The sequence below is a fragment of the Streptomyces sp. NPDC088923 genome, assembly GCF_044749745.1.
Classification (GTDB): Bacteria; Actinomycetota; Actinomycetes; order Streptomycetales; family Streptomycetaceae; genus Streptomyces.
Genome location: NZ_JBIVIO010000001.1, coordinates 2,337,779 through 2,448,065 on the forward strand (window position 1 = coordinate 2,337,779; position 110,287 = coordinate 2,448,065).

Genomic DNA, 110,287 nt, shown 5'->3' on the forward strand with positions numbered 1-110,287 from the left:
CCGGTTCCGCCTCTCGAAGCCCTACAACCCTTGTCCCGCCTGCCCGGAAAGCCTCCGCGACACACCGCGACATCTGTGCCGTGACACGCTCATTCCAGCGCCCGCACGTGCGCCCGCGCGCTCATCCGCGCCGGGCCCCGCGCGGGGCGACCGAGCGTCACCGAAGAGGCCGCTCCGCGTCCGTACCTGCACCGCGCCCGCGGCCGCGCGAGGCCGCTCGCACACGCGGGCGGGATGCCCAACACGAGCGACCCCCGCGAAGGGCCGAAGAGGGGGGCCGTCTAGAGTGGCGTGGTACGCGTGAGCCCCCCTTTCCGGTGCCAATCCGGACACTCTTGTGGGCTCGCTTGAGAAAAGTCTCTGTCAGGGGTGTGCGTGACGGCCGTTGAATCCCGTCCAGCGGGAGCGCTCGGGACGAGCACGGGCCGGCGGCCGAGCGGGGCCCGGCTCAAGGGCTTCGTGGCGCTGACCAAACCGCGGATCATCGAGCTGCTGCTCATCACGACCGTGCCGGTCATGTTCCTCGCGGAACAGGGAGTGCCGGACCTGTGGCTCGTCTTCGTGACGTGCTTCGGCGGCTACCTCTCCGCGGGCGGCGCCAACGCGCTCAACATGTGGTACGACCGCGACATCGACGCCCTGATGGACCGTACGTCGCAGCGGCCCCTGGTCACCGGGCTCATCTCGCCGCGGGAGGGGCTCGCCTTCGGCATCGGCCTCGCGGTGGTCTCCACGCTGTGGTTCGGGCTCCTCGTCAACTGGCTCTCGGCGGCGCTCTCGCTCGGCGCGGTCCTCCTGTACGTCGTCGGCTACACGATGATCCTCAAGCGCCGCACCGCGCAGAACATCGTGTGGGGCGGGGTCGCGGGCTGCATGCCGGTCCTCATCGGCTGGTCCGCCGTCACGAACTCGGTCTCCTGGGCCGCCGTCATCCTCTTCCTCGTCATCTTCTTCTGGACGCCGCCGCATTACTGGCCGCTGTCGATGCGGGTCAAGGACGACTACGCCCGCGCCAACGTGCCGATGCTGCCCGTCCTCGCGGGGAACAAGGTCGTCGCCAAGCAGATCGTGCTCTACAGCTGGGTGATGGTCCTCGTCTCGCTCATGCTCACCGTGCTCGGCTACACCGGCTGGTTCTACACGACCGTCGCGCTCCTGTCCGGCGGCTACTGGCTGTGGGAGGCGCACGGCCTCCTGAACCGCGCCAAGGGCGAGATCACGGGCGCGAAGCTCAAGGAGATGCGGCTCTTCCACTGGTCGATCACGTACGTGTCGATCCTCTTCGTCGCCGTCGCGATCGACCCGTTCCTGCGCTGAGCCCTTTGGGGTGCGAGCCGCCAGGTGGCCCCGTCGTCCTTCCCGGGACGGCGGGGCCTCTTGTCGTACCAGGGCCTACCCGTGGGTAGCATGCCTGGCATGGCTGAGAACACTGAGCAGAGCGACTCCGCGGCGGACGACGCCGTGACCACCGGCGCCGACAAGCGGCAGGCCGCGCGCCTGGAGCGCAGGGCGGCGCGGCTCGCCAAGCAGATCGGCTCCTTCGCCCGCCGCCACGGCGGTGCCGAGGGACAGCTCGCCTACGTCGGGCAGCGCGGCACCCGCATCGTGCTCGTGGGGGAGGACGGGCGGTGGGGGGATCTCTTCGCCCATGACGCGGCGGTCGCGCGGGGCGCGGTGGAGCGGGCGGGGATCACGGTGCACGACGAGTTCGACGGGGAGTTCGCGGCGAAGGTGCGGACGGGGCCTTATGAGTGGAAGCGGATGGCGGGGGTGCAGGTCGGCGGGTGAGCCTTTCCGCGTGAGGGTGCCCCTGCCTGCGGGGTCTCGGGGCTCCGCCCCATACCCCGCTCCTCAAACTCCCCCAGCCTTCGGCCGGGAGGTACCCCCAGAGGGGCTGGAATGGTCGACACCGGCCCGGTTCCGTTCCTCGAACGCCGGAGGGGCTGGAATTGGGCGACACTGCCGGCTCTGCTTGCCGTTAGACCCCGTGAAGGCCGCTCGGAGAGTCCGGGTGCCGGATGGCCCCGGGGGTCCCCGTGATCGAGACGCCGCCGCTCGTGGATCAGTACTGCCAAGGGGTTCGCCGGGAGGAGTTGGGGCTCGGGACGTTCGAGGCGCTGCTCGGGCCCGGGGGCGGGGCGCCCGCCGCGGGGACCACCTTCTTCGACACGCAGACGGGGTTCGCGCTGCGGCGCTGGTGCCCGCCGCTGCTCGGCCTCGCGCCGCACAGTCCGCCCGCGCACTACCTCGCGCGGCGCAGGGAACTGGGCGCGCTGGAGACGGAGCGCCGTCTGCTGCGCGGCAGCGGTACGGGCACGTACCTCGTCGACACCGGGCCGCCCCTCGGCCTCACCCCGCCGGGCGAACTCGCGGCGACCGCCGACGCGCGCGCCCGCGAGATCGTGCGGCTCGAACAGCTCGCCGAACAGACCGCCGACACCTCGGGCAGCGTCGAGTCCTTCCTGCGCCACCTCGCCGAGTCCGTGCACGGCGCCGCAGCGACCGCCGTCGCCTTCGCCTCCGTGACCCCGCCACTGCGCCTGGTCCCGCTGCTCCCCGAGCCGCCCTCGCCCGCCGAGGTACGGGCCGCCGCCGCTGCCTGGCTCACCGCCAGGCAGCGCCCGCCGGGCGGCCCGGGCCCCGAGGGCCCGGCCGGGCCCTCCCCACTGCTCGGGGCGCACCTGCTGTGGCTCGCGCTCTCCTCGGGCCGGCCGCTCCAGCTCCACACCGGCGAGGCCCCGCCCGAAGCGGGCGCGCTCGCCGCCTTCGCCGCGGCGACGGCCGGGCTCGGCACCCCGCTCGTCCTGCTCCCCGGCTACCCCTACCACCGCCCGGCCGCCCGCCTCGCGGGACTGCACGCCCACGTCCACGTGGATCTCGGCCCCGCGCTCAGCGGCACGGGGGCGCGGGCCGCCGGGCTGCTCGCCGAGTTCCTGGAACTCGCTCCCTTCGGGAAGCTCCTCTATTCGAGCGGCGCGCGCGGGCTGCCCGAACTGCACGTCGTCGCGGCCCGGCAGTTCCGTGAGGCGCTGGGCCGGGTGCTCGGGGCGTGGGTCGTCGAGGGCGCGTGGAGCGCCCGGGACGCGGACCGGGTCGCGGGGCTGCTCGGGGCGGGCAACGCGCGCAGGGTGTACGGGCTGGAGGAGTGAGCCGCGCGGGCGGTCAGGCCGCCGTCAGCCGCGCGGCGTCCGCCGCCTCCCGGCGCGGCAGCGGCTCGCCGCCGCCCGGCTCCGTGCCGGGCCGCTCGCGCAGGGCGAGGAGGACGCGGAGGGCGCCGATCCAGACCAGGGTCGCGCCGAGCATGTGGGCGCCGACGAGCACCTCGGGCAGATCGGTGAAGTACTGCACGTAGCCGATGACGCCCTGGGCCATGAGGACCAGGAAGAGGATGCCTGTCTTGTTGCGGGGGCCCACGGGCGCGTCGACCGCCTTCAGGACGCCCCACAGCGCGGCCGTCAGGAGGCACGTCGCCCAGGCGAGGGCGGCGTGGACGCGGGCGGTGCCCGTCCAGCCGCCGAGCCACTCCAGGGACATGCGCGGCACGTCCGAGGAGTCGCCCGCGTGCGGCCCCGTCCCCGTGACGAGGGTGCCGACCGCGATGAGGAGCGCCGTCACGACGACGAGGACCCACGCGAGACGGACGACCTTGGGCCCGGCGAGCGGGCGCGGCGCCGCGTCGCCCTCGCGGCTGCGCTGCCACATGAGCGCGGCGATCGCGATGAGCGCGGACGAGAGCAGGAAGTGCGCGGCGACCGTGTACGGGTTGAGGCCGACGAGCACGACGATGCCGCCGAGCACCGCGTTGCCCATGACGAGCCAGAACTGCGCCCAGCCGAGCCGCGTGAGCGAGCGGCGGCGCGGCTTGGCCGCGCGGGCGGCGATGATCGCCCAGCCGACGGCGGCGCACAGCACGTACGTCAGCATGCGGTTGCCGAACTCGATGACCCCGTGGAAACCCATCTCGCGGGTCGTCGTGAGCGAGGTGTCCGTGCACTGCGGCCAGGTCGGGCAGCCGAGCCCGGACCCGGTGAGCCGCACCGCGCCGCCGGTCACGACGATGACGACGGTCATCATCAGGGCGAGCAGCGCGGCCCGCTCCACGGTCCGCTGACGCGGCGTGTAGCGGGCGGCGATGAAGGCGAGCGGATTGCGTGCGGCCTCGAAGAGGTGCGCGGCAGTCATTTTCGGCACGGACCTCATGCTAGGCCGTCGCTTGTGCACGGATTCACTTGGGGCGCATGTCGGGCGCGGGCTCCTCGGTGAGCAGGTCCGCGAGGGCCTCCGCGTTGGGGCGCGCGTCGCCGTACGTGAACACGATCCGCCGGGCGCGCGGCAGGTCGCCGGGCCCGGCGGGCCAGCCGAGGCACACGACGAGCGCGTCCGGGTGGGCGTCGAGGAGCGCGTCGAGCGCCTTCGCCTGCTCGGGGTCGGCGTGCGGCGTGCCGACGAGGACCACGTCGGCCGCCGCCGGCAGTACGGGGCCGCCCGCCGGTTCCTCGGTGACGCGCCCCTCGGCCGCCGCGCCGCGCGCGAAGACCTGCGTGAGCGTCGAGCCGGGCAGCCGCGCGAGGAGGGTGTCCGCGACGTGGTCGCCGAGCCTGCCGCTCGCGATGTTGCGGCGGCGGCGCGCGTCCACGAGGCGCACGGGGCCGCGCAGGGCCCCCGCGACGTCACCGCGCACGCTCAGCGCCAGGCGCGCGGCGGTACCGCTCGCCTCGTGACCGGCGGCGAGAACCGCCTCGTCCACGGGGGCGGTACGGCGCCGGGCGCTCCACGCCGCGAGGTCCCGTACCCGCGCGGCGGCCTCCTCCAGGCGGGCGCGGGGCAGGCGTCCGTCCGCGACGGCGGCGAGGATCGCCTCCAGCGCCGTACGGAAGTCGCGCTCCCCGTCGTCGGTGTCGGCCGCGTCGCCGCCGAGCGGCATCCCAGGGTTCCCGAGGCAGACGAGGTCGACGCCGGCGACGAGCGTGCGCACGACGCCTTCGGCGAAGCCGATCGTGCGGCTGATGGCGCGCATGTCGATCGCGTCCGAGACGACGACTCCGGTGAAGCCGAGTTCCTCGCGCAGCAGGCGCAGGACCGCCGGGCTCAGGGTCGCCGGCGCGTCGTCGAGCGCGGGGAAGACGATGTGGGCGGTCATGATCGTTCTCACGCCCGCCGCGACGGCGGCGGCGAAGGGCACGAGTTCACGGGCGCGCAGGGTCTCGGGGCTCACGTCGACGACCGCGAGCCCCGCGTGCGTGTCGGTCCTCGTGTCCCCGTGGCCCGGGTAGTGCTTGGCGCACGCGGCGACGCCCTCGGCCTGCGCGGCCCCGACGAACGCGGCGACGTGCCGCCCGACGAGGTGCGGGTCGGCGCCGTAGGAGCGGACGCCGATGACCGGGTTGGCCGGGTCGGCGTTGACGTCGGCGACGGGACCGAGAACGAGGTCGGCGCCGTACGCCCGTACCTCCTGCGCGATCGACCGCGCGACGGCGGCGGTCAGCGCGGGGTCGTCGGCGTGCCCGAGGCTCGCGGCCCCCGCGTGCGGGGAACCCTCGCCGATGTGCAGGCGCGTGACGGTGCCGCCCTCCTCGTCGAGCGCGATGAGCACGTCACCGGCCGCGTGGAGGCGCGCCGCGAGCGCGGCCGTCCGAGCGCGGCCCGTGACGTTGTGCCCGAACCAGCAGACCGCGCCGAGGCCCTCGCCGATCGCGGTGAGCAGCCACGCGGGCGGCCCGCTCGCCCCCGTACCGGCGAAGCCCGGCATGAGGACGGTGTGCGCGAGGCGGCGCACGGCTTCGTCGGCCTGGGTCACTTCACCGCTCCGGAGACGAGGCCGGAGGTCAGCCGGCGCTGGGCGAGCACGAAGACGACCATGACCGGGATCGTCACGAGCGTGGACGCGGCCATGAGACCGCCCCAGTCGTTGGTGTTCTTGCCGAGGAACTGCTCCAGTCCCACGCCCACGGTCATCATGTTCTCGTCCGACATGAACGTCAGCGCGAAGGTGAACTCCTCCCACGCCATGACGAAGGCGAAGGCGCTCGTCGCGATGAGCCCCGGCGTCACGAGCGGCAGCAGCACGGAGCGGAACATCCGCCACCACGAGGCGCCGTCCACGTACGCGGCCTCCTCGACCTCGACCGGGACCGCCGCGACGAAGCCGCGCAGGTTCCAGATCGCGAAGGGCAGGGAGAACGCGGTGTAGACGATCGCGAGGCCGAGGAGCGAGTTGAGCATCTTCAGGTCCTTCATCTGAAGGAACAGGGGGATGACCAGGGCCTCGGCGGGGAGCATCTGCACGACGAGGATCAGGACCATGATCGTCGTGCGCATCCGGAAGCGGAAGCGGGCCATCGCGACCGCGCCGAGCAGCGCGAGCAGGCCCGAGGCGACGACCGTGATGAGCGTGACGATCGCCGAGTTCAGCATGAACGTGCCGAAGCCGCCGTCGCCCAGGGCGTCCGTGAAGTGCGCGAAGGTGAAGTGGGTCGGGAAGAGGCTGTCGGTGCCGGAGCTCGCGCGACCGTTGAGGGCCGTCGAGAGCATGAACCAGACGGGGAAGAGGGTGAAGACCAGCAGCGCGGCGACCGCCACGTACTTGCCGGTCTTCCGCCACCCGCGGCGCGGAGCCTTGGGGGCACCCTGCGGCACGGCGGTCCGCGGGACGGCGAGCTGAGCGCTCATCGCAGCTCATCCTCCTTGAACAGCATCCGCAGGTACACCGCGGTGATCAGCAGCAGGACAGCGGTGAGCAGGACGGCGATCGCGGCGCCGAGCCCGTACTCGTTCTGGGTGATGGCCTTCATGTACGACCACACGCCGAGGTTCAGGATCTCCGGGTTCGTCCCGGAGCCGCCCGGCATGAGGTAGATCTGCGTGAAGACCTTGAAGTCCCAGATGGTCGAGAGGATCGTCACGACGGCGAAGGCCGGGCGCAGCACCGGGAAGGTGATGTTCCAGAAGCGCTGCCAGGCGCTCGCCCCGTCGAGCCGCCCCGCCTCGTGCAGCTCGGGCGGCACCGTGGTGAGGGCGGCGAAGAGCGTGATGGCGATGAAGGGGAAGCCGTGGTGGATGACGTTCAGCTCGGCGATCCCGTAGAACGAGAGCCGCTCGGTGAACCAGTTGAAGCCGTCCGGGCCGAGGATGCCGACGTCCTGGAGGACGCGCCGGACGAGGCCCGAGTCCGGGTCGAAGATCCACACCCACACGTAGGTGCCGGTCACGGCGGGCATCGCCCAGGCGACGAGCGAGGAGCCGATGACGACGGCGCGCAGCTTGGGGCCGAGGTTCTGGAGCAGCAGCGCGACGAGCGTGCCGAGGACGATCGTGCCGAGCACCGCGAAGACGGCGAAGAGGACGGTGTTGGGCAGCACCGTCTTCCACAGGTACGAACCGCCCAGCACCTCGCGGTAGTTGTCGAGCCCGACGAAGCGGGGCTTGCCGGAGATGATCTCCTTGAGCCCGTACGTCTGGAAGGACAGGTACACGACCCGGATGATCGGGTAGAGCAGCAGCACCGCGATGACGAGCAGCGGCGCGGCGAGCAGCAGCCAGGGGCGCAGCCGCTTCATCAGCTGCGGCCGGCGCGGCGCGGGCGGGCGCGCGCCCGGCAGCTCCGCCGCGGGGGCGGGGGCTGCCGGACGCGCGCCCGGGAGGGCGACGTTCCCCACGTCACTTCTCCTGGAGCGTCTTGGTGACGGAGTCGGACGCGGTCTTCGCGGCCTTGTCGACCGAGGTGCCCGTCAGGATCGACTGGACCATCTGCGGGATGGTCTTGTTCCCCTCGACGGTGCCCCAGCCCGGGGCGCTCGGCGGGGTCTTGCCCGCCTTGAGCATCGTCTCCGCGAAGGGCTTGACGAGCGGGTCGGTGCTCTCGGCGAAAGGCTTGAGCGCCGAGTTGGTGCTCGGGAAGTAGCCGGCCTGCTCGGCCCAGTCCTTGGCGAGCTTGCTCGTCGTCATCATGTTGACGAACTGCCAGGCCAGGTCCTGGTTCTCGCTCGTCTTGAGGATCGCGAGGTTCGAGCCGCCGAGGACCGCCGGGTTGATGCCGCCGTCCTTGCCCGGGATCGCGAAGGCGCCGATCTTGTCCTTGAGCGAGGGGTCGCCCGCGATCGCCGTCTTCGGCGTCCAGTTGCCCTGGATCACCATGGCCGACTTGCCCTTGACGAAGGAGTCGAGGACGTCGGTCTCGCGCCACGTGGTGGCGCCGACGCTGGAGGACTTGTCCTTGAGCGCGAGGCCCGTGTAGAAGTCCAGGCCGGCCTTGGACTCCTTCGAGTCGATCGTGCCGGTCCACTTGCCGCCCTGCTCGGTGGCCAGCTCGCCGCCCGCGCCCCACACGAAGGGGATCGTCGCGTACGCCGCGTCGCCCGCGATGGGCAGCGGCATGAGCTTCGGCTCCTCCTTCTTCAGCGTCTTCACGGTCTGCTCCAGCTCGTCCCAGTTCTTCGGGACCGAGAGCTTGTGCTTCTCGAAGACGTCCTTGCGGTAGATGACCGAGCGCACGCCCGCGTACCAGCCGACGCCGTACTGCTTGCCGTCGTACGTGGCCGATTCCTTCAGCGCGGGCACGAGGTCCTTGCCGAGCCCGGACTTGTCGAGCTTTGCCGTGACGTCGGTGAGACCGCCGGCCGCGGCGAACTCGGGGGTCCACGTCGTGCCGATCTCGGACACGTCGGGGCCGTCGCCGGAGGCGAAGGCGCGCACCAGGCGGTCGTGGGCGTCGGCCCACTGGATCTCCTGGACCTTGAGGCTCGCGCCCGTGCGCTTCTTGAACTCCTTCTTCGCGGCGGCGTAGAAGGTCGAGGCGTCCGGGTTGGTGCCCTTCATGACCCACCAGGTCAGCGTCTTGCCGCCCTTCGAGTCCGAGGAGGAGCCGCCGGAACTTCCGTCGTTCCCGCAGGCGGTCAGCACCAGGGCGGAGGCGGCCAGGGCGGCGACGCCCGCCGTGCGTATGAGTCTCATCGAGGTGTGTCTCCCTTGACGCGGCGAGAGGGCGGGCTCTGGCGGAAGCCGGTGAGAGCGGGTCCGTCCCGGGCGCGGGGGAGCCCCCCGAAACCGGGCGTGCCCGGGGGCTGCCCTCTCGAACGACCGCATATGAGCTGCGGTGATGCGCCAAGTATGGAGAGAGGTAACGAGCGCGTCAATAAGTAACAGTGGCTGTGATGCGAGCGTTAGTTTTTGACATGGAGGCGGTTACGCTGACACCCACAGCCACCAGGAGGAATCCATGAGCGATCGGCCCCCGCACGCCCCGGACTCCGCCGAGCAGGCGGGGCGGGCAGCGGACGTACTGGTACGTATCCGGGGGGCCGTGCCGACGCTCCAGCCCGCCGAACAGCGCGTCGCCGCCGCGGTCCTGGACGATCCGGCCGCCGCCGCGCGCATGTCCTCGACGAGCCTCGCGGGCCAGGCGCACACCTCCGTCACGACCGTCATGCGCTTCTGCCGTGCCATCGGGCTGCGCAACTACCCCCAGTTGCGGATCGCGCTCGCCTCGGCCGCCGCGCGCGAGGACGTGCGCAAGAAGGACTCGCAGTGGGCGACGAAGGGGGACATCAGCGAGGAGGACTCGCTCGCCCAGGTCGTCGACAAGATCATCTACAACGAGTCGGGGACCCTGGAGGACACCCGGGCCCAGCTCGATCTCGACGTCCTCGCGCGGGCCGTGGAGGCGGTGGCCGGGGCGCGGCGCGTCGACATCTTCGGGCTCGGGGCGAGCGGATTCGTCGGGGGCGACCTCCACCAGAAGCTCCATCGCATCGGGCACATGGCCTTCGTCTGGACGGACGGCCACGCGGCGCTGACCGCGAGCGTGCTGCTCGGCGCGGGCGACGTGGCGATCGGGATCTCGCACACGGGCTCGACCGTCGACACGGTGGAGCCCTTGCAGGCGGCGGGGGAGCGGGGGGCGACGACGATCGCGCTGACGAACTTCGCGAGCTCGCCGCTCGCCGAGTGCGCGGATCTCGTCCTCACGACGGCGGTGCGGGAGATGCCCTTCCGGTCGGGGGCGACCGCGTCGCGGATAGCTCAACTGGCGGTGGTGGACTGTCTGTTCGTGGGGGTGGCGCAGAAGTCGTATGCGGAGAGCACTGCGGCGCTTGCTCGGACGTACGGGGCGGTGCGGCACTTGCGGGGGCGGTGAGCCTCCTGGGGGGTGGTCCTTTCCGGGGGCTCCGCCCCCAGGCCCCCGCTCCTCAATCTCCCCCAGCCTTCGGCCGGGAGGGGCCCCCGGGAGGGGCTATTCAATGGGTACAGGTCGTGGGAGAAGTTGATGATTGTTGTCGGGCTCATGTCGGGGACGTCCATGGATGGGCTCGATGTCGCTGTCGCTGATCTCTCGCTCGATGCGGAGGGGACGGTGACGCTTGTTCCTCTCGGGGCCGAGGAGCGGCCGTGGTCGGAAGAGATGCGGGGGCGGTTGCTCGCCGTGTTGCCTCCGGCGCGCGTCTCGCTCGGTGAGGTGTGCGAAGTCGACACGCTGGTCGGGCGGGAGAGCGCCGCTGTCGTGCGGGACGTGGCCGAGCGGTACGGGGGTGACCTCGTCGGCTCGCACGGGCAGACCGTCTTCCACTGGGTGAGCCCCACGGGACGCGCGCTCGGGACGCTTCAGCTGGGGCAGCCCGCGTGGATCGCCGAGGAGACCGGGCTGCCGGTCGTCTCCGACATCCGCGCGCGGGACATCGCGGCCGGGGGACAGGGAGCCCCGCTCGCGAGCACACTCGACGCGCTGTGGCTCGCGGCCGAGCCCGGGACCAGGCGCGTCGCGCTCAATCTCGGCGGCATCGCCAACGTCTCCGTGGTCGGGGCCCCGGGCGAACCGGTGACGGCCTTCGACACGGGCCCGGCGAACTGCCTGCTCGACGCGGCGGCCGTGCGGCTGAGCGGGGGCCGGCTCGCGAGCGACATCGACGGCCGCATGGCGCGCGCGGGCACGGTCCGTACGGATCTGCTCGGCCGCCTGCGCGAGGAGCCGTACTACCGGCTGCCCGCGCCGAAGTCGACCGGGCGGGAGCTCTTCACGACGGAGTACGTGGCGGCGCGGCTCGCCGGACTGCCCGAGGTCGGCGCGGACGACCTCATGGCGACGCTCACCGAACTCACCGCGGTGACGGTCGCCGAGGCGGTGCGCCCGTACGCACCCACCGAGGTCGTCGCCTCGGGCGGCGGGGTGCGCAACCCGGCTCTCCTGGACCGGCTCCGCGCGCACCTCGCGCCCGCGGCACTGACCACGAGCGACACCTACGGCCTCCCGGCGGGCGACAAGGAGGCGTACCTCATGACGCTCCTCGCCTTCCTGAGCTGGCACCAGATCCCGGGCGTCGCCCCCGGCGCGACCGGCTCCACGGCCCCCCGCGTCCTCGGCCGCTTCTCACCGGGCGCGGGTCCGCTGCGGCTGCCGGAGCCGGGGATGGCGCCAAAGCGGCTCGTGGTGCTCGCGCCCCCCGCCGCCTGAGAGCCCCGGCCTCACTCCCAGCGGAAGAACCGCCCCGCGGCACCCAGCCCGAGCACCGTCCACACCGCCAGCACGATCAGATCCTTGGCCGGGAGACCTGCGCCGTGTCGCAGGACCTCGCGCAGGCCGTCCGAGAGGGCCGCGATGGGGAGGAGTTCCAGGACGGAGCGGACCGCGTCGGGGAACTTGTCGAGGGGGACGATCACGCCGCCCGCGACGAGCAGCAGGATGAAGACCAGGTTCGCCGCCGCGAGCGTCGCCTCCGCCTTCAAGGTGCCCGCCATCAGCAGGCCGAGACCCGAGAAGGCCGCCGTGCCCAGGAGCAGCAGGAGGACCACCCAGGCCGGGTTGCCGTGCGGGGACCAGCCGAGCGCGAGGGCGATGACGGTCAGGAGGACGACCTGGAGAAGCTCGGTGACCAGGACCGACAGGGTCTTCGCCGTCATGAGGGCCCAGCGCGGCAGCGGCGAGGCGCCGAGGCGCTTGAGCACCCCGTACCTGCGCTCGAAGCCCGTCGCGATCGCCTGGCCCGTGAAGGCCGTGGACATGACCGCGAGCGCGAGCACGCCCGGCGCGAGGAAGTCGACGCGCTCGCCGTCGCCCGTGTCCACGACGTCGACGGCGGAGAAGAGCACGAGGAGCAGCGCGGGGATGATCACGGTGAGCAGCAGCTGCTCCCCGTTGCGCAGGAGCATCTTCGTCTCCAGCACCGCCTGCGCCGCGATCATCCGCCCGACGGGAGCGGCCCCGGGGCGGGGGGCGTACGTACCGGCGCTCATGCGCGCAGCTCCTTACCGGTCAGTTCGAGGAAGACGTCCTCCAGCGTGTGCCGCTCCACGGCGATGCCCTCCGGCATGACGCCGTTCTGCGCGCACCACGAGGTGACGGTCGCGAGGAGCTGCGGGTCCACGGCACCGCCGACGCGGTACGTCCCGGGGGCGAGCTCGGCCGCCTCGCTGCCCGGCGGCAGCGCCTTGACCAGCGAGGACACGTCGAGCCCGGGGCGTCCCGTGAAGCGCAGCGTGTTCTCGGCGCCGCCCCGGCACAGCGCCTCGGGGCTGCCCTGGGCGACGACCTTGCCACCGTCGACGATCGCGACCTCGTCGGCGAGCTGCTCGGCCTCCTCCATGTGGTGCGTCGTGAGGATCACCGAGACGCCGTCGGCACGCAGCTCGCGCACGAGGTCCCAGGTCGCGTGGCGGGCCTGCGGGTCGAGCCCGGCGGTCGGCTCGTCGAGGAAGACCAGCTCGGGGCGGCCCACGACGGCCATCGCGAGCGCGAGGCGCTGCTGCTGGCCGCCGGAGAGCCGCCGGTAACTCGTCCGGCCGCACGAGCCGAGACCGAGGCGCTCGATGAGCGCGGGCACGTCGAGCGGCTCGGCGTGCAGCTTCGCCATGTGCCGAAGCATCTCCTCGGCGCGCGCGCCCGAGTAGACGCCGCCCGACTGGAGCATCACGCCGATACGGGGCCGCAGGCGGGCCGCGTCCGCGAGCGGGTCGAGGCCGAGGACCCGTACCCGGCCCGCGTCGGGGCGCCGGTAGCCCTCGCACGTCTCGATCGTCGTGGTCTTGCCCGCTCCGTTGGGTCCGAGGACGGCGGTGACGCCGGGGGCCGCGACGAGGTCGAGCCCGGCCACGGCGGTCTTCGTCCCGTACCGCTTCACCAGTCCCTCGATCCGGAGTACGGGGGCTGCCGGGTCGGGTCCTGACGACGGGCGGGGGATGCCCGGCTGGTCACTGCGCATGGGCGAAGTCTAGAAAGCCGCCGGGCGGGAGCGGCGCGCGGGGCCACGCCCGAGCGAAACGGGCAAAGGCCGTCACCCGTGATCTTTTCGTGCCCGAGGGGGCCTAGCGGTGGCAAGGGGACGCGTTGTGCTGGCATACCCTTGCTGAGCTGCGCTTTTCCGCTCGCCAGGGTCTCGTACGCGCGCCTGATTAGGTCACCCTAAGTGACCGAGGCCACCACGGGCCTCTGACCAGCTCGCTTGTCCGGGCCCGAGGAATTACGCAACAATGGCGTTGTGAAATACCAGGGTGAGGTCTCCGAGGCCGCGACCGGTGAGCGCTCCACGCGCAACCGCGTCGTGCGCTCGATCCTGCACCACGGCCCCTCCACCGTCGCCGAGCTGGCCGAACGCCTCGGGCTCACCCAGGCCGCCGTCCGCCGGCACCTCGACGCCCTCCTCGCGGAGGAGCTCGTCGAGGCCCGCGACCGCAGGGTCTACGGGGCCCGCGGCCGGGGCCGCCCCGCCAAGGTCTTCGCACTCACCGACTGCGGCCGTGACGCCCTGGACCAGTCCTACGACCAGCTCGCCGCCGAGGCGCTGCGCTTCATCGCCGCCCAGGGCGGCGAGAGTGCCATCGCCGCCTTCGCGCGCTCCCGTATCGAGGCCCAGTGCGAGGGGTACCGGGACGAGATCGAGGCCGCCGAGCCCGCCGAGCGGGCCCAGGTCCTCGCCAGGGCGCTGAGCGCCGACGGGTACGCTGCCACGGCGCGCGAGGCGCCCGGCCAGGGCCAGGGCGAGCAGCTCTGCCAGCACCACTGCCCGGTGGCACACGTCGCGGAGCAGTTCCCGCAGCTGTGCGAGGCGGAGACCGAGTACTTCTCGCAGCTCCTCGGCACGCACGTGCAGCGGCTCGCCACCATCGCCCACGGGGACGGGGTCTGCACGACCTTCATCCCGCGCGGCAAGGCGCCCCCCGGACCCGGGGAGCCCCCGCTCCCCGCGCGGCCCGAGGACACCACCACGACCACCCACACATCAGCAAGCACGGCCGGGAGGAACCCCGCATGACTCTCCCCACGGAGACTGCCCACCCCGAACTGGAGGGCCTGGGTAAGTACGAGTACGGCTGGGCCGACTCCGACGTCGCGGGCGCGAGCGCCCGGCGTGGCCTGAACGAGGACGTCGTCCGGGACATCTCCGCGAAGAAGAACGAGCCGGAGTGGATGACCAAGCTCCGTCTCAAGGGCCTGAAGCTCTTCGAGAAGAAGCCCATGCCGAACTGGGGCTCCGACCTCTCCGGCATCGACTTCGACAACATCAAGTACTTCGTGCGCTCCACGGAGAAGCAGGCGGAGTCCTGGGAGGACCTGCCCGAGGACATCAAGAACACGTACGACAAGCTCGGCATCCCCGAGGCGGAGAAGCAGCGCCTCGTCGCGGGCGTCGCGGCCCAGTACGAGTCCGAGGTCGTCTACCACCAGATCCGCGAGGACCTGGAGGAGCAGGGCGTCATCTTCCTCGACACCGACACCGCCCTCAAGGAGCACCCGGACCTCTTCAAGGAGTACTTCGGGACCGTCATCCCCGTCGGTGACAACAAGTTCGCCTCGCTCAACTCGGCCGTGTGGTCGGGCGGCTCCTTCATCTACGTGCCGAAGGGCGTGCACGTCGAGATCCCGCTCCAGGCCTACTTCCGGATCAACACCGAGAACATGGGCCAGTTCGAGCGGACGCTGATCATCGTCGACGAGGACGCCTACGTCCACTACGTCGAGGGCTGCACCGCGCCGATCTACAAGTCGGACTCGCTGCACTCCGCGGTCGTCGAGATCATCGTGAAGAAGGGCGCCCGCTGCCGCTACACGACGATCCAGAACTGGTCGAACAACGTCTACAACCTCGTCACCAAGCGTGCCGTGGCCTACGAGGGCGCGACCATGGAGTGGGTCGACGGCAACATCGGCTCCAAGGTCACGATGAAGTACCCGGCCGTGTACCTCATGGGCGAGCACGCCAAGGGCGAGACGCTGTCCATCGCCTTCGCGGGCGAGGGCCAGCACCAGGACGCGGGCGCCAAGATGGTCCACATGGCCCCCAACACCTCCTCGAACATCGTCTCGAAGTCGGTGGCGCGCGGCGGTGGCCGCACCTCCTACCGGGGGCTCATCGAGGTCGGCGAGGGCGCCCAGGGCGCGAAGTCGAACGTGCTGTGCGACGCGCTGCTCGTCGACACCATCTCGCGCTCCGACACCTACCCCTACGTGGACGTCCGCGAGGACGACGTGTCCATGGGCCACGAGGCGACCGTCTCCAAGGTCTCCGACGACCAGCTCTTCTACCTCATGAGCCGCGGACTCACCGAGTTCGAGGCCATGGCGATGATCGTGCGCGGCTTCGTCGAGCCGATCGCCAAGGAGCTGCCCATGGAGTACGCGCTCGAACTCAACCGGCTGATCGAGCTCCAGATGGAGGGCGCGGTCGGCTGACGCCGGCCCCCGTCCGGGGCGCGGTACGGGTACGGGCCCGCGGGTCACGTACCGTCCGCCCGGCCCCGTACCGCCCCGGACCCCTTCTTCGTACCCCCATCCCCTGACCGCAGGAAGAGAGCACAACGACAGCCATGGCTGACAGCATTCCGGTGGGTTCCACCACCGCCGGCCAGATCGCGGTGGCCGCGGAGTCGACCGTCGCCACCCGGATGAGCGCCCCGCCGTCCTTCGACGTGGCCGACTTCCCCGTGCCGCACGGCCGCGAGGAGGAGTGGCGCTTCACGCCGCTCGCGCGGCTGCGCGGCCTCCACGACGGCAGCGCGAAGGCGGACGGCCGCGTGGAGATCGAGGTGAGCCTGCCCGCCGGGGTCACCCAGGAGACCGTGGACCGCGAGGACCCGCGCGTCGGCAAGGGCGGCACCCCCGTGGACCGCGTCGCCGCGCAGGCGTTCAGCGCCTTCGAGAAGGCCAACGTCATCACGGTCCCGAAGGAGGCGCGCCCCGCCGAGCCGATCCGCATCGCGGTACGCGGCCACGGCGGCGTCGCCTACGGGCACCAGGTCATCGAGCTGGGCGCCTTCGCCGAGGCCGTCGTCGTGCTCGACCACACCGGGGACGCGGTCCTCGCCGCCAACGTCGACTACCTCCTCGGCGACGGCGCGAAGCTCACCGTCGTCTCCGTGCAGGACTGGGGCACCGAGGCCGTCCACGTCGGCCAGCACAACGCGCTGATCGGCCGCGACGCCTCCTTCAAGTCCGTCGTCGTCACCTTCGGCGGCGACCTCGTGCGCCTGCACCCCCGCGTGAGCTACACCGCCCCCGGCGGCGAGGCCGAACTGCTCGGCCTGTACTTCACCGACAAGGGCCAGCACCACGAGCACCGCCTCTTCGTCGACCACAACGCCCCGCACTGCGCCTCCAACGTGAGCTACAAGGGCGCGCTCCAGGGCGAGGGCGCGCATGCCGTGTGGATCGGCGACGTCCTCATCGAGGCCGCCGCCGAGGGCACCGACACCTACGAGATGAACCGCAACCTCGTCCTGACCGACGGGGCCCGCGTCGACTCGGTGCCGAACCTGGAGATCGAGACCGGCGAGATCGTCGGCGCCGGGCACGCCTCGACCACCGGCCGCTTCGACGACGAGCAGCTCTTCTACCTCATGGCACGCGGCATCGCCGAGGAGGACGCCCGCCGGCTCGTCGTGCGCGGCTTCTTCGCCGAGCTGGTCCAGCAGATCGGGCTGCCCGACGTCGAGGAGCGCCTCCTCGCGAAGATCAGCGAGGAGCTGGAAGGAGCGGTCGGATGAGCCTCTTCCAGCGCGCCTGCGGCCTCGCCGAACTCGACGAGGACACCCCCAAGCGCGTCGAGATCGACGGCACCCCCGTCGCGGTCGTCCGCACCGAGGGCGAGGTGTTCGCGATCAACGACATCTGCTCGCACGCGAACGTCTCGCTCTCCGAGGGCGAGGTCGAGGACTGCCAGATCGAGTGCTGGCTGCACGGCTCGGCCTTCGACCTGCGCACCGGCAAGCCCTCCGGCCTGCCCGCGACGCGACCCGTCCCCGTATACCCCGTACAGATCGATGGGGACGACGTGCTCGTCTCCCTCTCCCAGGAGTCCTGAAGCACCCATGGCTACGCTTGAAATCCGCGACCTGCACGTCACCGTCGAGGCGGACAACGCCACGAAGGAGATCCTCAAGGGCGTCGACCTGACCGTGAGGCAGGGCGAGACGCACGCCATCATGGGCCCGAACGGCTCCGGCAAGTCCACGCTCGCCTACTCGCTCGCCGGTCACCCCAAGTACACGATCACCGGCGGCACCGTCACCCTCGACGGCGAGAACGTCCTCGACATGAGTGTCGACGAGCGCGCCCGCGCCGGTGTCTTCCTCGCCATGCAGTACCCGGTCGAGGTCCCCGGCGTCTCCGTCTCCAACTTCCTGCGCACCTCGGCGACCGCCGTGCGCGGCGAGGCCCCCAAGCTGCGCACCTGGGTGAAGGAGGTCAAGGAGGCCATGCAGCGTCTCCAGATGGACCCCGCCTTCGCCGAGCGCAACGTCAACGAGGGCTTCTCCGGCGGCGAGAAGAAGCGCCACGAGATCCTCCAGCTCGAACTGCTCAAGCCGAAGATCGCGATCCTCGACGAGACCGACTCCGGGCTCGACGTCGACGCGCTGCGCATCGTCTCCGAGGGCGTCAACCGCGTCCGCGAGTCCGGCGAGGTCGGCACCCTGCTGATCACGCACTACACGCGCATCCTGCGCTACATCAAGCCTGACTTCGTGCACGTCTTCGTCAACGGCCGGGTCGCCGAGTCCGGCGGCCCCGAGCTGGCCGACAAGCTGGAGAACGAGGGCTACGAGTCCTACGTGAAGGGTGGCGTATCCGCGTGAGCGACCCCCACAAGGGGCTGACCGGTCTGCTCGACACCGAGGCGATCCGCAAGGACTTCCCGATCCTCGACCGCCGGGTGCACGACGGCAAGGCCCTCGTGTACCTCGACAACGCGGCCACCTCGCAGACGCCGCGCCAGGTCATCGACACCCTCAGCGAGTACTACGAGCGGTACAACGCCAACGTCCACCGCGGCGTGCACGTGCTCGCCGAGGAGGCCACGGCGCTCTACGAGGGCGCGCGGGACAAGGTCGCGGAGTTCGTCAACGCGCCGAGCCGCGACGAGGTGATCTTCACCAAGAACGCCTCGGAGTCGCTCAACCTCGTCGCGAACATGCTCGGCTGGGCCGACGAGCCCTACCGCGTCGACCGCGAGACCGAGATCGTCATCACGGAGATGGAGCACCACTCCAACATCGTGCCCTGGCAGCTGCTCTCGCAGCGCACGGGCGCGAAGCTCAAGTGGTTCGGGCTCGACCCCGCGGACGGCACTCTGGACCTGTCGAACATCGAGGAGGTCATCACCGAGAAGACGAAGATCGTCTCCTTCGTGCTGGTCTCCAACATCCTCGGCACGCACAACCCGGTCGAGCAGATCGTGCGCCGCGCCCACGAGGTCGGCGCGCTCGTGCTCATCGACGCCTCGCAGGCCGCGCCGCACATGCCGCTCGACGTGCAGGCGCTCCAGGCGGACTTCGTCGCCTTCACCGGGCACAAGATGTGCGGCCCGACCGGCATCGGCGTGCTGTGGGGCCGGCAGGAGCTCCTGGAGGACCTGCCGCCCTTCCTCGGCGGCGGCGAGATGATCGAGACCGTCTCGATGCACTCCTCGACGTACGCGCCCGCTCCCCACAAGTTCGAGGCGGGCACCCCGCCGATCGCGCAGGCCGTCGGGCTCGGCGCGGCGGTGGACTACCTCACCTCGATCGGTATGGAGAAGATCGCCGCGCACGAGAAGGCGATCACCGAGTACGCGGTGCGCCGCCTCATGGAGGTCCCCGACCTGCGCGTCATCGGCCCCACCACGGCCGAGGAGCGCGGTTCCGCGATCTCCTTCACGCTCGGCGACATCCACCCGCACGACGTGGGCCAGGTGCTCGACGAACAGGGGATCGCGGTCCGGGTCGGCCACCACTGCGCCCGGCCGGTGTGCCTCAGGTACGGAATTCCCGCGACCACGCGCGCGTCTTTCTATCTGTACTCCACGCCCGCCGAGGTCGACGCCCTGGTGGACGGTCTGGAGCACGTCCGCAACTTCTTCGCGTGAAGTCGCTTCGGATGAGGGACGAGAGGGACGAGAGCCGGTGAAGCTGGATTCCATGTACCAGGACGTCATCCTGGACCACTACAAGCACCCGCACGGGCGGGGCCTGCGTCCGGGCGACGCGGAGGTGCACCACGTCAACCCGACGTGCGGCGACGAGATCACGCTGCGCGTGAAGTACGAGGGCTCCCGGATCGCCGACGTGAGCTACGAGGGCCAGGGCTGCTCCATCAGCCAGGCCAGCGCCTCGGTCCTCAACGACCTCCTGGTCGGAAAGGACGTCGAGGAGGCGCAGCGCATTCAGGGCACCTTCCTGGAGCTCATGCAGTCCAAGGGGAGGATCGAGCCCGACGACGCGATGGAGGAGGTGCTGGAGGACGCGGTGGCCTTCGCCGGGGTCTCCAAGTACCCCGCGCGCGTCAAGTGCGCGCTCCTGAGCTGGATGGCCTGGAAGGACGCGACCGCGCAGGCGCTGGGCGACACCGAGGTGCCCGCGTCCGCCGAGCCCGTTGAGAGGAAGACGGCATGAGCGAGAACGAGACGGCGACGCTGAGCCCCGCCTCCGAGGAGGAGGTCCGCGAGGCCCTCATGGACGTCGTCGACCCCGAACTGGGGATCGACGTGGTCAACCTGGGTCTCATCTACGGGCTGCACATCGACGAGTCCAACGTCGCCACCGTGGACATGACGCTGACCTCGGCGGCCTGCCCGCTCACCGACGTCATCGAGGACCAGGCCAGGTCCGCGACCGAGGGCATCGTGAGCGAGCTGCGCATCAACTGGGTGTGGATGCCGCCGTGGGGCCCGGACAAGATCACGGACGACGGGCGCGAGCAGCTGCGCGCGCTGGGCTTCAACGTCTGAGCCGGACGCACAGCCGCGCGCGTCACCGAGGGGCCTCCGCCGTGTGCGGGGGCCCTTTCGCATGGGCGCCCGAGGTCATGTGTACAGCCGTACGCAACGATGCGTACCCTCGTACACATGGGATACCTGCTGCTCGCCGGCGCGATCCTCTCCGAGGTCACCGCCACCACCGCCATGAAGTACAGCGAGGGCTTCACCCGGCTGTGGCCCTCGCTCCTCACCGTGCTCGGCTACGTCGTCTGCTTCGCCCTGCTCGCGCGGACCCTCAAGACCCTCCAGGTCGGCACCGCCTACGCCATCTGGGCCGGGGCGGGCACCGCGCTGATCGCGCTCATCGGCATGATGTTCCTCGGCGAGTCCGTCACCCCCGTACGGCTCGCGGGGATCGCCCTCGTCATCGGCGGGGTCGTCCTGCTCAACCTGGGAGGAGCCCACTGATGGCAGCCGCGCGGCGCTACGACCCCGACCGCGGGCAGCGGATCATCGACGCGGCGATCCGCGTCGTCGGCCGCTCGGGGATCGCCGGGCTCTCGCATCGCACGGTCGCCGCCGAGGCCGATGTCCCGCTCGGCTCGACGACGTACCACTTCGCGACGCTCGACGACCTGCTCGTGGCCGCGCTGCGCCAGGCCAACGAGAACTTCGCCCGGCTCGTACGGGAGCGGGGCGCCCTCGGCGCGCCGCCCGCGCGGCTCGCCGCCGCGCTCGCCGGGGCGATGGGCGCGTGGCTCGCCGCCGACCGCGCGCACGCCGAGCTGGAGTACGAGCTGTACCTCGCCGCCGTGCGCAAGCCGGTGCTGCGCCCGGTCGCCGCCGAGTGGAGCCGCGCCCTGGAGGAACCCCTCGCGGCGCGCACCGACCCGGCGACGGCCCGCGCCGTCGTGGCGCTCATGGACGGCCTGTGCCTCCAGGTGCTGCTGACCGACAGCCCGTACGACGAGGAGTACGCGCGCGAGATGCTGGGGCGCGTACTGCGGGAGTGAGCGGCCCCGCGCGGGGACCGGCCCGCGGCGGACTCGTGCGATCACCTGCGGGGGAGGGTCGGGGTGCCGTACGGTGCGGAGCATGATCGTTCATGTGTGCGAAGGGGTGCGGTGTCCGTGAAGCTGCTCGGTCCGCTCGTCCTGCTGCTCGTCGTGGTGCTGCTCGTGGTCCTCGTCCTCGCACGAGGGCCGCGCGCGTGGGCCCGGCGCCGGCTGCTGCCGGTGCTCGCGGTGCTGCTCCTCCTCTACTTCGTGGGACGCGCGGTCGCCGAACTCGTGATCATCGAGTGGGGCGACCCGGCGAGCTACGCGAAGGACTGGGGCGGCCCGCACCTCGCCGGGGTCCTCGCCGTGCACTGCGGCCCCGGCGTGCTCGCGCTCGGGCTCGCCGTGTGGTGGTGGCGCGGGCGACGGGGCGCGCGGGGCGATGAGTTCGCGGGCGGGGAGCGGTCTCCCCTCGTATGACAGAACACACGCTGCACGTGCCGGGCGCCCGCCTCGTCCACGAGGTCCTCGGCCCGCTGCCCGCCGCCGACGGCCGGCCGCCGCTGTTCATGATCGGCCAGCCCATGGACGCCTCCGGCTTCCGCGACCTCGCCGCGCACTTCCCCGAGCGCACCGTGGTCCTCTACGACCCGCGCGGTCTCGGCCGCAGCGTCCGCGAGGACGGGCGCGAGGACCACGACCCCGTGGTCCAGGCCGAGGACCTGCACGCCCTCGTCGCGGAACTCGGCGCGGGCCCCGTCGAGGTCTTCGCGAGCAGCGGCGGGGCGGTCACCGCGCTCGCACTGCTCGCCGCCCACCCCGGGGACCTGAGCGTGCTCGTCGCCCACGAACCGCCGCTCGCCGCCGTCCTGCCCGACGAGCGGGCCGTGCTGCGCGCCTTCGCCGAGGTGGGCCTCGCCTACGAGAAGGGCGGCTGGGGAGCCGGTATGGCGGGGTTCCTCGCCCTGACCACGTGGGAGGGGCCCTTCACGGAGGAGTACTTCGCGCGCCCGCTCCCGGGGCCCGCCGCGTTCGGGCTGCCCGAGGGCGACGACGGCGAGCGGAGCGACCCGCTGCTCTCCGGACGCTCGGACGCGGTGATCTCCTACGAGCCCGCCCTCGCCGCCCTCGGCGCGGCCCGCACCCGCCTCGTCGTCGGCGTCGGCGAGGAGACCGGCGCGGAGGTCTTCACCGGGCGCGCCGCGCACGCCCTCGCCGAGCGGCTCGGCACGCCTCCCGTCGTCTTCCCGAGCCACCACGGGGGCTTCACGGGCGGCGAGGGACCGTACGCCGGTCAGCCGGAGGCCTTCGCGCGGGTGCTGCGGGAGGTGCTGGACGGGGCGTAGACGGGAAGCGGGGCGGGGGCGGGGGAGTGGGGCGGGTGCCCCGTGCGGCTCAGCCGCCCCCGCGCTCCCTTACCGCCGCGAGTGCCGCGCCCACGCTCGCCACCACGTCCGGCACCGGGTACCAGACCTCGCGGACCACCCGCTCCCTGTCCACGAGCAGCGTCAGGCGCTTGAGGCGGCGGGTGCCCGCGGTGGTGAAGACCGGCAGGCGCAGCGCCGCGGCGAGTTCGCCCGCCGCGTCCGACAGGAGCGGGAAGGGGAGGCGTTCCTTCGCCGCGAAGGCGCGCTGCTCGTCGGGGCGTTGCGTCGAGACGCCCCGTACCGCCGTGCCCCGCGCCGCGAAGGCCGGCCACTCCTCGCGGTACGTGCACGATTCGAGCGTGCAGCCGCGCGCGCCCGGGATCTCCGCCCAGCCCGGCGGGTAGGCGGCGGGGTCGGCGAAGGCGGCCGGGAAGAAGTAGAGGACCGTGAACTCCGCGTCCCGCGCGACCGGATCGAGCGGCGTGCCCGTCGCGTCGGGCAGCAGTAGCCGGGGCAGCACCGTCCCGCGCAGCCCGTGCACGCGCTCCGCCTCGCGCGATTCCCCGTCCGCCGTCGCCATCGTCTCCCCCTCGCCGAGTACCCACGTATCGCCCCAGTCCTGGAGCGCGAGCAGTACGGGCAGCAGCGCGCGCCCGCGCGGCGTGAGCCGGTACTCGTGGCGCGGCGGGTGCTCCTGGTACGGGACCTTCTCCAGGACCCCCGCGCCGGTCAGCAGCCGCAGCCGCTCGGCGAGCACCTTGCGCGAGAGGCCGAGGCCCGCGCGCAGGTCCTCGAAGCGGTGCGCGCCGCGCGCCACGTCCCGTACGAGCAGCAGCGTCCACGCGTCGCCCACGACGCCGAGCGCCTGCGCCATCGCGCAGTTCTCGTCCTCGGGGCCACCCCGTACCGGCACGAGCAGCTCCCTTCCCACCTGCTGAGTTCCTTTGGGGAACGTACCACGGGGGGTGGGCGGCTCGCGCACCGTGAGACCGGTTGGCCTCGTGGGCGGCCCGACCGTTAGGTTGCTCCTCATGACCGACACGACTGCTCCTCGCGCCACCGGCGCCGTCGCCGCCGGGCTCGCGACCCTCGCGAGCGACGGTTCCGTACTCGACACCTGGTTCCCGGCGCCCGAACTGAGCGCGGACCCGGGCCCGGCGGGCACCGAGCGCCTCGACGCCGAGCGCTCCGCCGCCCTGCTCGGCCAGGACGTGGCCGGGGCGCTCGGCGCGGACCCGGTGCGCGGCACGACGACCGTCGCCGTCCGCACGGTCATCTCCTCGCTGGACGACAAGCCGCTCGACACGCACGACGTCTACCTGCGGCTCCACCTGCTCTCGCACCGCCTCGTCCAGCCGCACGGCCAGAACCTCGACGGCATGTTCGGCCTGCTCCCGAACGTCGCGTGGACCTCGCTCGGCCCGGTCGCCGTGCCCGAGCTGGAGGCGGTGCGGCTGCGGGCCCGCGCGGCGCGCAAGCACCTCGCGGTGACCTCGGTGGACAAGTTCCCGCGCATGACCGACTACGTGGCGCCCGCCGGGGTCCGTATCGGCGACGCGGACCGGGTCCGCCTCGGCGCGCACCTCGCGGCGGGCACGACCGTCATGCACGAGGGCTTCGTCAACTTCAACGCGGGCACGCTCGGCACCTCGATGGTCGAGGGCCGTATCTCGGCTGGCGTCGTCATCGGCGACGGCTCCGACATCGGCGGCGGCGCCTCCACGATGGGCACCCTCTCGGGCGGCGGCAGTGTCCGCATCACGGTCGGCGAGCACTGCCTCGTCGGCGCCGAGGCGGGGATCGGCATCGCGCTCGGCGATCACTGCGTCGTGGAGGCGGGCCTCTACCTGACTGCCGGTACGCGCGTGACCCTCCCGGACGGCGAGGTCGTCAAGGCCCGCGACCTCTCCGGCTCCTCGCACATCCTCTACCGCCGCAACTCGGTCACCGGCGCGGTCGAGGGCCGCCCGAACAACGCGGTGTGGGGCGGCCTGAACGACATCCTGCACGCGCACAACTGACGGCCCCCGCTCCGCCGCCGCTCACGGGATTCCCGGGGGCGGCGGTGTCGCGTGCGGGCGGCGCTCGCGTGGGGGTTTCCCGCGGTCGCCGAAAGGAGCGGCTCGACGCGGGCGCGCGCGGGATGAGCGGTTCGCCGCACGCGCGCGTGCCGACCGGGGGAGCATGGCGCCATGACAGGAAAAGCGCCCGGGAAGGCGCGTTACTCGATCGCCTCCGAGGACTCGTTCCTCTCCATCGCCTCGAAAGGTTCCGTGCTCTCGATCGGCTCCGTCGGCTCGGTGTTGTCGATCGGGTCGGTGGGCTCCGTGCTCTCGGCCGGGTCCGTGGGCTCGGCGCTCTGCGGGCTGTCGTTCGGCTCCGCCCTCTCGGCCTGTTCGGGGCTCTCGCTGCTCTCCGTGGGCTCGTTCGGCTCGTTGCGCGCGAACGGCGCCGTGTTCGACCGCCGGGCGGGCACCGCCGTCGCCGCGCTCGCGGTGGCGGGGCTCCTGCTCGCGCGGGCCCGGCGGTGACCCGAGGGGGTACGGGGCGCGCCCGCCCCGTACCCCCTCGGTCCGTCACGGCCGGAAGCGCAGCAGCTGGGGGTCGTGGTCGCTGTTCTGCTGGGCGAACTCGGCGTTGATGTGGACGCTGTCGTAGGTGAAGGACGTGACGCCCTTGCTCACCAGGATCTGGTCCAGGACCTGGCTGTTGCCCTGGTAGACGTACGTGTAGCGCTCGTCGGACGGGAGCTGTGCGATGCCGGAGCGCAGGACGCCGCCCTTCGTCAGCGTCTTCGTCGTGTCGGAGAACTCGAAGTCGTTGAGGTCGCCGAGGACGACGACGCGGGCCTTCTTGTCGAGCGCGGTGAGCTGGCGGACGAAGGCGTTGACCGAGGCGGCCTGCGCGTGGCGCTGAGTCTCCGAGACGCGCGCGGGCGGCTGCTGGGCGGCCGTCAGCGGCTGGTCGCCGCCCTTGGAGTTGAAGTGGTTGGCGACGACGAAGACCGTCTCGCCGCGGAAGACGAACTCGCCCGCGAGCGGCTTTCGGCTGTCCTCCCACGCCGGGTTCGCCGGGTCCACGCGGCCCGGTGAGGCCGCGAGCGCCGGGGCCCCGTCGCGCTCCACGACGGCCGTCGCCGTCGTCGCGTCGCCGCCCGCGCGGTCGGTGAAGGAGACGCGGTCCGGGTTGTAGAGGAAGACCTGCCGGATGTTGCCGCCCGGCTCGCCGCCGTCCTGGTCGTTCTCCGGGTCGATGCCGCGCCACGCGTAGCGCGGGCCGCCCGCCGCCACGATCGCGTCGGTGAACTTCTTCAGCGTCTGCTCCGCCGAGACCGTCCCGTCGTCCTTCGCGCCGTTGTCGTCCTGCACCTCCTCGATCGAGACGACGTCGGGCGAGGCGAGGTGCGTGACGACGCCGTCCGCGAGCGCGTCGAACTTCTCCTGCGGGTCGGTGGGGTCGAGGTTCTCGACGTTGTAAGTGGCGACGGACAGCTCGTCGTCCGCGCCCGGCTTCGCGGACTCCCGTACGAGGCCGCCGTCCCGCACCTTCCCGATCGTCGTGGCCGCGATCGTGTAGCCGCCGTACTGGTTGAAGTCCATCGGGCCCTCGGTCGTGCCCGCGAGGGTGTCGCCGACGTTCGCGACGGGGAAGGGCTGCTGCGCGACGGGCGCGAGCTGCTGGACCTGGAGGCGCCCGCCGTTCTGCGCGTCGTAGGCGTTGTACAGCGTGCCGCCGCGCTCGGTGCTGTGCTCCCGCGGCTTCACCGTGACCCACAGCTCGCTGTACGGGTCCGTCGCGCCGACGACGCGCGAGGAGCCGATGCGGACGTTCATGCCCTCCAGGGACTCGTAGTAGTCCGTGGCGAATTTCGTGGGGCGCAGCTTGAGGCCGCCCACGTAACCGTTGTCGCTCGCCCTGCCCTTCGGCGTGAAGGTGTCGGGGACGGTGTCCGCCGAGATCACGACGGGGGCGGGGACCTCGTTGCCCGAGGAGACGACGGTGACGGTCGGCTTCTCGATCTCGGTGACGGCCTGGTTGCCCGAGGCGGCGCCGCCCGGCACGTACTCGACGACGTCGCCGTCCACCCGTACCGCGTCGCCCACCGCGACCTTCGGGGCCGAGGAGGTGAAGACGAAGACGCCCTCGCTCGTCGCCGGGTCGCTGTCCGGCTTCGTGTCCTGGAACCAGAAGCCGCGTGAGCCGTACGCGCGCACGCCGGTCACGACGCCGTTCACGCCGGTGACGTGCTGCCCCGTGTAGGGGGAGACGCGGGTCGTGCCCTGGATGGTGTGGATGCTCGGGCCGTCGGCGGGCGCGGCCGACGCGGGGGCGGTGAGCAGCATGCCGGCCGCCAGCGCGGTCGCGGTGGCGGAGGCCACGGTGAGCGCCGTGCGGCGACGGGAGGGAACGGGCATGGGGCGCGACTCCAGGTCTGAGGGCGGCCTTCGGGCGAAGGCCGTGAAGGTGGATGCGTACCGCGAGTTCTACGCGCGTCAATGTCCGTCGTGGGCCGGGGAGTTGTCAAGGTCGCGCCGGTGGCGCGCGGGCGAAGCGGAGGTGAAGGGTGAGGGGCGCGTGCGGGGGTGGGGCGGGCGCGCCGGGGAGCGCGCTGCGGGTGTGCGTGACGCGGGCCGGGCGGGGGTGCGCGCGAGGGCGGGGCGTACGCGCGTACGGGGCCGGTGGGCCGGTCGTGCGGGGCTGCCACCCCGGGGCGCCGGGCCGTCTAGGCTGAGGGGCGCTGTTCCGTACGTCCGAGGAGAAACCGCCGATGTCCGCACTTCCCCCCGCGCTGCCCCCGGCCCGCCTGGAGTCCGAGCCGCGGCTCGCCCGGGCCGCGCTGGCCGCCCCGGTCCTCGCCCGCGCGGTCCGCCTGGCCCGCTGGGCGAACCCGGACACCCGGGTCGGCGCGGGCGGCGAACTCGTCGAGGAGCAACTGCCTGAGGCGGCCAAGGAACTGGGCCTGACCGGGCCCGACGCGGAGGCCGAGGCGAGCGAGGCGTGGCGGGTCGCCGTCGACACCGGTCTCGTGGAGGTGAGCGACCCGGAGGAGGACGGCGAGGAGTACGGGAGCGCCGCACCCGGCGAGGACCTCGCGCAGCTCACCTCGGGCAGCCCGCAGGACGCGCTCGGCCTGTGGCTCGGCGCGCTCGACACGCTCCTCGCCGACGCGAGCATCCCCGACATCGAGGACCTGGACGAGCTGACCGGGGCCCTGGAGGGCGGCGGCACCGTCGACTTCGACGCGCTCGGCTGGGACCCCGAGGAGGAGGCCGAGTTCGTCGACCAGGCGCTCCTGAGCCTCTACCTCCTCACCGTCTCCGAGGGCGGCTCCACGGACACCCCCGTACCGTTGCCCGCGCTCGCCGCCGCGATGGTCGTGCCCGACGACATGCCCGAGCCGAGCGACGCGATCCTGGAGCAGGTCTCCGAGACGATGGTCCGCCTCGACGCGAAGTTCCGGCTCCTCGAACCCTCCGGCCTCCTCGTCTACGAGCCCCTCGACGAGGCGCTGCTCGTGGAGGCCGACGCGGGGGAGCCCGTCGAGATCGAGGAGGAGGACGTCTCGCGGTACGGGCTCGTGCACTACACGCCGCTCGGCCTGTACGGCATTCGCGAGCGCCTCGTGGAGGCCGGGCTCGAAGCCCCGGTCGTCGGCGACCTCGCCGAGGCGGGCGCGGACGTGCTGCTCGCCGGGATCGCCGAGTACCCGGCGCCCTCGGTGCGCGCCGAACTGGAGGGCTGGCTCGCGGGCCGCGAGCCGGTCGCGGCGGCGGGGGAGCTGCTCGCGGCGGCGAAGGGCGAGGACGCGGAGGGCCCGGTGCGCAGGCTGCGCGCCCAGGAGGCCCTGGAACTCCTCGGCGCGGGGGCCGAACCGGCCGTACGGGCCGTGCTCGACGACCCCGAACTCGGCGGCCTCGCCCGCGTGTGGCTCTCCGAGCGCGGACTGCCCGACGTCCCGCCGCCCCCGGCGGACCTCGTCTTCTGGCTCACCGTCGACACGGTCGCCGCCCAGCTCGCGGTCGAGGGCGAGTCGGCGGAGCTCCAGGCCCTCGTGGCGGGGCTCGCCGCCCAGCACAGCGGTTTCTTCGAGGCCGCGTGGCGTGTCAAGCACCCCGCGACGGCGGAGGTCCTGGAGGCGATGGGCCGCCTCCACCCCGACAAGCGCACGGCGAAGGAGGCCCGCAAGGCCGCCTTCAAGGCGAGGTCGGCGGCGGGGACGGGCTCGGGCTCGGGCTCGGGCTCGGGGGAGTGAACGTCGCCGGGGACCGACTCGGGTGCTCGTACGGAGCCGGAAGGACCGCCCGCCGCTGACCCGGTGCCCCGGGGGCGCGGGCGGTGTCCCTAGGATCGCGGCATGAGCGCACGGGGCGGGACGCGGGGCTTTTGGGGGATCGTCGACCCGGGGGCACCGCCTGAACGCGCCGATACGCGGGGCCCGCTGCGGTACCTCTGGTGGCTCGTGCGGCGGCAGCGGGGGCGGGTGCTCACGGGGGCGTGCTACGGGAGCGCCTGGAGCGTCGCGCTCACGCTGCCCCCGTACCTCCTCGCGCGGGCCGTCGACGACGGGCTCGGGGCGGGGGACACGGGTGCCCTGCTGGCGTGGACCGGCGCGCTGCTCGGGGCGGGGGCGGTGACCGCGTGGCTCAGCATCATGCGGCACCGCACGATGACGCGCGTCCGCATGGACGCCGCCTTCCGCACCGTGCGCGTCCTCGTCGAGCACATCGGGCGCCTCGGCGCCACGCTCTCCGGGCGCGCCTCCTCGGGGGAGGTCCTGACCGCCGGATTCACCGACGCGGCCCGTATCGCCGACGTCCTCACCATCACCGGGCCTGGCGTCGGGTCCGTCCTCGCGTACGGCGTCGTCGCCGTGCTCCTGCTGCGGATCTCGCCGCTGCTCGCCGTCGTCGTGCTGCTCGGCGTGCCGCTCCTCGCGCTCCTTGTCGGGCCGCCGCTCGCGCGGCTGCGCGGCGCGGAGACGGCGTACCGCGAACAGCAGGGCACGCTCGCCGCGCGCCTCGTCGACCTCGCCGAGGGGCTCCGCGTGCTCCGCGCCTTCGGCGGCGGCACGGGCTTCGCGGCCCGCTACCGGACCGGTTCGCGCGAACTGCTCGACCGGGGACTGCGGGTGGGGGCGGTCACGAGCTGGGTCGAGGCGCTCACCGCGGGACTGCCCGCCGTCTTCCTCGCCGTCGTCACCTGGCTCGCCGCCCGGCTCGCCGTGCGCGGCGAGATCACGACCGGTGAACTCGCCGCCGTCTACGGCTACGTCGCCGTCCTCGTCGTCCCCGTCGCCTTCTTCATCGAGGGCGCGCACTCGCTGACGCACGGCGTCGTCGCCGCGCGCCGCGTGCTCGCGCTCCTGCGCCTGGCCCCGGCCCACGCGGACCCCGCGCACGGGCGCCCCGCACCCTCCGTACCGGCCCCGCTGCACGACCCGGAGACCGGCGTCACGCTCGCCCCGGGCCGCTTCACCGCGCTCGTCAGCGCGCGCCCCGCCGAGACGGCAGCGCTCGTCGAGCGCCTCACCGGGCTCACACCCTCGTCCGTCACCTGGGACGGCGTCCCGCTCGACGCGTACGCGCCCGCCGAGGTCCGCGCCCGCGTCCTGCCCGCCGACCACGACGCGGCGCTCTTCGCGGGCACGCTGCGCGAAGTCCTCGCGGGCAGCGGCGAACCGGGGCCCGAAGCGGTGCGCGCCGCCGTGCGCGCCGCCGTCGCCGAGGACATCGTGCGCCTCCTGCCGGGCGGTCTCGACGCGCCCGTACAGGCCAAGGGCGCGCAACTCTCCGGTGGGCAGCGCCAGCGCGTCCTGCTCGCCCGCGCGCTCCTCGCCGCGCCCGAGATCCTGCTCGCGACCGAACCGGCCTCCGCGCTCGACGCGCACACCGAGGCCCTGCTCGCCTCGCGCCTGCACACCCACCGCGCGGGCCGCACGACGGTCCTCGCGACGACCTCGCCCTCGCTCCTCGGCCGCGCCGACATCGTGCACTGGCTCGTGGACGGCGGCCTCGCGGAGAGCGGGACGCACCGGGAACTCATGGCGCGGTGCGCCGATTACCGCGCCGTGGTGGCGCGCGAGGACCCGGAGACGGAGACGCGTACCGCCGCGAGGCACGGCGAGACACGTACGGAGACGGACGAGGTGGCGGCCGGATGACGACCTCGCCGAACCCCCCCGCCCTCCCCGTCGCCGCGGGGCGCGAGGTCCTGCGGGCCGCGCTCGCGCTCGTCCGCGCCGACCGGCGCGGTTTCCTCGCCGCCGTGCTGCTCAACGTGTGCGCCGTCGGTGCCGGGCTCCTCGCGCCCTGGCTGCTCGGCGAGATCGTCGAGCGGGTACGGGCCGGGAGCGGCGCGCCGGCCGTGGACCGGCTCGCCGCCGGCATCCTCGCCGCGTCCCTCGCGCAGATCCTCCTCACCCGCTGGGCGCGCCTGCACGCCCACCGCTTCGGCGAGCGCGCGCAGGCCCGCGTGCGGGAACGCTTCGCCGCGCGGCTGCTCGCGCTGCCGCCCGCCGTCGCCGAACGCGCGGGCACGGGCGACCTCGTCGTACGGGGCACGACCGACGTCAGCACGGTCGGCACGACGCTGCGCGACGCGGGACCGGAGGTCTTCGTCGCCGCGCTCCAGGTGCCGCTGATCCTCGGCGCCGCCGTGCTCGTGAGCCCGCTCCTCGGCGCCTGCGGCGTCCTCGGCCTCGCCGTCACGTGGGCGGCCGCGCGCTGGTACATGCGCCGCGCCCCCGCCGCCTACCTCGCCGAGGGCGCGGCGAACGCCGCGCTCGCCGAGGAGGTCACGGCCTCGGCGGCCGGGGCCCGCACGACCGAGGTGTACGGCCTCGCGGAACGCCGCCTGGTCCGCGTACTGGACCGGGTCGCCGCCGCGCACCGCGCCCGCGAGGGCACCCTCGCGCTGCGCAGCGTGCTCTTCCCCGCCGTCGACTTCGGCGCCTTCCTGCCCGTCGCCGCGGCCCTCCTGCTCGGCGGCCTCCTGCACGCGCACGGCCTCGCGAGCCTCGGCGCGGTCCTGGCCTGCGCGCTCTACCTGCGCAAACTCTCCGACCCCGTCGACATCCTGTTGCAGTGGCTGGAGTTCCTGCAACGCGGCAGCGCGTCCTTCGCGCGCGTCGAGGGCCTCGGACTCGTCACGGGCGAAGTTCCCGCGCCCCGCGTCCCCACCGGTGACGGCACCTTGCGCCTGGACGCCGTCCGGCACTCCTACGACGGTGACCGCGACGCCGTGCGCGACGTCACCCTCACCGTGCGCCCCGGCGAACGCCTCGTCGTGGTCGGCCCTTCGGGCGCGGGCAAGACGACGCTCGGGCGCCTCGTGAGCGGCGCCGAGACCCCGAGCGGGGGCGCCGTGACGCTCGACGGGGTGCCCGTGCACGCGCTGCCGCCCGGCCGCGTCGTCCTCGTCACGCAGGAGCACCACGTCTTCCTCGGCACCCTCCGTGAGAACCTCGCCCTCGCCGCACCGGACGCGAGCGACGCGGACCTGGAACGCGCGCTCGCCACGGTCGGCGCGGACTGGGCGGCGGAACTGCCCGCCGGGCTCGACACGGCGCTCGGACCGGGCGGGCTGTCCCCCGACGGCGCGGCGATCCAGCAACTGAGCCTCGCCCGCACCCTGTTGCTCGACCCGGGCATCCTCGTACTCGACGAGGCCACCTCGCTCATCGACCCCCGTACCGCCCGCCGCACCGAACGGGCCCTCGCCGCCGTCCTCGCGGGCCGCACCGTCATCACGGTCGCCCACCGCCTCCACACCACCCGCGACGCCGACCGCGTCGCGGTCATGGAGGAGGGCACCCTCACCGAACTCGGCACACACGAGGAGCTGGTGGCGGCGGAGGGAACGTACGCGGGACTCTGGCGGGCCTGGCACGGGGACTGACCCCGCGCCGGGCCGCGCCCGCCTCCCTCACTCCACCCGCAACCGTGCCCCCGGCTCCCTCCCGTACCCCACCTCCCGCACCGGTCCCGTCAGCCGGACCCCGTACCGCAGGCGGTGGTCCGTGCTCGACGCGGACAGGCGGAACTCCAGTGCGCCCGGCTCGACGACGCGGCGGCCCGCCAGGCCCGTGAAGGAGGCCGTGTCGGCGGGGATCTCGACGTGGACGCGGGCCGAGGCGCCCGGGGCGAGCGGGACGCGGAGGGCACCGATCAGGCGTTGTTCGGGCTGGACGACGGAGGCGACCGGGTCGTGGAGGTAGACCTGGACGACCTCCGTGCCCGCCCGTCCGCCCGTGTTCGTGACCGTCAGGGCGAGGCGGACCGTGCCATCCGTGGGCACCTGGCCGGGGGTCTCGGGGGTCAGGTCCGTCCAGGCGAAGGACGTGTAGGCGAGGCCGTGGCCGAAAGGGTAGGCGGGGCTGGGATCGAGCGCCGAGACGTCGCTCGGGCCCGCGAGCGGGGCGCGCAGGTACGTGCCGGGCTGGCCGTCCGGGGTGCGCGGCACGCTCACGGGGAGCCGCCCCGAGGGCGCCGCACGCCCGCTGAGCAGCGCCGCGATCGCCCGCGTGCCCTCCTGCCCGGGGAAGAACGCCTGCACGAGCGCCCCCGCCTCGTCCACCGCCCGCCCCAGCGCGTAGGGCCGCCCCGCGAGCAGCACACCGACCACCGGCGTGCCCGTGCCGAGCAGCGCGTCCAGCAACTCCTGCTGCGCGCCGGGGAGCCGGAGCGAGGGCGCGTCGCAGCCCTCGCCGCTCGTGCCCCGGCCGAAGAGCCCGGCGCGGTCCCCGAGCGCGGCGATCACGACATCGGCCCCGCGCGCCGCGTCGAGCGCCGCCGCGAAGCCCTCCGTGCCGCCGGTGTCGATCCCGCACCCGGCCACGGCGACGACGTCGCTGTCCGCGAACTCCGCCGCCACCGCCTCGTACAGCGTGGGCAGTGCGATGCCCGGCGCGAGGTCCGGGTGCGCGCCGCCGACGTGCACGGGGAAGGCGTAGCAGCCGAGCACCGCGAGCGGCGCCCCGGCCTGCGGCCCGATGACGGCGATCCGGCGCGGCGCGGCGAGTGGCAGCACGGGGCTCCCGTCGGGCGCCGCGTTGCGCAGCAGGACGAGGGACTCGGCGGCGAGCCGCGCGGACAGCTCCCTGTGCTCCGGCGGGTCAAGGTCCACCGTGCCCCGTACGGCCTCGGGGCTCAGCTCGGCACGGTCGCGCAGCGAGGGCGGTACGGGGTCGAAGTCCGCGTCGAGCAGGCCGAGTTCGGCCTTCTGCCGGAGCACCCTGCGGACCGCGTCGTCCACCGTCGCCTCGTCCACGAGCCCGGCGTCGAGCGCGGCGAGGAGCGGGGCGCCGTAGGCGTCCACGGTGGGGAGTTCGACGTCGACGCCCGCGCGGAGCGCGAGGGCCGCCGCCTCGGCGCGGTCGGCCGCGACGTGGTGCAGCGACTGCAGGAAGGCGACGCCGAAGTAGTCGGCCACGACCGTCCCCTCGAAGCCCCATGTCTCACGCAGCAGCCCGGTGAGCAACTCCCGGTCCGCCGCGCTTGGCACGCCGTCCGTATCGGTGTACGCGTGCATGACGGAGCGGGCGCCGCCCTCGCGCAGCGCCGCCTCGAAGGGGGGCAGGACGATGTCGGCGCGCTCGCGCGGGCCCATCGACACGGGGGCGAGGTTGCGGCCCGCGCGCGAGGCCGAGTAGCCCGCGAAGTGCTTGAGCGTCGCGACGATCCCGGCCGACTCCAGCCCCCGCACGTACGCGGCACCGACCCGCCCCACGAGGTACGGGTCCTCACCGATCGTCTCCTCGACCCGCCCCCACCGCAGGTCCCGCACCACGTCGAGCACGGGCGCGAGCCCCTGGTGCACCCCGACCGCGCGCAGCGAGTCACCGATCGCGGCCCCGACCCGCTCGACCAGTTCCGGGTCGAACGAGGCGCCCCACGCGAGCGGCACGGGGAACGTCGTGGCGCGCCAGGCGGCGAAGCCCGCGAGGCACTCCTCGTGCGCGAGCGCGGGGATGCCGAAGCGGTTGCCCGCGATGACGCGGGCCTGCGTGCGCAGCAGCGAGAGCGCGCCGAGCCCGGGGTCGACCGGGGCGGTGCCGAAGGGGCGGGTGAGCTGGCCGAGGCCGTGCGGGAGGAGGTCGTCGAGCGCGGGCGGGGCCTGCATGTCGTGCTGGTGCGGGGCGACCTCGCCGCCCTCGGGCGAGGCGCCGACCCACAGCCCGTAGAGCTGCGCGGTCTTCTCCTCGCGGGTCATCGCGGCGAGCAGCGACTCGACACGCGCGGCGCGCTCGGGGGTGAGGCGCGGGGAGGGGACGGTACGGGGGCCGGTCCCGGGCGGGGGCGCGGGGACGGCGGTCTCGGGGATCACGCGGGCGGTCACTTTCCTCCCACGCCCATCAGGCCCTGGATGAGGGCCCGGCGGGCGAACAGGTACACGAGCAGGACGGGCAGGGTGGAGAGGACGACGGCGGCGAGCAGCCCTGGGATGTTCACGCCGTACTGGGTCTGGAAGTTGTAGAGGCCGAGGGTGACGACCTTCGTGTCCTCGGACTGGGTGAGCACGAGGGGGAAGAGGAAGCCGTTCCACGCCTGGAGCGCCGAGAACACGACGACGGTGGAGAGCCCGCTGCGCGAGAGCGGCAGGACGAGCCGCCGGAAGACGAGCCACGTGCTCGCGCCGTCGAGCGTCATCGCCTCGTACAGCTCGTTGCCGATCTCGCGCATCGTGCCGGTCAGGACGAGGGTGCAGATGGGCAGGCAGAACGCGGCGGTCGGCAGGATCACGCCGATGAGGTTGTCGTACAGACCGGCTTTCGAGATCACGTAGAACATCGGGATGATGACGGCTTGCGCCGGCACCGCGAGTCCGAGGAGGAAGAGCCGGAAGACGCGCAGCGTCCCGGGGCGCGCGCCGCGCACGACGGCGAAGGCGAGCGGCGGCACGAGCAGCAGCACGAGCGCGACGACGCAGACGGTGACGACGGCGGTGTTGAGGAAGTAGCGGCCGAAGCCGTTGTCGAAGACGTCGAGGTAGTTGTCGAGGGTGAGGTGGCGGGGGAGGCCGAGCGGGCCGCTCTTCTGGTAGTCGGGGCGGGACTGGAGCGTCGCCGCGAGAAGCACGTACAGCGGCAGGCCGACGAGGACGAGCCAGACGAGCGAACCGAGGCCGGCGAGGAAGTTGGGCCGCTCGCCGGGACGCCGGGTCCGGGCACGCCTCGGGACCCGGGGGGTTCGCGGGGGGCGCGGGGTCTGCGGCGCGGGGGCCTGCCGGGGGGCGGTGAGGCTCATATCCCCTCCTGAGTGCCGGTCATCCTGTCGTAGCCCGAGAGGCGCACCACGATGAGCGAGATGAGGGTCGCGACGAGGACGAGGAGCAGGGCGACCGCCGAGCCCGTCCCGTAGTCGAAGCTCTTGAACGCCTTGTCGTACATGTAGTACGCGGTGATCGTCGTATCCGTGCCCGGGCCGCCCTGCGTCAGGATCAGCACGGTGTCGAAGGTCGTGAGACCGCCGACGACCATGAGGATCACCGAGGTGATCACCGAGTTGCGCAACTGCGGCAGCGTCACGTGGAAGAACTGCCGCCAGCGGCCCGCGCCGTCGATCGCCGCCGCCTGGTAGAGGACTTCGGGGATCGCGCGGGCCGCGCCCTGGTAGATGAGCGTGTGCAGCGGGGTGAACTGCCAGGCCGCGACGAAGACGAGCACGCCGATCGCCGTGGACTGCTTGCCGAAGAGGTTCCCGTCGCCGAAGAGCCACCCCAGCTCGGACGGGATACCGAAGTTCGGGTCGAGCAGCGCGCGCCACAGGACCGAGACGGCCGTCGCCGAGAGCAGCAGCGGTACGAAGAAGATCGCGGACAGAACGGCCCGGTTGCGCTGCTTGCCCGCCGCCCACACGCCGAGCGCGATGCTCAGCGGGGTCTGCACGACGACGCCGAGCAGCGTGAGCAGGACGGAGAGCCACAGGCTGTGCAGGAGTACGGGGTCGTCGAAGAGCTTGCGCCAGTTGCTGAGCCCGTTGAAGTGCGGGGTGTCGAGCCCGCTCCAGTCGGTGAAGGCCAGGACGGCCACGAGCAGGAGCGGGACGAGCGCGAAGAGCGTGAAGAAGACGACGGCGGGGAGGGTCCAGGCGACGCCCGGGCGGGCGGCGAACCGCCCGGCCCGGGACGCGGTGGGTGGTGAGGTCATGGTTCCTGCCGCCGTTCAGGAGGTGGTGAGCGCCTGCATGGCCTTGATGAAGCCGTCCGCGTCGAGCTGCCCGTTGGTGAACTGCTGGACGGCGCGGTAGATCGGCGTCATGTCGGCCGGCGGGTACGCCTGGTCCCAGGAGAGCTGGAAGGAGGGAGCCTTGCCGACGAGGTCGAGCTGGTACTTGGCGTAGGCGGGGTCGTCGGTGGAGTCCAGGAACTTCTCGGTGTTCGTCGTGGTCGGCAGGTTGCCGATCGCGAGCTGCTGCTTGACGAAGCTGTCGGAGTACATGAGCTTGAGGAACCGCGCGATGGCGTCGGGGTGCTGGGCCTTCTTCGTCACCGAGTAGAAGTTGTTCGTGTTCCCGACGATGTCCGCCGGGTCGCCCTTGCCGCCCGCGACGCTCGGGAAGTTGGTCCAGCCGATGTCCTTCAGCACGCCCGGATTCGCGTCCTTGACCGTCGAGTACTCCCAGGAGCCCATCAGCTCGAAGGCCGCCTTGCCGCTCGCGAGGAGCTGCGCGGTACCGCCGTCGGTCTGCTTGGCCGAGTCGTAGCTGCTCCCGAAGCCGCCCGCGTCGACCAGCTCGCGCAGCATCGACAGCGCCTTCTTGCTCTCGGGGCTCTCCCAGGCGCTCTTGTCGCCCGAGAGCGCCTTCTCGAAGAGCCCGGGGCCCGCGACACGGTCGTAGAGGTACTCGAACCACATGAGGGTGGGCCACTTGTCGCCGCCGCCGAGCGCGAAGGGCGTGACCTTCTTCGCCTTGAGTGCCTTGACGACGTCGAGCAGTTCGTCCCAGGTCTCCGGCGGCTTCACGCCCGCGTCGTCGAGGACCTTCTTGTTGTGGAAGAGCAGTACGGGCTGCGTGCCGCGCATCGGGATGCCGTAGTGCTTCCCGTCCACCTTCGCGGTGTCGAGGACCGAGGGCAGGAAGTTGTCCTTGAGGCCCGCGTCCTTCGCCATCATGTCGTCGAGCGGGCGGAGCAGGCCCGCCTTCACGAAGGGCTGGATGCTGCCGCCGCCCCAGTTGAAGAAGACGTCGGGCGCCTGCTTGGTGTTGATGATCGTCTGGAGCTTCTGCTGGTAGTCGGCGCCCGGGATGGTGTCGAGCACCGCCTTGACCTTCGAGGTCTTGTTGAACTCCGCGACGATCTTCTTCTCGACCTTGTTGCCCGCGTCGCCGTAGACGAGGACGTGGAACTCCTGCTTCCCGCCCGAGGAGCCGCTGTCCCCGCCACAGGCGGTGAGACCCATGCCGAGGGCGAGTACCGCGATCCCGGCGACCGCGCGCGGGAACCTCATCGGCTTCATCGGCTTCGTCCCCCGCGCCGGCGCATGCTGCATCGCCATCATCGACAGCCCTTTCGAAAGTGTCGGCATCTTTGCCGAAAGTCTTCTGCGGCAGGACGGTAGAAGGGCAGGGGGGAGCGGTCAATGGAGGGGTGCGAGCGCGACCAAACCGTTATGAGCGAGCGGGATTCCGCGTGCTCTATCCTTCGTCCCATGCGAGCTGAGAGCCCCGAGGGCACAGAGACCGCGCGCGCCGAGGAGCGCGGAGCGGGCCGGATCACGCTGGCCCAGGTGGGAGCGCAAGCGGGCGTCTCGCTTTCGACAGTTTCGAAAGTCCTCAACGGCCGCCCCGATGTGGCGGCCCCGACGCGCCGCAAGGTCGAAGAACTCCTGGAGGAGCACGGCTACCGCCGGCCCGCGCCCACCCCGCCCGAGGCGCCGCTCCTGGAGATCGTCTTCCACGAACTCGACAGCACGTGGTCGATGGAGCTGATCAGGGGCGTGCAGAACGTCGCCAACGCGCACGGCATGAGCGTCGTGCTCACCGAGACGGGCACCCGGCACTCGCCGGGCGCCGACTGGGTCGAGGGGGTGCTGCGCCGCCGCCCGCTCGGTGTCGTCCTCGTCTTCTCGACGCTGCCCGCCGACCTCAAGAAGAAGCTGTGGTCACGGGCGATCCCCTTCGTCATCGTCGACCCGGCGGGGGACCCCGAGCCCGACGTCCCCTCGGTCGGCTCGGCGAACTGGGCCGGGGGCCTCGCGGCCACCCGCCACCTCATCGAACTCGGCCACCGCAGGACCGCCGTCATCACCGGCCCCGAGGACATGCTCTGCGCCCTCGCCCGCCTCGACGGCTTCCGCTCCGCGCACAACATGGCCCGCATCGCGCCCGACCCGGAACTCATCCGCTTCGGCGACTTCCACGTCTCCTCGGGCCACCAGCACGCCCTCGACCTGCTCGACCGCCCCGACCGCCCCACCGCGATCTTCGCCGGCTCCGACCTCCAGGCCCTCGGCGTCCTCGAAGCGGCGCGCGTCCTCGGCCTGCGCGTCCCGCACGACCTCTCCGTCGTCGGCTACGACGACATCCCCCTCGCCCAGTGGTCCAGCCCCGCGCTCACGACGATCGACCAGCCCCTCGAACAGATGGCCGAGGAGGCGGCGCGCATGCTGCTGCGCCTGCGGCGCGAGGAGGAGGGTGAGACGCGCATCGAACTGGGCACGCGGCTCGTGGTGCGGGGGAGTACGGGGGTGCCGGGGGCTTAGGAGGTACGGGGGGCGGGGTGGGCGGGCCCGCGTGCGGCGGCCTGGCGTGCGGCGCACCCGCGTGCCGTGGCCTGGCGTGCGGCGCACCGTGCGGCGCACCTGCGCGCCGTGGGTCGTAAACGGGTGGACGCCCCCACGCCTGTAGCGCAAACATATGCGTCATGACGCATGATCATGCATCCTCGTCCTCGCCCGCCACCCCCGCGCCCCTCGCCTGGCCTCTCGGCTTCCGCGCCCTCACCGCCCACGGGGGTCTCCGCGCCGAGGGCGACGACATCTCGGCCGTCGTCTCGGACCGCCCCGCCGTGAGCGCCGCGATGTTCACGCGCAGCAGGTTCGCCGGGCCGGCCGTGCGCCTGAGCCGCGCGCACGCGGCGGGGCGGCGGCTGCGGGCCGTGGTGACGCTCGCGCAGAACGCGAACGTGGCGACCGGGGCCGAGGGCGAGCGGCACGCGGCGGAGGTCGTGGCGCGCCTGGCGCCCCTGCTCGGCGTGCCCGCCGACGAGGTGCTGCTCGGCTCTACCGGTGTCATCGGCCGCCCGCTCCCGATGGCCGCGCTCAGGCCCCGTATCGCCGCGCTCGGTCCCACCGCCTTCGGCGCCGCGCCGCTCGGCGTCGCGCGCGCCATGATGACGACCGACACGCGGCCCAAGACCGCCGAACGGCGCGTCGGGGCCGCGCGGTTGGTCGGGGTCGCGAAGGGCGTCGGGATGCTGGAGCCCGACATGGCGACGATGCTCGCGTACGTCTTCACGGACGCGGAACTCGGCCCCGAGGCGCTCGACGCGGCCTGGCGCGCGGCCGTGGACGACAGCTTCCACTGCCTGAGCGTCGACACCGACACGTCGACCTCCGACACGGCGGCGATTTTCGCGAACGGCGCGGCGGGCCCCGTGGACGAGGTGGCCTTCGCGGCGGCCCTGCGGGAGCTGTGCCTCGACCCCGTACGGCAGTTGGCGGGCGACGGCGAGGGTGCGACGAAGCTCCTGCGGGTCGAGGTGAGCGGGGCGCGGGACCGCGCCCAGGCCCGTACCGTCGCCAAAAGCGTCGTCAACTCGCCACTCGTGAAGGCCGCCGTGCACGGCGCCGACCCCAACTGGGGGCGGGTCCTGATGGCCATCGGCAAGAACACCGACGACACGGCCATCGACCCCGCCCGCGTCACCGTCCGCTTCGGCACCCTGCCCGTCCACCCCGCCGAGCCCGGCGCCGCGACCCTCGCCGCGCTCGCGGAGATCATGCGGCGCGAGGAGGTGACGATCGGCGTCGGGCTCGGGATCGGGGACGCGGAGGTGACGGTCTACGGGTGCGATCTGTCGGCGGGGTACGTACGGATCAACGCGGACTACACGTCCTGAGGAGGCCGGGTCGCGCGTTCCGGGGCGGGGCCGCGCGTCGCGAGGCGCCGGGCTACGCGTCCCCGGGCCCCCGCAGCCCGGCCCGGACGCCCGCGCGGTCGACGCCGAGCCGGTCCAGGAGGTCGGCGGCCGGGTCGGGGCGGTCGCGGTCGAGCAGGGCGAGGAGGAGGTGTTCGGGGGCGATGTGCCGGGCGCCCGCGCCGCGCGCCTCGCCCAGCGCGCCCGGGATGACCGCGCGGGCGCCCGAGGTGAAGGGGGTGCGCTTGCGGGAGGCGGGGATCGCCGGGCGCTCGATGCCCCGCGCGTCGATGCCGAGTGCCGCGAGCGCCGCCAGGTCGAGCGCGTCGAGCGCGGCGCGCGCCGCCTCGGGGTCCGTGCCCAGGGCCTCGGCGGGGCCCGGCTGTCCGAGCACGCCGAGGAGGAGGTGTTCGGTGCCGATGCGGCGGTCGCCGCGCTTGCCGGCCTCGGTCGCCGCGTCGACGACGGCGGCCTTGGCGCCCGGGGTGAAGTGTTCGAACATGGTCGTCTCACTTTCCGTACTGGTGGCCGTACTTGGTGTGGACGGACTGCCGGGACACCCCGAGGGCGTCCCCGATCTGCTCCCAGGACCAGCCCTGTTCCCTGGCCCGCGCGACGGCCGCCGCCTCGACCTGCTCCCCGAGCCTGCGCAGCGCGCCCACGGCCCGCAGGCCCACGGCGGGGTCCTCGGACCGGAGAAGCGCGGAAATGTCTCCCGTTTCCATGCCTGTCAGTCTGGGCTGACACCCTGTCGCTTGTCAACCCAGCCTGACAACCTCGCGGTCACGTCCGCAGGTACGAGGCCCCGTTCAGGTCCATGACCGTCCCCGAGGCCCACGTCGCGGCGGGCGAGGCGAGCCACAGCACCGCTTCCGCGATCTCCTCCGGCTCCGCGACCCGCCCGAAGGGGCTCTGGGCGCGGATCGCCTCGCCCTCCGCGCCGCTCAGCCGGTGCGCCACGCGTTCCGTCGCGAAGAAGCCGGGGGCCACCGAGGCGACCGCGATGCCGTGCGGGGCGAGCGCGACCGCGAGCGACTGGCCCAGCGCGTGGACGGCCGCCTTCGTCGCCCCGTACGCCGGGTGCGCGGGCTCGCCCCGGAAGGCGCCGCGCGAGCCGATGTTCACGATCCGGCCGCCGCGCCCGCCCGCGACCATGTGCCCGGCCGCCTGGTGGCTCAGGTGCGCGGTGCCGAGCAGGTTGACGCTGACGTGCGCCTGCCAGGCGGCGACCCACTCCTCGTACGGGGTCTCCAGGGGTGGGTGCGGGGTGTTGACGGCGGCGTTGTTGACGAGCACGTCGAGGCCGCCGAGCCGCTCCGCCGTCTCGGTCGCGATCGCCGCCGCACCCTCGGGCGTCGCGAGGTCGCCGGGCACCACGACGTGCCCTTCGCCGGGCAGCCCGCCCGCCGTCGCCCGCGCCTCGCCCACGTGCGTCCGGCAGTGCAGCGCGACCGTGTCGCCCTGACGTGCGAAGGCCCTGGCCAGGACCGCGCCGAGGCCGCTGCCCGCGCCGGTCACGAGGACACGCCGCCCGGAGGCGGGGAAGGGCAGGGGTGTGGTGTCCGCTTGTCCGCTCATCGCACGACCGTATCGAGCGCCGAGCGCGCGCTCGGCGACGGCTCGAACGGACAAAAGGTTCGTACGGGATTAATCTGGATGTTCGTGTCGGCGAGAGCCGTCCCTGCGGAAGGAACGAAGAGCGATGAGCGACGAAAGCGCTATGGACAAGCTGAAGGGCAAGGCCAAGGAGGCAGTCGGCAAGCTCACCGGCGACCGGCGCAAGGAGACGGAGGGGAAGACCGACCAGGCCAAGGGCGGGGCGAAGGACACCATGGACCAGGTCAAGGGCCGGGCCCAGGGCGTCAGGGACTCGCTGAAGGGGGACGAGCGGGGCGGGGACGGCAAGGGCTGAGCCCCGCGCGGCGTGCCCGCCGAGTACGGGCTGTGCGGCCCGTACTCGGTGAGAGGCACGAGGTGAGCCGCGCGTGCGCCCGCTTCCGTACAAAGGGCCCGTACGGAAGCGGGCGCCTCGCTCACAGCGCCTTCGCGGCCGGCTTCACCATCTCGCGGACCGTACGGGCCTTCGCGAACTCTCCGATCGCCGTCATGTCCCACTCGCCGGAGAACTGGCGCACGAGCTTCGCCATCATGACGCCCGTGCGCGCCTCGGCGTTGGTGAGGTCGAAGCGGACGAGTTCCTCGTTCGTCGCGGCGTCGACGAGCCGGCAGTAGGCCTTGGCCACCTCCGTGAACTTCTGCCCCGTGAAGGAGTTCACCGTGAAGACCAGGCCCGAGACCTCCTGCGGGATGCGGCCCAGGTCCACGACGATCACCTCGTCGTCGCCCGCGCCCTCGCCCGTCAGGTTGTCCCCGGAGTGCTTGACGGCGCCGCCGAGGATCGACAGCTTGCCGAAATAGCAGGCGTCGACGAGGTCGCGCTGGGGACCGTAGGCGATGACCGAGGCGTCCAGGTCGATGTCCCTGCCCCGGTAGGCGGGCTCCCAGCCGAGGCCCATCTTGACCTTGGCGAGCAGCGGGGCGCCGCCCTTGACCAGCGAGACCGTCTGGTTCTTCTGGAGGCTCACCCGGCCCTTGTCCAGGTTGATCTTCCCGGCGCCTGGGGCGGGGGCCGCAGGCGCGGGCGGCGCGGCGGGGGCCGAGGGAGCGGGGGCCGCCACGGGGGCGGAGGGGGCGCTCGGCGGGGTGGGGGCGCTCGGCGGTACGGGCGCGCTCGGGGCGGCGGGAGCCTGCGGGGCCGCCTGCGGCTCCTCCTCCACGCTGACGCCGAAGTCCGTCGCGATCCCGGCGAGCCCGTTCGCGTAGCCCTGGCCCACGGCGCGGGCCTTCCACACGCCGTTCCTGCGGTACACCTCGACGACGACGAGGGCCGTCTCGGAGCCCAGCTGCGGCGGCGTGAAGGTCGCGAGGACCGCGCCGCTGTCCGCGTCCCGCACGGTCGCGGTCGGCTCGATGCCCTGGAAGGTCTGGCCCGCCGCGTCGGGGCTCGCGGTGACGACGATCTTCTCGATCGCGGCCGGGACGGCACCCGTGTCCACGGTGACCGCGTCGGGCGCCGAGCCGCCGCCGGAGGTGTACGTCACGCCGGGGCCGGAGGGCTGGTTGTAGAAGATGAAGTCGTCGTCCGAGCGCACTTTGCCGTCGGCGGTGAGGAGCAGGCCCGAGACGTCGAGCCGCACCGGAGCGGTCACGTCGACCGCCACGCGGGCGGCGCTGAGGGGGATGTTCGAGCCAGGGGTCATTGCGGTCATGCTCCCCCCAACGAACGACCGCACTTTGCCGTTCCCTTACCCGCGAATTTCTCACCGGACGGCCCAGCGGCGCGCCCGCTCCGCCCGGCCCGCGCGCCCGGGGGGCCGCGCTCACCCTCGGCACGCGCCCCCTCTCACCTCCTCCCTCTCACGTCCCGCCCGCGTCCTCCCGCACCTCCCGCAGCGCGCCCGCGAAGGCCCGCGCCGAAGGGTGCTCCGTGGCGCCCGCGCGGGTCGCGAGGTGGCTGTGGCGGGCGAGGGGGAGCGGCGTGAGACGTACCCCCGGCGGGGGAGCGGTCGCCGCCGAGGCGGGGACGACCGCGACGCCGGCGCCCGCCGCCACGAGCCGCAGCGTCGTGTCGTAGTCGTCGACGCGGTGCCAGGACTCGGCACGGACCCCGCTCGACGCGCCGAGCCGCGTGACGACCGCGTGGCACAGGGTGTCCTCGGCGGGGAGAATCCACGGCGCGGCGGCGTGGTCGCGTACCGGATCGCCTGTCGTACCGGGCCCCACCGTGTCCACCGGCGCGGCGAACAGCATCGGCTCGCTGAAGAGGTGTTCCGTCGCGAGGCCCGGCTCGGGCGGGTGCGCGAAGCCCTCGTACGTGTGCACGAGGGCCACGTCGAGGCCGCCCGAGCGCACCGCGTGGCCCGCGTCGGCGGGGTCGATCTCCCGTACCCACAGCGCGAGTCCGGGATGGCTCGTCCGGAGCGCGGCGAAGACCGGCGCGGCCAGCGCGCGGGCCGCCGAGGGCGAGAAACCGGCCCGCAGCGGCGCCTTTGGGCCCCGGTGCGCGCTCAGTTCGGCCTCCGCCGCCTCCAGGTGCGCGAGGATCACCTCCGCGTGCGCCACGAGCCGCGCGCCCGTCGGCGTGAGCGCGATCCGGCGGCCCTCGCGCGCGAACAGGGCGGTGCCCGTGGTCCGTTCGAGGAGCGAGAGCTGCTGCGAGACCGCCGAGGGGCTGTACGCGAGGGCCTTCGCGACCGCCGCGATGGTGCCGCGCCGGGACAGTTCGCGCAGCAGGCGCAACTGGTGCGGGTTGAGCATCGGTTCAGCTTACGAGCACCGTCACTTCTTCCCGCTGGACCACCGGGCCTTACGCGCCGACGATCGGGACATGACACTCCACGCCGGTCTGCACGTGCCGCTCGTCACGCCCTTCGCCGCCGACGGCACGCTCGACGCCGAGGCCCTGGCCGCCCTCGAACGCCTCGCCCACGACGTGCTCGACGAGGGCGCCGCCGGTCTCCTCGCGCTCGGCACGACCGCCGAGGCCGCCACGCTCGACCGGGCCGAACGCGCCGCCGTCCTCGCCGTCCTCGCCCGCGTGGCCGGCGAGCGCGGCGTCCCGCTCACGGTCGGCGCGGGCGGCGGCGACACCGCCGCGAGCCGTACGGCGCTCGCCGCGCTCGCCGACCTGCCCGAGGCCGTCGCCGCCCTCGTCCCCGTCCCCTCCTTCACACGCCCCGGGGAGGCGGGCGTCCTCGCCCACTTCGCGGCCCTCGCCGCGACGAGCCCCGTACCGCTGCTCGTCTACCACATCCCGTACCGCACGGGTCAGGAGCTGAGCGCGGCCACGCTGCGGGAGATCGGGGCGCTGCCGGGGGTCGCGGGGGTCAAGTACGCGGCCGGGGGCGTCACCGAGGACACCGTCGCGCTCCTCGGCGCGCGCCCCGCCGGTTTCGCGGTCCTCGCGGGCGACGACGTGTACGCCTCGGCGCTGCTCGCCCTCGGCGCGGAGGGCGCGGTGCTCGCCTCGGCGCACCTCGCGACGCGCGCGTACGCGGGCCTGGCGGCGGCCTGGCACGCGGGCGAGGCCCACCGCGCCCGCCCGCTGGGCCACCGCCTCTCGCGCCTCTCCGCGAGCCTCTTCGCCGCCCCCAGCCCCACCGTCCTGAAGGCCGTCCTGCACGCCCGCGGCCGCATCCCGTCCCCGGCCGTCCGCCTGCCGCTCCTCGCCGCCCCCGGCACGGCCGTGAGGACGGCGCTCGCGCGGCTGGCGGAGGTGGAGGCGGACGCGTGAGGAGGCGGCCCGCGGGTACGGGGCGCTCGGTCGTCCGCGGGTGCCGCGACCGCCGCGTGCCTTCGCCGGTCTACGCTGCTGAACCGGCCGCCGTGCGGTCCGTCCCCTCCCCTCCCACCGGAAGGCAGCGATGTCGCCCCGTCACGTCGTCCCCCGCTTCTCCTGGCACCGTCCCATGGCGCCCAGGGAGCCCGGCGAGGAGCACCGCACAGCGACCGTCCTGGAGCTCTTCTTCGACCTGTGCTTCGTCACGGCCGTCGCGCAGGCCGCCGCCGCGCTCGAACACGAGGTCGCGGCGGGGCGGACCTGGCACGGCGTGCTCGGCTACCTGCTCGTCTTCTTCGCGATCTGGTGGGCCTGGATGGGGTTCACGTGGTTCGCCTCCGCGTACGACACCGACGACGTGCCCTACCGCCTCCTGACGCTCGTGCAGATCGCGGGGGCGCTCGCGGTCGCCGCCGGGGCGCGGGACGCGCTGGAACACCTCGACTTCACCGTCATCACCTGGGGCTACGTCGTGATGCGACTCGCCGGGGTCGCGCAATGGCTGCGGGCCGCGGCCGGCGACCCCGAGCGGCGCAGCACCTGCCTGCGGTACGCGGCGGGCATCCTCGTCGTGCAGCTCGGCTGGCTGGGACGGCTCGCGCTGCCCGAGGGGGCGGGCCTGTGGTCCTTCCTCGTCCTCGCCGCCGCCGAACTCGCCGTCCCGGCCTGGGCCGAGCGGCACGCGGCGACGACGTGGCACCCGCACCACATCGCCGAGCGCTACGGCCTCTTCACCCTCATCGTGCTCGGCGAGTCGATCACCGCCGCCGTCGCGACCCTGCGCGGCCTCCTCGACGAGCACGCCCTCGGCGACCTGCTCCCGGTCGGCATCGGCGGCCTGCTCACCGTCTTCTCGCTGTGGTGGCTCTACTTCACCCGCGCCGAGCCCAAGCGCCTCGACAGCCTCGGTGCCGCGCTGCGCTGGGGCTACGGGCACTACGCGGTCTTCGCCTCGGCCGCCGCCACGGGCGCCGGTTTCGCGCTCGCCGCCGAGCACGCGGGCCACGGGGAGCACTCCGAGGTGCCGGACCTGACGACGGCCGCCGTCTTCACCGTCCCGGTCGCCGTCTACGTCCTCGTCGTACGGCTGTCGCAGCGCGACCGGGGCGCGCCGGGAGCGCTGGACGCGCTGTGGGGCGCGGGCGCCCTCGCGGTGCTCGCGGTCACCTTCACCCCCTCGCCCGTCCTCGCGACCGGGCTCGTCCTCGCCGCGCTGGTGGCGGCGGTCGTGACGGTGACGCACCGCCAGGCACACGCGGCGGCGGTACGGGGAGGGGCCTGAGCCGGGCCGCTCCCCGCACCCGCGGCCTCCTCAGCCGGCCGCCGGCTCCACCACGATCTTCCGGCCCGCGCCGGAGGCGAACTTCTCCAGCGCCCGCGGGTACGCGCTCAGCGGAAGCCGGTCGCTGATGAAGACCTCCGGGTCCAGGACGCCCGCCGCGAAGAGCTCGGCCGCGCGCTCGTAGCTGTGCAGGACCGCCATCGAGCCCGTGATGGTGATCTCCTGGTTGTAGATGCGGTACGGCTCGATCGTCGCCGTCGTCGCGTAGTCCGCCACCCCGAACTGGAGGAAGGTGCCCGCCTTCGCGACGCGGCCCAGGCCGTCCTGGATCGCGGCGGCGTTGCCCGTCGCGTCGACCACCAGCTCCCAGCCCCCTGGCCGCTCCAGGGCGTCAGGCGTCGTCGCCGTCGCGGAGCAGCCGAGGTGCGCGGCGGTCTTGAGACGCTCCTCGTTGAGGTCGACGACGTCCACCGAGACGGCACCGGTCCGCTTGGCGAGTTCCAGCATCATGAGGCCCATCGTCCCCGAGCCGTAGATCAGGACGTGCGCGCCGAGCTGGGACTTGAGGACGTCGTAGCCGCGGACCGCGCAGGACAGCGGCTCGATGAGCGCGGCGTCCCGCGTGCGGACGTGGTCGGGGAGCTTGACGCAGTTGGCGACCGGCGCGACGGCGTACTCGGCGGCGCCGCCCGTCGTCGTGACGCCGAGCGCGGCCCACCGCTCGCACAGGTTGTTGTGGCCCGTACGGCAGTAGCGGCACTCGTAGCAGTACAGCGACGGGTCGACGGCGACCCGGTCGCCCGTGCGCAGCTCCGTGACCTCGGAGCCGAGCGCCACGACCGTGCCCGCGAACTCGTGGCCCGGCACGACGGGCAGCGTCGGCGCGAACTCACCCTGGAGGATGTGCAGATCGGTTCCGCACAGGCCGCACGCCGCGACCTCCACGACGACCTGGCGCGGTCCCGGGGTGGGGTCGGGGACCTCCGTGACGACGGCGTTCCCGATGGACTCGATGACGGCTGCCTTCACTTGACGGCTCCAAGCGACAGGCCCTGGACGAGTTTGTCCTGGGCGGCGAACCCCGCGGCGAGCACCGGCAGGGAGATGACGAGCGACGCGGCGCACACCTTCGCCAGGAACAGGCCCTGGCTCGTGATGAAACCGGTCAGGAAGACGGGCGCGGTCTCGGCGACGACACCGGAGAGCACCCGCGCGAAGAGGAGTTCGTTCCAGCTGAAGATGAAGCAGATGAGCGACGTCGCCGCGATCCCGGGGAGCGCGATCGGGGCGACGACGCGGGCGAGGATCGTCGGCAGGCGCGCCCCGTCGAGCTGCGCGGCCTCGATGAGCGCGGTCGGGACCTCGGCGAGGAAGGACTGCATCATCCACACCGCGATCGGCAGGTTCATCGACGTGTAGAGGAGGACGAGCAGCCAGATGTTGTCGAGGAAACCGGTGTTCTTCGCGAAGAGGTAGATGGGGAGCAGGCCCGCGACGACGGGGAGCATCTTCGTCGAGAGGAAGAAGAACAGGACGTCCGTCCACTTCCGTACGGGCCGCAGCGACAGCGCGTACGCGGCGGGCAGCGCGAGGACGAGGACGAGCAGCGTCGAGGCGAGCGAGGCGACCGCCGAGTTGATCAGGGCGGGCCAGGGGCTCGCGCCGCCGCCGCTGCCGAAGAAGTCGCGGTAGGCGTCGAGGGTGAGCGAGGCGCTGAGCGCGGGCGGGTTCTTCGCCGCGTCGGGCTCGGAGTGGAAGGAGGTCAGGACCATCCACGCGATCGGCAGGAAGGCGAGGATGCCGAGGACCCAGGCGAGGAGTCCGAGCGCGGTGCCGCGGCGGCGCGGGCCGCGCGGGGCCCGTACGGGCGCGACCGCGGGCTTCGGACGGGGCAGGTCAGCGGTGGCCGTGCTCATGACCGGCCCACCTCCTCACGGAAGAGCGACGAGACGACCCGCAGGACGAAGGTCGCGAGGATGAGCGAACCGATGACGACGAGGACCCCGGCCGCCGAGGCGAGCCCGTTCTCGTGCGCCTGGTAGAAGGTCTGGTAGACGGTGTACGGCAGGTTCGCCGTCCCGAGACCGCCGGACGTGATGGTGAACACGGCGTCGAAGTTCTGCACGATGTAGATCGAGCCGAGCAGCGCCCCGAGTTCCAGGTAGCGGCGCAGGTGCGGCAGCGTCAGGTGCCGGAAGATCTGCCAGGCCCCCGCCCCGTCCATGCGCGCGGCCTCGATGAGTTCGGGCGAACGGCTCTGGAGCCCCGCGAGCAGGATGAGCATCATGAACGGCGTCCACTGCCACACGAGGCTCGCCTCGACGGCGATGAGGGGCGTGTTCGACACCCAGTCGGGCTGCGGGGCGCTGTCGCCGCCCACCCAGTGCAGCAGGCCGTTGAAGAGCCCGTACTCCGGGTTGTACAGCACGTGTTTCCACAGCAGCGCGGCGGCGACCGGCACGAGCAGGAACGGCGCGATCAGGAGCGTGCGGACGAAGCCGCGCCCCGGGAACTTCCGGTCGAGCAGCAGCGCGAGGCACAGCCCGAGCACGAGGCTCACGAGGACGACGGAGACGGTCAGGACGATCGTCGTGAGGACGGACTTGCGCAGGTCGGGTTCGCTCAGGACGTCGCCGTAGTTGCTGAACCACGTGAAGCTGCGGGCGTCCGGGTAGAGGGCGTTCCAGTCGAAGAGCGAGATCACGAGCGTGGCGACGAACGGGAGCTGCGTCACGACGATCATGAAGATCAGGGCGGGCAGGAGCGGGGCGCGGGTCGCCCACGCGCGCAGGCGGGAGCGCGCGGCGGCGTCTCCGCTTCGCTCCGGGGCGGTGGAGGGGGGTGTCGCGGTGGCGGTCGTCATCGTCCCTCGTACTCCTTCGACACCTCGGCGGCGAGTTTCTGCGACGCGTCGAGCGCGGCGTCCACGGACTTGCGGCCCGCTATCGCGGAGCTGAGCTCCTGCGAGACCTTTGTGCCGAGGTCCGTGAACTCGGGGATGCCGACGAACTGGATACCGGGCGCGGGGCGGGGCTGGACGCCTGGGTCGCGGGGCTTGGCCGCCGCGATCGCGTCGCGCGTGACGTCCGCGAAGGCGCCGGCCTCCTTCCGGTACGCGGGCAGTTCGTACGTGGAGGCGCGCTTGCCCGCCGGGACGTTCGCCCAGCCGTACGTCTTGCCGACGAGCGACTCGTACTCCTTGCCCGTCGCCCACTCCATGAACTTCCAGCCCTTGTCGGCGTTCCTGGACGCCTTCTGGAGGCCGAAGGCCCACGTGTAGAGCCAGCCCGACGACTTCGTCTTCACGACCGGGGCGGGCGCGTAGCCGATCTTGCCCTTGACCGGGGACTTCGCCGCTTCGAGCGAGCCCGCGCCCGAGGTCGCGTCGTACCACATCGCCGTCTTGCCCTGCGTCAGGTTGTTGAGGCACTCCGCGAATCCGGACTGCGCCGCGCCCGACTCGCCGTGCTCGCGCACGAGATCGACGTAGAACTTCGCCGCCTCGCGGAACTCCTTGTCGCCCAGCCGCGCCGACCAGTCCTTCGCGAACCACGTGCCGCCGAAGGTGTTGACGACCGTCGTCAGCGGCGCGACCAGCTCGCCCCAGCCCGGCAGCCCGCGCAGGCAGATGCCGCGCATCCCCGGCTCCGCGCCGTCGACCTTCGCCGCGATGTCCGCCACCTGCTGCCACGTCGGGTGCGCGGGCATCTTCAGGCCCTTCGCGGCGAGCACGTCCTTGCGGTACATGAGCATCGACGACTCGCCGTAGAACGGCTCCCCGTACAGCTTCCCGTCGTCGCCCGTGAGCGAGTCGCGCATCGGCGCGAGGATGTCGTCCTGGTCGTACGAGGGGGACTTCGCGACGTAGCCGTCGAGGTCGTGGAGCCAGCCGTTGCGGGCGTAGATCGGGATCTCGTAGTTGGAGAGCGTGGCGACGTCGTACTGGCCCGCCTGGTTGGCGAAGTCCTGACTGATCTTGTCGCGCACGTCGTTCTCGGGCAGCACGGTGAAGTTCACCTTGATGCCGGTCTCCTTGGTGAAGTGCGCCTTCGTGAGCTTCTGGAGCTCCACCATCTGCGGGTTGTTGACCATGAGGACGTTGATCGCGTTCCCGCCGGAGCCCGCGCCGCCCGCGCCCGCCCAGCAGCCGCTGAGGAGGAGGGCGCTCGTGGCGAGGAGGGCGAGGGCGGGGCGGGTCCTGGGGCGGGAGGGGCTCCCGGGTGGCCGGCGGCGGCTCGGAAGGCGCATGGCGACTCCGTAGGTGGGTGGCTGGGGACTGGTGGTGCGGGGACTTCTCGTGCGGGTGCTTCGGCTGCGGGGGTGCTGGTGCGGGGTCTCAGACGCGGAGGACCTGGGGCCCGAGCTGGGCGTAGCGGTGGGCCTCGGCGGTGGGGAGGCGGGCGCTCGTGACGATCGTGTCGAGGTCGGGGATCGCGGCGAAGCGGCAGAAGCCCGCGGCCCCGAACTTCGTGTGCACGCCCGCGAAGACGCGCCGCCTGGCCGCCCGTACCGCCTGCCGCTTCACCTCGGCGACGGCCGGGTCCGGAGTCGTGAGGCCGTGCTCGCGCGAGATGCCGTTGGCGCCGATGAACGCGAGGTCGAGCACGAAGCCGGAGAGCATCCTGGTCGCCCAGTGCTCCACCGTCGCGAGCGTCCCCGCCCGCACCCGGCCGCCGAGGAGCAGCACGGTCATGTGCGGGTCCGCGGCGAGTGCCCCCGCCGTCGAGAGGGAGGCCGTGACGACGGTGAGGGGGCGGTCGCGGGGGAGGGCCTCGGCGATGAGCTGAGGGGTGAAGCCCTCGTCGACGAAGACGGTCTCGGCGTCGTGGAGCAGCCCGGCGGCGGCGCGGGCGATGGCGCGTTTCTCGGGGACGTGCATCGTGGTGCGGTACGCGAGCGTCGTCTCGAAGCCGGAACTCTCGACGGGGTACGCGCCGCCGTGCGTCCGGCGCACGAGGCCGTGGTCCTCCAGCGCCTGGAGGTCCCTGCGGACCGTCTCCTTGGCCACGCCCAGACGCGCGGCCAGCGCGTTGACTTCGACGGAACCGCCCTCGCGCGCCGCACGCACGATCTCGCGCTGCCGCTCGGCGGCCCCGAGCCGGCCCGGCGACCCGGTCCCGGGCCGGGGGGCGTCGGCCCGGGCGGCCTCGGGCTGCCGGGCGCCGGCTCGGGGGGTGCCGGGCCCGGGGGTGTCCGGTGGTGGGGTGTCGGTCCCGTGGTGGAGCGCCGTCATCGCCGCCTCGCCTTTCGGTGGGTCACCGGCCTGACCCGGGCGCGACGCGCTCACGCGCCGCCGCCCGTTCGGGCCGTACGCAGAGTTGTAGTGGCCGTGCCGGTGCCCGAACAGGCGCGGCACCGGAAGAATCCTGCCCGCTTGGGCCCGCCCGAGACGTGCGTCCGTGGGACGGCGATACGGAGTGAGCTGCCCTTTCCTCGTCCGCCCGGCCCGAGGCGGGCAGACCCGCGTGCCCGTTCGGGGGTCGGAAGGGGCCCGGGTCGTGCCCGTACGGGGTGACGGGCGGGGCGCGAGGCGTGAGCGGGAGCCATGTGTCCGGGGGGGCGGGGCGCCCGCGGCGCACGTCCGCGCGCGGTCGTACGGGACGGGCCGAGGCGCCCGGGCAGCCGGGCCGCGCACCCCGCTGACACGGCCGGAGCCTCCCGCAGGGGCACCGCCCGGCAGGGGAGCTCAGCGGGCCCTGCCCTGCCGCCCCCGACGCCTCACCCCGTGCCGCCCGGCGCCCGCCCCCTCACGCCGCCCCGCCCCCCTTCCCCAGCGCCGCCGTCATCATCGCCTTCGCGACCGGACCCGCCAGGCCGTTGCCGCTCACCTCCGCGCGTGCCGCGTCGGAGTCCTCGACCATGACGGCGACCGCGACCTGCTTGCCGTCCGCGCCCTTCGCGTAGGAGGTGAACCAGGCGTAGGGCGTCTCACTGTTGTTCTCGCCGTGCTGGGCCGTACCGGTCTTCGCGCCGACCGTGGCGCCGGGTATCGCCGCGTTGGTGCCCGTGCCCTTCGCGACGACCGTCTCCATGGCGGAGCGCAACTGCCGTGCGGTGTCCTCGCTCACGACGCGGGTCGTCCTCGTGTCTCCGTGGGTGCTCAGCACGTCCCCGTCGCCGTTGGTCGTACGGTCGACGAGGTAGGGCGCCGCGAGTTCGCCGCCGTGGGCGAGCGCGGCCGAGACCTCCGCCATCTGGAGCGGCGTCGCGGTGACGTCGAACTGGCCGATCCCCGAGAGCGCCGTCTGCGCCTTGTCCATGTCCTTCGGGTACACACTCGGGTAGGCCCGTACGGGCACGTCCTGGTCGTCCGTGTCGAAGCCGAACTTCTCGGCCATCGCGCGGACCTTGTCCTGCCCGAGGTCGACGGCCATCTTCCCGAAGACCGTGTTGCACGAGTACTGGAGCGCGACGCGTATCGAGGCGTTCTCGCAGGGCGCGGAGGCCGACTCGTTGGTGAGGTCCTTCGTGGACAGGGGCAGGTGGTACGGGTCGGGACTGTCCGTGCGCGCGTCCACCGAGGAGTACAGGCCGTCCTCCAGGGCCGCCGCCGCGACGACGAGCTTGAACGTCGAACCGGGCGGCAGGGGCTGGCGCAGCGCCCGGTTCACATTGGGCTTGTCCGGTTCGGCGAGGAGCGCCTTCCACGCGGACCCGTCGTCGCTCCCGGTGATCTTCGACGGATCGTACGAGGGCGTCGAGACCATGCCGAGGATCTTGCCCGTCTCCGGGTCGAGCGCGAGCGCCGCGCCCTTCTTGTTCCCGAGCGCCTCGTACCCGGCCTTCTGCACCGCGGGATCGATCGTCGTGACGACGTCGCCGGGCTTCGCGCGGCTGCGCGTGAGCGCGTCGGCCGGACTCTGGAGGCGCGAGTCGGAGCCGTCGAGCAGGTCCTTGTAGACGCCCTCCAGCATCGTCTGCCCGTACACCTGCGAGGTGTAGCCCGTCACGGGCGCGTAGAGCGGCCCGTCCTCGTACGTGCGCTCGTAGCGCAGGTCACCGCTGTCGGTCTCGCGCGAGCCCGTCACGGCGCTCCCGCCCACGACGATGTCGCCGAGCGGATCGGCGTAGCGCGCCATGACCGTGCGGTGGTTGTCCTCGTCGGAGGAGAGCGAGGGCGCTTCGTAGAACTGCACCCACGTCGCCCGCGCGAGGAGGGCCAGCACGAGGAGCAGCACGAAGACCGAGGTGTTCCTGATCGTCCTGTTCATCACAGAGTGGGACGAACGACCGTGCGAGCCGAGTTCCTTCCGCTGCCGATTCTCAGCCGACTCTCATTCGATCGTGCGTACGAGAGGCGCGGTGTTGACCTGCGGGGACGGCCCTCACGCCCGCGCGCCCTCACGTCGACGCCCTCACGCCCCCTCGCCCGCGCCCCCCTGCTTCACCCCGCCACGGTCGCCAGGAAGTGGTCCGCGTCCTCCGGGCCCGCGAGCCCCCCGAGCTCCAGCCAGGAGCCGTCCGCGAACCGCAGCCGGAAGCGCGCGAAGCCGCGCGGCTGCCCCGCCTCGGCCTCGATCCGCGCCTCGCCCGCGTCCAGGCGGCTGTGCACCGTGAAGTCGGCGGCCCGGGTCGGCAGGAGCCTGCGTCCGGGCGAGGCCGCGAGGTGCACCGCGTCACGGCTCAGCAGGACGATCCGCCTCGGGCTGGGGGAGTACCCGTACCAGCGCAGCAGGAGCTGACCGGCCGCCCGGTCCCAGTCCCCGTCGAAGAACGGCGCCCGTGCCGCGGGCGCGTTGTCCGCGGTGGCGGGCCGCGCGCGCCCGGTGGCCCGCCGTTTCAGGAGCTGGTCGAGCGAGTCGAGGAGCATGAACGGCACGACCACCACGAAGAACACCGCGCCGAGCACGTACAGCAGCCAGTGGTGCCGCCCCTTCAGCCGTACCTTGCCCGCCGCCCGCCGCACCTCGGCGGGCGGCTTCGGTATCGGGCCCGGCAGCTCGCACCACACGAGGGCCCGTGGGTCGTCCCCCAGGAGCGAACGGGCCCGCCGGTGCACTTCGCGCTTCGCCATGCGGACGATCCTAGGGACGCCCGGCGGGTGCGGGCGCCGTTTCCCGCGCGTCCGTCCTCGTCAGCCGGTACGTCGCCAGCGCGGCCCCCGCGAAGACGACCGACGTGATCGCCAGGCTCGCCCGCGTCCCGCCCGCGAAGCCGCCCGCCACGAGCGAGCCGAAGACCGCCCTCGCGAGCCTCGCCGCGTTCTGCCGCGCCGCGTCGAGCACCCCGGCGGCGACCCCGGCACGCGCCGCCGGAACCGCCTCCATCATCAGCGTCGTGAGCGCGGGCACGGTCAGCGCGCACCCGAGCGCGAGCGGTACGAGCGCGAAGGCGAGCGCCACCGAGGACGTCCCGGGCCCCGCGTCGAACCGCGCGAAGGAACTCCTGGAGACGACGGAACTTCCCATGGACCGGATCGCCGAGGCCTGCGGGCTCGGCAGCGCCGACTCGCTGCGCAAGCACCTGCTCCAGCGCGCGGGCCTCACGCCCAGCGCCTACCGGGCGCAGTTCACGCGGCTGAGCGCCTGACCCCGCGGGGGCGGCTCACGGGTCCCCCGCGCCCTCGTCCCCCGCCCCGCTCACGCGTAGTCGTCGAGCGCCCCGCCGTGCTCGTCCACCCACCACGCGACCCGGCAGTCCAGGCACGTGTACCGCCAGCGCAACACCTCGCCGCCGTCCGGCGTGCCGGTCTTGGTGAGGATGACGTGGGTGTCCGCGCACTTGACACAGCGCACCGGGAGCCGGCGACCGGTACTCCCGGAGCCGTACGCGTCGGACCACCCCTGTCGGCTCATGTCGGCAATTGTGCCAGCGTCCTGACGCCGCCTCGCCCGGCCAGGGCGAGCGGGGCCGTGCCTCGGCCGACGAGCGGGGTCGGCGCGCGCGGGCGGCCCGGCTGTGCTGCCATGGGATCACACCTCACAGGACAGGGAGCAGCGATGGAGCACCACATGCGCGCCGAGTACGCCGAGGGCGACACGCCCGGCGATCCGGAGGCCCCCGTGCGCAAGTGGCACATGGTGCGCGGGACGCAGGAGCCGCGCACGCTCTGCGGACTCCTGCTCGACCCGGCCGCCGCGACCCAGTCCGCCGACGCCTGGGGCACCTCCGCCGCACGCCCCTTCTGCAAGACGTGCGGCGCCCTGTACCTGCGGGAAGTGCCCTGAGCCACCCGCGGGAAGCGCCCACAGCCACCCGCGGGAAGCGCCCCCTGAGCCCCGCTGTGCGGGAAGTGCTCCGCGCCCGGGCCCGGCGAGCCCCCGCGCCCGGGCGCCGGGGAATGAACGGCGGGCCGTGTGCGTTCGGGCCTCTCGAAGGGGTCCCCCGTGCCGCGGGGCGGCCCGTTCTCTTACCCGTACGCATGACACGAAGAGAGCAGAACCCGATGGTGACACCTCTGGCGGCCCCGGTCCCTTCCCCGCTGCGCGTGGAGATCTGGACGGACATCGCCTGTCCTTGGTGCTATGTCGGGAAGGCCCGTTTCGAGCGGGCGCTCGACGGCTTCGCGCACCGCGAGCAGGTCGAGGTCGTACACCGCTCCTTCGAGCTGGACCCCTCCGCCGCGAAGGACGAGGTCGTCCAGGTCCTGCCCATGCTCGCCGAGAAGTACGGCATGAGCCTGGAGCAGGCCCGGCAGGGCGAGGCGCGGCTCAAGGAGAACGCGACGGGCGAGGGCCTCGACTACCTGACCGAGGGCCGCGACTCCGGCAACACCTTCGACATGCACCGCCTGCTCCACCTCGCCAAGGACAAGGGCCGCCAGGACGCCGTGATCGACGGCCTGTACAAGGCGAACTTCGCGGAGGAGCGGAGCGTCTTCAACGACACCGAGCGCCTCGTCGCGATCGCCGTCGCCGCCGGGCTCGACGAGGCCGAGACGCGCACCGTCCTCGCGGACCCGGAGAAGTACGCGGCCGACGTGCGCGCCGATGAGCGGGAGGCCGCCGAGCTGGGCGCAGGCGGCGTGCCGTTCTTCGTCCTCGACCGCCGCTACGGCGTCTCCGGCGCCCAGCCCGTCGAGGTCTTCGCGCAGGCGCTCCAGCAGGCGTGGGACGCGCTGCCCCGGCCGACCCCCCTCGCGCCCGTCGCCGGCGCCGACGAGGCCGGGGTGTGCGGCCCCGAGGGCTGCGCGGTGCCGCCGCGCCAGGGCTGATACCGCCGGGACGGGGCTCGCGTCACGCCATGGACGTGAGCCCCGCGGCCCCCCACGATGGGGCCATGGAGAATCTCGCACCGGAGGAGTACCGCCCCCGCCGCATCCACCTGAACACCGCGAGCCACGGCCTGCTCGCCCGCTCGGCCGCCGACGCGATCCGGGCCGCCGTCGAGCGCCGCGAGTACGGGCACGGGGCCGACGCCTTCCCCGCCGTGGCCGCCGCCCGCGCCGCCTTCGCCCGCCTCGCCGGAGTCCCGGTGAGCCGCGTCGCCGCCGGCACCTCGGTCGCCACCTACGCCGGGCTCGTCGCCGCCGCTCTCCCCGAGGGCGCCGAAGTCCTCACCGCTGAGGGCGATTTCGCCTCCGTGGTGAACCCCTTCCACGTCCGCCCCGGGATCAAGGTCCGCACCGTCCCGCTCGACCGCCTCGCCGAAGAGGTCCGCCCCGGCACCGCGCTCGTCGCGGTCTCCTCGGTGCAGTCCGCCGACGGCCGGCTCGCGGACCTGCCCGCGATCCGCGCCGCCGCGCGCGCCCACGGCGCCCGTACCTTCGTCGACGTCTCGCAGGCGGCGGGCTGGCTGCCGTTCGACGCGGCCGGGGACGACTTCACCGCGACCGTCGGCTTCAAGTGGCTCGGCGCCGCGCACGGCGTCGGCTTCCTCGTCGTCCCCGAGGACCTCGGTGGCCTGCGGCCGCTCCTCGGCGGCTGGCTGAGCGGCGCCGACCCCTGGACGAGCACGTACGGCCCGGTCCGCGAACCCGCCCCCGACGCGCGCCGCTTCGACACCGCACAGCCCCTCTTCTCCTACGAGGGCGCGGCCGAGGCGATGGGCGTCATCGAGCGCCTCGGCGTCGCGACCGTCCACGCGCACGACCTCGCGCTCGCCGAGCGCTTCACCACCGGGCTGCGCGCACTCGGCCATGAACCGCTGCCCGCGCCGGGCTCCGCGATCGTCTCCGTCCCGGGCCTCGGCGGGCGGCAGGCGGATCTCGCGCGGGCCGGTATCGAGGTCTCGGACCGCGCGGGCAATCTGCGCGCGTCCTTCCACCTCTACAACTCGGCGGCGGACGTCGACGCGCTGCTCGCGGCGCTGGGCTGAGGTCCGGACACGCTACGAGGGCGGGGCCGCGCACCCCCGTGGTGCGCGGCCCCGCCCTCGTAGCGGAACCCTCCGGTCCTCAGCGGATCGGCGTGAAGTCCCTGGCCCCGATGAACTCGGGCCGCCGGATCGGCGCCGCGAAGGGCTCGACCGCGGCGTTCTCGACGCTGTTGAAGACGAGGAACACGTTGCTGCGCGGGAAGGGCGTGATGTTGTCGCCCGAGCCGTGCATCGCGTTGCAGTCGAACCAGGTCGCCGAACCGGCCTTGCCGGTGAAGAGCTTGATGCCCCACTTCCCGGCCATCTCGGTGAGCGCCTCGTCCGAGGGCGTGCCCGCGTCCTGCATCTGGAGCGACTTCTTGTAGTTGTCCTTCGGCGTCTCGCCCGCGCAGCCCAGGAAGGTCTGGTGCGAGCCGGGCATGATCATGAGCCCGCCGTTGGTGTCGTAGTTCTCGGTGAGCGCGATCGACACCGAGACGGCGCGCATGTTCGGCATGCCGTCCTCCGCGTGCCACGTCTCGAAGTCCGAGTGCCAGTAGAAGCCGGAGGCGCCGAAACCGGGCTTGACGTTGATCCGCGACTGGTGGACGTAGACGTCCGAGCCGAGGATCTGCCGAGCGCGGTCCAGCAGCCGCTCGTCGCGCACGAGGTTCGCGAAGACCTCGCTGATCTTGTGGATCTCGAAGACGGAGCGGATCTCCTGCGACTGCGGCTCCACGATGGAGCGCTCGTCGGCGCGGATCGCCGGGTCGGCGACGAGCCGGTCCAGCTCGGCGCGGTAGACGGAGACCTCGTCCGGCGTGAGCAGCTCAGGGATCGCGTGGAAGCCGTTCTCCTCGAAGGAGGCGAGGTCACCGGCGCTGATCGGCCCCCGGGTCCCGGGCGCGGACCACACCACCGGGTCCTGGCGCGGAGTGGAGACCTCGGTCTTGCCGCGGGTCGGGTAGAGGTCCGTGATCTTGTCGTGGGTGACGGTCATATCGTTCAGTCCTCCTCGGTCAGCAGCGGGTAGACGCCGTTCTCGTCGTGCTCCTCGCGCCCGGTCACGGGCGGGTTGAAGACGCAGACGCAGCGGAAGTCGGTCTTGGGCCGCATCGTGTGCAGGTCGTGGTTGTTGAGCAGGTACATCGTGCCGGGGGTGATCCAGTGCTTCTCACCCGTGGCCTCGTCGGTCAGCTCCGCCTCGCCCTCGACACAGAGCACCGCCTCGATGTGGTTGGCGTAGTGCATCGTCGTCTCGGTGCCGGCGTACATGATCGTTTCGTGCAGCGAGAAGCCGACCTTCTCCTTGGCGAGCACGATGCGCTTGCTCTCCCAGGTGCCCGACTCGGCGACGATGTGCCGGTCGGTGCCCTCGATGTCCTTGAACGAGCGAATGAGCACGGTGTCCCTGTGCCTCTCTTCCGTGGTGCGGTTGTTTCTCTACGGGTACGGGGGCGGGCCGCGTCGCGTCAGGCGGCCCGGCCCCGTACCGGCTCTCGGGCGGTCTCGCGGACCTAGGCGGTCTCGCGGACCTAGGCGGTCTCGCGGACCGAGCGGGCGAGGATGCGGAGACCCTCGTCCAGTTCCTCGGGGGTCGTGGTGAGCGCGGGCAGCAGTTTGACGACCTCGCTGCGCGGGCCGGAGGTCTCCAGGAGCAGCCCGTGCTCGAAGGCGCGGCGGCACACCTTCGTCGCCTGCTCGTGGTCCTCGAACTCCAGGCCCCACACGAGGCCGCGGCCCCGGTAGGAGGCGCCGAGCTGGGAGTGTTCGAGGCAGATCGCGCGCAGCGCCGCCTCGACCTGCTCGCCGCGGGCGAGGGTCTGCTTCTCCATCTGGCCGTCGGCCCAGTAGGCCTCCAGGGCGGCGGCGGCCGTCACGAAGGCCGGGTTGTTGCCGCGGAAGGTGCCGTTGTGCTCGCCCGGCTCCCACACGTCCAGCTCGGGGCGGAACAGGCACAGCGACATCGGCATCCCGTAGCCGCCGATGGACTTGGACAGCGTGACGATGTCCGGCGTGATGCCCGATTCCTCGAAGGAGAAGAAGGCGCCGGTCCGGCCGCAGCCCATCTGGATGTCGTCGACGATGAGCAGCATGTCCTGCCGCTTGCACAGCTCGGACAGGGCGCGCAGCCACTCGGGCCGCGCGACGTTGATGCCGCCCTCGCCCTGCACGGTCTCGACGATGACGGCGGCGGGCTTGTTGAGCCCGGAACCCTGGTCGTCGAGCAGCCGCTCGAACCAGAGGAAGTCGGGGGTCTGCCCGTCGAGGTAGTTGTCGAAGGGCATCGGCGTGCCGTGCACGAGGGGAACACCGGCGCCCGCGCGCTTGAAGGCGTTCCCCGTGACGGCGAGGGAGCCGAGCGACATGCCGTGGAAGGCGTTGGTGAAGGAGACGATCGACTCGCGGCCCTTGACCTTGCGGGCCAGCTTGAGCGCCGCCTCGACCGCGTTGGTCCCCGTCGGGCCGGGGAACATGACCTTGTACGGCAGGTCGCGCGGGCGCAGGACGACGTTCTGGAAGGTCTCCAGGAACGCGCGCTTGGCCGTGGTCCCCATGTCGAGGCCGTGCGTGATGCCGTCGCGCTCGATGTAGTCGATCAGCGCGCGTTTCAGGACCGGGTTGTTGTGGCCGTAGTTGAGGGCGCCGGCCCCGGAGAAGAAGTCCAGGTACGCGTGGCCGTCCTCGTCGTAGAGGCGGCTGCCCTGCGCGCGGTCGAACACGGCGGGCCAGCTTCGGCAGTAACTGCGCACCTCCGACTCAAGGGTCTCGAAGACGCTCAGGGCGGGCGGGGCGATGGTCACAGCTGTCTCCTGGGAGGAAGGGGATGGAGCGGAGCAGGGAGTGTGGACTGCGGTACGGGTACGGATGCGGGACCGTGGTGCCGGTCGGCGGTACGGGCCCGGGGGTGCCGTCCGGTGTACGGGCCGCCCCCGGGTGGGGAGCGGACCGACCGCTCGGCTCAGGCCGCCTCGGCGCGGGCCGCCGCGAGGGCGAGCGGGCCGATGCGGTACAGCACTTCGGGCTCGTGTCCGGCCTCGTCGTCCGCGGGGAACAGCTCCGCGTCGAAGAGCACCTCGCGCTCCAGGCCCGCGCCGTGCCGGGCGGCGAAGGAGGTGAACAGTCGCTCGGACGGGACGTTGCCGGGGGTGATGGTGGTCTCCAGGCCGTGCAGCTCCGTGCGCGCGGCGACCCGCGCGGCGAGCCCGTCGAGCAGCGCGGCGGCCAGGCCCCGGCCCTGCTGCGAGGCGGCCACGGCGACCTGCCACACGACGAGGACGCCGGGGCGTTCGGGCCGGAGGTAACCGGTGACGAAACCGACCGGGTCCCCGGCGGCGTCCCGCGCCACCACGGAGGTCGCGGCGAAGTCGCGGCACCACAGCAGGTAGCTGTACGAGGAGTTCAGGTCGAGCTTTCCCGAGTCGCGGGCGAGACGCCACAGCGCGGCGCCGTCCTGCACGCGTGGGCCGTCAAGGCGTAGTCCCTCCGGCATTTCCCGGAATGCGGCACGGGGTGCGGTGAGGTCTGCTTGTGCGGCGGTCATGGGATTTGAACTTACCCAGCAGGCGCAGAAAATGCATCGGGTGCCAGGGTTGGGCGAAAGGGTGTTCTGTGTTATCGCGCGTGCGGGTGCTCGGGCGCGAAATCCCTTGCGAAATGCCTGGTATGCGGCGGACATTGGGGGTGAATGGGGGCTTTCTGTGGGCTCGGTCACAAAAAAGTAACACCCGTGGAACCTGTCCGAATTATGGAAAATGTACGGGGGGTAAAACTTCTTGTTTAGTCCCCGGGAAAGCGGGCAGAAGAAAATGGGAAGCTGCGCGCAATAACGCACCGGGAATTAATCCGGAGTTTATATCGTGCCGAATATGTGTGGGGCATTTCCAAGATGTCGCGGGATGAACGCGGAGGGTGGCACCGGGTGCCAGACCCCGGCTCCACCCCCGCCCCCGCGTGGCTCACGCCTGTCCGGCCGCCCAGGTCTCGGCCACCGCGCGGTCGGCCGCGCGGGTGTCGGCCGGCTCGCCCGTCGCCTCGCTCCACGCGGCGGCGAGCGCGCGCAGGCTGTCGCGTACGACGTTCTCCGCGGCCAGCGGACCGTAGTGGTTGACGCGGATCATCTCGGCCGCGAGCGCGCCGCCGCCCGCGGCGAGCGGCAGCGAGGGGCGCGCGGCGAGCGCCTTCGCCACGAGCGTGCCCGCGTCCGGGCCCGTCCCCGCCACGGGCACCCGGACCGTCGTCGCGACAGGGGCGGCGTCGCGCGCCTCGGTCACGTACGGGGTCAGCGGCGTCCCGAGCGCGGCGAGCCCGGCCCGTACCGCCGCCGCCGCGCGCGCGTGCCGCCCGCGCACGACGTCCGGGCCCTCCGCGGCGAAGCGCTCCAGGCAGGCTTCGAGCGCGAGCATCTCCAGCTGGGCCGGGGCGTGCGGGAGCGCCTTGCGGCCCGCGTCGATCCACCGGTGCTTCCAGTCGAGCAGCGAGAGGTACGAGCCGCGCGGGGCCGCCCGGTTCGCCTCCAGGCGCTCCCAGGCACGCGGGCTCAGCGCGGCCACCGAGACCCCGGCGGGGCCGCCGAGCGCCTTCTGTGCCCCGATCACGCACAGGTCCACGCCCCACGCGGCGGGCAGCAGCGGCTCCGCGCCCACCGAGGCGACGGCGTCGAGCATGAGGAGCGCGCCGTGCTCGCGCACCACCTCGCCGATCTCCGCGACGGGGTTCGTGTTGCCCGTCGCGGCCTCCGCGTGCACGAGCGAGACGAAGTCCGTCTCCGGGTGCGCCTGAAGCGCCTCGCGCACCTGCTCCGCGCTCACCGCCGTGTCGAAGGGCACGGCGAGGTCGTGCACGGTGGCGCCGCAGTCGCGCAGCCAGTTGCCGAAGGTCTGCCCGTACGGGCCGGTCACGAGGTTCAGCGCGACCGTCCCCGGACCGGCGACGCCCCGGATGCACCCTTCCAGGGGCAGCAGCGCCTCGCCCTGCGTCACGACGAGTTCGTGCCCCCCGCTCCCGGGCGCGTCGAGCCCGAGCAGGGCGGCGACCTTGCGCTCGATCGCGGCGAAGTGGTGGGCGGTCAGGGGAGTGAGGTCAAGCAGGGGGTGCGTCACGAGGGGACTCTTTCTGCGTGTCAGCGGGTGCTGCGTGCGGTGCTGCGTGCGGTGTCGCGCGCGGGGACGGTGGCCGTGCGGGCCGGTTGCGAGGGTACTCAGGGGGTGCGGGGGAAGGGGCGGGGCAGGCCGCCTTCTAGGGTGCCGGTCATGAGCGACGCGAGGGAGAACACGCCGGTGCTGCGGGTGAAGGGGGCCGTACTCGTGGGGCCCGAGGAGGTGCGCGACGAGGTGTGGGTGGTCGGCGGGCGGGTCGCGTTCACGCCGCCCGCTCGGGCGCGGGACGTGCGGACCGTCGAGGGCTGGGCGCTGCCCGGGCTCGTCGACGCGCACTGCCACGTCGGGCTCGACGCGCACGGGGCGGTGCCCGCGGAGGAGGCCGAGAAACAGGCGCTCACCGAGCGGGACGCGGGCGCGCTGCTGCTCCGCGACGCGGGCTCGCCCTCCGACACGCGGTGGACGGACGCGCGCGAGGACCTGCCCCGCATCATCCGCGCCGGGCGGCACATCGCCCGTACCCGCCGCTACATCCGCGACTTCGCGCACGAGATCGAGCCCGAGGACCTCGTCGCGTACGTGGCGCGCGAGGCGCGGCGAGGCGACGGCTGGGTCAAGCTCGTCGGCGACTGGATCGACCGCGAGGAGGGCGACCTGACGGCGTGCTGGCCGCGCGGCGCCGTCGAGGCGGCGATCGCCGAGGCGCACCGGCTCGGCGCCCGCGTCACCGCGCACTGCTTCGCCGAGGACTCGCTCACCGACCTCGTCGAGGCGGGCATCGACTGCGTCGAGCACGCCACGGGCCTCACCGAGGACACGATCCCGCTCTTCGCCGCGCGCGGCGTCGCGATCGTCCCGACCCTCGTCAACATCGCGACGTTCCCGCGCCTCGCGGACGGCGGTGAGGCCAAGTTCCCGCGCTGGTCGGCCCACATGCGCCGCCTCCACGCCCGCCGCTACGAGACGGTGCGTGCCGCCCACGACGCCGGTGTCCCCGTCTTCACCGGCACCGACGCGGGCGGCAGCCTCCCGCACGGCCTCATCGGCACGGAGGTGGCCGAACTGGTCCGCGCGGGCCTCCCGCCGCTATCGGCCCTCTCCGCCGCCGTCTGGGAGGCGCGCGCCTGGCTCGGCAGGCCGGGTCTGGAGGAGGGCGCCCCGGCCGACCTCGTGGTGTACGAGAGCGACCCGCGCGCGGACGTACGGGTCCTGACGGCGCCTCGGCGCGTGGTGCTGTCGGGGCGGATCGTCGCCTGAGGAACGGCGCTCTTCGCACCCCGGGGGCGCGTGCGGAGCCGTCGAGCGCCCCTCCTCGCGGGGGACCTACCGCTGTGACGTGGGCGAACGCGTGCGCAGGGGAGCGGTTCCCTTTTCGAACATCATGCCGGAAACCACCCTTTAGGGTGAACGTGCTGCGGTACGTCGTTCTTTCACCCCCGTTCCGCGAGGATTCCCGCATCGAGGCCGCCGGCCCCCGTGTCCCCGGGACGCGCCGGCGGCTCCATGTCTCTTGTGGGGGTAACACCGTCTTGAACAGCACCACCTTCGGCCTGCCCGTGCGCCGTCTCGCCGCCGCCACCACGGCCGCGCTCCTCGTCGGCGCGCCCGCCCTGCTCGCCACCGCGGGGACCGCGCACGCCACCGAGGGCCACGGGGGGAAGTCCGGCGCCGTCGTCCTGCGCACCGGGCTCGACGTCTCCCTCCTGAGGAAGACCGTCGACCTGCCGCTCAACGTCTCGCTCAACGAGGTGAGCGCCCCCGGCGACGCCGACGAGACCGCGCTCACCGCCACACTCGACGGCGTCGACAAGGGCCGCCCCTTCCGCCTGCTCGACGCCCGCGTGGCCCACGCGAAGGCCACCGCCGACGGGCACAAGGCCGAGGGCTCCACCGAACTCGTCGGCGCGCGCGTCCACGTGCCCGGCCTCCCGCTCCTCTCGCTCATCGAGGTCGAGAAGGTCACCTCCAAAGCCGTGTGCGAGGTCGGCCACCGTCCCGTGGCCGAGGCGAACGTCCTCGGCCACGTCAAGGTCCTCGGCAAGACCGTGCGCCTGTCCGCCGGCGGCACCACGCGGGTCGAGGTGCCCGGCGTCGGAGAGGTCACCCTCGACCTCTCCAAGCGCGCCACGACCGCCACCACGGCGGCCGCCGCCGCGCTGGAGCTGAAGGTCTCCGTCGACCCGCTCAAGCTCGGCGTCGCCCAGGTCGAGGGCACCGTCACGCTCGCCGGGGCCACCTGCCAGACCCCGAAGACGGACGGAGCCGCCCCCGGCACCCCGGCCTCCGAGCCCCCCGCCTCGGCCCCGGCCGACGACTCCGCCGACGACGCCGCGAGCCCCTCCCCGGCCGCGCGCGGCGACGGCAAGGGCGACGAGGGCCCCAGGAGCGACGGCGCCAAGGGCACCGCGGTGACCACGGCCGCCGAGAAGTCCGACGACGGCGAGAACCTCGCCGAGACCGGCGGCAGCTCCACGACCCCCTACCTCGCGGGCGGTGCCGTCGTCCTCCTGGTGGGCGGCGCGGGCGCCGTCTGGTTCGCCCGCGGCCGCCGCGCCGCCCGCGGCAACTGACCGCCGCCGCCCGCGGCGACCGACGCCCGTACGGGGCCCCGCACGGTCCCGTACGGCACCGGGGGCGGGGCCCCCCCCCCGGGGGGGCCCCCGGGGGGGGCCCCCCCCCCCCCCCCCAGCCCCCCCGCCCCCCCCCCCCCCCCAGGGCCCCCACGCCGGGCCCCCCGGGGGCCACCGCCCCCGGACGGGGGCCCCCCCGGGCCCCGTCGGGCACGGGGGGGGGCCCCCCGCCGGGTTGGCGCGCCGGGGGGGGGCCCCGCCCCTCCCCCCTCAGCCCGCGAGCTCCCGCGCCTCCTTCAGGAACCGCTCGCTCGTCCCCCGGTCCCGCACCGCCACCCGCAGCCACTCCTCCCCGAGCCCCGGGAAGGTGTCCCCGCGCCGCACCGCCCACCCGGCGGCCCGCAGCCGCTCCCGCACCCGCGCCGCCTCCGGCAGCCGCACCAGCAGGAACGAGGCCGCCGCCGGACCCACGACCCGCGCCCCCGGCAGCTCCGCGAGCCCCGCCGCGAGATAGTCCCTGTCGGCCGCGAGGGCGCGCGCCGCCGCCTCCGCCTCCGCGAGCGCGGCCGGCGCCGAGCACGCCTCGGCCGCCACGAGCGCGGGCGTCGAGACCGGCCACAGCGGCTGCGCGGCCGCGAGCGCGGCGAGCGTTCCCGGCGCCCCCAGCACGTAGCCGATCCGCAGCCCCGCGAGCCCCCACGTCTTCGTGAGACTCCGCAGCACCAAAAGCCCGGGGACGTCCGTGCGCGAGGCGAGCGACTCGCGTTCCCCCGGCACCGTGTCGATGAACGCCTCGTCCACGACGAGCGTCCGCCCGGGCCGCGCGAGCGAGGCGACCACCTCCGCCGGGTGCAGCACCGACGTCGGGTTCGTCGGGTTCCCGAGCACCACGAGATCGGCCTCCCTTGGCACGAGCGCCGGATCGAGCCGGAAGCCGTCCGCCTCGCGCAGGACCACCCGCTCCACCGCGTGCCCCGCCGCCCGCAGCGCCGCCTCCGGCTCCGTGAACTGCGGGTGCACGACGACGGGCCGCCGCGCGGGCAGCGCCCGCGCCAGCAGCACGAAGGCCTCCGCCGCGCCCGCCGTCAGCAGCACCCGCTCCGGCGCCAGCCCGTGCCGCGCCGCGACCGCCGCGCGCGCGGCCCGGTCGTCCGGGTACGCGGCGAGCGAGCCGAGCGCGTCCGCGAGCCGCTCCCGCAGCCACGTGGGCGGCGTCCCCGCGCGCACGTTCACCGCGAGGTCCGTGAGCCCGGCCCCGCGCACCTCCGCGTCCCCGTGGTGGCGCAGCTCGTACGACGGCATGACACGTTCCTCCCTCGGGTCCTCCGCCACGGCGCACGTCGCCCGCGCGGATTTCTGTTTCGCCACGAGCAGCCGCCCGTGGTCCCCCGCCGCCGCGAGCGCCGCGGCCTCGGCGACCGAAGCGGTGCCGAGCGCGGCGCGCGGCGCGCGCGAGGGGCTGGGCACGGGGACCCGCGCCAGCTCGTGCGGCGCGTACGCCCGGACCGGCACGCCGAGCCGCGCCGCGAGCGCCACGAGCGCGGGCGCGTCCGCGCGCCGGTCGACGGTCGCCACGGCACGTACGCGCGCGAGCGGCAGCCCGGCCGCGCCGAACGTGCCCCGCACCAGCGCCTCGACCTCGGCGGCCGTCGCGCCCGACGCCGCGCCGACACCCACCACGAGCGACGAGGTGCGGCGGGGCGCCGGGTCCGCTAGCAAAGAGGCATGGTCGTGCTCGTGGCCCTCGGGTCCTTCGTGATGACGCTGGTCGGCGGCTGGGCCGCGCACCACGTCACCGACCGGCGCCACCTCGTCCTCGGCTTCGCGGGCGGGCTCATGCTCGGCGTCGTCGGGCTCGACCTGCTGCCCGAGGCCATCGAGGGCGCGGGGCGGCACGTGTGGGGCGTGCCCGCCGCGCTGCTCCTCTTCGTCGCGGGCTTCCTCGTCGCGCACGTCGTCGAACGCCTCCTCGCGCTGCGCCGCGCCGCCCACGGCGCGCAGAACCCCGAGCAGGTCCCGCAGGTCGGCATCGGCGCCGCCGCCGCGATGGTCGGGCACAGCGTCGCCGATGGCATCGCGATCGGCGCCTCGTTCCAGGTCGGCGAGGCGATCGGCTTCACCGTCGCGCTCGCCGTCATCAGCCACGACTTCGCGGACGGCTTCAACACGTACACGCTCACGCGCGCCACCGGCAACGCCCGCCGCAAGGCGTTCGCGATGCTCGGCGCCGACGCCGTCGCGCCCGTCGCGGGCGCCGCGTCCACGCTCCTGTTCACCATTCCGGGCGAAGCGCTCGCCTGCTACCTCGGCTTCTTCGGCGGCGTCCTCCTGTACATCGCCGCCGCCGAGATCCTCCCCGAGGCCAGCCACAGCCACCCGGCCCGCTCGACCCTCCTGTGCACGGTCGCGGGCGTGGCGCTGATGTGGCTCGTCATCGGCTTCGCGGGGGAGTAGCGGGGGCGACGGCAGGGGCAGGGGGCGAAAGGGGGCGGGAAGGGGACGCTGCTGCTCGCGCGGAGTGCGCGCGTCGGGTCCGGGGGGCGGCTCGCCGCGTGCGCCGGGTGCCGGGAGTGGTCCGCGCCGCGTGGGGCGCGCCTCGGGGCGGGGCCACGCCTGGTGTGCGGGGCGTTCCTCGCGGGCCGGGCCCGCTCCGGGCGCGGCCCGCCCGCCGCTCGCGGGGCCGCCTTCCTCGCGACCGGCCCGCCCGCCGCGTACGTCCTCCGCCTTCCTCCCGCGTGCGTCCCCCGTCCTCCCCCCGCTCATCCCGCCACCGGCCCCGCCCCCGCCGCCCGCGCCACGAACCGTGCCGCCGCTCCGGGAAGCCCCGCCGGGTGGGTGTGCAGGTAGCTCGCGTGCACCGTGTCCCGGACGAAGCCCTCCAGGCGGGCGCGCGGCTGCCGCAGCCCCCACGCCGGGGCCGGGCCCGCGCCCGGCTCGATCACGGTGCGGTGGAACTCGTGCCCCCGCGTCCGCGTCCCCGCCGCGGCCACCGCGCTGTCGCCCACCGCGACCGCCTCGCGGTAGCCGAGCGTCAGGCGTTCCGTCATGCGCGCGTCCGCGTCGAGCACCCCGCACATCGGCGCCCCGTCGAGCGAGCGCGCCAGGTAGAGCAGCCCCGCGCACTCCGCCCACACCGGCCCGCCCGCCCGCGCGAGGGCGGCGACGGCCGCGCGCAGCGGCGCGTTCGCGGCCAGCTCGGGCGCGTACACCTCGGGGAAGCCGCCGCCGACGACGAAGGCACGCGTCCCCTCGGGCAGTTCCTCGGCGCGCAGCGGGTCCACGCGCACGACCTCCGCGCCCGCCGCCGTCAGCGCCTCGGCCTGCTCCGCGTACGAGAACGTGAACGCGGGCCCGCCCGCGACCGCCACGACGGGCCGCCCGCCGGGCGGCACCGGTGCGGGCGGCGGCTGCCAGGGCACCGCGCTCCGCGTCGCCGCCGAGTGCGCGAGGCGCAGCAGCGCGGGCAGGTCGCAGCCCTCCCGTACGTGCGCGGCGAGCGCGGCGACCGCGTCGACCGCCTCCGCGCGCCGCTCGGCCGCGGGGACGAGGCCGAGGTGCCGCGAGGGCGTGAACAGCTCCTTCGTCCGGCGCAGCACCCCGAGCACGGACACGCCCGCCTCGTCGAGCGCGGCCCGCAGCAACTCCTCGTGCCGGTCCGAGCCGACCTTGTTGAGGATCACCCCGCCGATCCGCACCTCCGGGTCGAAGGACGCGAACCCGTGCACGAGCGCCGCGACCGAGCGCGACTGCGCCGAGGCGTCCACGACGAGTACGACCGGGGCCCCGAGCACCTTCGCGACCTGCGCGGTCGACGCCAGCTCACCCTGCCCCGCGGCGCCGTCGTACAGCCCCATGACGCCCTCGACGACGGCGAGGTCCGCGCCGCGCGCGCCGTGCGCGAAGAGCGGCACGAGGGCGTCGGTGCCGCACAGGTACGCGTCGAGATTGCGCCCCGGCCGCCCCGTCGCGAGCGCGTGGTACCCCGGGTCGATGTAGTCGGGGCCCACCTTGTGCGGCGACACGGAGAGCCCGGCGGCGCGGAAGGCGGCCATGAGCCCGGTCGCGACGGTCGTCTTGCCGCTGTTGGAGGAGGGCGCGGCGACGACGAGGCGCGGCGGGAGGGGGAGGGGCGCGGGACTGGGCTGTGCGGTCATCGTGTGCTGCTTTCAGGGCCCGGGAGCTGCGGCCCGGGAGGGCGGATCGGTGCTGCGGGACGGGGGCCGAGCGGCCACCGGGGAGCGCGGGGCGGGGCCGGACGAGCGGTCCGTGTCACACCTCGCGGCCCCCGCCCCACCCCTGCGGGGACGTCACCACTCGATGCCCCGCTGCCCCTTCTGCCCGGCGTCCATGGGGTGCTTGACCTTCGTCATCTCGGTCACGAGGTCCGCCGCGTCGATCAGCTCCCGCGGCGCGTTGCGCCCGGTGACGACGACGTGCTGGCTGCCGGGGCGGGCCCGCAGCGTGTCGACGACCTCGGCGGTGTCGATCCAGCCCCAGTGCAGCGGGTACGCGAACTCGTCGAGCACGTACAGCCGGTACGTCTCGGCCGCGAGGTCCCGCTTGACCTGCTCCCAGCCCTCGCGGGCCTTGTCCTCGTTGGAGTCCTGGCCGTCGCGCTGGACCCAGGACCAGCCCTCGCCCATCTTGTGCCAGGCGACCGTGCCGCCCTCGCCCGAGGCCCCGAGCACGCGCAGCGCGTTCTCCTCGCCGACCTTCCACTTCGCCGACTTGACGAACTGGAACACGCCGATCGGCCACCCCTGGTTCCAGGCGCGCAGCGCGAGCCCGAAGGCGGCCGTCGACTTGCCCTTGCCCGGGCCCGTGTGGACCGCGAGCAGCGGCCTGTTGCGCCGCTGGCGCGTCGTCATCCCGTCGTCCGGCACGACGGCCGGCTGTCCCTGCGGCATTACGCAGCCCTCCTGTTGCCTCGTACGTCGCGTATGTCGCGTACGCCCCGTGCCTCGTGCCCGCCCCGTACGTCCTTGACGAGCCCCGCGAGCGCGTCCGCGCGCAGCGCGTCCAGCGTCACCGCGCTCCCGCCGAGCCGCCCCGCGAGCTCGCCCGCGAGCCCGAGCCGTACCGGCCCCGCCTCGCAGTCCACGACGACCGAGGCCGTCCCGTCCGTCGCGAGCAGTGCGGCCGCGCGCCGCGCGAGCGGCAGCGGCTCGGGGCCGCCCGTCGCCCGCCCGTCCGTCACGACGACGAGCAGCGCGCGCCGCGCGGGATCGCGCAGCCGCTCGATCCGCAGCACGTCACGCGCCTTCAACAGGCCCGCCGCGAGCGGCGTCCGGCCCCCGGTCGGCAGCGAAGCGAGCCGGGCCGCCGCCGTGTCGACCGACGACGTCGGCGGCAGCGCGAGAGACGCCTCGCGCCCCCGGAACGTCACGAGCCCCACCTTGTCGCGCCGCTGATAGGCGTCGAGCAGCAGCGAGAGCACCGCGCCCTTGACCGCGCCCATCCGCTGCCGCGCCGCCATCGACCCGGACGCGTCCACGACGAAGAGCACGAGATTGCCCTCGCGCCCCTCCCTGCTCGCGAGCCGCAGATCGTCCTTGCGCACCACGAGCCCGGCGCCCGTGCGCCCGCGCGCCTTCTGGTGCGGGGCGGCGGCGCGGACCGTCGCCGCGAGGTGCAGCGCGCCGAGCGCGCCGCCGCGCGGGCGGTACGAACCCGTCGTCCTGCCGTGCGCGGTCCGCGCCCGCGAGCGGCGCCCGGCGGCGCCCTCACCGAGCCCGGGGACGGTCAGCTTCTTCGTGCGGAAGGGGGCGGAGGCGGAGGCGGCGGGCTGCTCAGCGGCGCCCGCGGGGCCTTTTCCCTCGGCGTCCGACGGGGCCGAGGGGGCCGACGGGGCGGGGGGCGTGTCGCCCGGCCCGTCCGCCGAACCGCCGTCCTCGCGCTGGTCGCCGCGGTCCTGGCCCGTACGGTCCTCGGGGCCCCCGCCCTGGGGCGGGACACCGCCTCCGCCACCGGGCCCGTCAGGACCGTCCCCGTCGTCGGGTCCCTCGGGTTCCCCCTCGGGCCCGGCGTTCTCGTCGAGCACCTCGTCGAGCTTGTCCTCGTCGAGGCCGGGGGCGTCGAAGGGGTTGCGGCGGCCGCGGTGCGGCAGGGCGAGGAGCGCGGCCTGCCGCACGTCCTCCGCGAGCACGCTCTCCCGCCCGGCCCAGGCGGCGAGAGCTGTCGCGGTACGGGCCATGACGAGGTCGGCGCGCATCCCGTCCACCTCGAAGGCGGCGCACGTCGCGGCGATCTGACGCAGCGCGGTGTCGCCGAGGACGACGCGGGGCAGCAGCTCCCGGGCCTCCGCGATCCGGGCGCGCAGGGCCGCCTCGTCGCCGGCGAAGCGTGTGGCGAAGGCGGCGGGGTCGTCCTCGTACGCCATCCGGCGCCGTACGACCTCGACGCGCTCCTCGGTCTCGCGCGAGGCGGAGACCTCGACGGTGAGACCGAAACGGTCGAGGAGCTGGGGACGCAGCTCGCCCTCCTCGGGGTTCATCGTCCCGACGAGCAGGAACCGCGCGGCGTGCCGCACGGAGACGCCCTCGCGCTCGACGGAGGAGACGCCCATGGCGGCGGCGTCGAGCAGCAGGTCCACGAGGTGGTCGCCGAGGAGGTTGACCTCGTCGACGTAGAGGATGCCGCGGTGCGCGGCGGCGAGCAGCCCCGGCTCGAAGGCCTTGACGCCCTCGGCGAGCGCCCGCTCGATGTCGAGCGCGCCGACGAGCCGGTCCTCGGAGGCCCCCACGGGCAGCTCGACCATCCGCGCCGCTCGCCGCGCGTCCGCCTGGGCGGGAGCGTGCGGCCCGTCGGGACACCGCGGATCGGGAGCCGCCGGGTCGCAGGAGAACCGGCACCCCGCCACGACCTCGACCTCGGGCAGCAAGGCGGTGAGCGCCCGCACGGCGGTGGACTTGGCCGTCCCCTTCTCGCCGCGCACGAGCACCCCGCCGACGCGCCCGGACACGGCGTTGAGCAGCAGCGCGAGCCGCAGATCGTCCTGCCCGACGAGGGCGGTGAAGGGGTAGGGATGGTCGAGAGTGGTCATACGGGGACTTCCTTTCGGGTGAACATCTCCAGCCCTTTCCGGGGGCCGCCGAAGGCTGGGGGCAAGGGGGGAGCGGGGACCGGGGCGGGGCCCCGCGAGGTCATCCCGGCGCCCCCGGCGGCACGAAGGGCAACCCCGCCGGAGCCCCCCGCTCGATCAACCCCATCAGCGCACGCGTATCGGCGTGCTCCTCGATCAGGTCCGCCAGCGCGTCGAGCTGCTCCTCCCGCAGGGCCCCGAACTCCGTGTCCGGCGCCGGGACGAACCCCCGCCCCGCCTGCGCGGCGATCCTCCGCAGGAAGGCCCGCCGGAAGCCGTCGCTCTCCAGGGACCCGTGCCAGTGCGTCCCCCACACCGCACCCACCCGGCACCCGTCGAGGAACGGCTCGTCGCCGCCGGTCACCCGCGCGACGCCGTGGTGGATCTCGTACCCGTCGACGGCCTCCCCGAGCGCCGTGCCCGAGGGCCGGGCGAGCGTCTTCCCGCGCGCGAACCGCACCCGTACCGGGAGCAGCCCGAGCCCCGCCACGGTCCCCGCCCGCGACTCCACCTCGTCCTCGATCACCTCCCCGAGCAACTGGAACCCGCCGCAGATCCCCAGCACGGGCCGCCCCTCGGCCGCCCGCCGGGCGAGCGCGTCCGCGAGCCCCCGCTCGCGCAGCCACTCCAGCGCCCGCACTGTCCCCCGCGTCCCCGGCACCACCACGAGGTCCGCGTCCACGAGGTCCGCGGCCCGGTCCACGAACCGCACGACGACGCCCGGTTCGGCGGCGAGCGCGTCGACGTCGGTGAAGTTCGACATGAGCGGCACGGCGCACACCGCGACCCGCAGCACCTCATCCCCGTACGGTTCCGCGAGCCGCGACTCGCGCACCGCCCCGCGCAAGGAGACGGCCATGCCGTCCTCCTCGTCGATGCCGAGCCCCGGCCGGAACGGCAGCACCCCGAAGGTGTCCCGTCCCGTCAGGTCCCGCAGCATCCGCAGGCCCGGTTCGAGCAGCGAGACGTCGCCCCGGAACTTGTTGACGAGGTAGCCCGCGACGAGCGCCTGGTCCTCGGCCGAGAGCAGCGCCGTCGTCCCGAAGAACGACGCGAAGACACCGCCCCTGTCGATGTCCCCGACCACCACGACCGGCAGTCGGGCCGCCCGCGCGATCCCCATGTTGACGAGGTCGGTGCGGCGCAGGTTGATCTCCGCCGGGCTCCCCGCGCCCTCGCAGATCACGGCGTCGTACGTGCGCCGCAGCTCCGCGAGGCAGTCCACGACCGTCCCGAACAGCTCCGCCTGCTTCCCCCCGTGGTAGCCGCGCGCGCTCAGCTCACCGAGCGGCCTCCCGAGCAGCACGACCTGGCTGGAGCGCTCCCCGCCCGGCTTGAGCAGCACCGGGTTCATGAGCGCGCTCGGCTCCACGCGCGCGGCCCGCGCCTGCATCGCCTGCGCGCGGCCGATCTCGGCGCCGTCGCGCGTGACGAAGGAGTTGAGCGACATGTTCTGCCCCTTGAACGGCGCGACGCTCACCCCCCGCCGCACCAGCCACCGGCAGATCCCGGCCGTCACGACGCTCTTGCCCGCGTCCGACGTCGTCCCGGCGACGAGCAGCCCGCCCCCGGTCACCGCGCACCCCCCGAGCGCCGCGCGAGGACGAGCCGCGCCGCGACGCACACCCCGAGCGCCGCCCACGTCACACGCCGCGAGAGCCGCACGGCCCGCTCGACGTCGGTCACGGCGACCGCCCGCCCGCGCCGCGCGCCCAGCACGGGCCGGTGCTCGACCCGCCCTCCGTACGACAGCGTCCCGCCGAGCCGCACCCCGAGCGCGCCCGCGAAGGCCGCTTCGACGGGTCCCGCGTTGGGACTGGGGTGCTTGTGCGCGTCCTCGCGCACCGCGGCGAGCGCGGTACGGGGCCCGCCACCCACGAGCGCGGCGAGCCCGGCCGTGAGCCGGGCGCCGGGGAAGCCCATGACGTCGTCGAGCCGCGCGGCCGACCAGCCGAACCGCAGGTGGCGCGGCGACTTGTGGCCCACCATCGCGTCGAGCGTGTTGACGGCCCGGAAGGCGACGAGCCCGGGCACCCCGCCGAGCGCGCCCCACACGAGCGCCCCGACGACCGCGTCCGAGGTGTTCTCGGCGACGGACTCGACGACCGCGCGCGCGATCGCGTCCGCGTCCAGCCGGCGCGGATCGCGCCCGCACAAGTGCGGCAGGCGCTCGCGCGCGGCGGCGAGATCGCCCGCTTCGAGCGCGGCGGCGAGCGCGCGCCCCTCGCGCGCGAGCGAGGTACCGCCCACGACGGTCCAGGTCACGAGCGCGGTGAGCGCGGCGGACGCGGCGGGGGAGCGGCGCGCGGCGGCACGCGATACGACGGCGGCGAGCGCGGTGGCGCCGCCCGCGCACAGCAGGGTGTGCAGGGCGCCCGCGCCCCGGTGGTCGCGCCACAGCGCCTTCTCGGCGACGCCCGCGAGGCGCCCGTACCCCGCGACGGGGTGGCCGCGGCGCGGATCGCCGAAGAGGGAGTCGCCGAGCAGGCCGACGGTGGCGCCGACCGCGAAAACACGTCCGGCAGGCATGGCGTCAGTCCGCGCTCACGCCTCGCCGGGGGAGCGGACGGGCTGGCGGGTGCGCACTGCGGCGTATGCCGGGCATGGGGGTGTCCTACTCTCAGGGTCCGCGCCCTGGTACGACGTGATTCGGCGCCGGGAGTTCCTGACTTACGGGGATCACCCCCCGCTCACAGTGGCGGGACCGCGCCGGATTCGCACCGGTACTTCCTCCACAGCCGCCGAAATGGCCCCGGCAGTGCATCACGCCCCGAGACCGGGCGTCAACTCGCACTTGACGCAAGAGGGACGAATCGGCCGCCGGGGCCCCGCGCCCCCTCCTCCGTCCACGTCATGCGAAAGCCCCGCGCCGCCCCCTGCCTCGGGGGCCTCGCGGGGCCGGTGGGTCCGCTCAGGCCACGATCACGTAGATCCCGAACGCGACCGCCGCGAGGCACACCCCGAAACAGGCGTACGCGCCGAGCCGGGCGAGCAGCGCCTGGCCGCTCGTCCCCGTACCGCTGCCCGCGCCCGTACCCGCGTCCCCGCCCGCGCCGCCGTCCTCCGCCGTCGCGGCCGAGGCGCGCGAGAGGCCCGCGATGCCGAGGGCGAAGGCGCCGACGAGGCCCACCGTGACGAGCAGGCTCACGCCGAAGACGGAGCCGAGGGCCGCCCAGTCGATGTTCATGCCGGTTCCTTTCAGGCCGCGGTGCCGGAGCCCGCGGTGTGGCGCGGGGTCTCGGTCGCCTGCGGGGCGGGGAGTTCCGCCGTGAGCGGGGGGTGGAGGGCGTCCGGCGCCTCGGCCGCCGTCGGCTGGACCGGCACTGTGAGTGTCCCGGCGGGCGGCGGCGCGACCGCGGCGAGGGCCTGGGTGACGACTCCGGCGGGTTCGCCGTCGCCGGTCACGTCGTGGTGGCTCACCGGCCGGCGCCGCGACAGTACGTAGATCGTCCCGGCTCCCGCGAGGAGCAGTACGCCGGTGAGGGCGACCCCCCACGTGCCCTGCCGGGTCAGGAACTCGGCGCCCGCGCCCACGAGCGCGGCGGCCGGGAGCGTGAGCAGCCAGGCGATCGCCATCCGCCCCGCCGTCGACCAGCGCACCGTGCCGCCCTTGCGCCCGAGGCCCGCGCCCATCACCGAACCGGAGCACGCCTGGGTCGTGGAGAGCGAGAAGCCGAGGTGCGAGGAGGCGAGGATGACGGTCGCCGCGCCGGTCTGCGAGGCGAAGCCCTGCGGCGGCGCGAGCTCGGTGAGCCCGGTGCCCATCGTGCGGATGATGCGCCAGCCGCCGAGATACGTGCCGAGCGCGATCGCGCACCCGGCCGAGAGGATCACCCACACCGGCGGATTGGCCCCCGGCTTGAGCACGTCGCCGGTGACGAGGGCGAGCGTGATGATGCCCATCGTCTTCTGCGCGTCATTGGTCCCGTGCGCGAGCGAGACGAGCCCGGCGGAGGCGATCTGCCCCACCCGGTACCCCTTCGCCCCGGTCTTCTCGTCGACGTCGCGGGTCAGCCGGTACGTCAGCCGGGTCGCCGCGAAGGCGGCGAGGCCCGCGACGACGGGCGCCGCCACGGCCGGGATCACGATCTTGGTGACGATCGTGCCGCCGTTGACGCTGGAGAAGCCCGCCGACATGACAGCGGCCCCGATGAGCCCGCCGAAGAGGGCGTGGGAGGAACTGGAGGGCAGGCCGAGCAGCCAGGTGACGAGGTTCCACAGGATGGCGCCGACGAGCGCCGCGAAGATCACTTCCGTCCTGAGCCCGGACTCGTCGACGATTCCCCCCGAGATCGTCTTGGCGACCTCCACCGAGAGGAAGGCACCCACGAGGTTGAGCGCCGCGGACATCGCCACGGCCGTCTTGGGCTTGAGGGCGCCGGTGGAGATGGTGGTCGCCATCGCGTTGGCGGTGTCGTGGAAACCGTTCGTGAAATCGAACACGAGAGCGGTGACGATCACGATCCCGAGGAGAAGCGTGATGTGTTCCATTTACCCAGGCTTCTGTTGGACGTCAATGTCACGCCGAACGTAAGCAATCCGAGTGAACGGAAGATGAACTGGGGCGGGCGCTGTGGTGACCTGAACCGGAGTGACGCGGCGCGGGGGCCGCGCGCGGGACCCGGGGCGCCGCCGCGCGGATTCCGCTTGCGCCCCGTCCCCGCACCGCCGCCCCTCCCGTCCCCGCACCGCCGCCGCGCCCCGCGCCCCCTGCCCGCGCCGCTCGCCTCAGCCGTCCGTGAAGCGCTCCAGGTCCGCCGCGGAGCCGTTGAACACGTTCTGGTCACCGGGCAGCGGCCCCTTCACCGCGTACTGCCACAACGTCCAGTACGTCCACCCCGCCGGCAGCTCACCCGGGCTCTCTCCCCAGTTCGCGAGCCACAGCGGGTGCGTGTCGGCGAAGGCGGTGCTGCGTCCGGTGCAGGTGTTCCACCAGTGCGCGGTCGTGTAGATCATCGGTCGCCGCCCGGTCAGCCGCAGCGTCTCGTCGCTGAAGTCGCTGATCCAGGCGCGCATCTTCTGCTTGCTGATCCCGTAGCACTTGTGCTGGGCGTCGTACGGGTTCGTCTCCAGGTCGAGCGCCGGCGGCAGCGTCCGTCCGTCGGGCCGCCAGTCGCCGCCGTTGCGGACGAAGAAGGCGGCCTGCCGGGTGCCGGAGGAGCGGTCGGGCAGCGCGAAGTGGTACGCGCCGCGCAGCAGCCCCGCCTTGGCGGCACCGCCGTACTGCTTCTCGAAGACGGGACTGCGGTACGTCGTCGACTCGGTCGCCTTCACGTACGTGAACCGCGCGCCCTTCTTCCGCGCCGCGGCGAAGTCCACCGTCTCCTGGTGTGCGGAGACGTCGTGCCCGCGCGGCCCCTCGGGCCCGGCCGCGAGAGCCGGGGTCACGGAGAGTGTCACGGCGGCGAGGACCGCCGGGCCGAGCAGGGCGGAACGGGTGCGGCGTAGACGCCTCATGGGGCCCCCGAAGAGGAGAGGACGGACGGAAATCGCGCCGAGCGTAACGGCTGATCCATATGTAAAGCGGGAAATAAGCCCGCGATTCGCCGCGCTCATCCGTCCGCGCCCCCGCCGGAGCGGCTGCGAGGATACGGGCATGGAACGGACCCCTGGACCCGGCACCCGCGCCGCCTGGACGGAACTGCTCGCCGTGGCACGCCGCAGCGTCGCCGACGGACTCGTCACGGGCACCTCGGGGAATGTCTCGCTGCGGGTCGACGATCCGGCGCTCGGCACGCTGATCCTCGTGACACCGACGGGCGTCCCGTACGAGGAACTCGGCCCGGACGACGTGGTGGCCGTCGACATGGCGGGCCGGCAGGTACTCGGCGGCCTGCGCCCGACGAGCGAACTCCCCCTCCACCTCGCCGTCCACCGCGACCGCCCGGAGGCCAGGGCCGTGGTCCACACGCACGCGGTGCACGCGACGGCGGCCTCGCTCCTGGTCGACGAGATACCGCCGGTCCACTACGTCACGGCCCTGTTCGGCGGCCCCGTCCGCGTCGCCCCCTACGCCCTCTACGGCACCGAGGCCCTGGCCGACGCGGCCCGCACGGCCCTGACCGACCGCACCGCCTGCCTCCTCGCCCACCACGGCACCCTGACCCTCGCCCCCGACCTCCCCACGGCCTACGACCGCACCGCCCAGCTCGAATGGCTCTGCCACGTCTGGCTCACGGCCGCAGCACTCCCCGCCCGCACACCACGCGTCCTGACCCCCGAGGAACTGACGGAGGCGACCGCCGCACTGAGCACCTACGGACAGCCCCCGGCCTGACACCCCACAAGCCCGGCCTGGCCGGCGTCCGGCCCGCCACTTCCAGCCCCTCCGGCGTTTGAGGAGCGGGGTGCGGGGCGGAGCCCTGCGAGTCCCTCCCGGCGAGCACTGCCCTCCGCATCCGGGCCCGCAGCTTCCAGCCTCTCCGGCGTTTGAGGAGCGGGGCCCGGGGCGGAGCCCCGCGACCTCCCCCGCCCCGTCACCACTGCGCCGCACGAGCGCACTGACCGCCCAGCGCGGGAGGACCGGCCGAGAAGGGGAAGACGCCTGAAAGGCGCTCCACATCCCGCAGGTGCCCGGAGAGGAATCGTCCCGTGCCGAAACCGAGCCGTACCGCCCTGCCCCGCATCCCCGCCCCCCACCACTTCGGCCGACATCTCAGCCGCCGCCTCCCCACCCGTTTCCGCGTGCTCCTCGTCGCCCGCCGCCTCCCCGTCGTCGGCCCGGCCCTCACCGCCCGCCGTCTGGTCCGGCTCGCCCGCCTGGCCCGCCGCCACCGCCCGAGCCGCCGCCGCCCCGCCAAAGGCTGGCGCCCCCCTGCCCGGCCCCGCGGCACGGAGACCGGCGCCGCACGCGCCCCCCTGCCCGTACGCCCGGCTGCCTCGTCCGCGTCCCCCTCACCCACCCGTGCCCGTCCGGTGGCCGGGGCGCGGGGGCGGACGGAGACTGGCGGGGTGCGCACCGTGAAGATCACCGCCCAAGCGACCGCGGCGGCGCTGACCGCCCTCCTCGGCGCCGGTGCCGCGGCCGTCGCCGCCGGGCGCGTGGCGGGCGAGGCGGGCCTGCGGCCCCGCCCCGGCCGCCCGCTGCCCACCGAGCCGAAACTCACCGTGCACACGGCGACCGCCGACCGCGTCACGCTCACCCGCGCGCTCGCCTCGCTCCGCCCCGGCGTCTACGGCCTGGCGGGCGAGGACGGCAGGCACGCGACGGTGGGACGGGTGCTCGACACAGAGGCGCACCGGGCGGACACGGTGGTGCGCGAACTCCTCGACGGAGCGGGCGAGTTCAAGCCAGGTACGCACGCGCGGTTCACCCCGCAGGTGTACACGGGCACCCCGCGCACGGCGCTGGGTCTCGACTACGAGGACGTCGAGATCGCGGGCCTGCCGGGCGCGCTGCCCGCGTGGTTCGTCCCGGCGGCGCGCGCGACGTGGGTGATCGCCGCGCACGGACTGGGCACGACACGGGAACACGCCCTCGTGCTCATGGACTTCCTGCACCGGCAGCAGCTCCCCGTGCTCGACCTCGCCTACCGCGGCGACCCGGGCGCCCCGGCGGCCGAGGGCGCGCTCTCGCGGTTCGGCGCGGACGAGTGGCAGGACCTCGAAGCGGCGGTGCGGTGGGCGGTACGGCACGGGGCGCGGCGCATCGTACTGCTCGGCTGGTCCACGGGGGCCTCGATGGCGCTGCGCGTGGCGGCGCGCTCGGAGCACCGCGACCGCATCGCGGGCCTGGTCCTCGACTCACCGGTCCTGAGCTGGCAGTACGCACTCGAAGGGCTCGCGAGGGCCCGCCGCACCCCCGGTTTCGTCCTGCCGCTCGCGGTACGGGCGGCGGAGGGCCGCGCGGGCCTGCCGAAGGAACGGGTCGACAGGGCGGCCGACCCCCACGCCCTGCGCGTACCGGTTCTCCTCGCCCAGAGCGAGGACGACGCCCTCGCCCCCTACCCCCTGGCCCGCGCCTTCGCCCGCTCCCGCCCCGACCTGATCGTCACCCACACGGTCAAGAACGCCCCCCACAGCGCGGTCTGGAACCGCGACCCCACCACCTACGAGGAATCCCTCCGCCGCTTCCTGACCCCCTTGATGTAACCCCCCACAAAACCGTCCCCTCCGGCGTTCAAGGAGCGGCGCCCACAAGCCCAGCCCCTCCGGCGTTCGAGGAGCGGGGCCACAAATCCAGCCCCTCCGGCGTTCGAGGAGCGGCGCCCACAAGCCCAGCCCCTCCGGCGTTCGAGGAGCGGCGCCCACAAGCCCAGCCCCTCGGGCGTTCAAGGAGCGGCGCCCACAAGCCCAGCCCCTCCGGCGTTTGAGGAGCGGGGCCACAAATCCAGCCCCTCCGGCGTTCGAGGAGCGGGGCCACAAATCCAGCCCCTCCGGCGTTTGAGGAGCGGCGCCCACAAGCCCAGCCCCTCCGGCGTTCGAGGAGCGGCGCCCACAAGCCCAGCCCCTCCGGCGTTCGAGGAGCGGGGCCACAAATCCAGCCCCTCCGGCGTTTGAGGAGCGGGGCCCGGGGCGGAGCCCCGTGAACGGGGCGCGGGGCAGAGCCCCGCGAGCCGCCCCCGCAGGACGGCACCCCCGCCCCCGCACACAGGGGCCTACGGCCCCATTCGTACCGGTCTCGCTCATTCCGTTTGGGCTTTCGGCCCGTCACCGGGGAGACTGCCTTGCGTGACGTCCCGTATCCCGCGCGACTCCAGGCTCCGACTCGTCGGCCGCGCCCCGCTCGCGGCTCCCGTCCGTACGGTCGCGGAAGGGCGGCCACGCCGTCCCGCTCCCCGCCCGCCGGAGGGCACCCCGCCACCCGCCGAACTGGCCCGCGCGGCCCGCACCGTCCTCGCCGGCGCCGCCGCGCTCGCCCGCTGGAGTGCCGACGCCCTCCGCCCCGCCGCCACCGGCCCGCTGCGCGGTACCCCACCCCCGGCCCCCCGCGGGCACGAGGGCACGCTCAGCCCCGCCCAGTCCGCCGCGGCCGCCGCCGCGCTCGGCCTCGGGCCCGCCGAGGTGCGCGCCCACTGGGACGCCGCCCGGCTCGCCGGGCTCGTCGAGACCCACGGCGGCCACGCCCGCCCCGGCTGGCGGCTGCGCGCCTGGGACCGCGACGACATGGCGGTCCTGCGCGGCTGGGTCGCGCTCTTCGACGCCTGGTCGCTCTTCCACCCGGCCCAGGCCGAGTCCGCCACCCCCATCGACCCCACCGCCGTCGCCGAGGTCGTCGAGGCGATGCCGCAGCTCCTCTCGGTGCTTCAGCTCTCGGCCGGCACGGCCCCCCGCGAAGAGCTGCTCGACCTCCTCGAACAGCGGATCACCGAACTGCGTGACGCGCGTTGCGAACTGCCCGCGCCCGGCCTCACCGCGCCCTCCCCGGCCCCGCTCCCCGAGCTGTTCGACTGGGCACTCGACCGGCTCGCGGGCGTCGGCGCCCTCACGCTGCCGAAAGGGGCGGGCGGCGAGATCGCGCTCACCCCGCTCGGCAGCTGGGCGGTATGGGTCAAGCTCGAACAGATCTGCGTCGCCGCGCAGTCCCCGGCGGGGAACATCGAGCAGTCCGCCGAGGACATGCTGCGCGGCTGCGTACGGCTGCGCCCGGGCGAGGCCCGCGCCGAGTACCGCGCCTGGATCGCCGCCCGCACCGTGGGCACCGCCGTGCAGGAACTCCTCGACGCCGCGCGGGGCGACGACGCGCTGCTGCGCCAGCTCGCCTTCGAGGCCTTGCGCGCGGTCGGCGCCCCCGCCGAGCCCGGCGTGCGCGAGGTCAGCGCGGACCTGCCGCTGCGCCCCTACGCGCTGCTCTGGCTCGCCGAGCAGGAGGGCGGCGACGCCGAGGACGCGCACGCGCTCCTCACCCGCGAGGAATCGACCTGGCTGTGGATCGACACGGCGGCGGCCCTCAACGACCACGGCGACACCGAACTCCTGGTGCGCCACATCGAGGCCGCGCACCAGCCCACGATCCCGGCCCTGCTCGAAGAGGTCCGCTCCGCCGCCCACCCCCTCACGGTCCAGGTCCTCCTGGCCCTGGCCGCCGCCCACCCCGACCCCGCCCTGGCCAAAGCGGTCCGCAGAGCCGCCTTCCAGGTCCACACGGGGGGCTGACCGCGAGCCCCGGGCCGAAAGGCCGAAATCCCAGCCCCTCCTGGGGGTACCCCCGGCCGAAGGCTGGGGGAGCTTGAGGAGCGGGGCCCGGGGCGGAGCCCCGCGAGTCCAACCCGCAGAAAGGGCACCCTCGTCTCCCGGTTAGACTGAAGCCATGGCCCCCCTCCTTGCGCACTAGCGCGACGGCATTCCGCCCCGCCCCGCCCCCCGCCGTCCCACACGCCCAGGAGTACGTCCATGATCACCGCCACCGGCATCGAGCTGCGCGCCGGCGCCCGCATCCTCATCGAGAACGCCAGCTTCCGCGTCGCCAAGGGCGACCGCATCGGGCTCGTCGGCCGCAACGGGGCGGGCAAGACCACCCTCACCAAGTGCCTCGCGGGCGAGGGGCAGCCCGCCGGCGGCACCATCACGAGCTCGGGCGAGGTCGGCTACCTCCCGCAGGACCCCCGTACCGGCGACCTCGACGTCCTCGCCCGCGACCGCATCCTCTCCGCGCGCGGCCTCGACGTGACCCTGCGCAAGATGCGCGAGAACGAGGAGCGCATGGCGAACGGCAAGGGCGCCACGCGCGAGAAGGCGATGAAGCGCTACGAGCGCCTGGAGACCGAGTTCCTCACCAAGGGCGGCTACGCGGCCGAGGCCGAGGCCGCCACGATCGCCGCCGCGCTGAGCCTGCCCGACCGCGTGCTCGGGCAGCCGCTGCACACCCTCTCCGGTGGTCAGCGCCGCCGCATCGAGCTCGCCCGCATCCTCTTCTCCGACGCGGACGTCCTCCTCCTCGACGAGCCGACCAACCACCTCGACGCCGACTCGATCGTCTGGCTGCGCGACTACCTGCGGACCTACCGCGGCGGTTTCATCGTGATCTCCCACGACGTCGAACTGGTTGAGACGGTCGTCAACAAGGTCTTCTACCTCGACGCGAACCGCTCCCAGATCGACATCTACAACATGGGCTGGAAGCTCTACCAGCAGCAGCGGGAGGCCGACGAGAAGCGCCGCAAGCGCGAGCGGCAGAACGCCGAGAAGAAGGCGTCCGCGCTCAACGCGCAGGCCGACAAGATGCGCGCCAAGGCGACCAAGACCGTCGCCGCGCAGAACATGGCCCGCCGCGCCGAACGTCTCCTCGCGGGTCTTGAGGACGTACGCCAGTCCGACAAGGTCGCCAAGCTCCGCTTCCCCGACCCCTCGCCCTGCGGCAAGACCCCGCTCACCGCCGAGGGCCTCTCGAAGTCGTACGGGTCGCTCGAGATCTTCACCGACGTGGACCTCGCGATCGACAAGGGTTCGCGCGTCGTCATCCTGGGCCTCAACGGCGCGGGCAAGACGACGCTCCTGCGCCTCCTCGCGGGCGTCGAGACGCCCGACACCGGCGAGGTCGTCGAGGGCCACGGCCTCAAGCTCGGCTACTACGCCCAGGAGCACGAGACGCTCGACCCCGAGCGCACGGTCCTGGAGAACATGCGCTCCTCGGCGCCCGACCTCGACCTCGTCGAGGTGCGCAAGGTGCTCGGCTCCTTCCTCTTCTCGGGCGACGACGTCGACAAGCCCGCCGCGGTCCTCTCCGGCGGCGAGAAGACCCGCCTCGCGCTCGCGACGCTCGTCGTCTCGGCCGCCAACGTCCTCCTCCTCGACGAGCCGACGAACAACCTCGACCCGGCCAGCCGCGAGGAGATCCTCGGCGCCCTGCGCACCTACAAGGGCGCCGTCGTCCTCGTCACCCACGACGAGGGCGCCGTCGAGGCGCTCTCGCCGGAGCGGATCATCATGCTCCCCGACGGCATCGAGGACCTGTGGGGCGCGGGCTACCGCGACCTCGTCGCCCTCGCCTGAGCCGCTCCGGGCCCGCTCACCCGCGCGATTCCGCCCCGGGGAGCGCACGAGATCACCCCGGCACGGCCGAATGATCGATGACTACTCGATCATTCGGCCGTGCCGGAACTCCGTCATCTGGGTGAGAACACCTCGTATCCGGGAGTGTCGCCGAGTGATATTCCCGGCCCCCCGAAGTTCCGCGACATATTCCGCCCCCACCACTCCCACCAGCGGTTTCTCCGGGTAATTCGCCATGTGCGCACCACCGCGCACGTACGGAATCCCGAATTCCACCCCTGCGGACCGCAGTGCTTTACCCAACGCTTCTCCTGTGGACCTTGCCGAATGGGTGGCCAGGATTGCCGACAGGGGTGATCATGAGAGTCCAGAGCGCACTTCCCACGAGGAGGCACGGGTGGCCGAGACTCTGAAGAAGGGCAGCCGGGTGACCGGCGCCGCGCGCGACACGCTCGCGGCAGACCTGAAGAAGAAGTACGACGGCGGGGCGAGTATCCGGGCACTGGCCGAGGAAACGGGCCGGAGTTACGGATTCGTGCACCGCATGCTCAAGGAATCGGGAGCGACGCTGCGCGGACGCGGCGGAGCGACCCGGGGCAAGAAGACGAGCGGCACGAGCTGAGCAGTCGCCGCACGTCCCGACTCCTCGCGGCACCTCGCGAGGAGTGGGCTCCACGCGGTGACCACCCGGGTGTCCGGACCCCCGGCCGGGTGGTTACTGTGCAGTCACTTACGACGGCACAGGCACCCGGAGGCCCGCGATGACCACACCCGCCCAGGACACCTCGAGCCCCGCACCGGGCGACCTCCTCTTCGAGGAGGACGGCGTCCGCCTCGCGGTACGGGACGAGATCGCCGCCGTCACGCTGACCAATCCGGCCAAGCGGAACGCCCAGACTCCCGCGCTGTGGCGGGCGCTCGCGCGTGCCGGAAGGGAACTCCCCGGCAGCGTGCGCCTCGTGGTGCTGCGCGGCGAGGGCCAGTCCTTCTCCGCGGGGCTCGACCGGCGCGCCTTCACCCCCGAGGGCTTCCCGGGCGACATCTCCTTCTTCACCCTCGCCAAGGCCCCCGAGGCCGAACTCGACGAGACGATCGCCTCCTACCAGGAGGCGTTCACCTGGTGGCGGCGTCCCGACCTCGTCTCAGTCGCCGTCGTCCAGGGCCACGCCATCGGCGCGGGCTTCCAGCTCGCGCTCGCCTGCGACCTGCGCGTCTGCGCCGAGGACGCGCGCTTCGCGATGCGCGAGACCAGTCTCGGCCTCGTGCCCGACCTCACGGGCACGAGCCCCCTCGTCGGCCTCGTCGGCTACGGGCGCGCGCTGGAGATCTGCGCGACGGGACGGTACGTCGAGGCGGCCGAGGCGGCCCGTATCGGCCTCGCCAACCTCGTCGTGCCCGCCGAGGGCCTCGACGCCGCCGTCACCGAGTTCACGACCGCGCTCCTCGCGGCGCCGCGGAACGCGGTCAACGAGACCAAGGCGCTCCTCCAGGGCGCGATCCTCCGTCCCTTCGAGGAGCAGCGCGCCGCCGAGCGCCAGGCCCAGGGCCGCCGCCTGCGCGAGCTGATGGGCGGCGAGTAGCGACGCGGGCCCGGACGGGCCGTACGGGACGAGCCGACGCTCACCCCCCGTACGGCCCTTGACTCCGTATGGCCCTCACCCGTTGCGGACCCTCACCGCCACCCGGTGACGAGTACCGCCACCTCCGTGCCCGCCCCGAGCACCCCCGCCGCCGCCTCGCGGACCCCGGCGACGGTCTCGGGCAGGGGGCGCGCTCCCGAGGCGGTCAGCTCCACCCGCACCGCCCGCGCCCCGCTCGCCGCCGTCCCGAGCCGCACCGCGCGCCCGCCGGGGCCGAAGCGCCGCGCGAGCCCGGCGACACCGGGCACGGCGAGCACCGCGCGCCCGACCGCGGCCTCTTCCCCGTCCCCGCCAGGCTCCTCTTCGTCGGCGTCCCGGCCGGAGGGCTCCTCCTCGCGGGGCGAGGGCTCCGGCTCCTCGTCGAGCAGCTCGGCGACCCGCAGGTCCACGGCCGCGACATCGAGTCCGAGACCCTCGCGGGCCGTCTCGGCGAGCACCGCGCGCAGCGCGTCCGTCACCTCGGTGAGCGTCCCCCTGGCGTGCACCCCGCACGTCGCCGTGAGCACCACCGGCCCGGGCGGGCGCGCCGTCCCGGGTGCGGGGAATCCCGCGTCCGCGGCCGTGCTCCCCTCCTCGGCCGCCGTGAAGGCGACCTTCCCGAGCCCGGCCCCCGACACGCCCTCACCCGTCCGGCGCAACGCCGCCGCGGCGGCCGATTCCGTCAGCCAGGCCCCGCCGGCCGCCCCGGCGAGCGGCAACAGCCTGCCGAGCGCCAGCTGATCACGTACTGTCCGGTCCCATCGCCGTTCCGTCATGGGCCCAGCGTGCCGTACCGGGCGCCGCGCCAAGGCGCGAAGCGGCGCGTGGCCCCTTACTGTGCTCGAAGGAGTGCCCTTTCAGTGCCCTTTCGAGGAAGGCTGGAGCCCCATGAGCGAGAACACGCAGAACCAGAGCAGTGGCGAGGCCGCGGTGCGCGGCAAGACCACGATCGACGACGGTGTCGTCGAGAAGATCGCCGGGCTCGCGGCCCGCGACGTCTACGGTGTGCACGCGATGGGCAGCGGCGCGGCCCGTACCTTCGGCGCGATGCGCGACCGGGTCCCCGGCGCGAGCAACTCGAAGTCCGTGACGCGCGGCGTCAAGGCCGAGGTCGGCGAGAAGCAGGCCGCGATCGACCTGGAGATCGTCGTCGAGTACGGCGAGCGGATCGCCGAGGTGGCGCGCAACGTCCGCGAGAACGTCGTCACGGCGGTCGAGCGGATGACGGGCCTGGAGGTCGTCGAGGTCAACATCCTCGTCAGCGACGTCAAGCTGCCCGACGAAAGCGACGACGAGGACGACAACGCCGGCTCGCGCGTCCAGTGACGCGGGGCCGGGTGGAACGGGAGAGGACACCATGAGCTGGGCCGTGCTCGGTCTGATCGTCGGCATGGCGCTGGGCTTCGCCGGTTACTTCGGCGGCTTCGGCGCGTTCTTGCTGGTCGCGGCGCTGGGCGCCGTCGGCTTCGTCGTGGGCCGGTTCCTGGACGGGGACCTGGAGCCCGGGGAGTTCTTCCGGCCGCGCGATCGCGGCGACCGGCGGTGAGGGGGAGTGCAGGGTCAGGACGCCGTCGAGCCCGCTGAGCGCGGCTCCACCCGTATCGCCGACCGCGTCGTCGCCAAGATCGCCGCGCAGGCGGCCCGCGAGGCGATCGCTCCCGCGCCTCCGGGCGCCCGCGCCCCGCGCACGGCCGTCTCCGTGCACCGCGAGACCGCGCGCGTCCGGGTCAGTGTCGAACTCGCCTACCCGGGCGACCTCGGCACCCAGTGCGGCGCGGTGCGCCACCGCGTCGCCGAACGCGTCGGCGACCTCGCGGGGATGCGGGTCCCCGAGGTCGCCGTGCAGGTCGAACGGCTGCATCTCACCCCGCGGTCGTCCCCCGCGTCCGTACCACCGGCCGGGTCCCCGCCCCACGTTCAGGCACCATCCCCGGAGGCAGCCCCGTGAGCACCGCGGACAGCCCGCGCCCGCCGGTCCTGGAGAAGACGGGCGCCCACGTGGCGGCGCCCCGGCCGCTGCCCGACCCGGACGCGCCCCCCGTGGCGCGCGGCGGGCGCTTCTGGTCGGCACGCCGCGTACCGGCCGTGCTCCTCGCGCTCGTCCTCACCGGCGCCTCGGGCCTCTTCCTCTACGACGTCGTCGCGGTGCGCGCCGGGCACTCGGCGATGAGCTGGCGCAAGGAACTCGCCCGCGGACTCGCGGACCACCACCTGAACGACACCTGGGTCCTCGTCGGCGCGGGCATCGCCGCCGCGCTCGGCCTGTGGCTCCTCCTCCTCGCCCTGACCCCCGGGCGCCGCCGGCTCCTGCCGATGCGCAGGCCCTACGAGGGCGTGCGCGGCGGACTGGACCGGAAGGCCGCCGCGATGGTCGTACGGGACCGGGCCACGCAGGTCTCGGGCATCCGCTCGGCACACGTCACCGTGCGGCGCCACAAGGTCAAGGTGCGCGCCCTCGCGCACTTCCGCGATCTCGACGAGGTACGGGCCGAACTCTCCCAGACCCTCGGCTCCACCCTCACGGAACTCGGCCTCGCCCGCACCCCGCGCCTCGTCGTGCGGGTACGGCGCCCGGGGAAGGACTGAGCGGCATGCTGCGCACCCTCAACCGCGTCCTGCTCGCCCTCGCCGGGCTGGTCCTCATCGCGCTGGGCGGCTCCGTCCTCGCCGTGGGCTACGGCGTGAACCCGCCGCACTGGTGGGTGCACCAGAGCGAGCACGACGTCCTGCTCACGGCGGGGGAGCGGACCCGCTGGCGCGAGGAGGGCTGGTGGTGGCCCGTCGTCATCGCCGCGCTCGCCGTGCTCCTGCTGCTCGCCCTGTGGTGGCTCGCCGCCGGGCTGCGCCGCAGGCACCTGTCCGCCCTCCCGCTCGACACCGGCGGCGGCGACAGCGCGAACCTGCGCGGCTCGGCGCTCGAAACGGCCCTCGCCGCCCACTCCGAACGCCTCGACGGCGTGGAACGCGCCCGCGTCCGCCTCCGCGGCCGCCCCGGCTCCCCGGTCGCCCACCTCCACCTGACCCTCGCCCCCGACGCGGCCCCGCTGCTCGTCCAGCACCACGCGGTGACGCGGACGCTGAAGGCGGCGAAGGAGGCGACGGGCCAGGAGAACATGCGGGCGGAGGTCCGGATGAACGGCGTACCGCACGGGGCGGAACGGGTGCGGTAGCCGGGCGGCGCGGGGGCGCCCGGGTCAGAAGCCGTGCCGCGCCCCGCCGTCCACCGGGACCATCACGCCCGTCAGGTAGGACGCGGCGGGGGAGAGCAGGAAGGCCGCCGTGCGGCCGAACTCCTCGGGTGTCCCGAGCCGCCCCAGCGGAATCCCGCTCACGTCCGCCTCGCCCCCGTACAGCTCCTGCAAGCGGTCCGTGGCGATCTTGCCGGGCAGGACGCCGAAGACGCGGATGCCCCGGGGCCCGAGTTCGCTCGCGAGGGACTTCGCGACGCCGGCCAGCGCGGGGCGCAGCCCGTTGGAGAGGGCGAGCCCCGCGATCGGCTCGTGCACCGAGGACGAGAGCACGAAACCGATCGCGCCGCCCTCGCCCAGCTCGGCCGCCGCCGTGCGCGCGAGCCGCACCGCGCCGAGGAACACCGACTCGAACGCGGTACGCCACCGCTCGTCGTCCACCTCGCCGAGCGAACCGGCCGGCGGTCCGCCCACGCTCACGAGCACCCCGTCGAAACGCCCGAAGCGCTCCCGCGCCCTCGCGACGAGCCGCCCGGCCAGCCCGGGGTCCGCGTTGTCCCCGCCGACCCCCACCGCGTGCGCGCCCAGCCTCGCCGCCGCCGCGTCCGCGCTCTCCTGCTCCCTGCCCGTCACGACGACCTTCGCGCCCTCGGCGACGAGCGCCTCGGCACTCGCGTACCCGAGTCCACGCGTCGCCCCTGTGACGGCGAACACCCGGTCCTTCAGCCCAAGATCCATGCGGCCATTCTTCCCCGGCCCCCGTCCTCGCGCCGCCCGGGGTTCAGCCCGCCGTGCCGGGCCCCGCGCTCCCGCCGCGCCCCGCGAGCCCGAGCGCCGTGCCGACGAGACCGATGTGGCTGAACGCCTGCGGGAAGTTGCCGAGGTGCCGGCCCGTGCGCGGGTCGTACTCCTCCGCGAGCAGCCCCACGTCGTTCGTGTACGAGAGCAGCTGCTCGAAGAGCGCCTTCGCCTCCCGCGTGCGGCCCGCGAGGTGCAGCGCGTCGGCGAGCCAGAAGGAGCACACGAGGAAGGCGCCCTCCTCGCCCGGCAGCCCGTCCACCTCGCCCCGGCCCGGGCTGTACCGCAGCAACAGGCCGTCCTCCGCGCCGAGTTCGCTGCTCACCGCTTCGATCGTGCCGAGCACGCGCGGGTCGTCGGGCGGCAGGAACCCGGCGCGCGGGATGAGGAGGAGGGCCGCGTCGAGCCCCTGCGAGCCGTACGACTGCGTGAAGGTGTTCCGCACCGGGTCGTAGCCCTTCTCGCACACCTCCGCGTGGATCGCGTCCCGCATCCGCCGCCAGCGCGCGACGTCCCCGCCGAGCTTCGGCTCCGCCTCCATCGCCCGTACGGTGCGGTCGGCGGCCACCCACGCCATGACCTTGGAGTGCACGAACTGGCGGCGCGGCCCCCGTACCTCCCACAGGCCCTCGTCCGGCTCCTGCCACGTCTTCTCCAGGTACTCCATGAGCTTGAGCTGGAGCTGCCAGGCGTGGTGCTTGGCGGGCAGGCCCGCGCGGTCGGCGAGGTAGAGCGAGTCGATGACCTCGCCGTAGACGTCGAGCTGGAGCTGGTGCGCGGCGTCGTTGCCGACGCGTACGGGGGCCGCGCCCTCGTAGCCGCCGAGCCAGGGCACCTCGAACTCGGGGATGCGCCGCTCGCCCCCGAGCCCGTACATGATCTGGAGCGTCGAGGGATCGCCCGCGACGGCGCGCAGCAGCCAGTCGCGCCAGGCGCGCGCCTCGTCGAGGTACCCGGCGGCGATCATCGCGCCGAGGGTGAGCGTCGAGTCGCGCAGCCAGCAGTAGCGGTAGTCCCAGTTGCGCACGCCGCCCGGGGTCTCGGGCAGCGAGGTCGTGGGCGCGGCGACGATCCCGCCCGTGGGGGCGTAGGTCAGGGCCTTCAGCGTGATGAGGGAGCGGACCACGACCTCGCGGTACGGGCCGTCGTACGCGCACTGCGCGACCCAGGCGCGCCAGTCCGCGAGGCTCTGCTCCAGCGCCTCGTACGGGTCGATGAGCCGCGGGTGCTTCTTGTGCGAGGGGTACCAGGTGAGGACGAAGGCGACCTTCTCGCCCGCCTTGAGCGAGAACTCGGCGTGCGTGCTGAACTTCTCGCCCCAGCTCGGCACTTCGGGCTCGCTGCGCAGCCACACCGCGTCGGGCCCGGCGACGGCGACCCGGTGCCCGTCCACTTTGCGCATCCACGGCACGATCGAGCCGTAGTCGAAGCGGAGCCGCAGCGTCGAGTGCATCGTGACCTCGCCGTCCAGGCACTCCACGATCCGTACGACGTCGGGTGCCTTGTCGCGCTGCGGCATGAAGTCGGTGACGCGGACGGTGCCCTCGGGCGTCTCCCACACCGAGTCGAGGATGAGCGAGTCGGTCCGGTAGGCGCGGTGGGTGCAGTCGCCCTCGCCCTTCGGGGCGAGGAGCCAGTGCCCGTTCTCGTGCGTGCCGACGAGCGCGGCGAAACAGGCCGCCGAGTCGAAGCGGGGCAGGCACAACCAGTCGATCGAGCCGTTGCGCCCGACGAGCGCGGCGGTCTGGTGGTCGCCGATCAGGGCGTAGTTCTCGATGGGCTGGGTGTTCTCGATGCGTTCGGCCACGGGAAGCGGCTTCCCCGCCGCCCCCGCGTCCAACCGAACGCACGCCCAAAAGGCCGCACGTCACACCGGACGCCACGACGCGGGCCCCGGCGGCGCCGGAATCCGAACGCCCCAGACCCCGGCGGTGCGGGAACCCGAGGCGCTCAGACCCCGGCGGTGCGGGAAGCCGAGGCGCTCAGACCCCGGCGGGCTCCGGTTCCGCCGCTTCCGGCCGCTCGGCCTCGCGTGCCGCCGCCTCGAGGTCGCGCCGCTCGCGCCGTACGAGAATCCACCAGCCGAGCGGGACGGCCGCCGAGAACATCCACCACTGCACCGCGTACGCCATGTGCGGGCCGATACCGCTGTGGTCGGGCTCGGCGAGCAGCTCCGGCGTGTGTCCCGCGGGCTTCGGCGCGATCTGCTCGATGTAGCCGCCGAGGACCTGCCGGTGCAGACGGGCGCTCTCCTCCGCGCTGTCGATCAGCATGATCTGGCGCGGGGGCAGGTCCTTGAGGTTCTTGATCCCGCTCGCCGCGCTCGTCTCGTCGGCCTTGAGCCGCCCGGTGACGGTGACCTCGCCGGAGGGCGGCGCGGGGATCTTGGGGAACTCGGTCTGCGCGCCGTTCGCCGGAATCCAGCCCCGGTTGACGAGCAGCACCTTGCCGTCGCGCAGCACGAGCGGGGTGAGGACGTGGAAGCCGATCGAGCCGTCGTCGTTGGTACGGCGGCGGACGACGACCTCGTGCGCGGCGTCGAAACGGCCCGTGCCCGTGACGCGGCGCCACACCTCGGGCGTCGGCACCGTGTGCCCGGGGGAGGTCAGCTCCTCGGCGGGCACGGGCGGGGCCTCGACCGCCGCCGTGATCCGTTCGTTCTGCGCGACCTTGTGCTCGTGACGGTGGAGCTGCCAGAAGCCCAGCTCGATCATCACGGGGATGAGGACGAGGCCGATCAGGGTGATGATCAGCCACTGCCACGACAACAGGAAGCGGTACACCCCATGAAGGTACAACTCGCCCGACCTGTCCCCGGCGGGAGGGGTGGTGTGTCCGGGCCCGCGTGCGCGGGGCCCGGCCTCAGCTCTCGACGCGCGCCGCCGGTGCCACGTCCCGCAGCAGCTGCCCGAAGGCCGCCTCGTCGACCACCGGGGTGCCGTACTGCCGGGCGCGGACCGTCTTCGACGTGCCCGAGTCGGGGTCGTTGGTGACGAGCAGGCTCGTGAGCCGCGAGATGCTGCCCGCGACGTGCAGCCCCGCCTCCGTCGCCCGGTCCTCCAGGAGTTCGCGCTCCGTCGAGGTGTCGCCCGAGAAGGCGACCCGCATTCCCTGCACGAGCGGCTGCCCGTCCTGCCAGCGGCCCGGGTTCGGGTACGGGCACGGGGGACGCTTGCGCGAGGGACGCCAGCTCCCCGCCGCAGGGCGGGAGCCGTACCCGCCCCCGTACTGGCGGCCGATCGCCGGACGGGCCGGGCCGTCGGACCACTCGGTGAGCGGCAGGCACTCCAGGAGCGGCAGCCGTACGCCCCCGAGCGCGGCGGCCCGCAGGCTCGGCCGGAACGCCTCGGCGAGGACCCGGGCGTCGTCGAGCGCGTGGTGCGCGCGACGCTGCTCGACGCCGAAGTGCGCGGCGAGCGTCTCCAGCTTGTGGTTCGGCAGCGGCAGCGCCAGCTCCTTGGCGAGCGCGATCGTGCACAGTCTGCGCCGCACCGGGGCCGTGATCCCCGCGCGCGCGTACTCGCGGGCGAGCATCGACCAGTCGAAGACCGCGTTGTGCGCGACGAGGACCCGGCCGTCGAGCCGCCGGGACAACTCCTCGGCGATCTCCGGGAAGAGCGGCGCGCCCTCCAGCACCTCGCTCGTCAGTCCGTGTATCCACACCGGGCCCGGGTCGCGCTCCGGGTTCACCAGCGTGTACCAGTGGTCCTCGACCTCGCCGCGCGCGTCCACGCGGTACACGGCGGCGGAGACGATCCGGTCGTCGCGGGCCAGACCGGTCGTCTCCACGTCGACCACCGCGTACCCCTCGGGGTAGGCGGACGGCCAGGAGGTGTCGGTCGTACGGTCTTCGAGCATGGTCACTGAGGATACGGGGCCGGTCCGACAGCGCCCGCGCCCCGGCCCCGCGCCCGTACCGAATCAGGCGCGATGTCCGGATTGCGTGCCGCGCCGCGCCGGACGCCCGTTCGCCGCACGACCGTACGGGAACTGGCGTGCGGTCAGCGGAAGCGCGGCGCCGGGGCAGGGGCGGCCGTCGGTGACCGCCACCGGGACACGGGCGGGCTTCGAAAAGCCCGCCGCGCGCCCCGCGAGGTGTGAAGATCGCGCAATGACTCAGGGAGAGCGGGAAGGGCGCCACGAGGAGAGCCACGGCGGGGCGCTCGGCACCAGGCTCAACTGGCTGCGCGCCGGAGTGCTCGGTGCCAACGACGGCGTCGTCTCCACCGCCGGGCTCGTCGTCGGCGTCGCGGGCGCGAGCGCGGACCGGGGCACGCTCCTGACCGCCGGGCTCGCCGGGCTGCTCGCCGGGTCGATGTCGATGGCGGCGGGCGAGTACGTCTCGGTGAACACGCAGCGCGACGCCGAGAAGGCCGCGCTCGCCGTCGAGCGGCGCGAACTGCGCGAGGACCCCGAGGCCGAACTCGACGAACTGACCCGCCTGCTCGCCGAGCGCGGCCTGAGCCACGACGTCGCACGCGAGGCCGCCGAACAACTCACCGCGCGCGACGCGCTGCGCGCCCACGCCGACGTCGAACTCGGCATCGATCCCGACGCGCTCACCAACCCCTGGCACGCCGCCTGGGCCAGCTTCCTCGCCTTCACGGCCGGGGCGCTGCTCCCGCTCCTCGCCATCGTGCTGCCGCCCGCGAGCGCGCGCCTCGCCGTCACCGTCTGCTCGGTCCTCGCGGCGCTCGTCCTCACCGGCTGGGCCAGTGCCCGCCTCGGCGGCGCCCCGGCCGGCCGCGCGGTCGTGCGCAACGTGGCGGGCGGCGCGGCGGCGATGGCGATCACGTACGCGGTGGGGGTGCTGCTCGGGGCGGCGGGGGCGTAGTGCGCCGGGCCGGCCGGGCGTGCTCGTGCCGCCCGCTCCGACTCCCGTACCGCCCGCGCGACTTACCGCAAGTAATACTCGTCGGTAACGACCCCTGTTCAAGCACCGCGGGGCGGCCTTACCTTGCCCGTATGCCGAACCTGCCCGATGTCGTGCTGTGGTCCGTCCCGGCGTTCGTCCTGCTCACCGTCGTCGAGATCGTCACCGTGCGCCTCCACCCCGACGAGGACGACGCCGGGTACGAGGTGAAGGACGCGGCGACGAGCGTCACGATGGGGCTCGGGAGCCTCGTCACCGACTTCGTCTGGAAGATCCCGATCGTCGCCGTCTACTCCGCGCTCTACGCGCTGACCCCGCTGCGGATACCCGTGCTGTGGTGGACGGTCCTCCTCATGCTCCTCGCGCAGGACTTCTTCTACTACTGGTCGCACCGGGGCCACCACGTCATCCGCCTGCTGTGGGCCTGCCACGTCGTGCACCACTCCAGCCGCGCCTTCAACCTGACCACCGCGCTGCGCCAGCCGTGGACGAGCCTCACCTCGTGGCCCTTCTACCTGCCGCTCATCGCGCTCGGCGTGCACCCGGCCGCGCTCGCCTTCTGCTCCTCGGCGAACCTCGTCTACCAGTTCTGGATCCACACCGAGCGCGTCCACAAGCTGCCCGCCCCCATCGAGTACGTCTTCAACACGCCCTCGCACCACCGCGTCCACCACGCCTCGCAGGGCAGCTACCTCGACCGCAACTTCGGCGGCATCCTCATCGTCTGGGACCGCCTCTTCGGCTCCTTCACCCCCGAAACGGAACGTCCTGTCTACGGCCTCACGAAGAACATCGCGACGTACAACCCGCTGCGCGTCGCGACCCACGAGTACGCGGCGCTCGCCCGCGACCTGCGCGCGGCCCGCACGTGGCGCGACCGGCTGCGGCACCTGGTGAACGGGCCGGGGTGGCGGCCGGAGACGGCGGCGGAGGGAGCGGGTACGGGTACGGGCGTGAGTACGGGCTCGAGTGCGTCCGCCGCCGTGGTCACCGGCCCGAGCGGTCCCCCCGCCGGGAGCCCGGCCCCCACCGAGGCCACCGGGTGACCCGCGTCCCGCTGCCCCTGCGCCTGTTCGCCCTCGCCGCCTGCGCCGACCTGCTCGCCCTCCTCCTCGACACCCACCTGCACGCCTGGCCCGCGCACGCCGCCTGCAAGGCCCTGCTCCTGCCCCTCCTCGCCTGGTACGCGCTGCGCGCGGGCGCCCCCCGCTCGCTGCTCGCCGCACTCGCCGCCGGGTGGCTCGGCGACCTCCTCCTGCTCTCCCCCTCCGACCCCGCCTTCCTCGCCGGGATGGCCGCCTTCGCCGCCGGACACGTCTGCTACCTCGTCACCTTCCTGCGCCACGGCGCCACTCCGCGCGCCCAGGCCGCCCGGCTCGGCGGCGGTGTCCTCGTCCTCGCCGCCGTGCTCCTCGTGCTGTGGCCGGGGCTCCCGGCGGGACTGCGGCTGCCGATGGCCGCGTACAGCGTGCTGCTCACGGCGACCGCGCTCGCGGCGCAGCGGTGCGGGGCGCGCGCGGCGGCGGGCGGCGCGCTCTTCCTCGTATCGGACCTGCTCATCGCGCTCGGGGCGGCGGACCTGCCCCGGCCCGCGCCCGCGGACTTCTGGGTCATGCTCACGTACGCCCTCGCGCAGTACCTGCTCGTCACGGGCCTCCTGCGCCGGGAGCCGCTCACCACCGGAGCGGCGGTGGCAGCGCGGTGAGCGGCGCCGAACTCCCCCTCCTGGCCGGCGCGGCGATCCCCGCGACGAGGAGGAGCACCCCGTACCGCCCCCGCTCGCATCACGCCGTCGTCACGGCGACGGCGGCAGTCCCTGTGCGCCCGGCCGGGGACCACCTACCGGTCCGGCCCCGCGCCTCACCCCCACTCGGGCCCGTCCGCCCCGCTCGGCGCCGAAGCCCGCGCCCAGTCCGCCGGGCCACCCTGGTAGGCGAAGGCCGGGAGCGCGTACCGCAGGCGGCCCCACGCGCTGTGGCGTTCCGCCGTGTGCTCCTCGGTGGGCGCGGGTGGGACGGCGGACGGGAGGGGGCCGCGCGGGCAGGCCAGGAGCCAGGCGGCGGTGCGGGCGAGGGCGAGGCGGACGAGGCGGGAGCCACCCGTGCGGGTCTGCTCGGTCAGGGCGCGCAGGACGGCGGCGGCGAGGAGGTAGCCCGTGCCGTGGTCGAGCGCCTGGGCGGGCAGGGCGCCGGGGCGGCCCTCGCAGTTCGCCTCGACGGCCGCGATCCCCGTCGCCGCCTGCACCAGGCTGTCGAAGCCGCGCCGCTGTCCCCACGGACCCGAGCGCCCCCACGCCGAGACCTGCGCGAGCACGAGCCCGGGGCGCCGCGCGGCGAGCCCGTCGGGCGTGAGCCCGAACCGCTCCAGGGCCCCCGGCCGGTAACCGGTCACCACGACATCGGCGTCGGCGAGCAGTTCCTCGAAGCGGCGCAGCCCCGCGCAGTCGGCGAGGTCGAGCAGCGCGCCGCGCTTGCCGAGGCCCGTATCGGCCTGCTGGTCGGCTAGTTCGGGCATCCCCGGCGGGTCGATCCGCAGGACGTCCGCGCCGAGCAGCGCGAGCGTACGGGTCGCGACGGGACCCGCGAGGACCCGCGTCAGGTCGAGCACCCGTATCCCGGCGAGCGGCAGCCCGTCGCCCGGCGCGGCGAAGACGCGCACCGGCGCGTCGTCGATGCGGCCCGCGCTCAGGAGCGGCAGCGCCTCCAGGACCTTCGCCTGCGGCCCGGCCCGCCACTCCCCGGGCGCCCGCAGCGCCACGGCGAGGCCCCCGGCCGCGTACACCGCCTCCTCGGTCTCGCGCGCCGCGCGCCGCCGCAGCACGGCGGCGACCTCCTCGGGCCCGGCCCCCTCCCCGAGCCCGAGCGCCGTGAGCAACCGCTCGCGGTGGTGCGGGTAGTTGGCGTGCGTACGCACCCAGCCGTCCGCCGTGCGCCAGAACCGCGAGAGCGGCGCGAAACTCTCCGGCACGCGCCCGTCGACGCGCAGGAGCCGCTCGCTCGCGAACGCGGCGGCCACGGCCCGGTCGTCGATCCGCACCCCGGGCACGGCACCCCCGTCCCGTACGGAGACGAGTTCGGCGGCGGCGAGCCCACAGGCCCCCGCGCACGCGGCGGCCAGCTCACGGACCGGGAGCCGCGCGGCGAGCACCGCGGAATCCTCGTGACGGGTGACACGGGCGAGCAGAGCGGGGTCGCCACTCAGTGCCGCCCAGGCGGAGGCCAGACCGGGTGAGGCGTGAGAATCCATGGCGCCACTATGGCACTGAGTGCCAGGTCGGGGAAGGTGCGCGGTGGGAAAGGGCCGGGGAGGGCGCCCAGCGGAGAAGATCCCGGGAACACCCACCCGCACCCGCGCGTTCGGCTCGTCGGGGGCCCATCCGTCCCCTAGGTGATCCGTTCGAGGCCCCCCTAAGGGTCGAAGCCTCCTCACGGCCCGAAGGCGGGACAGCCCCTCGGCCGCCCCGCCCCCGTACCAAGACCCGTTACCTCACCGCGTTGAGCGCGTTCGCCACACCCTCCCCATAGAAGCCGTTCTTCTTCTTGCCGCCCTCGCACACCGCGTCGATCTCGCCGTCGCCGTCGATGTCGTACGGCGCCCCGCAGGCCGTGTCGTCGGCGCCCGCGTACAGGAGCGCCTTGACGAGGGCCGCGGGGGCGTGCGGGTGGCGGGACTTGATGAGGGCCGCGACACCCGCGACGTGCGGGGACGCCATCGACGTACCGGCCATGTAGCCGTAGCCGCCGCCCGGCAGCGTGCCGAGGATGAGGCCGCTCGTGGCGGGCGGGGCCGGGGTCTGGTAGACGGTCGAGTCGCCGCCGGGCGCGGCGATGTCGATCTGCCCGTTGCCGTAGTTCGAGAACGAGGACTTCAGGCCCTTCGCGCCCGTCGAGGCGACGGTGACGACACCCGGGAGCTGGGTCGGGATGTCGAAGCACTTCGAGGGGTCCACGACGCGGTCACCGGGCGTGGAGTCGTTGGGACTCGCCGGGTCGGTGATCTTCTCGCTCGCGAGGTCGTAGTTCTCGTTCCCGGCCGCCGCGACGTTGACCGTGCCCTTCAGCTCGGCGTACGACGTGGCTCGCTTGACCGCCTCGACGAGGGCCTTCTGGTCCGGGTCGTTGGTGCAGTTGAAGTACCACGGGTCCGTGTAATAGCTGTTGTTGGTCACGTCCACGCCGTGGTCGGCCGCCCACATGAAGCCGCACACGACGGCCTCCGTGTAGAAGAAGCCCTCGGTCGTGGAGACCTTGATGCCCGCGACCTTCACACCGGGCGCGACCCCGCTCATGCCGATGCCGTTCTTCGCGGCGGCGATCTCCCCGGCCACGTGCGTGCCGTGCGGGCTCTCGGCGGCGCTCGGCCGCCAGGCCCCCTCGCTCGTGTCGGGCTTGCCCCCCACGCAGTTGACGGAGGCGGCCCGGTCGAAGTTCGCCGCGAGATCGGGGTGCGTGTCGTCCACACCCGTGTCGATGACGCCGACCGTCACCTTGTCACTGCCGAGGTACTTCTCGTGCGCCTTGTCCGCCTTGATCGCGGCCAGGTCCCACTGGAGCCCCTCCAGCGGGTCCTTGTCCGCGGCCGCCGCGCCGCTCTTCGCCGCGGCGGCGACGTCGGCCTTCGAGAGCTTGATCGGGCTGCCCGTGTCGGTCGTCGACTGGGCGGGCAGCGGAGCCGTCCGCGTCGCCCCCGCGCTCTGCACCCCGAGCACCTTGCGGATCGCGGGCGCGAAGCCGGTCCGGTCCGAGTGCGCGACGATCACGCCGATCTTGTCGTACGCGTACACGACGTCGCCGCCGGCTCTCTCCACCGCCTTGCGGTAGAAGGCCGAATCGGCGAGTCCGGGAAGCACGTTGACGACGTAACTCGTCGCAGTGCCCACCTCGCTCACGGTCGGCGAAGCGGCGGGGGGCGCGGCCGAGGCCACCGTGGCGGGCACCACGGCGAGCGCGGTGGCGAGGCCGAGCCCCACGGGTATCGCGAGGGCGCGTCGGGAACGGACGAAGGGCACCGGCATGGGGTCTCCAGTTCGGGTACGAGGCGTCTGCGCTGAGGTGGTACGGGCCGTGCGGTGTGCGAAGCGGCGTACGGGGCGCGCCGTGCGGGCGCCTCGTACGGAGCGAGCCGAGCGGTGACGCACCGGGGCAGAAGGGCAACGGGCCTGTCCGGCGGGTGCGTTCGGACAAGCGCGTGAGCCTCGGCAAAGTGAAGCTATTCCCCTCACTCGCCGTCGGCAATCTTTTCCCAAAATCAGGTGCCCCGAAAATTACGCCGCGTTGAACCGGGTCGCGGGCGCCGCCGTGCCGTTGTGCAGGGGGCGGCAGCACCAGCCCCCGCACCCCTGTTGCCCAGAGAGCTCCATGTCCAGTTCCTCACCCTCGTCCCCACCACCCGCCCCCATATCGCGAGGAGATTTAGTGGCCACCGAGACGCCCGAGCCGCACACCGGCTCGCCGCGCGGTGCCGACGCACCCTCGACGGAGCAGTTCGTGGAGGTGCAGGAGAGCGCGGAGTTCGCAGAACTCCGGCGTACACACCGCTCCTTCGCCTTCCCGCTCACCGTCGCCTTCGTGCTCTGGTACCTGCTCTACGTCCTGCTGTCGAACTACGCCGGCGACTTCATGGGCACCAAGGTCGTCGGCAACATCAATGTGGCCCTGGTCCTCGGACTCGGCCAGTTCCTCACCACCTTCCTCATCGCCTGGTGGTACTCCCGCCACGCCGCGACCAAGCTCGACCCCAAGGCGCAGGCGATCAAGTCCCGTCTGGAGGGCCAGGAATGAGCCAGCCGCTCAGCCTCGCGAGTGGCCTGCCGCTCGCCGCGGAGGGCGCCAGCGAGCACCGCCCGCTGATCATCACGCTCTTCGCGATCTTCGTCGTCGCGACTCTTGTCATCACCGTCTGGGCGGGCCGCCAGACCCGCGACGCCGCCGACTTCTACGCGGGCGGACGCCAGTTCACCGGCTTCCAGAACGGCCTCGCCGTCTCCGGCGACTACATGTCCGCCGCTTCCTTCCTCGGCATCGCCGGGGCGATCGCGCTCTTCGGCTACGACGGCTTCCTCTACTCCATCGGCTTCCTCGTCGCCTGGCTCGTCGCCCTCCTCCTGGTCGCCGAACCCCTGCGCAACTCCGGCCGCTACACGATGGGCGACGTCCTCGCCTACCGCATGCGCCAGCGCCCGGTCCGCACCGCCGCGGGGGCCTCCACGATCGTCGTCTCGATCTTCTACCTGCTCGCCCAGATGGCCGGGGCCGGCGTCCTCGTCTCGCTGCTCCTCGGCATCACGAGCGACGGCGGCAAGGTCGCGATCGTCGCGCTCGTCGGCGTCCTGATGATCGTCTACGTCACGATCGGCGGGATGAAGGGCACCACCTGGGTGCAGATGGTCAAGGCCGTGCTGCTCATCATCGGCACCGTCCTCATCACCGTGCTCATCCTGTGGAAGTTCCACTTCAACGTCTCCGAACTCCTCGGCAAGGCCGCCGAGAACAGCGGCAAGGGCTCGGCCTTCCTGGAGCCGGGGCTCAAGTACGGGGCGACCGCGACCTCGAAGCTCGACTTCCTCTCGCTCGGCATCGCCCTCGTCCTCGGCACCGCCGGGCTCCCGCACATCCTGATCCGGTTCTACACCGTCCCCACCGCCAAGGCCGCGCGGAAGTCCGTCAACTGGGCGATCGGCATCATCGGCGTCTTCTACCTCATGACGATCGTCCTCGGCTTCGGCGCCGCGGCGCTCCTCAAGCCGAAGGAGATCACCGACTCCAACCCGGCCGGGAACACCGCCGCCCCGCTCGCCGCCCTGGAGATCGGCGGCGGCTCGGGCTCGACGGGCGGCGCGATCCTCCTCGCCGTCATCTCCGCCGTCGCCTTCGCGACGATCCTCGCCGTCGTCGCCGGGCTCACCCTCGCCTCGTCCTCGTCCTTCGCGCACGACATCTACGCGAACGTCATCCGCAAGGGCAAGGCGACCGACAAGGAGGAGGTCCGCGCCGCGCGCTGGGCCACCGTCGCCATCGGCATCGTCTCGATCGGCCTCGGCGCCCTCGCCCGCGACCTCAACGTCGCGGGGCTCGTCGCCCTCGCCTTCGCGGTCGCCGCCTCGGCGAACCTCCCGACGATCCTCTACAGCCTCTTCTGGAAGCGCTTCACCACCCAGGGCGCCCTGTGGTCGATCTACGGCGGCCTCGCCTCCTCGGTCCTCCTCGTGCTCTTCTCGCCGGTCGTCTCCTCCAAGCCCAGCTCGATGTTCCCCGACGTCGACTTCGCCTGGTTCCCGCTGGAGAACCCGGGCCTCATCTCCATCCCGCTCGGCTTCCTGCTCGGCATCCTCGGCACGCTCTTCTCCAAGGACGAGCCGGACAAGGGCAAGTACGCGGAGCTGGAGGTGCGTTCCCTCACCGGCACGGGCGCGCACTGACCCGGCGTACGGGGGTGCGCCGACCCCCGTACGCGGACCTGCCCGCGAGCCGCGCCGCACCCCTTCGCCGAAGGGGCGCGGCGCGGCTTCCGCCGTCCCGCACCGGGTCCGCGGATCGTGGACAACCCGCGCCCGGCCCCCGTCACGTAGGCTCGAAGCCCGTCCGTCGTACGAAAGGGAGGCGGGCCGCGTGCTCCTCGACACCTACGGCAGGACCGCCACCGATCTGCGGGTCTCCCTCACCGACCGGTGCAACCTGCGCTGCACGTACTGCATGCCCGAGGAGGGGCTCCAGTGGCTCGGGAAACCCGAGCTGCTCACCGACGAGGAGATCGTGCGCCTCGTCCGCCTCGCCGTGACCCGCCTCGGCGTCTCCGACGTCCGCTTCACCGGCGGCGAACCCCTCCTGCGCCGCGGCCTCGTGGACCTCGTACGGCGCTGCGCCGCGCTCGACCCGCGCCCGAGGCTGTCCCTCACCACCAACGGCATCGGCCTCGCCCGCACCGCGAGCGCGCTCGCCGAGGCGGGACTCGACCGCGTCAACGTCTCGCTCGACACCCTCGACGCGGAGGTCTTCCACCGCCTCACCCGCCGCGACCGCCACCACGACGTCCTCGCCGGACTCGCCGCCGCGCGCGACGCCGGGCTCGTCCCCGTCAAGGTCAACACCGTCCTCATGCCGGGGCTCAACGAGGACGAGGCCCCCGGTCTCCTCGCGTGGGCCCTCGCCGAGGGCTACGAGCTGCGCTTCATCGAGCAGATGCCGCTCGACGCGCAACACGGCTGGAAGCGCGACGGGATGATCACCGCGGACGACATCCTGCGCTCCCTGCGCACCCGCTTCACGCTCACCCCCGAGCCCGACGCGGCCCGGGGCTCGGCTCCCGCCGAACGCTGGCTCGTGGACGGGGGCCCGGGCAGGGTCGGGGTCATCGGCTCCGTCACGCGCCCCTTCTGCGCCGCGTGCGACCGCACCCGTCTCACCGCCGACGGCCAGATCCGCACGTGCCTCTTCGCGACCGAGGAGACCGACCTGCGCGCCCTGCTCCGCTCGGGCGCCGACGACGACACCCTCGCGGAGCGGTGGCGCACGGCGATGTGGGGCAAGAAGGCCGGCTCGGGCCTGGACGACCCGTCTTTCCTCCAGCCGAGCCGCCCGATGTCGGCGATCGGCGGCTGAGCCGACCGCTCAGGCGCCTTCCCGCTCCTGCCACTCCGCGAGAGCGACCACGTCCTTCAGGAAGCCCCGCACCCCCAGGAACTGGCTCAGCGTCTCCCTGTGCTCCGCGCAGGCGAGCCACGTCTTGCGCCGTTCCGGCGTGTGCAGCTTCGGGTTGTTCCAGGCGAGCACCCACTCGGCGGGCGCGCGGCAGCCCTTGGCGGAGCAGATGAGCGTGGTGTCCTCGGACATGACAGGCGTGCTTTCGGTACGGGGATGAAGGAGGGGCCGGGCCCCGCGGGAGGCCCGGGAAAAGGCGACGCCGAGCAGCCACGGGGGGAGCTGCCCGGCGTCGGTCCATCGCTCCGACGGGGGATGCGGAGCGCGCTGAAAGTATGGCACGAGCCCCCTGCCCGGGTGCAGCCGAACTCCGGGATTGGCGTGGAATCCCCCCGGCGCGGGCCCTTCCGCACGGGCCGCTGCGGCACCTTTGCCGGGGCCGTCAGGCCCGCTGGTCGTGGGGGTCGTTGGGCTCGGCGGCCGCCTGATGGACCGTGCCCTCCAGGGCCGGGCGCTGCGGCGGCGGCACGTGCGTGCGGGGGAGGGAAGGCGCGTTCTCGCGGCCCGCGTTGGCGATGACGACGGCGACGTAGGGGAGGAAGGCGCCCAGCACGAGCGCCACGACGGCCACGTACCGCTCCACGTTCCACAGCAGCATCGCCGCGATGACCGAGGCGGTGCGCACCAGCATCGAAATGACGTACCGCCGTTGCCGCCCGCGCACGTCGTCCTGGAGGCCCGCGCGGGCCCCGGTGATCCGGAAGACCTCTTGCCCCGACTGCTTGCGCGCCACGTTCCACCATCCCTCGACGAACCGGTCTCACGGTACGCCGCGCGGCCCGCGCCGACGAGACCGGGGCCGCCGGGCGGGGCGCCCCGCACCGTACGGACCGCTCCGGCGTGCGACGTAGGACCTCCGGGCCGATGCTGGAAACCGGTGTCCGCCGCCCGGCGGACGGCAGTGGTCGAGGGAGTGGCACATGGGCTGGATCTGGGCGATCATCGTCGGCTTCGTCCTTGGCATCATCGCCAAGCTCGTCCTGCCGGGCAAGCAGCACAGCCCGCTGTGGCTCGTCGTCGTGATGGGCACCATCGGCGGCCTCGTCGGCAACGCGATCGCCTCCGCCTTCGGCGTCCGCTACACCAACGGCATCGACTGGAGCCGCCACCTCTTCCAGCTCGTCGCCGCCATCGTCCTCGTCGCGGTGGGGGAGTCGGTGTACAAGGCGGTGAAGGGGAACAGGGTGGGACGCTGAGGGCCGCGCCGGTACGGGGGCCGGGGCGCCACTACGGGCAGGGGCCGCCCGCGCACACGGCGCGGGCGGCCCCTGCCCGTACGCGTACCGCCGGGAGGGCCCTCAGGCCCCGGTGACCTCCACCGCGGCCAGGTTCTTCTTGCCGCGGCGCAGCACGAGCCAGCGGTCGTGCAGGAGCTCGCCCGCGGCCGGGACGGCGTCCTCGCTCGCGACCTTCGCGTTGTTCACGTACGCGCCGCCCTCCTTGATGGTGCGGCGCGCGGCCGACTTGCTCGCGACGAGACCCGTCTCGACGAGCAGGTCCACGACACTCGCGGGCTCGGCCACGCTCGCCCGGGGCAGCTCGCCCAGCGCCGCGGCGAGCGTCGCCGCGTCCAGCTCCGCCAGCTCGCCCTGGCCGAAAAGCGCCCGCGAGGCCGCGACGACCGCCCGGGTCTGGGCCTCGCCGTGCACGAGCGTCGTCAGCTCCTCGGCCAGCGCGCGCTGCGCGGTCCGCGCCTGCGGCCGCTCGGCCGTCACGGCCTCCAGCTCCTCCAGCTCGGCCCGCGAGCGGAAGCTGAGGATGCGCGTGTACCGGCTGATGTCCCGGTCGTCGACGTTGAGCCAGAACTGGTAGAAGGCGTACGGCGTCGTCATCGCCGGGTCGAGCCACACGGCACCGCTCTCGGACTTGCCGAACTTCGTGCCGTCCGCCTTCGTCATGAGCGGCGTCGCGAGCGCGTGCACCTCGGCCTCGGGCTCCACGCGGTGGATCAGGTCGACGCCCGCGGTGAGGTTGCCCCACTGGTCGCTGCCGCCCTGCTGGAGCACGCAGCCGTACCGCCTGTACAGCTCCAGGAAGTCCATCGCCTGGAGCAGCTGGTAGCTGAACTCCGTGTAGGAGATGCCCTGTTCGGACTCCAGGCGGCGCGCCACGGACTCCTTCGTGAGCATCTTGTTGACCCGGAAGTGCTTGCCGACGTCGCGCAGGAACGCGATCGCGCTGAGCCCGGAGGTCCAGTCGAGGTTGTTGACCATGCGCGCCGCGCTCGGCCCCTCGAAGTCGAGGAAGGGCTCGATCTGCGCGCGCAGCCGGTTCACCCACTCCGCGATCGTCGCGGGGTCGTTGAGCGTGCGCTCCGCGGTCGGGCGCGGGTCGCCGATCTGCCCGGTGGCGCCGCCGACGAGGGCGAGCGGGCGGTGCCCGGCCTGCTGGAGGCGGCGCACCGTGAGGACCTGCACGAGGTGCCCGACGTGGAGCGAGGCCGCGGTGGGGTCGAAGCCGCAATAGAAGGTGACGGGACCGTTCGCGAGCGCCTTGCGCAGGGCTTCCTCGTCGGTGGACTGGGCGAAGAGCCCGCGCCACTTGAGGTCGTCGACGATGTCCGTCACGGTCGTGCACTCCTCGGCTTCGGTCGCGCGCGGACGGTGAGGGCCGGGCGCGGGATGGTGCGTCCAGTGTATGGGGGACCCGTACACGTTCCGGCACCGGTTTTCCCGCCCCCGTACGCCCACCGCCCGCACCCCCCTCGCGCCGCGGACTGTGGGAACCCCACCAAACGTCGTCGCACGTGCTGTCGGGGGCCGATTCGGTGGGTGCGCCCCGCTACCGATAGTTTCGAGCAGGACAAGTGCGGGACGAGACGGTCCCGGGGCTGCCCTCGCGCGACTTCCGTGCGCCGCGGGCGGCCCGCGTCCGTCTTGTCCGTACCAGACCACCGTCGAAAGGGTGATCCGTTGAGCCGCTCGGTTCTCGTCACTGGAGGCAACCGGGGCATCGGCCTCGCCATCGCCCAGGCCTTCGCCGACGCCGGTGACCAGGTCGCCGTCACCTACCGCTCCGGGGAGCCGCCCGCCGGCTTCCTCGGCGTGAAGTGCGACATCACCGACGCCGAGCAGGTCGATCTGGCCTTCAAGGAGGTGGAGGAGAAGCAGGGCCCCGTGGAGGTGCTGGTGTGCAACGCCGGCGTCACCAAGGACCAGCTCCTGATGCGCATGTCCGAGGACGACTTCAGCTCGGTCGTCGACACGAACCTCACGGGCGCCTTCCGCGTCGTCAAGCGCGCCAACCGCGCGATGCTGCGGGCCCGCAAGGGCAGGGTCGTCCTCATCTCCTCCGTCGTCGGTCTCCTCGGCTCCGCCGGACAGGCCAACTACGCCGCGTCCAAGGCCGGGCTCGTCGGCTTCGCGCGCTCGCTCGCCCGCGAGCTGGGCTCGCGCAACATCACCTTCAACGTCGTGGCACCCGGTTTCGTCGACACCGACATGACCAAGGTGCTCAGCGAGGAGCAGCGCGCGGGGATCGTCGCGCAGGTGCCGCTCGGCCGCTACGCGGAGCCGAAGGAGATCGCCGCGACCGTGCGTTTCCTCGCCTCCGACGACGCCTCGTACATCACTGGAGCCGTCATCCCGGTTGACGGCGGATTGGGCATGGGTCACTGATCACATGAGCGGAATCCTCGCGGGCAAGCGCGTACTCGTCACGGGCGTCCTCACGGAGGGCTCGATCGCCTTCCACGCGGCCAAGGTCGCGCAGGAGGAGGGCGCCGAGGTCGTCCTCACCGGCTTCGGCCGCCTGAGCCTCGTCGAGCGCATCGCGAAGCGCCTGCCCAAGCCCGCGCCCGTCATCGAGATGGACGTCACCAACAAGGAACACCTGGACGCCCTCCCGGGCCGTATCCAGGAGCACTTCGGCGACGACGGCCACCTCGACGGCATCGTGCACTCGATCGCCTTCGGCCCGCAGCCGGTCTTCAACTTCCTCGAGGCCGAGTGGGAGGACGTGGCCACGGCCGTCCACGTCTCCGCGTACTCGCTCAAGGCGCTCACGATGGCCTGCCTGCCGCTCATGCCGCGCGGCGGCTCCGTCGTCGGGCTCACCTTCGACGCCACGATCGCCTGGCCCAAGTACGACTGGATGGGCGTCGCGAAGGCCGCCCTGGAGTCGACCAACCGCTACCTCGCCCGCGACCTCGGCGCGAAGAACGTGCGGTGCAACCTCATCTCCGCCGGTCCCATCAAGTCGATGGCCGCGAAGTCCATCCCGGGCTTCGAGGAGCTGTCCGACGTCTGGAACACGCGCGCCCCGATCGGCTGGGAGATGTCCGACCCCGAGCCCGCGGGCCGTGGCGTCGTCGCGCTGCTCTCGGACTTCTTCCCCCGCACGACGGGCGAGATCGTCCACGTGGACGGCGGCGTCCACATGATGGGGGCCTGAGCCCCGTCGCCCGCCGCGAAGGGCGCCCTTTCTCCCGTACGGGGGAGGGGGCGCCCTTCGCGTGCGTACGTACCGCGGGGGGCCTTCGCGCGCGTCCGCGCTCAGCCCGCGTCCGCTCCCCGGGCCACCTGGGCCGCCGCGCGTGCCTCGCGCTCCACGCGGTCGCCCTCACCGAGGAGCGCGGGACGGCACATGTAGGGGATGCCGCCCGCCTCGGTCGCGGCCTTCTCACCGTCCTGGTCCGCGATGGCCTGGAAGAGCGCGTGGTGGTCGAGGTCGTGCGCGGCGGTCATCTCGCCGATGTCCTCGCGCAGCCAGTCCCGCAGCACCTCGCCGAGGTCCGCGTACACCTCGGTGATCACGGAGTTGTGCGAGGCGGCGACGACCGCGAGGTGGAAGGTCGCGTCCGCGACGACGAAGTTCTCCGCGTCCCCCGCCTTCCACGCCACGTCCCTGCGCTCCAGCGCGTTCTCCAGGAGCCGCACATCCTTCGCGGTACGGCGCTGGGCCGCCAGCCGCGCGGCCGTCGACTCCAGCGCGACCCGCAGCTCGGCGAAGTCGCGCGGGTCGGCCGCGGCGAAGCGGCGCTGCATGACCCCGGCCAGTTCGCTCGTCGCGACGACGTAGGTGCCCGAGCCCTGCCGGATGTCGAGGAGCCCGTTGTGCGCGAGCGCCCGGACCGCCTCACGGACCGTGTTGCGCGCCACACCCAGCTGCTCGACCAGCTCGGACTCGGTCGGGATGCGCGAGCCGATCGGCCACTCGCCCGAGGAGATCGGGGCCCGCAGGGCGGCGATGACCTGCTCGGAGAGGGCCGAGCGGCGCGGGGAAGACAGGGGCATGAGCGTCCTAGGAGTCGCGGGCGGGCAGTCGGGAGCCGTGCGGGCGGGATGTGACCAGTATGGGAGGCCGGACGACTGGACAGTCAAACATCCCATGATTCTATGATGGGTGCATGGCACCCGAGGAATCAACGTCCCTGCGGTCAGAAACCGCCCCGTCCCCCACTCCCGCACCCTCCGGACCCGCCCCGGGCACTCCCGGGGCCCCCGAGCCCGCGGGCGCGCCCGGCGCCACCCGGGCCAAGGGCCTGCTCGCGGTCCTCATGCCGGTCGGGATCGTCCTCGCCGCGCTCAACCTGCGCCCCGCCATCACGAGCCTCGGCTCGCTCCTGGAGGAGGTGCGCGACGGGCTCGGCATGAACGGAACACTCGCCGGGCTGCTCACCTCCGTCCCGCCGTTCTGCTTCGCCCTCTTCGGCTTCCTCGCCCCCCGCCTGTCCAAGCGCTTCGGCGCGGGGACCGTCGTCTGCGGCGGCATGATCGCCATCACCGCCGGCCTCGTCGTCCGGCCCTTCACCGGCAACACGGCGGGCTTCCTCGCCGCGACCGTCCTCACCCTCGCGGGCATCGCGGTGAGCAACGTGCTCATGCCGGTCGTCGTCAAGAACTGGTTCCCCGACCGCGTCGGCTCCATGACCGGGCTCTACTCCATGGCCCTCGCCATCGGCACCTCGCTCGCCGCCGCCGTCACCGTGCCGCTCAACGACGCGCTCGGCGGCGGCTGGAAGGGGGGCCTGGGCATCTGGG

At 73.6% G+C, this 110,287-nt stretch carries 106 protein-coding genes, 1 pseudogene and 1 riboswitch (1 of these 108 only partly in view); of the genes and pseudogenes, 55 read left to right on the plus strand and 52 right to left on the minus strand.

The window, feature by feature from the left end:
* The first annotated feature begins 369 nt into the window (after window positions 1-369).
* From ACIP4O_RS10525 to ACIP4O_RS10535, 3 genes are all read left to right on the plus strand, one after another.
* On the plus strand, window positions 370-1,317 hold the full coding sequence (locus ACIP4O_RS10525) for a heme o synthase (RefSeq protein WP_401573557.1): 948 nt from the start codon (window positions 370-372) through the stop codon (window positions 1,315-1,317).
* 99 nt (window positions 1,318-1,416) lie between these two features.
* The gene (locus tag ACIP4O_RS10530; protein WP_401573559.1) at window positions 1,417-1,788 is read left to right on the plus strand and encodes a hypothetical protein; all 372 of its coding nucleotides are present in this window, start codon (window positions 1,417-1,419) and stop codon (window positions 1,786-1,788) included.
* 248 nt (window positions 1,789-2,036) lie between these two features.
* Window positions 2,037-3,149 carry an amidohydrolase gene (locus ACIP4O_RS10535; protein WP_401573561.1) on the plus strand — a complete coding sequence of 371 codons (1,113 nt, stop codon included), beginning with the start codon at window positions 2,037-2,039 and terminating at the stop codon, window positions 3,147-3,149.
* A gap of 13 nt (window positions 3,150-3,162) precedes the next feature.
* Here ACIP4O_RS10535 and ACIP4O_RS10540 read toward each other — a convergent pair whose 3' ends face one another.
* The 5 genes from ACIP4O_RS10540 to ACIP4O_RS10560 are packed head-to-tail and all read right to left on the minus strand — an operon-like array spanning window position 3,163 to window position 8,949.
* Window positions 3,163-4,200, minus strand: coding sequence for a heme A synthase (locus tag ACIP4O_RS10540; protein ID WP_401573562.1), 1,038 nt, complete (start codon window positions 4,198-4,200; stop codon window positions 3,163-3,165).
* 25 nt (window positions 4,201-4,225) lie between these two features.
* Window positions 4,226-5,797, minus strand: a complete 1,572-nt coding sequence (locus tag ACIP4O_RS10545; protein ID WP_401573564.1) for a glycoside hydrolase family 3 protein — start codon at window positions 5,795-5,797, stop codon at window positions 4,226-4,228.
* Window positions 5,794-6,669, minus strand: coding sequence for a carbohydrate ABC transporter permease (locus ACIP4O_RS10550; protein WP_361325635.1), 876 nt, complete (start codon window positions 6,667-6,669; stop codon window positions 5,794-5,796). The genes ACIP4O_RS10545 and ACIP4O_RS10550 overlap by 4 nt, the downstream gene beginning before the upstream one ends.
* The gene (locus ACIP4O_RS10555; protein WP_361325638.1) at window positions 6,666-7,655 is read right to left on the minus strand and encodes a sugar ABC transporter permease; all 990 of its coding nucleotides are present in this window, start codon (window positions 7,653-7,655) and stop codon (window positions 6,666-6,668) included. Before ACIP4O_RS10555 ends, ACIP4O_RS10550 begins: the two co-directional genes overlap by 4 nt.
* 1 nt (window position 7,656) lies before the next feature.
* Window positions 7,657-8,949, minus strand: coding sequence for a sugar ABC transporter substrate-binding protein (locus ACIP4O_RS10560; protein WP_401573567.1), 1,293 nt, complete (start codon window positions 8,947-8,949; stop codon window positions 7,657-7,659).
* A gap of 265 nt (window positions 8,950-9,214) precedes the next feature.
* Between ACIP4O_RS10560 and ACIP4O_RS10565 the strand changes: the two genes are divergently transcribed.
* Complete coding sequence (locus tag ACIP4O_RS10565; protein ID WP_401573569.1) at window positions 9,215-10,132, plus strand: MurR/RpiR family transcriptional regulator; 918 nt, start codon at window positions 9,215-9,217, stop codon at window positions 10,130-10,132.
* Window positions 10,133-10,261: 129 nt separating this feature from the next.
* Window positions 10,262-11,443, plus strand: coding sequence for an anhydro-N-acetylmuramic acid kinase (locus ACIP4O_RS10570; RefSeq protein ID WP_401573570.1), 1,182 nt, complete (start codon window positions 10,262-10,264; stop codon window positions 11,441-11,443).
* A gap of 11 nt (window positions 11,444-11,454) precedes the next feature.
* Here ACIP4O_RS10570 and ACIP4O_RS10575 read toward each other — a convergent pair whose 3' ends face one another.
* Window positions 11,455-12,222, minus strand: a complete 768-nt coding sequence (locus tag ACIP4O_RS10575) for an ABC transporter permease (RefSeq protein WP_401573572.1) — start codon at window positions 12,220-12,222, stop codon at window positions 11,455-11,457.
* A complete protein-coding gene (locus ACIP4O_RS10580) occupies window positions 12,219-13,187 on the minus strand; it encodes an ABC transporter ATP-binding protein (protein ID WP_361325651.1) in 969 nt (322 codons plus the stop codon). The genes ACIP4O_RS10575 and ACIP4O_RS10580 overlap by 4 nt, the downstream gene beginning before the upstream one ends.
* Before the next feature lie 276 nt (window positions 13,188-13,463).
* On the opposite strand from ACIP4O_RS10580, the gene ACIP4O_RS10585 reads away from it, so the two are divergent.
* The 12 genes from ACIP4O_RS10585 to ACIP4O_RS10640 all read left to right on the plus strand — a co-directional run bounded on the left by ACIP4O_RS10585 (window position 13,464) and on the right by ACIP4O_RS10640 (window position 22,497).
* A complete protein-coding gene (locus tag ACIP4O_RS10585) occupies window positions 13,464-14,237 on the plus strand; it encodes a metalloregulator ArsR/SmtB family transcription factor (protein WP_361325654.1) in 774 nt (257 codons plus the stop codon).
* Window positions 14,234-15,655: a Fe-S cluster assembly protein SufB gene (gene sufB, locus ACIP4O_RS10590; protein WP_361325657.1), complete on the plus strand. Its 1,422-nt coding sequence runs from the start codon at window positions 14,234-14,236 to the stop codon at window positions 15,653-15,655. The genes ACIP4O_RS10585 and sufB overlap by 4 nt, the downstream gene beginning before the upstream one ends.
* A 134-nt stretch (window positions 15,656-15,789) precedes the next feature.
* The gene (sufD, locus tag ACIP4O_RS10595) at window positions 15,790-16,965 is read left to right on the plus strand and encodes a Fe-S cluster assembly protein SufD (protein WP_361325660.1); all 1,176 of its coding nucleotides are present in this window, start codon (window positions 15,790-15,792) and stop codon (window positions 16,963-16,965) included.
* Window positions 16,962-17,282, plus strand: a complete 321-nt coding sequence (locus ACIP4O_RS10600) for a non-heme iron oxygenase ferredoxin subunit (protein WP_164281844.1) — start codon at window positions 16,962-16,964, stop codon at window positions 17,280-17,282. Before sufD ends, ACIP4O_RS10600 begins: the two co-directional genes overlap by 4 nt.
* A gap of 7 nt (window positions 17,283-17,289) precedes the next feature.
* The gene (gene sufC, locus ACIP4O_RS10605) at window positions 17,290-18,054 is read left to right on the plus strand and encodes a Fe-S cluster assembly ATPase SufC (protein ID WP_401573575.1); all 765 of its coding nucleotides are present in this window, start codon (window positions 17,290-17,292) and stop codon (window positions 18,052-18,054) included.
* Window positions 18,051-19,322 (plus strand): cysteine desulfurase, encoded by a 1,272-nt coding sequence (locus ACIP4O_RS10610; protein ID WP_361325669.1) that lies wholly within the window; start codon window positions 18,051-18,053, stop codon window positions 19,320-19,322. Before sufC ends, ACIP4O_RS10610 begins: the two co-directional genes overlap by 4 nt.
* Before the next feature lie 37 nt (window positions 19,323-19,359).
* A complete protein-coding gene (sufU, locus tag ACIP4O_RS10615) occupies window positions 19,360-19,848 on the plus strand; it encodes a Fe-S cluster assembly sulfur transfer protein SufU (RefSeq protein WP_401573577.1) in 489 nt (162 codons plus the stop codon).
* Complete coding sequence (locus ACIP4O_RS10620) at window positions 19,845-20,183, plus strand: metal-sulfur cluster assembly factor (RefSeq protein ID WP_008748606.1); 339 nt, start codon at window positions 19,845-19,847, stop codon at window positions 20,181-20,183. The genes sufU and ACIP4O_RS10620 overlap by 4 nt, the downstream gene beginning before the upstream one ends.
* 117 nt (window positions 20,184-20,300) lie before the next feature.
* Complete coding sequence (locus ACIP4O_RS10625) at window positions 20,301-20,621, plus strand: DMT family transporter (RefSeq protein ID WP_401573579.1); 321 nt, start codon at window positions 20,301-20,303, stop codon at window positions 20,619-20,621.
* Window positions 20,621-21,166, plus strand: coding sequence for a TetR/AcrR family transcriptional regulator (locus ACIP4O_RS10630; protein WP_401573581.1), 546 nt, complete (start codon window positions 20,621-20,623; stop codon window positions 21,164-21,166). Before ACIP4O_RS10625 ends, ACIP4O_RS10630 begins: the two co-directional genes overlap by 1 nt.
* Window positions 21,167-21,283: 117 nt before the next feature.
* Window positions 21,284-21,631 carry a hypothetical protein gene (locus ACIP4O_RS10635; protein ID WP_401573583.1) on the plus strand — a complete coding sequence of 116 codons (348 nt, stop codon included), beginning with the start codon at window positions 21,284-21,286 and terminating at the stop codon, window positions 21,629-21,631.
* On the plus strand, window positions 21,628-22,497 hold the full coding sequence (locus ACIP4O_RS10640) for an alpha/beta fold hydrolase (RefSeq protein ID WP_401573585.1): 870 nt from the start codon (window positions 21,628-21,630) through the stop codon (window positions 22,495-22,497). Before ACIP4O_RS10635 ends, ACIP4O_RS10640 begins: the two co-directional genes overlap by 4 nt.
* A 49-nt stretch (window positions 22,498-22,546) precedes the next feature.
* On the opposite strand, the gene ACIP4O_RS10645 is transcribed toward ACIP4O_RS10640, so the two are convergent.
* Window positions 22,547-23,392 carry a winged helix-turn-helix transcriptional regulator gene (locus ACIP4O_RS10645; RefSeq protein WP_401573945.1) on the minus strand — a complete coding sequence of 282 codons (846 nt, stop codon included), beginning with the start codon at window positions 23,390-23,392 and terminating at the stop codon, window positions 22,547-22,549.
* Window positions 23,393-23,549: 157 nt separating this feature from the next.
* On the opposite strand from ACIP4O_RS10645, the gene dapD reads away from it, so the two are divergent.
* Both dapD and ACIP4O_RS10655 read left to right on the plus strand, forming a co-directional pair.
* A complete protein-coding gene (gene dapD, locus ACIP4O_RS10650) occupies window positions 23,550-24,539 on the plus strand; it encodes a 2,3,4,5-tetrahydropyridine-2,6-dicarboxylate N-succinyltransferase (RefSeq protein WP_401573587.1) in 990 nt (329 codons plus the stop codon).
* A 171-nt stretch (window positions 24,540-24,710) separates the two neighbouring features.
* Entirely contained in the window at window positions 24,711-25,049 is a 339-nt protein-coding gene (locus tag ACIP4O_RS10655) for a hypothetical protein (RefSeq protein ID WP_401573588.1), read from the plus strand.
* Between the two features lie 45 nt (window positions 25,050-25,094).
* On the opposite strand, the gene ACIP4O_RS10660 is transcribed toward ACIP4O_RS10655, so the two are convergent.
* Window positions 25,095-26,933, minus strand: coding sequence for an endonuclease/exonuclease/phosphatase family protein (locus ACIP4O_RS10660; RefSeq protein WP_401573590.1), 1,839 nt, complete (start codon window positions 26,931-26,933; stop codon window positions 25,095-25,097).
* Between the two features lie 353 nt (window positions 26,934-27,286).
* Here ACIP4O_RS10660 and ACIP4O_RS10665 point away from each other — a divergent pair, with 353 nt between their 5' ends.
* From ACIP4O_RS10665 to ACIP4O_RS10675, 3 genes are all read left to right on the plus strand, one after another.
* Entirely contained in the window at window positions 27,287-28,771 is a 1,485-nt protein-coding gene (locus ACIP4O_RS10665) for a hypothetical protein (protein ID WP_401573592.1), read from the plus strand.
* A 102-nt stretch (window positions 28,772-28,873) separates the two neighbouring features.
* Window positions 28,874-30,679, plus strand: coding sequence for an ABC transporter transmembrane domain-containing protein (locus ACIP4O_RS10670; protein ID WP_401573594.1), 1,806 nt, complete (start codon window positions 28,874-28,876; stop codon window positions 30,677-30,679).
* Window positions 30,676-32,415 (plus strand): ABC transporter ATP-binding protein, encoded by a 1,740-nt coding sequence (locus ACIP4O_RS10675; RefSeq protein WP_401573595.1) that lies wholly within the window; start codon window positions 30,676-30,678, stop codon window positions 32,413-32,415. Before ACIP4O_RS10670 ends, ACIP4O_RS10675 begins: the two co-directional genes overlap by 4 nt.
* A gap of 27 nt (window positions 32,416-32,442) precedes the next feature.
* On the opposite strand, the gene ACIP4O_RS10680 is transcribed toward ACIP4O_RS10675, so the two are convergent.
* From ACIP4O_RS10680 to ACIP4O_RS10695, 4 genes are read right to left on the minus strand one after another with little or no spacing between them, the layout of a single operon-like run.
* Entirely contained in the window at window positions 32,443-34,854 is a 2,412-nt protein-coding gene (locus ACIP4O_RS10680; RefSeq protein ID WP_401573597.1) for a beta-glucosidase, read from the minus strand.
* Window positions 34,851-35,762: a carbohydrate ABC transporter permease gene (locus tag ACIP4O_RS10685; protein ID WP_401573599.1), complete on the minus strand. Its 912-nt coding sequence runs from the start codon at window positions 35,760-35,762 to the stop codon at window positions 34,851-34,853. Before ACIP4O_RS10685 ends, ACIP4O_RS10680 begins: the two co-directional genes overlap by 4 nt.
* A complete protein-coding gene (locus tag ACIP4O_RS10690) occupies window positions 35,759-36,664 on the minus strand; it encodes a carbohydrate ABC transporter permease (RefSeq protein ID WP_401573601.1) in 906 nt (301 codons plus the stop codon). Before ACIP4O_RS10690 ends, ACIP4O_RS10685 begins: the two co-directional genes overlap by 4 nt.
* Window positions 36,665-36,679: 15 nt before the next feature.
* Complete coding sequence (locus ACIP4O_RS10695; RefSeq protein ID WP_401573947.1) at window positions 36,680-38,017, minus strand: ABC transporter substrate-binding protein; 1,338 nt, start codon at window positions 38,015-38,017, stop codon at window positions 36,680-36,682.
* 150 nt (window positions 38,018-38,167) lie between these two features.
* Between ACIP4O_RS10695 and ACIP4O_RS10700 the strand changes: the two genes are divergently transcribed.
* Entirely contained in the window at window positions 38,168-39,220 is a 1,053-nt protein-coding gene (locus ACIP4O_RS10700; protein ID WP_401573603.1) for a LacI family DNA-binding transcriptional regulator, read from the plus strand.
* 161 nt (window positions 39,221-39,381) lie between these two features.
* Window positions 39,382-40,578, plus strand: a complete 1,197-nt coding sequence (argJ, locus tag ACIP4O_RS10705) for a bifunctional glutamate N-acetyltransferase/amino-acid acetyltransferase ArgJ (protein WP_401573605.1) — start codon at window positions 39,382-39,384, stop codon at window positions 40,576-40,578.
* 52 nt (window positions 40,579-40,630) lie between these two features.
* Here the strand turns inward: argJ and ACIP4O_RS10710 are convergent, their stop codons facing one another.
* The 3 genes from ACIP4O_RS10710 to ACIP4O_RS10720 are packed head-to-tail and all read right to left on the minus strand — an operon-like array spanning window position 40,631 to window position 42,174.
* Window positions 40,631-41,098: a Clp protease N-terminal domain-containing protein gene (locus ACIP4O_RS10710; RefSeq protein WP_401573607.1), complete on the minus strand. Its 468-nt coding sequence runs from the start codon at window positions 41,096-41,098 to the stop codon at window positions 40,631-40,633.
* A gap of 7 nt (window positions 41,099-41,105) precedes the next feature.
* Window positions 41,106-41,321 carry a helix-turn-helix domain-containing protein gene (locus tag ACIP4O_RS10715; RefSeq protein ID WP_361325720.1) on the minus strand — a complete coding sequence of 72 codons (216 nt, stop codon included), beginning with the start codon at window positions 41,319-41,321 and terminating at the stop codon, window positions 41,106-41,108.
* Window positions 41,322-41,379: 58 nt separating this feature from the next.
* Entirely contained in the window at window positions 41,380-42,174 is a 795-nt protein-coding gene (locus ACIP4O_RS10720; protein ID WP_401573609.1) for an SDR family NAD(P)-dependent oxidoreductase, read from the minus strand.
* 124 nt (window positions 42,175-42,298) lie between these two features.
* Between ACIP4O_RS10720 and ACIP4O_RS10725 the strand changes: the two genes are divergently transcribed.
* Window positions 42,299-42,508, plus strand: a complete 210-nt coding sequence (locus tag ACIP4O_RS10725; RefSeq protein WP_401573611.1) for a CsbD family protein — start codon at window positions 42,299-42,301, stop codon at window positions 42,506-42,508.
* Between the two features lie 121 nt (window positions 42,509-42,629).
* Here ACIP4O_RS10725 and ACIP4O_RS10730 read toward each other — a convergent pair whose 3' ends face one another.
* Together ACIP4O_RS10730 and ACIP4O_RS10735 are read right to left on the minus strand one after the other, a co-directional pair.
* Window positions 42,630-43,856 (minus strand): TerD family protein, encoded by a 1,227-nt coding sequence (locus tag ACIP4O_RS10730; protein WP_401573613.1) that lies wholly within the window; start codon window positions 43,854-43,856, stop codon window positions 42,630-42,632.
* Between the two features lie 157 nt (window positions 43,857-44,013).
* Entirely contained in the window at window positions 44,014-44,913 is a 900-nt protein-coding gene (locus ACIP4O_RS10735; protein WP_401573615.1) for a LysR family transcriptional regulator, read from the minus strand.
* Window positions 44,914-44,983: 70 nt separating this feature from the next.
* On the opposite strand from ACIP4O_RS10735, the gene ACIP4O_RS10740 reads away from it, so the two are divergent.
* Entirely contained in the window at window positions 44,984-45,889 is a 906-nt protein-coding gene (locus ACIP4O_RS10740) for a dihydrodipicolinate synthase family protein (protein WP_401573617.1), read from the plus strand.
* Window positions 45,890-46,019: 130 nt separating this feature from the next.
* A complete protein-coding gene (locus tag ACIP4O_RS10745; protein WP_401573619.1) occupies window positions 46,020-47,216 on the plus strand; it encodes a low temperature requirement protein A in 1,197 nt (398 codons plus the stop codon).
* Between the two features lie 30 nt (window positions 47,217-47,246).
* Here ACIP4O_RS10745 and ACIP4O_RS10750 read toward each other — a convergent pair whose 3' ends face one another.
* The 8 genes from ACIP4O_RS10750 to ACIP4O_RS10785 form a co-directional block, all read right to left on the minus strand.
* Window positions 47,247-48,245: a zinc-dependent alcohol dehydrogenase family protein gene (locus ACIP4O_RS10750; RefSeq protein ID WP_361325741.1), complete on the minus strand. Its 999-nt coding sequence runs from the start codon at window positions 48,243-48,245 to the stop codon at window positions 47,247-47,249.
* Window positions 48,242-49,132, minus strand: a complete 891-nt coding sequence (locus tag ACIP4O_RS10755; RefSeq protein WP_401573621.1) for a carbohydrate ABC transporter permease — start codon at window positions 49,130-49,132, stop codon at window positions 48,242-48,244. Before ACIP4O_RS10755 ends, ACIP4O_RS10750 begins: the two co-directional genes overlap by 4 nt.
* Window positions 49,129-50,079 carry a carbohydrate ABC transporter permease gene (locus ACIP4O_RS10760; RefSeq protein ID WP_401573623.1) on the minus strand — a complete coding sequence of 317 codons (951 nt, stop codon included), beginning with the start codon at window positions 50,077-50,079 and terminating at the stop codon, window positions 49,129-49,131. Before ACIP4O_RS10760 ends, ACIP4O_RS10755 begins: the two co-directional genes overlap by 4 nt.
* Complete coding sequence (locus ACIP4O_RS10765) at window positions 50,076-51,464, minus strand: ABC transporter substrate-binding protein (protein ID WP_401573625.1); 1,389 nt, start codon at window positions 51,462-51,464, stop codon at window positions 50,076-50,078. Before ACIP4O_RS10765 ends, ACIP4O_RS10760 begins: the two co-directional genes overlap by 4 nt.
* A gap of 88 nt (window positions 51,465-51,552) precedes the next feature.
* Window positions 51,553-52,449: a DeoR/GlpR family DNA-binding transcription regulator gene (locus ACIP4O_RS10770; protein WP_401573627.1), complete on the minus strand. Its 897-nt coding sequence runs from the start codon at window positions 52,447-52,449 to the stop codon at window positions 51,553-51,555.
* Between the two features lie 514 nt (window positions 52,450-52,963).
* Window positions 52,964-54,427 carry a peptidoglycan D,D-transpeptidase FtsI family protein gene (locus ACIP4O_RS10775; protein ID WP_401573629.1) on the minus strand — a complete coding sequence of 488 codons (1,464 nt, stop codon included), beginning with the start codon at window positions 54,425-54,427 and terminating at the stop codon, window positions 52,964-52,966.
* Between the two features lie 173 nt (window positions 54,428-54,600).
* The gene (locus ACIP4O_RS10780) at window positions 54,601-55,230 is read right to left on the minus strand and encodes a hypothetical protein (RefSeq protein ID WP_401573631.1); all 630 of its coding nucleotides are present in this window, start codon (window positions 55,228-55,230) and stop codon (window positions 54,601-54,603) included.
* Between the two features lie 10 nt (window positions 55,231-55,240).
* Window positions 55,241-55,507, minus strand: a complete 267-nt coding sequence (locus tag ACIP4O_RS10785) for a hypothetical protein (protein WP_401573633.1) — start codon at window positions 55,505-55,507, stop codon at window positions 55,241-55,243.
* Between the two features lie 79 nt (window positions 55,508-55,586).
* On the opposite strand from ACIP4O_RS10785, the pseudogene ACIP4O_RS10790 reads away from it, so the two are divergent.
* A pseudogene (locus ACIP4O_RS10790) lies at window positions 55,587-55,745 on the plus strand (helix-turn-helix domain-containing protein); the annotation flags it as partial.
* A gap of 50 nt (window positions 55,746-55,795) precedes the next feature.
* On the opposite strand, the gene ACIP4O_RS10795 reads toward ACIP4O_RS10790, so the two are convergent.
* Window positions 55,796-56,011 (minus strand): hypothetical protein, encoded by a 216-nt coding sequence (locus tag ACIP4O_RS10795; protein ID WP_361325768.1) that lies wholly within the window; start codon window positions 56,009-56,011, stop codon window positions 55,796-55,798.
* Between the two features lie 144 nt (window positions 56,012-56,155).
* Here ACIP4O_RS10795 and ACIP4O_RS10800 point away from each other — a divergent pair, with 144 nt between their 5' ends.
* The 3 genes from ACIP4O_RS10800 (at window position 56,156) to ACIP4O_RS10810 (ending at window position 58,472) form a co-directional block, all read left to right on the plus strand.
* On the plus strand, window positions 56,156-56,383 hold the full coding sequence (locus ACIP4O_RS10800; RefSeq protein WP_164288177.1) for a hypothetical protein: 228 nt from the start codon (window positions 56,156-56,158) through the stop codon (window positions 56,381-56,383).
* Window positions 56,384-56,637: 254 nt separating this feature from the next.
* Entirely contained in the window at window positions 56,638-57,369 is a 732-nt protein-coding gene (locus ACIP4O_RS10805) for a DsbA family oxidoreductase (protein ID WP_401573949.1), read from the plus strand.
* Between the two features lie 65 nt (window positions 57,370-57,434).
* A complete protein-coding gene (locus ACIP4O_RS10810) occupies window positions 57,435-58,472 on the plus strand; it encodes an aminotransferase class V-fold PLP-dependent enzyme (protein WP_401573635.1) in 1,038 nt (345 codons plus the stop codon).
* A 79-nt stretch (window positions 58,473-58,551) separates the two neighbouring features.
* Here ACIP4O_RS10810 and thpD read toward each other — a convergent pair whose 3' ends face one another.
* From thpD to ACIP4O_RS10835, 5 genes are all read right to left on the minus strand, one after another.
* Window positions 58,552-59,451 carry an ectoine hydroxylase gene (thpD, locus tag ACIP4O_RS10815; protein WP_401573637.1) on the minus strand — a complete coding sequence of 300 codons (900 nt, stop codon included), beginning with the start codon at window positions 59,449-59,451 and terminating at the stop codon, window positions 58,552-58,554.
* 5 nt (window positions 59,452-59,456) lie between these two features.
* Window positions 59,457-59,855, minus strand: a complete 399-nt coding sequence (locus tag ACIP4O_RS10820; protein ID WP_007828638.1) for an ectoine synthase — start codon at window positions 59,853-59,855, stop codon at window positions 59,457-59,459.
* A 131-nt stretch (window positions 59,856-59,986) separates the two neighbouring features.
* Window positions 59,987-61,255: a diaminobutyrate--2-oxoglutarate transaminase gene (gene ectB / locus ACIP4O_RS10825; RefSeq protein WP_401573639.1), complete on the minus strand. Its 1,269-nt coding sequence runs from the start codon at window positions 61,253-61,255 to the stop codon at window positions 59,987-59,989.
* Between the two features lie 158 nt (window positions 61,256-61,413).
* Window positions 61,414-61,995, minus strand: coding sequence for a diaminobutyrate acetyltransferase (ectA, locus tag ACIP4O_RS10830; RefSeq protein ID WP_401573641.1), 582 nt, complete (start codon window positions 61,993-61,995; stop codon window positions 61,414-61,416).
* Between the two features lie 415 nt (window positions 61,996-62,410).
* Entirely contained in the window at window positions 62,411-63,553 is a 1,143-nt protein-coding gene (locus tag ACIP4O_RS10835) for an aminotransferase class V-fold PLP-dependent enzyme (RefSeq protein ID WP_401573643.1), read from the minus strand.
* Window positions 63,554-63,703: 150 nt separating this feature from the next.
* Between ACIP4O_RS10835 and ACIP4O_RS10840 the strand changes: the two genes are divergently transcribed.
* On the plus strand, window positions 63,704-64,807 hold the full coding sequence (locus ACIP4O_RS10840) for an amidohydrolase family protein (protein ID WP_401573645.1): 1,104 nt from the start codon (window positions 63,704-63,706) through the stop codon (window positions 64,805-64,807).
* 272 nt (window positions 64,808-65,079) lie between these two features.
* Window positions 65,080-66,120 carry an SCO1860 family LAETG-anchored protein gene (locus ACIP4O_RS10845; RefSeq protein WP_401573647.1) on the plus strand — a complete coding sequence of 347 codons (1,041 nt, stop codon included), beginning with the start codon at window positions 65,080-65,082 and terminating at the stop codon, window positions 66,118-66,120.
* Window positions 66,121-66,390: 270 nt separating this feature from the next.
* Here ACIP4O_RS10845 and cobC read toward each other — a convergent pair whose 3' ends face one another.
* Window positions 66,391-67,839, minus strand: coding sequence for an Rv2231c family pyridoxal phosphate-dependent protein CobC (gene cobC / locus ACIP4O_RS10850; protein ID WP_401573649.1), 1,449 nt, complete (start codon window positions 67,837-67,839; stop codon window positions 66,391-66,393).
* Window positions 67,840-67,845: 6 nt separating this feature from the next.
* On the opposite strand from cobC, the gene ACIP4O_RS10855 reads away from it, so the two are divergent.
* Window positions 67,846-68,574, plus strand: a complete 729-nt coding sequence (locus ACIP4O_RS10855) for a ZIP family metal transporter (protein WP_164286102.1) — start codon at window positions 67,846-67,848, stop codon at window positions 68,572-68,574.
* A 305-nt stretch (window positions 68,575-68,879) separates the two neighbouring features.
* Here ACIP4O_RS10855 and ACIP4O_RS10860 read toward each other — a convergent pair whose 3' ends face one another.
* The 8 genes from ACIP4O_RS10860 to ACIP4O_RS10895 form a co-directional block, all read right to left on the minus strand.
* On the minus strand, window positions 68,880-70,274 hold the full coding sequence (locus tag ACIP4O_RS10860) for a cobyrinate a,c-diamide synthase (protein WP_401573651.1): 1,395 nt from the start codon (window positions 70,272-70,274) through the stop codon (window positions 68,880-68,882).
* Between the two features lie 153 nt (window positions 70,275-70,427).
* Window positions 70,428-71,027 carry a cob(I)yrinic acid a,c-diamide adenosyltransferase gene (gene cobO / locus ACIP4O_RS10865; RefSeq protein ID WP_401573653.1) on the minus strand — a complete coding sequence of 200 codons (600 nt, stop codon included), beginning with the start codon at window positions 71,025-71,027 and terminating at the stop codon, window positions 70,428-70,430.
* Window positions 71,027-73,162 (minus strand): putative cobaltochelatase, encoded by a 2,136-nt coding sequence (locus tag ACIP4O_RS10870; protein ID WP_401573655.1) that lies wholly within the window; start codon window positions 73,160-73,162, stop codon window positions 71,027-71,029. The genes cobO and ACIP4O_RS10870 overlap by 1 nt, the downstream gene beginning before the upstream one ends.
* A gap of 100 nt (window positions 73,163-73,262) precedes the next feature.
* Window positions 73,263-74,777: a cobyric acid synthase gene (locus tag ACIP4O_RS10875; protein ID WP_401573657.1), complete on the minus strand. Its 1,515-nt coding sequence runs from the start codon at window positions 74,775-74,777 to the stop codon at window positions 73,263-73,265.
* Window positions 74,774-75,730: a cobalamin biosynthesis protein gene (locus tag ACIP4O_RS10880; RefSeq protein ID WP_401573659.1), complete on the minus strand. Its 957-nt coding sequence runs from the start codon at window positions 75,728-75,730 to the stop codon at window positions 74,774-74,776. The genes ACIP4O_RS10875 and ACIP4O_RS10880 overlap by 4 nt, the downstream gene beginning before the upstream one ends.
* 110 nt (window positions 75,731-75,840) lie before the next feature.
* Window positions 75,841-75,973, minus strand: a riboswitch (cobalamin riboswitch).
* A gap of 139 nt (window positions 75,974-76,112) precedes the next feature.
* Window positions 76,113-76,388: a hypothetical protein gene (locus tag ACIP4O_RS10885; protein ID WP_401573661.1), complete on the minus strand. Its 276-nt coding sequence runs from the start codon at window positions 76,386-76,388 to the stop codon at window positions 76,113-76,115.
* 11 nt (window positions 76,389-76,399) lie between these two features.
* Window positions 76,400-77,692 carry an anion permease gene (locus ACIP4O_RS10890; protein WP_401573663.1) on the minus strand — a complete coding sequence of 431 codons (1,293 nt, stop codon included), beginning with the start codon at window positions 77,690-77,692 and terminating at the stop codon, window positions 76,400-76,402.
* A gap of 237 nt (window positions 77,693-77,929) precedes the next feature.
* A complete protein-coding gene (locus tag ACIP4O_RS10895) occupies window positions 77,930-78,658 on the minus strand; it encodes a lysozyme (protein WP_401573665.1) in 729 nt (242 codons plus the stop codon).
* Window positions 78,659-78,797: 139 nt separating this feature from the next.
* On the opposite strand from ACIP4O_RS10895, the gene ACIP4O_RS10900 reads away from it, so the two are divergent.
* From ACIP4O_RS10900 to ACIP4O_RS10925, 6 genes are all read left to right on the plus strand, one after another.
* Window positions 78,798-79,478 carry a class II aldolase/adducin family protein gene (locus ACIP4O_RS10900; RefSeq protein WP_401573667.1) on the plus strand — a complete coding sequence of 227 codons (681 nt, stop codon included), beginning with the start codon at window positions 78,798-78,800 and terminating at the stop codon, window positions 79,476-79,478.
* Window positions 79,479-80,152: 674 nt separating this feature from the next.
* Complete coding sequence (locus ACIP4O_RS10905) at window positions 80,153-81,292, plus strand: alpha/beta hydrolase (RefSeq protein WP_401573951.1); 1,140 nt, start codon at window positions 80,153-80,155, stop codon at window positions 81,290-81,292.
* A 579-nt stretch (window positions 81,293-81,871) separates the two neighbouring features.
* A complete protein-coding gene (locus ACIP4O_RS10910; protein ID WP_401573669.1) occupies window positions 81,872-83,296 on the plus strand; it encodes a hypothetical protein in 1,425 nt (474 codons plus the stop codon).
* 237 nt (window positions 83,297-83,533) lie between these two features.
* On the plus strand, window positions 83,534-85,132 hold the full coding sequence (locus tag ACIP4O_RS10915; RefSeq protein ID WP_361325823.1) for an ABC-F family ATP-binding cassette domain-containing protein: 1,599 nt from the start codon (window positions 83,534-83,536) through the stop codon (window positions 85,130-85,132).
* 397 nt (window positions 85,133-85,529) lie between these two features.
* The gene (locus ACIP4O_RS10920; protein ID WP_401573671.1) at window positions 85,530-85,754 is read left to right on the plus strand and encodes a helix-turn-helix domain-containing protein; all 225 of its coding nucleotides are present in this window, start codon (window positions 85,530-85,532) and stop codon (window positions 85,752-85,754) included.
* Window positions 85,755-85,893: 139 nt separating this feature from the next.
* Window positions 85,894-86,712, plus strand: coding sequence for an enoyl-CoA hydratase/isomerase family protein (locus ACIP4O_RS10925; RefSeq protein ID WP_401573673.1), 819 nt, complete (start codon window positions 85,894-85,896; stop codon window positions 86,710-86,712).
* 92 nt (window positions 86,713-86,804) lie between these two features.
* Here the strand turns inward: ACIP4O_RS10925 and ACIP4O_RS10930 are convergent, their stop codons facing one another.
* The gene (locus tag ACIP4O_RS10930) at window positions 86,805-87,527 is read right to left on the minus strand and encodes a hypothetical protein (protein WP_401573675.1); all 723 of its coding nucleotides are present in this window, start codon (window positions 87,525-87,527) and stop codon (window positions 86,805-86,807) included.
* A 112-nt stretch (window positions 87,528-87,639) separates the two neighbouring features.
* On the opposite strand from ACIP4O_RS10930, the gene ACIP4O_RS10935 reads away from it, so the two are divergent.
* The 5 genes from ACIP4O_RS10935 to amaP are packed head-to-tail and all read left to right on the plus strand — an operon-like array spanning window position 87,640 to window position 89,921.
* Entirely contained in the window at window positions 87,640-88,077 is a 438-nt protein-coding gene (locus ACIP4O_RS10935; RefSeq protein ID WP_361325832.1) for an Asp23/Gls24 family envelope stress response protein, read from the plus strand.
* Between the two features lie 31 nt (window positions 88,078-88,108).
* Window positions 88,109-88,297, plus strand: a complete 189-nt coding sequence (locus ACIP4O_RS10940; RefSeq protein ID WP_007828675.1) for a hypothetical protein — start codon at window positions 88,109-88,111, stop codon at window positions 88,295-88,297.
* A 6-nt stretch (window positions 88,298-88,303) separates the two neighbouring features.
* Window positions 88,304-88,699 (plus strand): hypothetical protein, encoded by a 396-nt coding sequence (locus ACIP4O_RS10945; protein ID WP_361325836.1) that lies wholly within the window; start codon window positions 88,304-88,306, stop codon window positions 88,697-88,699.
* Entirely contained in the window at window positions 88,696-89,337 is a 642-nt protein-coding gene (locus tag ACIP4O_RS10950; RefSeq protein WP_401573677.1) for a DUF6286 domain-containing protein, read from the plus strand. Before ACIP4O_RS10945 ends, ACIP4O_RS10950 begins: the two co-directional genes overlap by 4 nt.
* 5 nt (window positions 89,338-89,342) lie before the next feature.
* Window positions 89,343-89,921, plus strand: coding sequence for an alkaline shock response membrane anchor protein AmaP (gene amaP / locus ACIP4O_RS10955; RefSeq protein ID WP_401573679.1), 579 nt, complete (start codon window positions 89,343-89,345; stop codon window positions 89,919-89,921).
* A 24-nt stretch (window positions 89,922-89,945) separates the two neighbouring features.
* Here the strand turns inward: amaP and ACIP4O_RS10960 are convergent, their stop codons facing one another.
* The 4 genes from ACIP4O_RS10960 to ACIP4O_RS10975 form a co-directional block, all read right to left on the minus strand.
* Complete coding sequence (locus ACIP4O_RS10960; protein WP_401573681.1) at window positions 89,946-90,677, minus strand: SDR family oxidoreductase; 732 nt, start codon at window positions 90,675-90,677, stop codon at window positions 89,946-89,948.
* Between the two features lie 43 nt (window positions 90,678-90,720).
* Window positions 90,721-92,544 carry a glycoside hydrolase family 15 protein gene (locus ACIP4O_RS10965; RefSeq protein ID WP_401573683.1) on the minus strand — a complete coding sequence of 608 codons (1,824 nt, stop codon included), beginning with the start codon at window positions 92,542-92,544 and terminating at the stop codon, window positions 90,721-90,723.
* Window positions 92,545-92,719: 175 nt separating this feature from the next.
* Complete coding sequence (locus tag ACIP4O_RS10970; RefSeq protein ID WP_401573685.1) at window positions 92,720-93,520, minus strand: SURF1 family protein; 801 nt, start codon at window positions 93,518-93,520, stop codon at window positions 92,720-92,722.
* A gap of 79 nt (window positions 93,521-93,599) precedes the next feature.
* Entirely contained in the window at window positions 93,600-94,595 is a 996-nt protein-coding gene (locus ACIP4O_RS10975; protein ID WP_361325854.1) for a DEDDh family exonuclease, read from the minus strand.
* Window positions 94,596-94,848: 253 nt separating this feature from the next.
* Between ACIP4O_RS10975 and ACIP4O_RS10980 the strand changes: the two genes are divergently transcribed.
* The 3 genes from ACIP4O_RS10980 (at window position 94,849) to ACIP4O_RS10990 (ending at window position 97,315) form a co-directional block, all read left to right on the plus strand.
* Window positions 94,849-95,571 carry a VIT family protein gene (locus ACIP4O_RS10980; RefSeq protein ID WP_401573687.1) on the plus strand — a complete coding sequence of 241 codons (723 nt, stop codon included), beginning with the start codon at window positions 94,849-94,851 and terminating at the stop codon, window positions 95,569-95,571.
* A gap of 131 nt (window positions 95,572-95,702) precedes the next feature.
* Window positions 95,703-96,656 carry a sterol desaturase family protein gene (locus tag ACIP4O_RS10985; protein ID WP_401573689.1) on the plus strand — a complete coding sequence of 318 codons (954 nt, stop codon included), beginning with the start codon at window positions 95,703-95,705 and terminating at the stop codon, window positions 96,654-96,656.
* The gene (locus ACIP4O_RS10990) at window positions 96,653-97,315 is read left to right on the plus strand and encodes a lysoplasmalogenase family protein (RefSeq protein ID WP_401573691.1); all 663 of its coding nucleotides are present in this window, start codon (window positions 96,653-96,655) and stop codon (window positions 97,313-97,315) included. Before ACIP4O_RS10985 ends, ACIP4O_RS10990 begins: the two co-directional genes overlap by 4 nt.
* A gap of 155 nt (window positions 97,316-97,470) precedes the next feature.
* Here the strand turns inward: ACIP4O_RS10990 and ACIP4O_RS10995 are convergent, their stop codons facing one another.
* On the minus strand, window positions 97,471-98,856 hold the full coding sequence (locus ACIP4O_RS10995; RefSeq protein ID WP_401573693.1) for a CoA transferase: 1,386 nt from the start codon (window positions 98,854-98,856) through the stop codon (window positions 97,471-97,473).
* Between the two features lie 235 nt (window positions 98,857-99,091).
* On the minus strand, window positions 99,092-100,624 hold the full coding sequence (locus tag ACIP4O_RS11000; RefSeq protein ID WP_401573695.1) for a S8 family peptidase: 1,533 nt from the start codon (window positions 100,622-100,624) through the stop codon (window positions 99,092-99,094).
* Between the two features lie 400 nt (window positions 100,625-101,024).
* Here ACIP4O_RS11000 and ACIP4O_RS11005 point away from each other — a divergent pair, with 400 nt between their 5' ends.
* The 3 genes from ACIP4O_RS11005 to moaA all read left to right on the plus strand — a co-directional run bounded on the left by ACIP4O_RS11005 (window position 101,025) and on the right by moaA (window position 104,207).
* Complete coding sequence (locus ACIP4O_RS11005; protein ID WP_009063982.1) at window positions 101,025-101,390, plus strand: DUF485 domain-containing protein; 366 nt, start codon at window positions 101,025-101,027, stop codon at window positions 101,388-101,390.
* Window positions 101,387-103,027, plus strand: coding sequence for a cation acetate symporter (locus ACIP4O_RS11010; protein WP_361325874.1), 1,641 nt, complete (start codon window positions 101,387-101,389; stop codon window positions 103,025-103,027). Before ACIP4O_RS11005 ends, ACIP4O_RS11010 begins: the two co-directional genes overlap by 4 nt.
* 190 nt (window positions 103,028-103,217) lie before the next feature.
* The gene (gene moaA, locus ACIP4O_RS11015) at window positions 103,218-104,207 is read left to right on the plus strand and encodes a GTP 3',8-cyclase MoaA (RefSeq protein ID WP_401573697.1); all 990 of its coding nucleotides are present in this window, start codon (window positions 103,218-103,220) and stop codon (window positions 104,205-104,207) included.
* Between the two features lie 9 nt (window positions 104,208-104,216).
* Here moaA and ACIP4O_RS11020 read toward each other — a convergent pair whose 3' ends face one another.
* Window positions 104,217-104,438 (minus strand): hypothetical protein, encoded by a 222-nt coding sequence (locus tag ACIP4O_RS11020; RefSeq protein WP_401573699.1) that lies wholly within the window; start codon window positions 104,436-104,438, stop codon window positions 104,217-104,219.
* Between the two features lie 250 nt (window positions 104,439-104,688).
* A complete protein-coding gene (locus ACIP4O_RS11025; RefSeq protein ID WP_361325883.1) occupies window positions 104,689-105,039 on the minus strand; it encodes a DUF3099 domain-containing protein in 351 nt (116 codons plus the stop codon).
* A 187-nt stretch (window positions 105,040-105,226) separates the two neighbouring features.
* Between ACIP4O_RS11025 and ACIP4O_RS11030 the strand changes: the two genes are divergently transcribed.
* Complete coding sequence (locus ACIP4O_RS11030; protein WP_401573701.1) at window positions 105,227-105,502, plus strand: GlsB/YeaQ/YmgE family stress response membrane protein; 276 nt, start codon at window positions 105,227-105,229, stop codon at window positions 105,500-105,502.
* A 102-nt stretch (window positions 105,503-105,604) separates the two neighbouring features.
* Here ACIP4O_RS11030 and tyrS read toward each other — a convergent pair whose 3' ends face one another.
* Entirely contained in the window at window positions 105,605-106,873 is a 1,269-nt protein-coding gene (gene tyrS, locus ACIP4O_RS11035) for a tyrosine--tRNA ligase (RefSeq protein WP_401573702.1), read from the minus strand.
* A gap of 345 nt (window positions 106,874-107,218) precedes the next feature.
* Between tyrS and fabG the strand changes: the two genes are divergently transcribed.
* Both fabG and fabI read left to right on the plus strand, forming a co-directional pair.
* The gene (gene fabG / locus ACIP4O_RS11040; RefSeq protein ID WP_401573704.1) at window positions 107,219-107,923 is read left to right on the plus strand and encodes a 3-oxoacyl-[acyl-carrier-protein] reductase; all 705 of its coding nucleotides are present in this window, start codon (window positions 107,219-107,221) and stop codon (window positions 107,921-107,923) included.
* A gap of 4 nt (window positions 107,924-107,927) precedes the next feature.
* The gene (fabI, locus tag ACIP4O_RS11045; RefSeq protein WP_361325894.1) at window positions 107,928-108,698 is read left to right on the plus strand and encodes an enoyl-ACP reductase FabI; all 771 of its coding nucleotides are present in this window, start codon (window positions 107,928-107,930) and stop codon (window positions 108,696-108,698) included.
* 101 nt (window positions 108,699-108,799) lie between these two features.
* Here fabI and ACIP4O_RS11050 read toward each other — a convergent pair whose 3' ends face one another.
* The gene (locus ACIP4O_RS11050) at window positions 108,800-109,540 is read right to left on the minus strand and encodes a FadR/GntR family transcriptional regulator (RefSeq protein ID WP_401573706.1); all 741 of its coding nucleotides are present in this window, start codon (window positions 109,538-109,540) and stop codon (window positions 108,800-108,802) included.
* Between the two features lie 113 nt (window positions 109,541-109,653).
* On the opposite strand from ACIP4O_RS11050, the gene ACIP4O_RS11055 reads away from it, so the two are divergent.
* Window positions 109,654-110,287 carry the 5' end (the start) of a CynX/NimT family MFS transporter gene (locus ACIP4O_RS11055; protein ID WP_401573708.1) on the plus strand. The gene runs 704 nt beyond the window's last position, so the window shows 634 of its 1,338 coding nt (coding positions 1-634); it begins with the start codon at window positions 109,654-109,656; the stop codon falls past the right edge of the window.

Bases quoted from the DNA above. Each gene is read 5' to 3' on its own strand.
- ACIP4O_RS10600 (WP_164281844.1), top strand. From the start codon at position 16,962: ATGAGCCTCTTCCAGCGCGCCTGCGGCCTCGCCGAACTCGACGAGGAC.
- ectA (WP_401573641.1), bottom strand. From the start codon at position 61,995: ATGACCGCCGCACAAGCAGACCTCACCGCACCCCGTGCCGCATTCCGG.
- ACIP4O_RS10695 (WP_401573947.1), bottom strand. From the start codon at position 38,017: ATGATGGCGATGCAGCATGCGCCGGCGCGGGGGACGAAGCCGATGAAG.
- cobO (WP_401573653.1), bottom strand. From the start codon at position 71,027: ATGCCGCAGGGACAGCCGGCCGTCGTGCCGGACGACGGGATGACGACG.
- ACIP4O_RS10700 (WP_401573603.1), top strand. From the start codon at position 38,168: ATGCGAGCTGAGAGCCCCGAGGGCACAGAGACCGCGCGCGCCGAGGAG.
- ACIP4O_RS10895 (WP_401573665.1), bottom strand. From the start codon at position 78,658: ATGAGGCGTCTACGCCGCACCCGTTCCGCCCTGCTCGGCCCGGCGGTC.
- ACIP4O_RS10715 (WP_361325720.1), bottom strand. From the start codon at position 41,321: ATGGAAACGGGAGACATTTCCGCGCTTCTCCGGTCCGAGGACCCCGCC.
- ACIP4O_RS10870 (WP_401573655.1), bottom strand. From the start codon at position 73,162: ATGACCACTCTCGACCATCCCTACCCCTTCACCGCCCTCGTCGGGCAG.
- ACIP4O_RS10795 (WP_361325768.1), bottom strand. From the start codon at position 56,011: ATGAGCCGACAGGGGTGGTCCGACGCGTACGGCTCCGGGAGTACCGGT.
- sufB (WP_361325657.1), top strand. From the start codon at position 14,234: ATGACTCTCCCCACGGAGACTGCCCACCCCGAACTGGAGGGCCTGGGT.
- sufD (WP_361325660.1), top strand. From the start codon at position 15,790: ATGGCTGACAGCATTCCGGTGGGTTCCACCACCGCCGGCCAGATCGCG.
- ACIP4O_RS10765 (WP_401573625.1), bottom strand. From the start codon at position 51,464: ATGCGCCTTCCGAGCCGCCGCCGGCCACCCGGGAGCCCCTCCCGCCCC.
- ACIP4O_RS10890 (WP_401573663.1), bottom strand. From the start codon at position 77,692: ATGGAACACATCACGCTTCTCCTCGGGATCGTGATCGTCACCGCTCTC.
- ACIP4O_RS10690 (WP_401573601.1), bottom strand. From the start codon at position 36,664: ATGACCTCACCACCCACCGCGTCCCGGGCCGGGCGGTTCGCCGCCCGC.
- ACIP4O_RS11000 (WP_401573695.1), bottom strand. From the start codon at position 100,624: ATGCCGGTGCCCTTCGTCCGTTCCCGACGCGCCCTCGCGATACCCGTG.
- ACIP4O_RS10755 (WP_401573621.1), bottom strand. From the start codon at position 49,132: ATGAGCACGGCCACCGCTGACCTGCCCCGTCCGAAGCCCGCGGTCGCG.
- ACIP4O_RS10935 (WP_361325832.1), top strand. From the start codon at position 87,640: ATGAGCGAGAACACGCAGAACCAGAGCAGTGGCGAGGCCGCGGTGCGC.
- ACIP4O_RS10620 (WP_008748606.1), top strand. From the start codon at position 19,845: ATGAGCGAGAACGAGACGGCGACGCTGAGCCCCGCCTCCGAGGAGGAG.
- ACIP4O_RS10995 (WP_401573693.1), bottom strand. From the start codon at position 98,856: ATGGATTCTCACGCCTCACCCGGTCTGGCCTCCGCCTGGGCGGCACTG.
- ACIP4O_RS10930 (WP_401573675.1), bottom strand. From the start codon at position 87,527: ATGACGGAACGGCGATGGGACCGGACAGTACGTGATCAGCTGGCGCTC.
- ACIP4O_RS10560 (WP_401573567.1), bottom strand. From the start codon at position 8,949: ATGAGACTCATACGCACGGCGGGCGTCGCCGCCCTGGCCGCCTCCGCC.
- thpD (WP_401573637.1), bottom strand. From the start codon at position 59,451: ATGACCGTCACCCACGACAAGATCACGGACCTCTACCCGACCCGCGGC.
- ACIP4O_RS10540 (WP_401573562.1), bottom strand. From the start codon at position 4,200: ATGAGGTCCGTGCCGAAAATGACTGCCGCGCACCTCTTCGAGGCCGCA.
- ACIP4O_RS10915 (WP_361325823.1), top strand. From the start codon at position 83,534: ATGATCACCGCCACCGGCATCGAGCTGCGCGCCGGCGCCCGCATCCTC.
- ACIP4O_RS10580 (WP_361325651.1), bottom strand. From the start codon at position 13,187: ATGCGCAGTGACCAGCCGGGCATCCCCCGCCCGTCGTCAGGACCCGAC.
- ACIP4O_RS10630 (WP_401573581.1), top strand. From the start codon at position 20,621: ATGGCAGCCGCGCGGCGCTACGACCCCGACCGCGGGCAGCGGATCATC.
- ACIP4O_RS10530 (WP_401573559.1), top strand. From the start codon at position 1,417: ATGGCTGAGAACACTGAGCAGAGCGACTCCGCGGCGGACGACGCCGTG.
- ACIP4O_RS10980 (WP_401573687.1), top strand. From the start codon at position 94,849: ATGACTCAGGGAGAGCGGGAAGGGCGCCACGAGGAGAGCCACGGCGGG.
- ACIP4O_RS10725 (WP_401573611.1), top strand. From the start codon at position 42,299: ATGAGCGACGAAAGCGCTATGGACAAGCTGAAGGGCAAGGCCAAGGAG.
- ACIP4O_RS10735 (WP_401573615.1), bottom strand. From the start codon at position 44,913: ATGCTCAACCCGCACCAGTTGCGCCTGCTGCGCGAACTGTCCCGGCGC.
- ACIP4O_RS10855 (WP_164286102.1), top strand. From the start codon at position 67,846: ATGGTCGTGCTCGTGGCCCTCGGGTCCTTCGTGATGACGCTGGTCGGC.
- ACIP4O_RS10685 (WP_401573599.1), bottom strand. From the start codon at position 35,762: ATGAGCCTCACCGCCCCCCGGCAGGCCCCCGCGCCGCAGACCCCGCGC.
- ACIP4O_RS10810 (WP_401573635.1), top strand. From the start codon at position 57,435: ATGGAGAATCTCGCACCGGAGGAGTACCGCCCCCGCCGCATCCACCTG.
- ACIP4O_RS11050 (WP_401573706.1), bottom strand. From the start codon at position 109,540: ATGCCCCTGTCTTCCCCGCGCCGCTCGGCCCTCTCCGAGCAGGTCATC.
- ACIP4O_RS10770 (WP_401573627.1), bottom strand. From the start codon at position 52,449: ATGACGGCGCTCCACCACGGGACCGACACCCCACCACCGGACACCCCC.
- ACIP4O_RS10740 (WP_401573617.1), top strand. From the start codon at position 44,984: ATGACACTCCACGCCGGTCTGCACGTGCCGCTCGTCACGCCCTTCGCC.
- ACIP4O_RS10745 (WP_401573619.1), top strand. From the start codon at position 46,020: ATGTCGCCCCGTCACGTCGTCCCCCGCTTCTCCTGGCACCGTCCCATG.
- ACIP4O_RS11020 (WP_401573699.1), bottom strand. From the start codon at position 104,438: ATGTCCGAGGACACCACGCTCATCTGCTCCGCCAAGGGCTGCCGCGCG.
- amaP (WP_401573679.1), top strand. From the start codon at position 89,343: ATGCTGCGCACCCTCAACCGCGTCCTGCTCGCCCTCGCCGGGCTGGTC.
- ACIP4O_RS10645 (WP_401573945.1), bottom strand. From the start codon at position 23,392: ATGGCGCAGGCGCTCGGCGTCGTGGGCGACGCGTGGACGCTGCTGCTC.
- ACIP4O_RS10720 (WP_401573609.1), bottom strand. From the start codon at position 42,174: ATGAGCGGACAAGCGGACACCACACCCCTGCCCTTCCCCGCCTCCGGG.
- ACIP4O_RS10860 (WP_401573651.1), bottom strand. From the start codon at position 70,274: ATGACCGCACAGCCCAGTCCCGCGCCCCTCCCCCTCCCGCCGCGCCTC.
- ACIP4O_RS10570 (WP_401573570.1), top strand. From the start codon at position 10,262: ATGATTGTTGTCGGGCTCATGTCGGGGACGTCCATGGATGGGCTCGAT.
- ACIP4O_RS10575 (WP_401573572.1), bottom strand. From the start codon at position 12,222: ATGAGCGCCGGTACGTACGCCCCCCGCCCCGGGGCCGCTCCCGTCGGG.
- ACIP4O_RS10760 (WP_401573623.1), bottom strand. From the start codon at position 50,079: ATGACGACCGCCACCGCGACACCCCCCTCCACCGCCCCGGAGCGAAGC.
- ACIP4O_RS10885 (WP_401573661.1), bottom strand. From the start codon at position 76,388: ATGAACATCGACTGGGCGGCCCTCGGCTCCGTCTTCGGCGTGAGCCTG.
- ACIP4O_RS10780 (WP_401573631.1), bottom strand. From the start codon at position 55,230: ATGGCGAAGCGCGAAGTGCACCGGCGGGCCCGTTCGCTCCTGGGGGAC.
- ACIP4O_RS10660 (WP_401573590.1), bottom strand. From the start codon at position 26,933: ATGCCCGTTCCCTCCCGTCGCCGCACGGCGCTCACCGTGGCCTCCGCC.
- ACIP4O_RS10900 (WP_401573667.1), top strand. From the start codon at position 78,798: ATGGAACGGACCCCTGGACCCGGCACCCGCGCCGCCTGGACGGAACTG.
- ACIP4O_RS10640 (WP_401573585.1), top strand. From the start codon at position 21,628: ATGACAGAACACACGCTGCACGTGCCGGGCGCCCGCCTCGTCCACGAG.
- ACIP4O_RS10985 (WP_401573689.1), top strand. From the start codon at position 95,703: ATGCCGAACCTGCCCGATGTCGTGCTGTGGTCCGTCCCGGCGTTCGTC.
- ACIP4O_RS10665 (WP_401573592.1), top strand. From the start codon at position 27,287: ATGTCCGCACTTCCCCCCGCGCTGCCCCCGGCCCGCCTGGAGTCCGAG.
- ACIP4O_RS10960 (WP_401573681.1), bottom strand. From the start codon at position 90,677: ATGGATCTTGGGCTGAAGGACCGGGTGTTCGCCGTCACAGGGGCGACG.
- argJ (WP_401573605.1), top strand. From the start codon at position 39,382: ATGACGCATGATCATGCATCCTCGTCCTCGCCCGCCACCCCCGCGCCC.
- ACIP4O_RS10730 (WP_401573613.1), bottom strand. From the start codon at position 43,856: ATGACCCCTGGCTCGAACATCCCCCTCAGCGCCGCCCGCGTGGCGGTC.
- ACIP4O_RS10880 (WP_401573659.1), bottom strand. From the start codon at position 75,730: ATGCCTGCCGGACGTGTTTTCGCGGTCGGCGCCACCGTCGGCCTGCTC.
- ACIP4O_RS10625 (WP_401573579.1), top strand. From the start codon at position 20,301: ATGGGATACCTGCTGCTCGCCGGCGCGATCCTCTCCGAGGTCACCGCC.
- ACIP4O_RS10800 (WP_164288177.1), top strand. From the start codon at position 56,156: ATGGAGCACCACATGCGCGCCGAGTACGCCGAGGGCGACACGCCCGGC.
- ACIP4O_RS11030 (WP_401573701.1), top strand. From the start codon at position 105,227: ATGGGCTGGATCTGGGCGATCATCGTCGGCTTCGTCCTTGGCATCATC.
- ACIP4O_RS10655 (WP_401573588.1), top strand. From the start codon at position 24,711: ATGACAGGAAAAGCGCCCGGGAAGGCGCGTTACTCGATCGCCTCCGAG.
- ACIP4O_RS10670 (WP_401573594.1), top strand. From the start codon at position 28,874: ATGAGCGCACGGGGCGGGACGCGGGGCTTTTGGGGGATCGTCGACCCG.
- ACIP4O_RS10565 (WP_401573569.1), top strand. From the start codon at position 9,215: ATGAGCGATCGGCCCCCGCACGCCCCGGACTCCGCCGAGCAGGCGGGG.
- dapD (WP_401573587.1), top strand. From the start codon at position 23,550: ATGACCGACACGACTGCTCCTCGCGCCACCGGCGCCGTCGCCGCCGGG.
- ACIP4O_RS10940 (WP_007828675.1), top strand. From the start codon at position 88,109: ATGAGCTGGGCCGTGCTCGGTCTGATCGTCGGCATGGCGCTGGGCTTC.
- ACIP4O_RS10840 (WP_401573645.1), top strand. From the start codon at position 63,704: ATGAGCGACGCGAGGGAGAACACGCCGGTGCTGCGGGTGAAGGGGGCC.
- ACIP4O_RS10550 (WP_361325635.1), bottom strand. From the start codon at position 6,669: ATGAGCGCTCAGCTCGCCGTCCCGCGGACCGCCGTGCCGCAGGGTGCC.
- ACIP4O_RS10925 (WP_401573673.1), top strand. From the start codon at position 85,894: ATGACCACACCCGCCCAGGACACCTCGAGCCCCGCACCGGGCGACCTC.
- ACIP4O_RS10710 (WP_401573607.1), bottom strand. From the start codon at position 41,098: ATGTTCGAACACTTCACCCCGGGCGCCAAGGCCGCCGTCGTCGACGCG.
- ACIP4O_RS10975 (WP_361325854.1), bottom strand. From the start codon at position 94,595: ATGCTCGAAGACCGTACGACCGACACCTCCTGGCCGTCCGCCTACCCC.
- ACIP4O_RS10775 (WP_401573629.1), bottom strand. From the start codon at position 54,427: ATGAACAGGACGATCAGGAACACCTCGGTCTTCGTGCTGCTCCTCGTG.
- sufC (WP_401573575.1), top strand. From the start codon at position 17,290: ATGGCTACGCTTGAAATCCGCGACCTGCACGTCACCGTCGAGGCGGAC.
- ACIP4O_RS10675 (WP_401573595.1), top strand. From the start codon at position 30,676: ATGACGACCTCGCCGAACCCCCCCGCCCTCCCCGTCGCCGCGGGGCGC.
- fabI (WP_361325894.1), top strand. From the start codon at position 107,928: ATGAGCGGAATCCTCGCGGGCAAGCGCGTACTCGTCACGGGCGTCCTC.
- ACIP4O_RS11010 (WP_361325874.1), top strand. From the start codon at position 101,387: ATGAGCCAGCCGCTCAGCCTCGCGAGTGGCCTGCCGCTCGCCGCGGAG.